This is a genomic window from Chitinivorax sp. PXF-14 (assembly GCF_040812015.1).
Taxonomy (GTDB): Bacteria; Pseudomonadota; Gammaproteobacteria; order Burkholderiales; family SCOH01; genus JBFNXJ01.
Genome location: NZ_JBFNXJ010000002.1, coordinates 110,072 through 222,093, shown reverse-complemented (window position 1 = coordinate 222,093; position 112,022 = coordinate 110,072). Strand labels below are relative to the sequence as shown.

The 112,022-nt window shown below is 64.5% G+C and carries 100 protein-coding genes, 7 tRNA genes and 2 pseudogenes (2 of these 109 running past the window's edge); 58 read left to right on the top strand and 51 right to left on the bottom strand.

Annotated features, from left to right (window positions below; genetic code table 11):
- Positions 1 to 452, top strand: partial view of a hypothetical protein gene (locus ABWL39_RS03805; RefSeq protein ID WP_367787288.1) — the final stretch only. The gene continues 874 nt to the left of window position 1, outside the view; only the last 452 of its 1,326 coding nucleotides appear in the window; its start codon lies beyond the left edge, outside the window; the stop codon is at positions 450 to 452.
- Between the two features lie 25 nt (positions 453 to 477).
- Here ABWL39_RS03805 and ABWL39_RS03800 read toward each other — a convergent pair whose 3' ends face one another.
- The 4 genes from ABWL39_RS03800 to ABWL39_RS03785 form a co-directional block, all read right to left on the bottom strand.
- Entirely contained in the window at positions 478 to 1,167 is a 690-nt protein-coding gene (locus ABWL39_RS03800; protein WP_367787286.1) for a DUF6499 domain-containing protein, read from the bottom strand.
- A complete protein-coding gene (locus tag ABWL39_RS03795; RefSeq protein ID WP_367787284.1) occupies positions 1,154 to 2,302 on the bottom strand; it encodes a tyrosine-type recombinase/integrase in 1,149 nt (382 codons plus the stop codon). The genes ABWL39_RS03800 and ABWL39_RS03795 overlap by 14 nt, the downstream gene beginning before the upstream one ends.
- Positions 2,303 to 2,613: 311 nt before the next feature.
- Positions 2,614 to 3,861, bottom strand: a complete 1,248-nt coding sequence (locus ABWL39_RS03790) for a GGDEF domain-containing protein (protein ID WP_367787282.1) — start codon at positions 3,859 to 3,861, stop codon at positions 2,614 to 2,616.
- Positions 3,862 to 3,874: 13 nt separating this feature from the next.
- Positions 3,875 to 4,486 carry a glutathione S-transferase gene (locus ABWL39_RS03785; protein WP_367787280.1) on the bottom strand — a complete coding sequence of 204 codons (612 nt, stop codon included), beginning with the start codon at positions 4,484 to 4,486 and terminating at the stop codon, positions 3,875 to 3,877.
- 138 nt (positions 4,487 to 4,624) lie between these two features.
- On the opposite strand from ABWL39_RS03785, the gene ABWL39_RS03780 reads away from it, so the two are divergent.
- Positions 4,625 to 5,704, top strand: coding sequence for an AI-2E family transporter (locus tag ABWL39_RS03780; RefSeq protein ID WP_367787278.1), 1,080 nt, complete (start codon positions 4,625 to 4,627; stop codon positions 5,702 to 5,704).
- Between the two features lie 22 nt (positions 5,705 to 5,726).
- On the opposite strand, the gene ABWL39_RS03775 is transcribed toward ABWL39_RS03780, so the two are convergent.
- From ABWL39_RS03775 to ABWL39_RS03765, 3 genes are read right to left on the bottom strand one after another with little or no spacing between them, the layout of a single operon-like run.
- Positions 5,727 to 6,023 (bottom strand): hypothetical protein, encoded by a 297-nt coding sequence (locus ABWL39_RS03775; RefSeq protein WP_367787276.1) that lies wholly within the window; start codon positions 6,021 to 6,023, stop codon positions 5,727 to 5,729.
- A gap of 29 nt (positions 6,024 to 6,052) precedes the next feature.
- Entirely contained in the window at positions 6,053 to 6,427 is a 375-nt protein-coding gene (locus tag ABWL39_RS03770; RefSeq protein ID WP_367787275.1) for a phage holin family protein, read from the bottom strand.
- A 9-nt stretch (positions 6,428 to 6,436) separates the two neighbouring features.
- On the bottom strand, positions 6,437 to 6,748 hold the full coding sequence (locus ABWL39_RS03765; protein WP_367787273.1) for a YqjD family protein: 312 nt from the start codon (positions 6,746 to 6,748) through the stop codon (positions 6,437 to 6,439).
- A 164-nt stretch (positions 6,749 to 6,912) separates the two neighbouring features.
- Between ABWL39_RS03765 and ABWL39_RS03760 the strand changes: the two genes are divergently transcribed.
- From ABWL39_RS03760 to ABWL39_RS03750, 3 genes are all read left to right on the top strand, one after another.
- On the top strand, positions 6,913 to 7,293 hold the full coding sequence (locus ABWL39_RS03760; RefSeq protein WP_367787272.1) for a DUF2946 family protein: 381 nt from the start codon (positions 6,913 to 6,915) through the stop codon (positions 7,291 to 7,293).
- 141 nt (positions 7,294 to 7,434) lie between these two features.
- The gene (locus tag ABWL39_RS03755) at positions 7,435 to 9,480 is read left to right on the top strand and encodes a TonB-dependent receptor family protein (protein WP_367787271.1); all 2,046 of its coding nucleotides are present in this window, start codon (positions 7,435 to 7,437) and stop codon (positions 9,478 to 9,480) included.
- A gap of 148 nt (positions 9,481 to 9,628) precedes the next feature.
- Positions 9,629 to 10,111, top strand: a complete 483-nt coding sequence (locus ABWL39_RS03750) for a copper chaperone PCu(A)C (protein ID WP_367787270.1) — start codon at positions 9,629 to 9,631, stop codon at positions 10,109 to 10,111.
- 48 nt (positions 10,112 to 10,159) lie between these two features.
- Here ABWL39_RS03750 and ABWL39_RS03745 read toward each other — a convergent pair whose 3' ends face one another.
- The 3 genes from ABWL39_RS03745 to ABWL39_RS03735 form a co-directional block, all read right to left on the bottom strand.
- Positions 10,160 to 10,360: a SlyX family protein gene (locus tag ABWL39_RS03745; RefSeq protein WP_367787606.1), complete on the bottom strand. Its 201-nt coding sequence runs from the start codon at positions 10,358 to 10,360 to the stop codon at positions 10,160 to 10,162.
- Positions 10,361 to 10,504: 144 nt separating this feature from the next.
- Complete coding sequence (gene ssb, locus ABWL39_RS03740) at positions 10,505 to 11,026, bottom strand: single-stranded DNA-binding protein (protein ID WP_367787269.1); 522 nt, start codon at positions 11,024 to 11,026, stop codon at positions 10,505 to 10,507.
- Positions 11,027 to 12,403: an MFS transporter gene (locus tag ABWL39_RS03735; protein WP_367787267.1), complete on the bottom strand. Its 1,377-nt coding sequence runs from the start codon at positions 12,401 to 12,403 to the stop codon at positions 11,027 to 11,029.
- Between the two features lie 132 nt (positions 12,404 to 12,535).
- Between ABWL39_RS03735 and uvrA the strand changes: the two genes are divergently transcribed.
- From uvrA to ABWL39_RS03715, 4 genes are all read left to right on the top strand, one after another.
- Entirely contained in the window at positions 12,536 to 15,358 is a 2,823-nt protein-coding gene (gene uvrA / locus ABWL39_RS03730; RefSeq protein WP_367787265.1) for an excinuclease ABC subunit UvrA, read from the top strand.
- A 9-nt stretch (positions 15,359 to 15,367) separates the two neighbouring features.
- Positions 15,368 to 15,886, top strand: coding sequence for a DUF1993 family protein (locus tag ABWL39_RS03725; protein ID WP_367787263.1), 519 nt, complete (start codon positions 15,368 to 15,370; stop codon positions 15,884 to 15,886).
- A gap of 109 nt (positions 15,887 to 15,995) precedes the next feature.
- Positions 15,996 to 16,649, top strand: coding sequence for an amino acid ABC transporter substrate-binding protein (locus ABWL39_RS03720; RefSeq protein ID WP_367787262.1), 654 nt, complete (start codon positions 15,996 to 15,998; stop codon positions 16,647 to 16,649).
- A gap of 205 nt (positions 16,650 to 16,854) precedes the next feature.
- Positions 16,855 to 17,271 (top strand): hypothetical protein, encoded by a 417-nt coding sequence (locus ABWL39_RS03715; protein WP_367787260.1) that lies wholly within the window; start codon positions 16,855 to 16,857, stop codon positions 17,269 to 17,271.
- Between the two features lie 217 nt (positions 17,272 to 17,488).
- Here the strand turns inward: ABWL39_RS03715 and ABWL39_RS03710 are convergent, their stop codons facing one another.
- Together ABWL39_RS03710 and ABWL39_RS03705 are read right to left on the bottom strand one after the other, a co-directional pair.
- A complete protein-coding gene (locus tag ABWL39_RS03710; protein ID WP_367787258.1) occupies positions 17,489 to 17,998 on the bottom strand; it encodes an NUDIX domain-containing protein in 510 nt (169 codons plus the stop codon).
- Positions 17,999 to 18,134: 136 nt separating this feature from the next.
- Positions 18,135 to 18,827, bottom strand: coding sequence for a GntR family transcriptional regulator (locus ABWL39_RS03705; protein ID WP_367787256.1), 693 nt, complete (start codon positions 18,825 to 18,827; stop codon positions 18,135 to 18,137).
- A 210-nt stretch (positions 18,828 to 19,037) separates the two neighbouring features.
- Here ABWL39_RS03705 and ABWL39_RS03700 point away from each other — a divergent pair, with 210 nt between their 5' ends.
- Entirely contained in the window at positions 19,038 to 20,246 is a 1,209-nt protein-coding gene (locus ABWL39_RS03700; protein WP_367787254.1) for an acetyl-CoA C-acetyltransferase, read from the top strand.
- Positions 20,247 to 20,385: 139 nt separating this feature from the next.
- Positions 20,386 to 22,536, top strand: coding sequence for a 3-hydroxyacyl-CoA dehydrogenase NAD-binding domain-containing protein (locus ABWL39_RS03695; protein WP_367787253.1), 2,151 nt, complete (start codon positions 20,386 to 20,388; stop codon positions 22,534 to 22,536).
- A gap of 254 nt (positions 22,537 to 22,790) precedes the next feature.
- Here the strand turns inward: ABWL39_RS03695 and ABWL39_RS03690 are convergent, their stop codons facing one another.
- Positions 22,791 to 23,699 carry a carbohydrate kinase family protein gene (locus ABWL39_RS03690; RefSeq protein WP_367787252.1) on the bottom strand — a complete coding sequence of 303 codons (909 nt, stop codon included), beginning with the start codon at positions 23,697 to 23,699 and terminating at the stop codon, positions 22,791 to 22,793.
- 324 nt (positions 23,700 to 24,023) lie between these two features.
- Here ABWL39_RS03690 and acpA point away from each other — a divergent pair.
- Positions 24,024 to 25,523, top strand: a pseudogene (gene acpA / locus ABWL39_RS03685) (acid phosphatase); the annotation flags it as partial.
- A gap of 196 nt (positions 25,524 to 25,719) precedes the next feature.
- Here the strand turns inward: acpA and ABWL39_RS03680 are convergent.
- A complete protein-coding gene (locus ABWL39_RS03680) occupies positions 25,720 to 26,022 on the bottom strand; it encodes a DUF2917 domain-containing protein (protein ID WP_367787251.1) in 303 nt (100 codons plus the stop codon).
- A 273-nt stretch (positions 26,023 to 26,295) separates the two neighbouring features.
- Here ABWL39_RS03680 and ABWL39_RS03675 point away from each other — a divergent pair, with 273 nt between their 5' ends.
- From ABWL39_RS03675 to ABWL39_RS03655, 5 genes are all read left to right on the top strand, one after another.
- A complete protein-coding gene (locus tag ABWL39_RS03675; RefSeq protein ID WP_367787250.1) occupies positions 26,296 to 27,747 on the top strand; it encodes a PLP-dependent aminotransferase family protein in 1,452 nt (483 codons plus the stop codon).
- 140 nt (positions 27,748 to 27,887) lie between these two features.
- Positions 27,888 to 28,976 carry a DegT/DnrJ/EryC1/StrS family aminotransferase gene (locus ABWL39_RS03670; RefSeq protein WP_367787248.1) on the top strand — a complete coding sequence of 363 codons (1,089 nt, stop codon included), beginning with the start codon at positions 27,888 to 27,890 and terminating at the stop codon, positions 28,974 to 28,976.
- On the top strand, positions 28,966 to 29,553 hold the full coding sequence (locus ABWL39_RS03665; RefSeq protein WP_367787246.1) for an acyltransferase: 588 nt from the start codon (positions 28,966 to 28,968) through the stop codon (positions 29,551 to 29,553). The genes ABWL39_RS03670 and ABWL39_RS03665 overlap by 11 nt, the downstream gene beginning before the upstream one ends.
- Positions 29,554 to 29,590: 37 nt before the next feature.
- Positions 29,591 to 31,657 carry a tetratricopeptide repeat protein gene (locus tag ABWL39_RS03660; RefSeq protein WP_367787244.1) on the top strand — a complete coding sequence of 689 codons (2,067 nt, stop codon included), beginning with the start codon at positions 29,591 to 29,593 and terminating at the stop codon, positions 31,655 to 31,657.
- Between the two features lie 214 nt (positions 31,658 to 31,871).
- Positions 31,872 to 32,417, top strand: coding sequence for a tetratricopeptide repeat protein (locus ABWL39_RS03655; protein ID WP_367787243.1), 546 nt, complete (start codon positions 31,872 to 31,874; stop codon positions 32,415 to 32,417).
- Positions 32,418 to 32,626: 209 nt separating this feature from the next.
- Here ABWL39_RS03655 and guaB read toward each other — a convergent pair whose 3' ends face one another.
- Positions 32,627 to 34,087 (bottom strand): IMP dehydrogenase, encoded by a 1,461-nt coding sequence (gene guaB / locus ABWL39_RS03650; protein ID WP_367787241.1) that lies wholly within the window; start codon positions 34,085 to 34,087, stop codon positions 32,627 to 32,629.
- A gap of 234 nt (positions 34,088 to 34,321) precedes the next feature.
- Between guaB and ABWL39_RS03645 the strand changes: the two genes are divergently transcribed.
- The 4 genes and pseudogenes from ABWL39_RS03645 to ABWL39_RS03630 all read left to right on the top strand — a co-directional run bounded on the left by ABWL39_RS03645 (position 34,322) and on the right by ABWL39_RS03630 (position 37,314).
- Positions 34,322 to 36,019 carry a methyl-accepting chemotaxis protein gene (locus ABWL39_RS03645; protein ID WP_367787239.1) on the top strand — a complete coding sequence of 566 codons (1,698 nt, stop codon included), beginning with the start codon at positions 34,322 to 34,324 and terminating at the stop codon, positions 36,017 to 36,019.
- 97 nt (positions 36,020 to 36,116) lie between these two features.
- Positions 36,117 to 36,602 (top strand): annotated as a pseudogene (tadA, locus tag ABWL39_RS03640) (tRNA adenosine(34) deaminase TadA); the annotation flags it as partial.
- A gap of 96 nt (positions 36,603 to 36,698) precedes the next feature.
- Complete coding sequence (locus tag ABWL39_RS03635; RefSeq protein ID WP_367787603.1) at positions 36,699 to 37,022, top strand: GNAT family N-acetyltransferase; 324 nt, start codon at positions 36,699 to 36,701, stop codon at positions 37,020 to 37,022.
- A 100-nt stretch (positions 37,023 to 37,122) separates the two neighbouring features.
- Positions 37,123 to 37,314 (top strand): putative motility protein, encoded by a 192-nt coding sequence (locus tag ABWL39_RS03630; protein ID WP_367787237.1) that lies wholly within the window; start codon positions 37,123 to 37,125, stop codon positions 37,312 to 37,314.
- Positions 37,315 to 37,320: 6 nt separating this feature from the next.
- On the opposite strand, the gene ABWL39_RS03625 is transcribed toward ABWL39_RS03630, so the two are convergent.
- The 6 genes from ABWL39_RS03625 to ABWL39_RS03600 all read right to left on the bottom strand — a co-directional run bounded on the left by ABWL39_RS03625 (position 37,321) and on the right by ABWL39_RS03600 (position 43,285).
- Complete coding sequence (locus ABWL39_RS03625; protein ID WP_367787236.1) at positions 37,321 to 37,590, bottom strand: DUF4936 family protein; 270 nt, start codon at positions 37,588 to 37,590, stop codon at positions 37,321 to 37,323.
- A complete protein-coding gene (locus tag ABWL39_RS03620) occupies positions 37,591 to 38,616 on the bottom strand; it encodes a folate-binding protein YgfZ (protein WP_367787234.1) in 1,026 nt (341 codons plus the stop codon).
- Positions 38,617 to 38,647: 31 nt separating this feature from the next.
- A complete protein-coding gene (locus ABWL39_RS03615) occupies positions 38,648 to 42,739 on the bottom strand; it encodes an EAL domain-containing protein (RefSeq protein ID WP_367787232.1) in 4,092 nt (1,363 codons plus the stop codon).
- Positions 42,740 to 42,931: 192 nt separating this feature from the next.
- Positions 42,932 to 43,007: transfer RNA gene (locus ABWL39_RS03610), tRNA-Asn, on the bottom strand.
- Positions 43,008 to 43,066: 59 nt separating this feature from the next.
- Positions 43,067 to 43,142: transfer RNA gene (locus ABWL39_RS03605), tRNA-Asn, on the bottom strand.
- 67 nt (positions 43,143 to 43,209) lie between these two features.
- Positions 43,210 to 43,285, bottom strand: a tRNA-Asn gene (locus ABWL39_RS03600).
- Between the two features lie 73 nt (positions 43,286 to 43,358).
- Here ABWL39_RS03600 and ABWL39_RS03595 point away from each other — a divergent pair.
- The 8 genes from ABWL39_RS03595 to ABWL39_RS03560 all read left to right on the top strand — a co-directional run bounded on the left by ABWL39_RS03595 (position 43,359) and on the right by ABWL39_RS03560 (position 49,687).
- A complete protein-coding gene (locus ABWL39_RS03595) occupies positions 43,359 to 44,642 on the top strand; it encodes an AsmA-like C-terminal region-containing protein (RefSeq protein ID WP_367787230.1) in 1,284 nt (427 codons plus the stop codon).
- A 160-nt stretch (positions 44,643 to 44,802) separates the two neighbouring features.
- Positions 44,803 to 46,617 (top strand): excinuclease ABC subunit UvrC, encoded by a 1,815-nt coding sequence (gene uvrC, locus ABWL39_RS03590; protein ID WP_367787228.1) that lies wholly within the window; start codon positions 44,803 to 44,805, stop codon positions 46,615 to 46,617.
- Positions 46,618 to 46,646: 29 nt separating this feature from the next.
- Complete coding sequence (gene pgsA / locus ABWL39_RS03585) at positions 46,647 to 47,216, top strand: CDP-diacylglycerol--glycerol-3-phosphate 3-phosphatidyltransferase (protein WP_367787226.1); 570 nt, start codon at positions 46,647 to 46,649, stop codon at positions 47,214 to 47,216.
- 84 nt (positions 47,217 to 47,300) lie between these two features.
- Positions 47,301 to 47,376, top strand: a tRNA-Gly gene (locus ABWL39_RS03580).
- Between the two features lie 29 nt (positions 47,377 to 47,405).
- Positions 47,406 to 47,481: transfer RNA gene (locus ABWL39_RS03575), tRNA-Gly, on the top strand.
- A 29-nt stretch (positions 47,482 to 47,510) separates the two neighbouring features.
- Positions 47,511 to 47,586, top strand: a tRNA-Gly gene (locus ABWL39_RS03570).
- Positions 47,587 to 47,697: 111 nt separating this feature from the next.
- A tRNA-Cys gene (locus tag ABWL39_RS03565) sits at positions 47,698 to 47,771 on the top strand.
- Between the two features lie 200 nt (positions 47,772 to 47,971).
- Entirely contained in the window at positions 47,972 to 49,687 is a 1,716-nt protein-coding gene (locus tag ABWL39_RS03560) for a diguanylate cyclase (protein WP_367787224.1), read from the top strand.
- A gap of 67 nt (positions 49,688 to 49,754) precedes the next feature.
- Here ABWL39_RS03560 and ABWL39_RS03555 read toward each other — a convergent pair whose 3' ends face one another.
- The 6 genes from ABWL39_RS03555 to ABWL39_RS03530 all read right to left on the bottom strand — a co-directional run bounded on the left by ABWL39_RS03555 (position 49,755) and on the right by ABWL39_RS03530 (position 57,474).
- A complete protein-coding gene (locus ABWL39_RS03555; RefSeq protein ID WP_367787223.1) occupies positions 49,755 to 51,014 on the bottom strand; it encodes a hypothetical protein in 1,260 nt (419 codons plus the stop codon).
- 234 nt (positions 51,015 to 51,248) lie between these two features.
- A complete protein-coding gene (locus tag ABWL39_RS03550) occupies positions 51,249 to 53,204 on the bottom strand; it encodes an acetoacetate--CoA ligase (RefSeq protein WP_367787222.1) in 1,956 nt (651 codons plus the stop codon).
- A 294-nt stretch (positions 53,205 to 53,498) separates the two neighbouring features.
- Positions 53,499 to 53,849: a nuclear transport factor 2 family protein gene (locus ABWL39_RS03545; RefSeq protein ID WP_367787220.1), complete on the bottom strand. Its 351-nt coding sequence runs from the start codon at positions 53,847 to 53,849 to the stop codon at positions 53,499 to 53,501.
- 103 nt (positions 53,850 to 53,952) lie between these two features.
- The gene (locus tag ABWL39_RS03540) at positions 53,953 to 54,807 is read right to left on the bottom strand and encodes a leucine-rich repeat domain-containing protein (RefSeq protein ID WP_367787218.1); all 855 of its coding nucleotides are present in this window, start codon (positions 54,805 to 54,807) and stop codon (positions 53,953 to 53,955) included.
- Between the two features lie 115 nt (positions 54,808 to 54,922).
- On the bottom strand, positions 54,923 to 55,531 hold the full coding sequence (locus ABWL39_RS03535) for a response regulator transcription factor (protein ID WP_367787217.1): 609 nt from the start codon (positions 55,529 to 55,531) through the stop codon (positions 54,923 to 54,925).
- On the bottom strand, positions 55,528 to 57,474 hold the full coding sequence (locus ABWL39_RS03530; protein ID WP_367787215.1) for a nitrogen regulation protein NR(II): 1,947 nt from the start codon (positions 57,472 to 57,474) through the stop codon (positions 55,528 to 55,530). The genes ABWL39_RS03535 and ABWL39_RS03530 overlap by 4 nt, the downstream gene beginning before the upstream one ends.
- A gap of 138 nt (positions 57,475 to 57,612) precedes the next feature.
- Here ABWL39_RS03530 and ABWL39_RS03525 point away from each other — a divergent pair, with 138 nt between their 5' ends.
- The 3 genes from ABWL39_RS03525 (at position 57,613) to ABWL39_RS03515 (ending at position 60,698) form a co-directional block, all read left to right on the top strand.
- Positions 57,613 to 58,611 (top strand): TRAP transporter substrate-binding protein, encoded by a 999-nt coding sequence (locus ABWL39_RS03525; protein ID WP_367787213.1) that lies wholly within the window; start codon positions 57,613 to 57,615, stop codon positions 58,609 to 58,611.
- Between the two features lie 150 nt (positions 58,612 to 58,761).
- Positions 58,762 to 59,319: a TRAP transporter small permease gene (locus ABWL39_RS03520; protein WP_367787211.1), complete on the top strand. Its 558-nt coding sequence runs from the start codon at positions 58,762 to 58,764 to the stop codon at positions 59,317 to 59,319.
- Positions 59,316 to 60,698, top strand: a complete 1,383-nt coding sequence (locus ABWL39_RS03515; RefSeq protein ID WP_367787209.1) for a TRAP transporter large permease — start codon at positions 59,316 to 59,318, stop codon at positions 60,696 to 60,698. The genes ABWL39_RS03520 and ABWL39_RS03515 overlap by 4 nt, the downstream gene beginning before the upstream one ends.
- Positions 60,699 to 60,887: 189 nt before the next feature.
- Here the strand turns inward: ABWL39_RS03515 and ABWL39_RS03510 are convergent, their stop codons facing one another.
- On the bottom strand, positions 60,888 to 61,664 hold the full coding sequence (locus tag ABWL39_RS03510; RefSeq protein ID WP_367787207.1) for a ferredoxin--NADP reductase: 777 nt from the start codon (positions 61,662 to 61,664) through the stop codon (positions 60,888 to 60,890).
- 325 nt (positions 61,665 to 61,989) lie between these two features.
- Here ABWL39_RS03510 and aroC point away from each other — a divergent pair, with 325 nt between their 5' ends.
- Both aroC and mmuM read left to right on the top strand, forming a co-directional pair.
- On the top strand, positions 61,990 to 63,093 hold the full coding sequence (aroC, locus tag ABWL39_RS03505) for a chorismate synthase (protein ID WP_367787205.1): 1,104 nt from the start codon (positions 61,990 to 61,992) through the stop codon (positions 63,091 to 63,093).
- 150 nt (positions 63,094 to 63,243) lie between these two features.
- Positions 63,244 to 64,185 carry a homocysteine S-methyltransferase gene (gene mmuM / locus ABWL39_RS03500; protein WP_367787203.1) on the top strand — a complete coding sequence of 314 codons (942 nt, stop codon included), beginning with the start codon at positions 63,244 to 63,246 and terminating at the stop codon, positions 64,183 to 64,185.
- Positions 64,186 to 64,365: 180 nt separating this feature from the next.
- Here the strand turns inward: mmuM and ABWL39_RS03495 are convergent, their stop codons facing one another.
- The 10 genes from ABWL39_RS03495 to ABWL39_RS03450 all read right to left on the bottom strand — a co-directional run bounded on the left by ABWL39_RS03495 (position 64,366) and on the right by ABWL39_RS03450 (position 73,863).
- Positions 64,366 to 65,694, bottom strand: a complete 1,329-nt coding sequence (locus ABWL39_RS03495) for an NAD(P)/FAD-dependent oxidoreductase (protein ID WP_367787201.1) — start codon at positions 65,692 to 65,694, stop codon at positions 64,366 to 64,368.
- Between the two features lie 180 nt (positions 65,695 to 65,874).
- On the bottom strand, positions 65,875 to 66,633 hold the full coding sequence (locus ABWL39_RS03490) for an MBL fold metallo-hydrolase (RefSeq protein WP_367787199.1): 759 nt from the start codon (positions 66,631 to 66,633) through the stop codon (positions 65,875 to 65,877).
- Position 66,634: 1 nt separating this feature from the next.
- Positions 66,635 to 67,408 carry a TatD family hydrolase gene (locus ABWL39_RS03485; RefSeq protein WP_367787197.1) on the bottom strand — a complete coding sequence of 258 codons (774 nt, stop codon included), beginning with the start codon at positions 67,406 to 67,408 and terminating at the stop codon, positions 66,635 to 66,637.
- A 72-nt stretch (positions 67,409 to 67,480) separates the two neighbouring features.
- On the bottom strand, positions 67,481 to 67,852 hold the full coding sequence (locus tag ABWL39_RS03480; RefSeq protein ID WP_367787195.1) for a PilZ domain-containing protein: 372 nt from the start codon (positions 67,850 to 67,852) through the stop codon (positions 67,481 to 67,483).
- Positions 67,853 to 67,859: 7 nt separating this feature from the next.
- Complete coding sequence (holB, locus tag ABWL39_RS03475; RefSeq protein ID WP_367787193.1) at positions 67,860 to 68,858, bottom strand: DNA polymerase III subunit delta'; 999 nt, start codon at positions 68,856 to 68,858, stop codon at positions 67,860 to 67,862.
- Positions 68,858 to 69,466, bottom strand: a complete 609-nt coding sequence (tmk, locus tag ABWL39_RS03470; protein ID WP_367787192.1) for a dTMP kinase — start codon at positions 69,464 to 69,466, stop codon at positions 68,858 to 68,860. The genes holB and tmk overlap by 1 nt, the downstream gene beginning before the upstream one ends.
- Positions 69,467 to 69,485: 19 nt before the next feature.
- Positions 69,486 to 70,490 (bottom strand): endolytic transglycosylase MltG, encoded by a 1,005-nt coding sequence (gene mltG / locus ABWL39_RS03465; protein ID WP_367787600.1) that lies wholly within the window; start codon positions 70,488 to 70,490, stop codon positions 69,486 to 69,488.
- Positions 70,491 to 70,693: 203 nt separating this feature from the next.
- Entirely contained in the window at positions 70,694 to 71,458 is a 765-nt protein-coding gene (locus tag ABWL39_RS03460) for a hypothetical protein (protein WP_367787190.1), read from the bottom strand.
- A 67-nt stretch (positions 71,459 to 71,525) separates the two neighbouring features.
- Complete coding sequence (locus ABWL39_RS03455; RefSeq protein ID WP_367787189.1) at positions 71,526 to 72,668, bottom strand: NAD(P)/FAD-dependent oxidoreductase; 1,143 nt, start codon at positions 72,666 to 72,668, stop codon at positions 71,526 to 71,528.
- A gap of 256 nt (positions 72,669 to 72,924) precedes the next feature.
- Positions 72,925 to 73,863, bottom strand: a complete 939-nt coding sequence (locus ABWL39_RS03450; RefSeq protein WP_367787187.1) for a LysR substrate-binding domain-containing protein — start codon at positions 73,861 to 73,863, stop codon at positions 72,925 to 72,927.
- Between the two features lie 113 nt (positions 73,864 to 73,976).
- Between ABWL39_RS03450 and ABWL39_RS03445 the strand changes: the two genes are divergently transcribed.
- Positions 73,977 to 74,900, top strand: coding sequence for a patatin-like phospholipase family protein (locus ABWL39_RS03445; RefSeq protein ID WP_367787185.1), 924 nt, complete (start codon positions 73,977 to 73,979; stop codon positions 74,898 to 74,900).
- A gap of 154 nt (positions 74,901 to 75,054) precedes the next feature.
- Here the strand turns inward: ABWL39_RS03445 and ABWL39_RS03440 are convergent, their stop codons facing one another.
- Positions 75,055 to 75,804, bottom strand: a complete 750-nt coding sequence (locus ABWL39_RS03440) for a TetR/AcrR family transcriptional regulator (protein ID WP_367787184.1) — start codon at positions 75,802 to 75,804, stop codon at positions 75,055 to 75,057.
- On the opposite strand from ABWL39_RS03440, the gene ABWL39_RS03435 reads away from it, so the two are divergent.
- Both ABWL39_RS03435 and ABWL39_RS03430 read left to right on the top strand, forming a co-directional pair.
- Positions 75,779 to 76,498 carry a hypothetical protein gene (locus ABWL39_RS03435; protein WP_367787182.1) on the top strand — a complete coding sequence of 240 codons (720 nt, stop codon included), beginning with the start codon at positions 75,779 to 75,781 and terminating at the stop codon, positions 76,496 to 76,498. The genes ABWL39_RS03440 and ABWL39_RS03435 overlap by 26 nt on opposite strands.
- 437 nt (positions 76,499 to 76,935) lie before the next feature.
- The gene (locus tag ABWL39_RS03430) at positions 76,936 to 77,826 is read left to right on the top strand and encodes a PIG-L deacetylase family protein (protein WP_367787180.1); all 891 of its coding nucleotides are present in this window, start codon (positions 76,936 to 76,938) and stop codon (positions 77,824 to 77,826) included.
- Here the strand turns inward: ABWL39_RS03430 and thpR are convergent.
- Both thpR and ABWL39_RS03420 read right to left on the bottom strand, forming a co-directional pair.
- Positions 77,823 to 78,374, bottom strand: coding sequence for an RNA 2',3'-cyclic phosphodiesterase (gene thpR / locus ABWL39_RS03425; RefSeq protein ID WP_367787178.1), 552 nt, complete (start codon positions 78,372 to 78,374; stop codon positions 77,823 to 77,825). The two genes, ABWL39_RS03430 and thpR, sit on opposite strands and share 4 nt — an antisense overlap.
- Positions 78,350 to 79,168: an alpha/beta hydrolase gene (locus tag ABWL39_RS03420; RefSeq protein WP_367787176.1), complete on the bottom strand. Its 819-nt coding sequence runs from the start codon at positions 79,166 to 79,168 to the stop codon at positions 78,350 to 78,352. The genes thpR and ABWL39_RS03420 overlap by 25 nt, the downstream gene beginning before the upstream one ends.
- A 378-nt stretch (positions 79,169 to 79,546) precedes the next feature.
- Between ABWL39_RS03420 and ABWL39_RS03415 the strand changes: the two genes are divergently transcribed.
- From ABWL39_RS03415 to ABWL39_RS03405, 3 genes are read left to right on the top strand one after another with little or no spacing between them, the layout of a single operon-like run.
- The gene (locus ABWL39_RS03415; protein WP_367787174.1) at positions 79,547 to 80,566 is read left to right on the top strand and encodes a phospholipase; all 1,020 of its coding nucleotides are present in this window, start codon (positions 79,547 to 79,549) and stop codon (positions 80,564 to 80,566) included.
- 7 nt (positions 80,567 to 80,573) lie between these two features.
- Positions 80,574 to 81,962 carry a peptidylprolyl isomerase gene (locus ABWL39_RS03410; protein WP_367787173.1) on the top strand — a complete coding sequence of 463 codons (1,389 nt, stop codon included), beginning with the start codon at positions 80,574 to 80,576 and terminating at the stop codon, positions 81,960 to 81,962.
- Positions 81,959 to 82,519 (top strand): hypothetical protein, encoded by a 561-nt coding sequence (locus tag ABWL39_RS03405; RefSeq protein WP_367787171.1) that lies wholly within the window; start codon positions 81,959 to 81,961, stop codon positions 82,517 to 82,519. The genes ABWL39_RS03410 and ABWL39_RS03405 overlap by 4 nt, the downstream gene beginning before the upstream one ends.
- Before the next feature lie 94 nt (positions 82,520 to 82,613).
- Here ABWL39_RS03405 and ABWL39_RS03400 read toward each other — a convergent pair whose 3' ends face one another.
- Both ABWL39_RS03400 and ABWL39_RS03395 read right to left on the bottom strand, forming a co-directional pair.
- Entirely contained in the window at positions 82,614 to 83,570 is a 957-nt protein-coding gene (locus ABWL39_RS03400) for a lipase secretion chaperone (protein ID WP_367787169.1), read from the bottom strand.
- Positions 83,571 to 84,500 carry a triacylglycerol lipase gene (locus ABWL39_RS03395; protein ID WP_367787167.1) on the bottom strand — a complete coding sequence of 310 codons (930 nt, stop codon included), beginning with the start codon at positions 84,498 to 84,500 and terminating at the stop codon, positions 83,571 to 83,573.
- Between the two features lie 393 nt (positions 84,501 to 84,893).
- On the opposite strand from ABWL39_RS03395, the gene ABWL39_RS03390 reads away from it, so the two are divergent.
- A complete protein-coding gene (locus ABWL39_RS03390) occupies positions 84,894 to 87,218 on the top strand; it encodes a Tex family protein (protein ID WP_367787165.1) in 2,325 nt (774 codons plus the stop codon).
- Between the two features lie 171 nt (positions 87,219 to 87,389).
- On the opposite strand, the gene ABWL39_RS03385 is transcribed toward ABWL39_RS03390, so the two are convergent.
- Complete coding sequence (locus ABWL39_RS03385; RefSeq protein WP_367787164.1) at positions 87,390 to 88,070, bottom strand: alpha/beta hydrolase; 681 nt, start codon at positions 88,068 to 88,070, stop codon at positions 87,390 to 87,392.
- Between the two features lie 267 nt (positions 88,071 to 88,337).
- On the opposite strand from ABWL39_RS03385, the gene ABWL39_RS03380 reads away from it, so the two are divergent.
- Positions 88,338 to 89,483, top strand: coding sequence for an acyl-CoA dehydrogenase family protein (locus ABWL39_RS03380; RefSeq protein WP_367787162.1), 1,146 nt, complete (start codon positions 88,338 to 88,340; stop codon positions 89,481 to 89,483).
- A 172-nt stretch (positions 89,484 to 89,655) separates the two neighbouring features.
- Here ABWL39_RS03380 and ABWL39_RS03375 read toward each other — a convergent pair whose 3' ends face one another.
- Entirely contained in the window at positions 89,656 to 90,900 is a 1,245-nt protein-coding gene (locus ABWL39_RS03375) for a beta-ketoacyl synthase (RefSeq protein WP_367787160.1), read from the bottom strand.
- Positions 90,901 to 90,904: 4 nt separating this feature from the next.
- Positions 90,905 to 91,147, bottom strand: coding sequence for an acyl carrier protein (locus ABWL39_RS03370; RefSeq protein WP_367787158.1), 243 nt, complete (start codon positions 91,145 to 91,147; stop codon positions 90,905 to 90,907).
- A 3-nt stretch (positions 91,148 to 91,150) separates the two neighbouring features.
- Here ABWL39_RS03370 and ABWL39_RS03365 point away from each other — a divergent pair, with 3 nt between their 5' ends.
- A complete protein-coding gene (locus ABWL39_RS03365) occupies positions 91,151 to 91,630 on the top strand; it encodes a hypothetical protein (RefSeq protein WP_367787157.1) in 480 nt (159 codons plus the stop codon).
- A 180-nt stretch (positions 91,631 to 91,810) separates the two neighbouring features.
- A complete protein-coding gene (locus ABWL39_RS03360) occupies positions 91,811 to 92,317 on the top strand; it encodes a hypothetical protein (protein WP_367787155.1) in 507 nt (168 codons plus the stop codon).
- Positions 92,318 to 92,775: 458 nt separating this feature from the next.
- On the opposite strand, the gene ABWL39_RS03355 is transcribed toward ABWL39_RS03360, so the two are convergent.
- A complete protein-coding gene (locus ABWL39_RS03355) occupies positions 92,776 to 94,692 on the bottom strand; it encodes a lipase family protein (RefSeq protein ID WP_367787153.1) in 1,917 nt (638 codons plus the stop codon).
- Between the two features lie 115 nt (positions 94,693 to 94,807).
- Here ABWL39_RS03355 and ABWL39_RS03350 point away from each other — a divergent pair, with 115 nt between their 5' ends.
- The 7 genes from ABWL39_RS03350 to ABWL39_RS03320 all read left to right on the top strand — a co-directional run bounded on the left by ABWL39_RS03350 (position 94,808) and on the right by ABWL39_RS03320 (position 98,186).
- Complete coding sequence (locus tag ABWL39_RS03350) at positions 94,808 to 95,005, top strand: hypothetical protein (protein WP_367787152.1); 198 nt, start codon at positions 94,808 to 94,810, stop codon at positions 95,003 to 95,005.
- Entirely contained in the window at positions 95,002 to 95,259 is a 258-nt protein-coding gene (locus ABWL39_RS03345; protein WP_367787150.1) for a (2Fe-2S)-binding protein, read from the top strand. Before ABWL39_RS03350 ends, ABWL39_RS03345 begins: the two co-directional genes overlap by 4 nt.
- 3 nt (positions 95,260 to 95,262) lie before the next feature.
- A complete protein-coding gene (locus ABWL39_RS03340) occupies positions 95,263 to 95,559 on the top strand; it encodes a SelT/SelW/SelH family protein (protein ID WP_367787148.1) in 297 nt (98 codons plus the stop codon).
- 81 nt (positions 95,560 to 95,640) lie between these two features.
- Entirely contained in the window at positions 95,641 to 96,213 is a 573-nt protein-coding gene (locus ABWL39_RS03335; RefSeq protein ID WP_367787146.1) for an MFS transporter, read from the top strand.
- A 37-nt stretch (positions 96,214 to 96,250) separates the two neighbouring features.
- Positions 96,251 to 97,117: an Hsp33 family molecular chaperone HslO gene (hslO, locus tag ABWL39_RS03330; protein ID WP_367787144.1), complete on the top strand. Its 867-nt coding sequence runs from the start codon at positions 96,251 to 96,253 to the stop codon at positions 97,115 to 97,117.
- Between the two features lie 14 nt (positions 97,118 to 97,131).
- A complete protein-coding gene (locus tag ABWL39_RS03325; protein ID WP_367787142.1) occupies positions 97,132 to 97,500 on the top strand; it encodes a hypothetical protein in 369 nt (122 codons plus the stop codon).
- Positions 97,501 to 97,529: 29 nt separating this feature from the next.
- A complete protein-coding gene (locus ABWL39_RS03320) occupies positions 97,530 to 98,186 on the top strand; it encodes a fumarylacetoacetate hydrolase family protein (RefSeq protein ID WP_367787141.1) in 657 nt (218 codons plus the stop codon).
- A gap of 49 nt (positions 98,187 to 98,235) precedes the next feature.
- Here the strand turns inward: ABWL39_RS03320 and ABWL39_RS03315 are convergent, their stop codons facing one another.
- Complete coding sequence (locus ABWL39_RS03315; protein ID WP_367787139.1) at positions 98,236 to 99,183, bottom strand: MBL fold metallo-hydrolase; 948 nt, start codon at positions 99,181 to 99,183, stop codon at positions 98,236 to 98,238.
- A gap of 388 nt (positions 99,184 to 99,571) precedes the next feature.
- On the opposite strand from ABWL39_RS03315, the gene ABWL39_RS03310 reads away from it, so the two are divergent.
- The 6 genes from ABWL39_RS03310 (at position 99,572) to ABWL39_RS03285 (ending at position 108,320) form a co-directional block, all read left to right on the top strand.
- Positions 99,572 to 101,365, top strand: coding sequence for an acyl-CoA dehydrogenase C-terminal domain-containing protein (locus tag ABWL39_RS03310; RefSeq protein WP_367787138.1), 1,794 nt, complete (start codon positions 99,572 to 99,574; stop codon positions 101,363 to 101,365).
- Positions 101,366 to 102,124: 759 nt separating this feature from the next.
- The gene (locus ABWL39_RS03305; protein WP_367787137.1) at positions 102,125 to 103,495 is read left to right on the top strand and encodes a bifunctional enoyl-CoA hydratase/phosphate acetyltransferase; all 1,371 of its coding nucleotides are present in this window, start codon (positions 102,125 to 102,127) and stop codon (positions 103,493 to 103,495) included.
- 1 nt (position 103,496) lies between these two features.
- On the top strand, positions 103,497 to 104,684 hold the full coding sequence (locus tag ABWL39_RS03300; RefSeq protein WP_367787135.1) for an acetate/propionate family kinase: 1,188 nt from the start codon (positions 103,497 to 103,499) through the stop codon (positions 104,682 to 104,684).
- Positions 104,685 to 104,816: 132 nt separating this feature from the next.
- Complete coding sequence (fabI, locus tag ABWL39_RS03295) at positions 104,817 to 105,596, top strand: enoyl-ACP reductase FabI (protein WP_367787133.1); 780 nt, start codon at positions 104,817 to 104,819, stop codon at positions 105,594 to 105,596.
- 95 nt (positions 105,597 to 105,691) lie between these two features.
- Positions 105,692 to 106,093 (top strand): peptide-methionine (R)-S-oxide reductase MsrB, encoded by a 402-nt coding sequence (gene msrB / locus ABWL39_RS03290; protein ID WP_367787132.1) that lies wholly within the window; start codon positions 105,692 to 105,694, stop codon positions 106,091 to 106,093.
- Positions 106,094 to 106,151: 58 nt separating this feature from the next.
- Positions 106,152 to 108,320, top strand: a complete 2,169-nt coding sequence (locus ABWL39_RS03285; protein WP_367787131.1) for a patatin-like phospholipase family protein — start codon at positions 106,152 to 106,154, stop codon at positions 108,318 to 108,320.
- Positions 108,321 to 108,370: 50 nt separating this feature from the next.
- Here the strand turns inward: ABWL39_RS03285 and ABWL39_RS03280 are convergent, their stop codons facing one another.
- From ABWL39_RS03280 to ABWL39_RS03270, 3 genes are all read right to left on the bottom strand, one after another.
- Positions 108,371 to 108,799, bottom strand: a complete 429-nt coding sequence (locus ABWL39_RS03280) for a DUF6691 family protein (RefSeq protein WP_367787129.1) — start codon at positions 108,797 to 108,799, stop codon at positions 108,371 to 108,373.
- Positions 108,796 to 109,212: a YeeE/YedE family protein gene (locus tag ABWL39_RS03275; RefSeq protein WP_367787128.1), complete on the bottom strand. Its 417-nt coding sequence runs from the start codon at positions 109,210 to 109,212 to the stop codon at positions 108,796 to 108,798. Before ABWL39_RS03275 ends, ABWL39_RS03280 begins: the two co-directional genes overlap by 4 nt.
- 209 nt (positions 109,213 to 109,421) lie before the next feature.
- Positions 109,422 to 109,769, bottom strand: coding sequence for a GFA family protein (locus ABWL39_RS03270; RefSeq protein ID WP_367787127.1), 348 nt, complete (start codon positions 109,767 to 109,769; stop codon positions 109,422 to 109,424).
- A 526-nt stretch (positions 109,770 to 110,295) separates the two neighbouring features.
- On the opposite strand from ABWL39_RS03270, the gene ABWL39_RS03265 reads away from it, so the two are divergent.
- A protein-coding gene (locus tag ABWL39_RS03265; RefSeq protein ID WP_367787125.1) for an EAL domain-containing protein crosses the window boundary here: on the top strand, positions 110,296 to 112,022 show its 5' portion. The gene runs 628 nt beyond the window's last position; the window shows 1,727 of its 2,355 coding nt (coding positions 1-1,727); its start codon is at positions 110,296 to 110,298; its stop codon lies off the right edge, out of view.

The window sequence follows — 112,022 nt, the reverse complement described above, 5'->3', positions numbered from 1 at the left end:
TCTTGGCCTGGTACTTTTCGGGGAACGATCCGCACGAACACCCTTATTTTTCGCACCTCGATAAGGTAAACCGCAGCAAACGCTTTTCAGCCTGCAAACAGGACATCTACAAGGCCGGCCAGTTTGACATCACCATTCCGTGGGAGAAGGCCAAAATCCTCGCTGTCGATGGCTTGAGCGAGCATCTCGCCTTCGAGAACCGCTTTCGCATTGCGCACTGGCTCCGACCGCATACATTCACGCCGGAGGGGGTGACAAAAGCCAACGGGAAGTTGTCTGCGCTGTATGCTGGTGAGGAGAGCGATGCCAACGTTGAGGACGGCGCATGGGAAGTATCCCGCCCAGCAGAGGAGATTGATTTGGGCGAGCCGAACCGAAAAGGCCCGCCCAAGCCTGTCTCCACGACGCCGGTTTTTCAGCGAACCAAGCCCGGCTTTCGTGTTCCTCGCTGACGGTACATCGTTCCCTCATTCGGGGCTACGTCTTGCCGGTTTTGCCGCGGTCTTCGATGTAGTCCCGAGACACGAGTTTCAGATAGCCCTTTTCCTCGATCAATGACTTGGCACGCTGCCGTAGATCATTCACCTTTTTCCGTGCGGCATCAGGATCGCCTCGCTCTGAAAACGCATCAGGGTCTAGCACCTTCGCTGCCTCTGTTGGGGTAGCGCCGCCATAGGTCAGCGCGTCATAGACACGCAGCGCCTCGAAGAGGCCCCGGCGATTGACGCGGACATCAGCAGGTTTCAGCCCGAATTCGCGCATGTAGTCCAGCAAGACCTCGCGAGCGGCCCCCAACTGCGCGTCTATCGCTGACTGCCCCGCCGTCGTCACGTTGCTGAGGTCGAACACCAAGGCGACCTCGTGCTGCTTGAGCACCACCCGGTATTCCTTGTCTCCATTCTCGGCAGCTTCGTACTCCCGAAACGCCTCGCTGAGCCAGAGGCAGCCGCTCGGGCTGAAATACCCTTCCTTGTACAGCTTGAACTCTCCCAGCCCCCAACTGCGTGCCATCCGCTGCTTGGCCCCCGCAGAGGCCTCGGCCAGTTCATCGCATTGACGCTGAAACTCCGGGTTTCGGCGCAAGAACTCCCACGCCCAGACGCGGAAGGGCCACGCCTCCGGTGTCTTGGGGTAGGACTCGGGCTTTGTCCAGTCAGGCCGTGCCATCGTCTACCTCCTTCTGCTTCGCGGGTGCAGCACCAAGCCGTGACTGGTGCATCTTTTCCAGCACCTTGGAGATGTGGGCTTTGCTCAGGTGCGCGTATCGCTTCACCATCTGAAGGTCTTTATGGCCCAGCACTTCGGCGATTTCCGGGGCTGTGGCACCCTCCATCGCCAGATAGCTTGCCGTGGTGTGGCGCAGATCGTGGAAGCGGAAATGCTCAATGCCAGCACGTTCCAGCGCCGTTTCCCAAGACTTGCGCATCTGCACCGGACGATCCTTCGTGCGCGTACTCGGGAACAGCAACGCGGCCGAGTTGACCTTGCCGTGGTTGGCCTTCTTGTGTGCGTCGCGCAAGGCCCGAACCGTTTCAAACGCCTTGCCGGCCAGCGGTACACCTCGGGGCTCGCTGTTCTTGGTCTGTTCGAGCAGTACCAGGGCAGTCGTATCGCCCTCAAACAGCACGTTGCGCCACCGCAAGGTCATGATCTCGCTGTAACGCATGCCAGTGCCCACGGCCACCTCCAACACGGTCAGGAGGTACGGGTTCTCAGATCGAGCGGCTTGCGTGCGCAGGCGCTCCAGTTCATCGGCGGACAGATACCGAATACGGTTGTTGCTGACCTTGGGCTTCTTGACCCGCGACATGGGCGACTCTGCCAGCCATTCCCATTCTTTTACCGCCACATTGAACACGTGGGACAGGAGCGCCATGTAGCGGAGTACCGTGGCCGGTGTCCGCTTTTTCTCTTTGCCAGTTGGGGTGACGAACGGTTGGCTAAGCAACTCGTCTCGGCACTTCCCGATGAGGGCTGGCGAAACGTCTTGAAGGTTGTAGCGACCGAGCTTTTCTTTCCACCAAGTGAGCTGCGGCCCTTGGTCACGCACGCGCTTGGGTTTCAAGGGAATCAGAACGTTCGTCCGATATTCCTCGATAAGCTCGCTCATCAGGCGCTTTTGCGCTACCTTTTGCGGCAGGAGTCGGCCGTCGTTGATTTCGGATTCGGCCTTTTTTGCCCAGTTCTCGGCGTCAGTCTTCTTGTCGAAGGTCTGAGTCAAGGGCGGGTGGCCGCTGATACGAATTTGAACGTGGTAAGAAACCTTACCTTTGCTGCTGATGCGTTTTCTGATGCTTGCCATGTCGTGCTCCTCTTACGCCAGCAGCGTGGAGATGGCACATCGGCGCATCGTTTCGAGTGTCCCTGACTGTCGCGGCGGTTTGTTCAGACTGTGCCACCAGTGTGCCAGAAACGAAAAAGCGCGCCAACCGGCGCGCTTAACTTGTTGATTTTGCTTGTGTTTTTCAGTTTGTGAGCGTTGCATTACGAATGCGCTGCTCTACCAACTGAGCTACATCGGCAACACCTGCCAGACACAGCTGACAGAGGCGGCGATTCTAGCAACGAACGGCCGGTTTGTGAACTCCCGGCCGCACCTGTCGCGCCCTTGCTTCAGCCGTCGCTGGCCTTTACCTGATTGCGGCCGGCACCCTTGGCGAGGTAGAGCGCCTGGTCGGCGGCTTCCATCAGTTGCTCGGGGCTGGCCGCCTGGGTGGGGGGCATCGCCGCCATGCCAACGCTCACTGTGACGTGGTGGGCGGCCGACGAGCCGCTATGGGGCAGGCCCATGGCGGCGATGGACAGGCACAGGCGGTCCGCCACCACCATGGCATCGTCGAGGGCGGTCTGGGGCAGGAGTGCGACGAACTCCTCGCCGCCAAAGCGCGCCAGGAAATCGTGCGGGCGGTGCAGGGCGTTCTTCAAGGTGCTGGCGACGCGGACCAGGCAGTCGTCTCCTGCCTGATGGCCGTAGGTGTCGTTATAGGCCTTGAAGTGATCGACATCGACGAACAGCAGCGCCAGTTGCTGCCCGTCGCGCGAGGCCCGGCGCCATTCGATTTCCAGCCGCTCGGAGAAGCTGCGGCGGTTGGCGAGGCCGGTGAGCGGGTCGATGCTGGACAGGCGCGACAGCTCCGCGTTGGCGACTTCGAGCTTGGCATTGGCAAAGGCCAGCTTGAGGTTGCGGATCTGCTCGCGCAGCGCGACCAGGTAGTCGCGCCGCAGGTCGTACTCCATCTGGAAATTGGCGATCAGCGAGATGACGATGGAGACGAACAGCACGGCGCCGTTGTTCAGCTTCACTTCCACCGGCATCTGGCCGATCTGCATCAACGCAAGGCTGTAGACCAGCTGTGTCAGCGCACACACGACCAGGGCGTACCAGAAGCGCAGCCGGACGACGATGTTGCCGAACATGAGGATCAGCACGATGCCCATGTGGTAGTAGGTGGCGTTGCTGTGGTAGCTGAGGCTGAAGATCACCACGATGCTGGCCGTGCTCAGCAGCAGCAGCAGGGACACCAGTGCTTCCCGCAGCGCGGCAAAACGGGGTTGCCCGATCAGCCAGACCACCAGCAGGATGGCCGGGGTGACGACGCCCAGGCGGATCTTCCAGGCGGTAAGATAGACATCGGGCAGCATGTCCCGGTCGGTGAACAGGAACAGGTTGTAGAGCAGCATGGCGACCAGGCCGAGCATCTGGAAGCGCCTGCCGCGTTCGGCACCGGTGTCTTGCTCGAAGCGCTGCTCCAGCGGCGCGGGGAAGCGTAGTTCGCGGCTGTGCTGGTCGAGCAGCCTGTCCACGCTGCCGCTCAGCGACAGCAGTTCGCGAGCGGCGACGTCCTGCTCGGCGGTGTCCATGCCAGGGGGCGAGTCAGGCGTGTGGAGGGGCGCTGGCAAGGAAGGATTCGCGCGTCATCAATCGGTCGTAAAAGGCCGCCAGTGCGGGATGCTGGTTGCGCCAGCCAATCTCGGCGAAGCGGAAGGCGAGGTAGCCCAGTGCGCAGCCGACGGCGATGTCGGCCAGCGTCAGGTGCTGCTCGTGAAACCAGGTGCCACCGCCCAGCTGTCTGGCCAGCGAGGCCAGCGCCAGGTCGATCTTGCCTAGCTGGCGGGCGATCCACTCTGCGTCCTGGCGGTCGGGCGTGCGTTTGCGTTCGAGGAAGACGGCGACGGCGGCGTCGATCAGGCCGTCGGCCAGCGCTTCGATAAGCTTGACCTTGACCGCCTGGGCCCGCTCTGCGGGAATCAGCAAGGGGCTGCGCAGCACGCCGTCGATGTACTCCGCGATGACCGGCGAGTCGACGTAGACGCTGCCATCATCGGCGACCAGCGCCGGCACCTTGCCCAGCGGGTTGTAGTCGGGCACATGGGTGTCGGCATTCCACGGGATGTCCACCACCAGCTCGAAGGGCTGATGGCGTTCGGCGAGCACGATGCGGATCTTGCGGGCGTAGGGGCTGGTGAGCGAGGCAATCAGTTTCATCGTCAATATGCTGGGCCTGGAATGGGCTCAGTATAGCAACGGCCGGCGGCCGCCGCGCAAGGTGCGCGATGCAGCGCTGCCGCAAGCATGGCGCCATGGGTAATAATGGCGCTCATTGCCTATCGAGACGGAGTCCCCGTGATCAACGATCCCCAGCACTATGCCCTGACCCGCGTGGTGTTTTACGCCTTCATCGGCGCGATCTACTTCCTGCTCTACCAGGTGCTGGCGCCGTTCCTGGTGCCACTGGCCTGGGCCGGGGTGCTGGCGGTGACGGTGTTCCCCATCCACCGGCGCCTGCTCGCGCGCATGCCGGCCAGGCGCGCGGCGATACTGACGACCCTGCTGGTGATGCTGCTGCTGATCCTGCCCGCCTTGCTGTTTGCCGGCGAGCTCGGCCGGCAGGCCTTCCAGGGGCTGGCTGTGGTGCAGGCCGCCCTGGGCGGTGGCCAGCCCTTGCCGATACCGGGCTTCATCACGCATGGCTGGGATTGGGCGCAATCGCACCTACCGCTGCCGCCCGTGGCCGAGCTCAAGAGCATGCTCAGCGACGGCCTCAAACGCGTGGCCGGGTTCGTGGCCGGGCAGGCGACCGGGCTCATCGGCAACGCCGCCATGCTGCTGGTCGACCTGATGGTGACGCTGTTCGCGCTATTCTTCTTTCTCAAGGATGCGCCGGTCATCACCGACTACGTGCGGCGGCTGCTGCCGTTCTCGGCGTTGCGCCGCGAGCGGCTGATCCATCAGACGCGCGACCTGGTGTTCGCCAGCGTCACCTCCAGCCTCATCGTCGCGATGGTGCAGGGGGCGATCGGCGGCATCATCTTCCTCATCCTCGGCATTCATGGCGCCTTGTTCTGGGGGCTCTTGATGTGCTTCCTCGCCTTGCTGCCGGCGATCGGCACCGCGCTGGTCTGGCTGCCCACCGCGCTGTGGCTGCTCGGCACCGGCGAGATGGCCTCGGGGATCACGCTGCTGGTGCTCGGTTTCGGGTTGATCGGCTCGGTGGATAATGTGTTGCGGCCCATCCTGCTGTCTGGCCACTCCGAGATGAACGAGTTGCTGACCTTCATCTCGCTGCTCGGCGGCATCGCCGTGTTCGGTTTTCTCGGCGTGGTGCTCGGCCCGGTGCTGATGGCGACGGCGCTGACGCTGCTGCAGGCCTATCTGGAAGACGACGAGCAGGCCGGCGACGAGGGCCGGGCCGGGCCGCTGTGAGGGGCGGGCGCTGCCGCCGGGGTCAGTCTTGGGCTGGCTCGCCGGCTGCGGCGGGGCGAGCCGAACGGAAGTGCTTGCGCAGTACCTGGGCGAGTTTCCAGGCGGTGACGGCGAGCGGCAGCAGCTTGGCCACCTGGGCCAGGCGCCCGCCGGCAAGCAGCGGTGCGGCTAGCGTCAATAGCTGCAGCGGGTTGCGCAGCGCCGTCAGCCAGCGGCCGGCGGCCTGGGTCTGGCCGAGTGGCGCGCGCAGCACGGCGGCCTGGCTCTTGATCTCGAGCCGATAGGCGTCGGCCTGCATCTGCAGCAGCAGTTTGCGCATCTCGCGATGCTGTTGGCGGGTGTGCCGGCTCATTTCAGCAACTGTTCCCTATCCTTGCGCAGCTCGTTGATGGTGGCGGCGAATGGCGGCGGGCTGCCCGCGTAGTGCTGCCGCGCGCGCAGCAGCGCGACCACTGCGATCAGCAGATACAGCGCGGTGACTACCAGGGCGGTAAGCCAGCGGTGAGGCGGTGGGGTCAGCAGCAGAGCGGCCAGCGTCAGCGTGACGAGAAACAGCAGCAGGGCACCGGCGCCGATCACGCCGAGTACGAGCGCCCTGATCAGGCGCTCGCGTTCTTCTTCGAACTCCAGGCTGAACAGCTCCAGATGCGTGCGCATCAGGCCCAGCACGCTGCCGGCAAGGGTGGCCAGCACGCCGGGCGCGGGTTTGGTCGGTTCGCTCATCCTTGCCTGTCAGCGTCGCGATACCAGCAGGCCAAGCAGGAAGCCGACCCCGGCCGCGACGCCGACCGCCTGCCACGGGTGTTCGTGCACATACTCGTCGGTCGCCTTGGCGGCCGCGCGTGCCTTTTCGGCGGCCAGGCGCTCGGCCTCGATCAGCTTGGTCTTGGCGTTGCGCAGGTTGGCCGCGATCTTGATGCGCAAGGCCTCGGCGCCGGCGCTGGTGTCGGCCTCCACCTCCTTGAGCATGGCCTCGGTGTCGGCCAGTACATTGCGCAGATCGCCGATCAGCGCTTCATTGTCGAGGCTGGATTCGCTGGACATGGCTTGCTCTCCTTTCATGTGAAATTGCCCGCAACGGCGTGGCTGGCGGCCTCGTCGCGGCAGAAGGTCTTTGCTTAGTATCGGATAATTTTCGCCATCGTGCCCGGACAAACGGTTCGAGCGTGCTTGCCCGATTGCGCCGCGCTCGACCATAATCGGCGCCCATGAAGACGCCTGCACGACACCGCACCCCGATTGCAGCCTGGCTCGCGCTGCTGTCGCTGCTGTTTTTCGTGCTGGCGCCGACGATCTCGGCAGCCCATGCCGCCGGGCAGCTCGACCTGCAGTCTAGCATCTGCCGTGTCGACAAGGCAGGCAAGCCGGCCCCGCCGGCATCGCATCTGCCGGCCTTGCATGGTGAGCATTGCCCGCTCTGCCACCTGACCGCCGCGCCGCCACTGCCCGCTCAGCCGCCGGCCATGCCCGTGCTGGGCGGTACGGCGCCGCTGCTGCCGCCTGCCGCTGCCCCACTGGCCGGCTTCAGCTTCGCCAGCCACGCGCCGCCTACCGGCCCGCCTGCCGCCTCGCCATCCCTGCGCGTTTAGCATCGGCCCGCGGCGACACGGCTTGTCTTTCCATCCTTGTCCCGGCTGGTCGCGTTAAGCGCGCCCACGCCACCCATCTCATGATCGGCGCCGCCCGCAGCCATGCCTGCGGTGCGGTGGCCTGGACAAGGTTTACACGCGATGCATCGTTCTTCCGTTTTTCGTCTTACCCCTATCCATCACGCCCTGCTGTTTGCCGGCCTATGCAGCGCGACCGCCTTTGCCGCCGAGCCCACGCTCGATACCATCATCGTCACTGGTACAGCGATCCGCCATGCGCTGTCGCAGCCGGGCATCGAGTCGGCGCGCGAGGAAGCCGCAAGCGTGGCCGGCGGCGCCAACGTGGTCGACGCGGAGTCCTTCCGCTCGGGCCGCGTGGCGACGCTGAAGGACACGCTCGAATTCTCGCCCGGCGTGCTGGTGCAGCCGCGCTTCGGCGCAGAGGAGGCGCGGCTGTCGATCCGTGGCTCCGGCCTGCAGCGCACTTTTCATGGCCGTGGCATCAAGCTGATGCAGGATGGCGTGCCGCTCAACCTGGCCGACGGCAGCTTCGATTTCCAGGCGCTGGAGCCGCTGGCCACGCGCTATGTCACCGTCTACCGCGGCGCCAATGCCTTGCAGTATGGCGCGACAACGCTCGGTGGTGCGATCAACTACGTGTCGCCGAGCGGTGTCGATGCCGCCAGCGGCGTGCGCGCCGAGGCCGGTGCCTTTGGCTACCGCCGCGAGCAGCTGCAGGGCGCCATCCAGAGCCGGGGCCTCGATGGCTTTGTTTCGCTGGCCGGCTTCCGCCAGGATGGCTACCGAACCCATGCTGTGCAGGATGCACGGCGCCTGATCGCCAATGCGGGCTGGCGCGTCGCCCCAGCGGTGGAAACGCGTTTCTACATCGCCGACGTGCACAGCAACTCCGAGCTGCCGGGCAACCTGACGCGCGCCCAGCTCGTGGACAATCCGCGCCAGGCGGCTGCCGGCAACCTAGCGCTGAACCAGAAGCGCGACATCGACCTGAGCCGCGTGGCGAACCGGACCGTTATCGTCAGCGATGCCGGGCGCTTCACCGTGTCGGCCTATTTTAGCGGCAAGACGCTGTTCCACCCGATCTTCCAGGTACTGGACCAGCGCAATCGCGACGCCGGCGCCGAATTGCGTTGGGAGACCGAGGGCCACTACGGCGGCCTGTCGCAGCGCCTCGTGCTGGGCATGCTCTACTCGCGCGGCAGCACGCATGAAGACCGCTGGGCCAATATCGCCGGCCAGCGCGGTGCCCGCACCGGCCTCAACGACCAGCTGGCGCGCAATACGGAGCTATACGCCGAACAGCAGCTGGCCCTCGATGAACGCCTGTGGCTGTCGCTCGGCGTGCAGTCGGCCCGTGCCGAACGGCGTTTCGACGACCATTTCCTGAGCGATGGCGACCAGAGCTTCGACGCCAGCTACCGCGGCGCCAGCCCCAAGCTGGGCCTGCGCTATGCGCTGACACCGGCCATCGAGCTGTTTGGCAATCTCAGCCGCAGTGACGAGCCGCCGTCGTTCGGTGAGCTGGCTGGCAGCGTGAATGTGAGCCAGAACGCCGCACAGCGCGCGACGACGCTGGAAATCGGCAGCCGCGGCCGCTGGGGTGAACACGCGGGCTGGGACATATCGCTGTATTCGGCGCGGCTGAAGGACGAGCTGCTGAGCCTCAACACGCCGGCCGGCCAGCCGCTGGGCACGATCAACGCGCCGCGGACGCTGCATCGCGGTGTCGAGCTCGGTGCCGAATGGTCGCGTGGGCCGGTCACGCTGCGCGAAGCCTGGCAGTTCAATGATTTCCGCTTCGAAGCCAACGCCAGCTACGGCGACAACCGGCTGCCCGGCGTGCCGCGCCAGTTCTCCAAGACGGAGCTGGGCCTGGACCTGGGAAGCGGCCTGTACGCCGGCATCAACGCCGACTGGTCGCCCCAGCGCTACGCGGTGGACATGGCCGGCACGCTGTTCGCCGATCCGTATGCGATCTGGGGGCTGAAGCTCGGGCAGCATGTCGGCAAGCGCTGGCAGTGGTTCGTCGATGCCCGCAACCTGTCGGACAAACGTTACGCGGCGGCAACAGGCGTCATCGCCGACGCCAGGGGCACCGACAGTGCCCAGTTCCTGCCGGGCGATGGGCGTGCCGTCTACGCCGGGCTCGAATGGATGTGGCGCTAGTGTCCGTGGCCCCCGCTGCCGTCCACGATGCGCGTGGCGGCAGCACTCCGGTCTGCCGTCTTGGGGGCTTGTTTGGCCGGCCTGCGCGGCCGGATGATCGCATTTACCCAGCGGGGCCGGCATGGCCCTGCAACATGAAAGGAAAGCAATGATGAAATCCCGTCTGCTGTCGTCCCTGCTAATGGCGTCCTGCCTTGCATTGGGCTCGCTTGCCCAGGCCCATCAATACAAGGCCGGCGACCTTGGCATCGATCACCCGTGGGCTCGTGCCACCGTGCCGGGCGCCACGACGGGCGCGGTGTACCTGCAGGTGCGCAACACCGGCAAGAACGCCGACACCCTGTTGTCGGCCAGTGGGCCCGAGCTGGCCGACAAGGTCGAAGTGCATTCGCATGTGATCGACAACGGCGTGGCGAAGATGAGGCCGGTGCCGCAGGTGAGCCTGCCGGCCGGCGAGGCGGTGACGTTCAAGCCGGGCGGCCTGCACATCATGCTGATGGGGCTCAAGGCGCCGTTACAGCAAGGGCAGAAGCTGCCCCTCACGCTCAAGTTCGAACGGGCGGGCGAGGTGAAGGTCGAGGTCAAGGTCGAGCCGCTCGATGTCGATGCCGAGGCCATGCACAAGCACTGAGGCGATTTGCAGTGGGGGCGTCCCGACCGCCCCAGCGACTCGCGCGCCTCAATAATGGGGCGGGATTTCCTGCTGCGGCGTGCCGCTGGTAATGCCGCTATTGGCCTTGATCTGCTGGTACAGCAGGCGCAACTGGCCTTGCAGCAGGTCGAGCTGCTGCTGCTGGCGGATCACGGTCTCGTTGAGGGCTTCCAGCAGTTCTTCCTGGAAACTGATCTTGATTTCGAGTTCGGTGAGGCGGTCTTCCATCATGTCTCCTTGGTTCTTGCCGGCAACGGCGTAGCGTGGGGCCTATCACCGGGTCGCGGGCGGCGCCAGCCGGTGGCGCAAAGCAAAATGGCCGGGCAGCGTGAGTTGCCCGGCCATTTTATCGTGCGCTCAGGGCGACGCCGTTTAGAACGGGATGTCGTCCTCGAAATCGTCGAAGCTGGCTGGCTTCTGCGGCGCTGCCGGCTTGGGGGCCGGTGCCGAGCGCTGCTGCTGGCCGCCACGGCTGCCCTGCGAGGATGACGAGCCGCCGCCCATCTGGTCGTAGCCGCCATCATCGTAGCCACCGCCCTGGCCGCCACCGCCACCCGAGCCGCCACGGCCACCGAGCATCTGCATGCGGTCGGCGACGATTTCGGTGGTGTACTGATCCTGGCCTTCCTTGTTCTGCCACTTGCGCGTCTGCAGGCGGCCCTCGATGTAGACCGAGCTACCCTTCTTCAGGTATTCGCCGACGATCTCCGCCTGGCGGCCGAAGAACACCACGCGGTGCCATTCGGTTTTTTCCTGCTTGTCGCCGTTCTTGTCTTTCCAGCTGTCGGTGGTGGCCAGCGCGACGTTGGCCATTGCGTCGCCGGAGGGCATGTAGCGCACTTCCGGGTCGCGGCCGAGGTTGCCGATGAGCATGACCTTGTTCAACGATGCCATCTAGTTTGTCTCCTGAATCAATTTCAATACGCCCGCTTCGTCCCAGTCCTGCTGCAGGACCTTGAGGTAGGCGACGCGCTCCTGCGCGATCACCACGGCCTCTTTTACGCCGCGGAGCGCGCCAAGTCGTTTCGATAGTTCCTGCGGGTCACCTTGCCAGTCGTCGCCGATGTGGAACATCTGCGTCTTGACCGGCAGCGGCGCTTGCATCGAGCTCGCGATCACGAGCCAGCCCAGCATCAGCGTGCTGCACATGCCGAATACGGCCGGCGTGCCGTAATGCTTGTAGAGCCAGCCGCCGAGCGCGCCGCCGAGAAAGGTGCCGAAGGATTGGGTGGCATTATACACGCCGATGGCGGTGCCCTTCGCCTGCGCCGGCGCGATCTTGGAAATCAGCGAGGGCAGGGTGGCTTCGAGTATGTTGAAGGCGAGGAAATACAAGGCCAGCAGCGCGACGATGTTCCAGAACGAATCGAGCGCCAGCGCCATGCCGGCCTGCGCCGCGAGCATGATGCCGATCGCGGCGACGAATACCTGCTTGAGCCTGGCCTTCTTCTCGCCGTAGATGATCGCCGGGATCATGAAGATGAAGGCGCCGGCCATGATCGGCAGGTAGACCTTCCAGTGCTGGCTGGCGTCGAGGCCGCCGGTATTCTTGAGCACCAGCGGCATGACGGTGAACATCGCCATCTGCGCCGCGTGCAGGGCGAAGATGCCGTAGTTGAGGCGCAGCAGTTGTGGCTCGCGCAGCACCGCCTTGAGCGTGGCGGGGTTGGCCTCGGCGTCGGAGTGGAAGCTCAGGCGCGTCGGCGTCGGCACGATCTTCCACACGCCGATCAGCGCCGCCATCGACAGCACGCCGATCAGCACGAAGATGCCGGGCATGCCGAGGTAGTGGTACATCGCCGGCCCAGCCGCGAGCGAGGCTGCGAAGGTGAGGCCGATCGACATGCCGATCATGGCCATGGCCTGGGTGCGGTGTTCCTCGCGTGTGAGGTCGGCCAGCAAGGCGGTGATTGCGGCCGAGATGGCGCCGGCGCCCTGCACGGCGCGGCCGGCGATCATCACGTAGATGTTGTCGGCCGAGGCGCAGATCAGGCTGCCGATGGCCATCAGCACCAGGCCAAGGTAGATCACCTTCTTGCGCCCGATGCGGTCCGACAGCATGCCGAACGGCAGTTGCAGGATGGCCTGGGTCAGGCCATAGGCGCCCAGCGCGATGCCGACCAGCGCATGGTTGTCGCCGCCCTTGAGCTGGGGGGCGTAGAGCGCAAAGATTGGCAGGATCAGGAACATGCCGAACATGCGCAGGCTGTAGATGCCGGCAAGGCTCGCGCTGGCTCTCAGCTCGAACGCGGATAGCGGGGAAGACTTCATAGGGCGGGCTGCGTACTGAATGGAATGGGCAAACGAAGTCCGGTATATTAGCAGATTGGCCTGCTTCAAACCGGCTCACTGGCCTGGTTAACGCAGGCGGCCCCCATCGAGTTGACCGGCTCCCGCTCCGCAATGAACGACCTCATCCGCATCCGTGGTGCACGCACCCACAATCTGAAGAACATCAATCTCGACCTGCCGCGACTGAAACTGATCGTGGTCACCGGCCTGTCGGGGTCCGGCAAGTCCTCGCTGGCCTTCGACACGCTCTACGCCGAGGGCCAGCGCCGCTATGTCGAGTCGCTGTCGGCCTATGCGCGGCAGTTCCTGCAGCTGATGGAGAAGCCCGATGTCGACCTGATCGAGGGCCTGAGCCCGGCGATCTCGATCGAGCAGAAGGCCACGAGCCACAACCCGCGCTCGACCGTCGGCACCGTCACCGAGATCCACGACTACCTGCGCCTGTTGTTCGCGCGCGTCGGCACGCCTTACTGCCCCGACCACGAGCAGCCGCTGGAGTCGCAGACGGTGAGCCAGATGGTCGACCACGCGCTGGCGCTGCCGGAAGAGACCAAGCTGATGATCCTGTCGCCGCTGGTGATCGGCCGCAAGGGCGAGAATCTCGACCTGTTCGACGAGCTGCGCGCCCAGGGCTTCGTGCGGCTGCGGGTCGACGGCGAGGTGTACGACATCGACCAGGTGCCCAAGCTCGACAAGAACAAGAAACACACGATCGAAGCGGTGGTCGACCGGCTCAAGGTCCGCCCCGACATGAAGCAGCGCCTCGCCGAATCGTTCGAGACCGCGCTGCGCCATGCCGATGGCCGCGCGATTGCGGTCGAGATGGATGGCGGCCGCGAGCACTGGTTCTCGGCCAAGTTCGCCTGCCCGGTATGCAGCTACAGCCTGCCGGAGCTGGAGCCACGGCTGTTCTCGTTCAACAACCCGATGGGCGCCTGCCCCAAGTGCGACGGGCTCGGCAATATGAGCTTCTTCGACCCCAAGCGCGTGGCCGAATTTCCGCACCTGAGCCTAGCCGCGGGCGCCATCAAGGGCTGGGACAAGCGCAACCAGTTCTATTTCCAGATGCTGACGAGCCTCGCCAAGCATTATGAATTCGATATCGACACGCCGTTCGAGGAGCTGCCCGCCGAGGTGCAGAAAGTGGTGCTCTACGGCTCGGGCAAGGAAGAGATCCCGTTCATCTACATGAACGAGCGCGGCAGCAAGTTCGAGCGCGTGCACAGCTTCGAGGGCATCATTCCCAACCTTGAGCGCCGCTATCGCGAGACCGACTCGGTCGCGGTGCGCGAGGAGCTGTCCAAATACCAGAACGCGCAAGCCTGCCCGAGCTGCGGCGGCTCGCGCCTGCGCAAGGAAGCGCGCTATGTGCGCGTCGGCGGCAAGAACCTGCACGAGCTGAACCAGATGGCGCTGCGCAATTCGCGCAAATTCTTTGAAGACACGCAGTTCGAAGGCGCCAAGGCCGCCGTCGCCGAGAAGATCGTCAAGGAGATCGCCGATCGGCTGCAGTTCCTCGTCAATGTCGGCCTCGACTACCTGTCGCTCGACCGCTCGGCCGATACGCTGTCGGGCGGCGAGGCGCAGCGCATCCGGCTGGCAAGCCAGATCGGCTCCGGCCTGACCGGCGTGATGTACGTGCTCGACGAGCCGTCGATCGGCCTGCACCAGCGCGACAACGACCGCCTGCTGGCGACACTGCAGCACCTGAAGAACCTCAGCAACACGGTGATCGTCGTCGAGCACGACGAGGACGCGATCCGCGCCGCCGATTTCGTGGTCGACATGGGGCCGGGCGCCGGCGAACACGGCGGCGAGATCATCGCCATCGGCACGCCCGAGGAGATCATGGCCAACCCCGCGTCGAGCACCGGCCAGTTCCTCTCCGGCAAGCGCAAGATCCACGTGCCGGAAACCCGCCGTGCACCCGATCCGGCGCGCATGCTGCGCGTGCTCAACGCCACTGGCAACAACCTGAAGAAGACCACGCTGGAGATCCCGGCCGGCCTCCTGGTGTGCATCACCGGCGTATCGGGCTCGGGCAAGTCCACGCTGATCAATGACACGCTGTACGCCGCAGTGGCGCGCCATCTCTATGGCTCGAACCTGGAGCCTGCGCCGCACGACGCGATCGAAGGGCTGGAGCTGTTCGACAAGGTGATCAACGTCGACCAGTCGCCGATCGGCCGCACGCCGCGCTCCAACCCGGCCACCTACACCGGCCTGTTCACGCCTATCCGCGAGCTGTTCGCCGGCGTGCCGGCCGCGCGCGAACGCGGCTACGGCCCGGGCCGCTTCAGCTTCAACGTCAAGGGCGGCCGCTGCGAGGCCTGCCAGGGCGACGGCGTGATCAAGGTCGAGATGCACTTCTTGCCCGATGTCTACGTGCCGTGCGACGTCTGCCACGGCAAGCGCTACAACCGCGAGACGCTCGAGGTGCAGTACAAGGGCAAGAGCATCCACGAGGTGCTGGAAATGACGGTGGAGCAGGCGCACGAATTCTTCAGCGCCGTGCCGACCGTCGCACGCAAGCTGCAGACCTTGCTTGACGTGGGCCTGGGCTATATCCGGCTGGGCCAGAGCGCGACCACGCTGTCCGGCGGCGAGGCACAACGCGTCAAGCTCGCGCTGGAGCTATCGAAGCGCGATACCGGGCGCACGCTCTACATCCTCGACGAGCCGACCACCGGCCTGCACTTCCACGACATCGACCTGTTGCTCAAGGTGCTGCAACGCCTGACCGAGCACGGCAACAGCGTCGTCGTCATCGAGCACAACCTCGACGTGATCAAGACTGCGGACTGGATCGTCGACCTTGGCCCCGAAGGCGGCGAGGGCGGCGGCAAGATCATCGCCAGCGGCACGCCGGAGCAGGTCGCGCAGAACCCGCACAGCTATACCGGCCACTACCTCGCCAAGGTGCTGCAGGCCTAGGTGCTGCCGGTGGACCTGTACGCGGCCTCGGTGCCGGTGTTCCAGCGCTATCTGGGACAACTGGCCGGCCTGCTCGACATCGCCGAAACCGATGTCCAGGCGCGGCAGCTCGGCGCCGATGCGCTGCTGCAGGCGCGTCTGGCCCCGAACATGCTGCCGTTCGAGACGCAGGTGCAGATCGTCGCCAACTTCGCCCTGCGTGCCTGCTTCCCGCTGGCGGGCGAGGCCGTGCCGCCGTATGGCGATTTCCCGGCGACGTTCGACGGCCTGCGTGCCCGGTTGTCGCGCGCGGCCCAACTGCTCGGGGCGCTTGAGCCCGCCCGCTTTGCGGCGAGCGCCTCGCGCCAGATCGAGGAGCGCGCCGGCGATGCCGTGCTCACCCTCAACGGTGCTGAGTTTCTGACCCAGTACGCGCTGCCCAATTTCTTTTTCCACCTGACCACGGCCTACCTGATCCTGCGCAGTCACGGCCTGGCGATCGGCAAGGCCCAGTTCGACGGCTTTCACGCCTATTCTGGCGCGCGCTGAGCGGTGGGCAGTGAGCAGCCACCGCGTTGATGGCCTGATGCCGGGTCAAGCCGCCTGCGCGGGCTGCTGCATTGGCTATGATGAAGGATGGTGATGGCCGGAGCTGCCGATGCTTGCGTCTCACACATCCCGCCTGCGGTGCATCGCTGCCGGCATCGTGCTGGCGGCGGCGGGCACGGCGGGCGCCGATACCCTCCGCCTGTGCCACGACGAGGAGGAGGGCGCGACTTGGCGTGATCCCGAGCGCCAGCAGCAGGGCCTGAGCTTTGTCATCGTGCGGCAACTCGAACAGCTGGCCGGCGTCCATTTCCAACTGGTCGGCCGATCGTGGAAGCGTTGCCTGGCCGAGCTGCAGGCCAATCTCTGGGATGGCGCATTCGCGGTCAGTTTCAAGCCGTCGAGGCAGGCAATCGGCGTATTCCCGATGAAGGGTGGCGAGCCCGACCCGGCGTTGCGCGTCCGCACCGACGGCTACAGCCTGTTCCGTCTGCGCGGCAGCCAGCCCGGCTGGGATGGCCGGCAGTTCAGTCATGTGCAGGGCATGATCGGCGCGCAATCGGGTTATTCCATCATCGACCAGCTGCATGCTGCCAAGGTCACCGTTGACGACAGCAGCCGCAATATCGAAGTCATCCTGCACAAGCTGCTGGCGGGCAGGCTGGACGGCGCCGCACTGCTGACCAGCGACGGCATGCAGACGATTGCCAGCCGCCGGGAATATGAGGACGCCATCGAGCGCGTCGATCCTCCGCTGGTCACCTAGCCTTACTACCTGGTGTTTTCCCGCGATTTCTACGCCGCCCACCCCGAGCTGGCCCAGCGGCTGTGGGCCATGCTGCCTGCCGCGCGCGAAGCGGCAAAATAAGCCTTTCGGTAGAATGCCCGCAATCGAGCACCGGCGCGGCCTTCACCGCTACGCCGGGCGCTTCTCCTGAATACCGTATGGCCCGCGATACCGGAAATCCAGCATGCCCAACACCCCCGATCAAGCCTTGCAGCAGGAATGGCATACGCTGCAGAACCACCACGAGCAGCATGAACGCAACGCCCTGTTGATCAAGCTGGCCGCTGTCGCGCTCGCCGCTGCCAGCCCGCTGGCGCTGCCCATCTGGAGTGCCGCGTCCCTCCTGCTGGTGCTGTGGTTGCAGGAGGGCATCTTGCGTACCTCGCAATCGCGCCTGGGCGAGCGCATCCTGCGTATCGAGCAGGTCCTGCGCGCCGCCGCGCCGGCCGCCGCCTGCCAGCTGCATTCTGAATGGCTCGCCGGGCGGCCCGGTACCGCAGGGCTGCTGGCCGAGTATGTGAAGAACGCGCTGCGGCCGACGGTGGCGTTTCCATATGTACCGTTGCTGTTGCTGACTGGCCTGCTGGCCCTGGCTGGCTGAGTGCAAACGCCGCTGGCTTGATCGAGCGCTGCTTCTGGGGTGGCGATGGCAAGCGCTGATCGGGTCTGGAGGCCGGTCCTCATGAATGGCGATAGCTGCCAGCACACCGTCTGGCGGGGTGACTACAGGCCTAGGTAGGGTAGCCACAAAGTCGTGCCGCTGCATGGGGCGGCTGGATTGCCGTCTGCCCCGTTTGCCGCAATGGCGGCCGACCCGCTCAGCCGCGAGCCGTGTCAGCCAAGGCCGCCGGCTGCCCGCGCCGTGCCAGCCAGTCCCACACCGCCTGGCCGGTCACCGAATCCCAGCCTTTGAGCTTGTCGACCGGGATCAGCTTGTAGTCGATCAGCTCCTCGTTGAGCCTGAGCTCGCCGCTGGCTTCGACGTGGAAGGCGAGGATCAGCTGGTTGCGGCGGTAGAGCGGGTAATAGCCGACGAAGCTCGCCGGGCCGGCGTCGAGGTTCAGCTCCTCCTTCACCTCGCGGATCGCGCATTCCTCCGGCTGTTCGTTCGCTTCGAGAAAGCCGGTGATGACCGAGAACAGGCCCTCGGGCCAAGCAGCGTTGCGGGCGAGCACCACGCCGTCGGCAGTTTCGACGATGACCGCGACGACCGGCGTCGGGTTGTTCCAGAACACGAAATCGCAGGCGGGGCAGGCCTGGCGCAGGGCGCCGCCGATTTCACGGTGTTTCAGCTCGGCCGCGCATTGCGGGCAATAGCGATAGGACATGGCAGCTTTCTTGGATGGGGAAGGGCAGATTGCGCCACAAGCCATGCCACGTGCATAGCGACGGATAGCCTCAGATTTCGCCGCTGCAGTGCCTGCCGGCCAAAAGACAAGGCCGCCTGTTGGGGCGGCCTCACGGTCATTTGCGCACTTTTTGCGGTTTTTTCGGCATCAGTGGCGGCTTTTGCCAGTCTTCGGCGTAATACACCAGAAAGCCGACCAGTCGCATCATGAATTCGGTGAAGGCCGCGGCGGCGGCTTCCGAATCGCGCTTGCGGCAGGCCGCGATCACGTCGAGGCGCGTCACTGGGGGTGGGCCATAGCGCTTGGCGAGCTCCATATAGGTCGCCAGGTAGCGCTGGCTGCGTGTCGATACCTGCTTGATCATGGTGAACAACAGCGGCATCTCGAGCTCGGCATACAGCGTGTCGTGGTACTGCATGGCCAGCTGGTAGCGCTTGAGCGGGTCGATTTCCCCCGGAATGCGCTCGGCGACTGCGGCGGCGGCCTCGATCGACGCTTCGCTCATCTTGCGCACGCCCTGGCGCAGCGCCTCGCATTCGAGCGCCGTGTGGATGCGGCCGAGCTCGGACAATTCGCGCACCGTCAGCGGCGCGACAAACGCCCCCTGGAACGAGTGGAACGTCACGAACCCTTCGGTCTCCAGCGTTTTCAGCGCCTCGCGCAGCGGGATCGTCGATACGCCGTAGCGGCGTGCCAGCTCGACCTGGGGCAACACCTCGCTATCGCGCAGGCGGCCGCTCAGAATTTCCTGCCGCAGCAGGTCGGTGACCTGGCCGGCAAGTGTGCGTTGACTAGTGTTGTATCCCATCGCGATGAATGGTAGCAGAAGGCGGGCAAGGCGGCAGCCCAAATGGTGATGAAATCCGCAATCGTTCTAACCAGAAATTTTCCTGCTGGTCTTTTTTGCCAGCCACTTTGGCGCATCGCGTCATTAGCCGTCAGGGCCGCCTAAGATAGAGTGGGCCAGCGTTGCCGGGCTGAGTGCCGGTACAACTTGATTGCAACGAGGAGAACAACGATGACCGAGGCATTCATTTTCGATGCCATCCGAACCCCGCGGGGCAAGGGCAAGAAGGACGGTTCGCTGCACGAGGTGAAGCCGATCACCCTGCTGACCGGGCTGATGCAGGCGCTGACCGCGCGTAACGGCCAATTTGACACGGCGCATGTCGAGGACGTGGTGCTCGGTTGCGTGACGCCGGTGGGTGACCAGGGTGCCGACATCGCCAAGACCGCCGCGCTCGCCGCAGGCTGGGACTGGAACGCAGCCGGCGTGCAGATCAACCGTTTCTGCGCCTCGGGCCTTGAAGCGGTCAACATGGCCGCGCAGAAGGTGCGCTCGGGCTGGGAAGACTTGATCGTCGCCGGCGGTGTCGAGTCGATGTCGCGCGTTGCCATGGGCTCGGACGGCGGCGCCTGGGCGATGGACCCGCAGACCAGTCTCGATACCGATTTCGTGCCGCAGGGCATCGGCGCCGACCTGATCGCGACGCTCGATGGCTACAGCCGCCATGATGTCGATTCCTTTGCCGTCGCTTCGCAGCAGAAGGCCGCCGCCGCGCGTGCCGCCGGCCATTTCAGCAAGTCGATCGTGCCGGTGCGCGACGCCAGCGGCATCACCATCCTCGCCGAAGACGAGTTCATCAAGCCGACCACCACGGCCGACGGCCTGGCCAAGCTCAACCCGTCGTTCGAAATGATGGGGCAGATGGGCTTTGACGTGGTGGCGCTGCAAAAGTATGCGCATGTCGAGCGCATCAACCATGTGCACCATGCCGGCAACTCGTCCGGCATCGTGGATGGCGCGGCGCTGGTGCTGATCGGCAGCGAGCAGAAGGGCAGGCAGCTTGGCCTCACGCCGCGTGCGCGCATCGTCTCGGTCGCACTTACCGGCACCGACCCAACCATCATGCTGACTGGCCCCGCGCCGGCCACGCGCAAGGCGCTGGCGAAAGCAGGCCTGAGCGTGGACGACATCGACCTGTTCGAGGTCAACGAGGCCTTCGCCGCCGTGGTGATGCGCTTCATGAACGAACTGAACGTGCCGGCCGAGAAAGTCAACGTCAATGGTGGCGCGATCGCCATGGGGCATCCGCTGGGCGCGACCGGCGCGATGATCCTCGGCACGCTGCTCGACGAGCTCGAGCGCCGCAACCTGAAGCGCGGCCTGGCGACGCTGTGCGTCGGTGGCGGCATGGGCATCGCCACCATCATCGAACGCGTGTGATTACGTGTCGGCTTTCGTGCGATCGCCTTGTCGGCCGCATCGTCGGCTCCGCGCCGTGCCTGTGCATGGCCTCGTCGCCGGTGCCTTGCTGGCAAGCGCCCCGCCAGAATCCTTCACGTAATCCGGGAGAAAGAGACAAATGACCAACGCAATCCGTTATGACATCGATCAGGACCGCATCGTCACCTTGACGATGGACCTGCCCGGCCAATCGGCCAATACCATGAACGCCACCTACCGCGAGGCGATGGGGGTGACGATCGACCGCCTGGAGCAGGAAAAGGAGCAGATCGCCGGGGTGATCCTGACCTCGGGCAAATCGACCTTCTTCGCCGGCGGCGACCTGAACGAGCTGATCCAGGCCACGCCCGAGCATGCCGACGCCTTCTTTCAGATGGTCGAGGGGCTGAAGCAGCAACTGCGCCGGCTGGAAAAGCTGGGCAAGCCGGTGGTGGCCGCGATCAACGGTGCCGCGCTCGGCGGCGGGCTCGAAATCGCGCTCGCCTGCCATCGCCGCATCGCCATCGACAGCCCGAAGATTCAGCTCGGCCTGCCCGAAGTCACGCTGGGCCTGCTGCCCGGCGGCGGCGGGGTGGCCCGGCTGGTGCGCATGCTGGGCCTGCAGGCCGCCTTCCCCTACCTGATGGAAGGCAAGCGCCTGCGCCCGAAACAGGCACTCGACGCCGGCATCGTCGATGAGCTGGCGGCGGACAGGGACGAGCTGCTCGCCAAGGCCCGCGCCTGGGTGCTGGCCAACCCGGCCGCCAGGCAGCCGTGGGATGCCGACGGCTACAAGCTGCCGGGCGGCACGCCGTCGAGCCCGAAGGTGGCGCAGATGCTGGCTATCGCACCGGCCATGCTGACCGCCAAGACGCACGGCTGCTACCCGGCGCCGGAAGCGATCATGGCGGCGGCGGTCGAGGGCGCGCAGGTCGATTTCGACACCGCGAGCCGCATCGAGTCGCGCTACTTCGTCAAGCTGGCGACCGGCCAGGTGTCGAAGAACATGATCGGCACCTTCTGGTTCCAGCTCAACGAGATCAAGGCCGGCGGCAGCCGCCCGCAAGGCGTGCAGCCATGGAAGGCGAGCAAGGTCGCCGTGCTCGGCGCCGGCATGATGGGCGCGGGGATCGCTTACGCCTGCGCCAGCAGGAATGTGCCGGTGGTGCTGAAGGATGTCGCGATCGAGGCCGCCGAGAAGGGCAAGAGCTACACCCGGAAGCTGCTCGACAAGAAGGTGAGCCGTGGCCAGCTGTCGCAGGACAAGGCGAACGAAACGCTGAGCCTGATCCAGCCGACCACCGATGCGGCCGATTTCGCCGGCTGCGACCTGGTGATCGAGGCGGTGTTCGAGAACCGCGAGCTCAAGGCCAAGGTGACACAGGAAGCCGAGAAATACCTCGCGCCGAACGCCGTCGTCGCGTCGAACACCTCGACGCTGCCGATCACCGGCCTGGCCCGCGCATCGGCCACGTCCGAACACTTCATCGGCCTGCATTTCTTCTCGCCGGTCGACAAGATGGAGCTGGTCGAGATCATCAAGGGCGAGAAGACCTCGCCCGAGACCCTGGCGCGCGCCTTCGACTTCGTGCTGCAGATCGGCAAGACACCGATCGTCGTCAACGACAGCCGTGGCTTCTTCACCAGCCGCGTGTTCGGCACCTTCGTCAACGAAGGCATGGCGATGCTCGGCGAAGGCCTGCCGGCATCGGCGATCGAGATGGCGGCGCTCAAGGCCGGCATGCCGGTCGGCCCGCTGGCGATCACCGACGAGGTCAGCCTGTCGCTGGTCGACCACATCGCCTCGCAGGCCCGAGCTGATTTCGAGGCCGAGGGCAAGCCCTACCCGGGCCACCCGGCCGAGGCCGTGGCCGAGACGATGCTCAAGCAGCAAAAACGTGCCGGCAAGGCAGCAGGGGCGGGCTTCTACGACTACCCGGCAGACGGCGGCAAGAAGCACCTGTGGGCGGGGCTGAACGAGCTGTTCGGCACCCGGGCGGGCGCAGTGGACCTGCAGGAGATGGTCGACCGCATCCTGTTCATCCAGGCCATCGAGACCATCCGTTGTTTCGAGGAAGGCGTGCTGGAGACCGTGCGCGACGCCAATATCGGCTCGATCTTCGGCATCGGCTTCGCACCGTGGACGGGCGGCGCGATTCAATACGTCAACCAGTATGGCCTGGCTGCCTTCGTGCAGCGCGCCGACGCGCTGGCCGCCAAGCATGGCGCCCGCTTCGCACCGCCAGCCTTGCTCCGGGACAAGGCCGCAAAGGGCGAAATCTTCGCCTGAATCACCTCACTGTTGGCTGATGGCGTGTTTGTACCCCGAACACGCCATCGATGATTCGCCGCGCCCAAAAAAGCGCGGCATCTTTTTTTAGTGCCGCCGAGCGTCCCGACCCGCTCGCGGGTCGGGACGCCGGCGAGCACTTATCTGAGGCCCATCCGCAGCATGGGCCGCAGGCGTGCCTACATCAGCGTCTTATCCGGCCCGCTTGCGGGTCGGAACGCCGGCGAGCACTTATCTGCGGCCTACCCCTAGCCTTATGCCGTGGCCTGGCCCAAGGCACTGACAAGTGCCGTAGCATTGATGAAATGCTCATGCGTACCATGCTGGGTGCAGGCAAAGGCGCCGGCTATTGCGCCGGCCTCCATGGCGCTGCGCCAGCCGGCGCCACCGAGGCGTGCCCAGAGGAAGGCCGCGACGAACGAGTCGCCGGCGCCGTTGCTGTCGACGACGGTGCCCGGTGGCGGGGAGATCGGGACGCGCTGCAGGCTCGGCTGTTCGCGCGTGGCGTAATGGCTGCCGCGCTCACCGTCCATGACGATCACCGCGGCCGCTCGGCCATCGCGCAATAGCCTGCCCACCACGTGTTGCCTGTTATCCCGCAGGTTGGCGCCACTGACGAAGACCAGCTCGGAGTGCAGCGCGAAGTCCAGGTGGTAGGGGTTAATGCCGTCCCAGTCGTGCAGGTCGGTCGATACCGGCACGCCCAGCGCCTGCGCGTCGTCGTAGAGGTGGCGGGCCCAATCCATGATCGAGAAGTGGGCATGGCGAGCCCGTTCCAGGTGTGGCCTGTATAGGTCTTCCGGTAGCCGCAGGCCATCGGGGTGGCGGCCGTCGTAGAACGATTGCCGGCGCCCGTGCTTGTCCACCAGGTTGACGCTGCGGCGCGTGCCGGCCGGGTGGAGCTGAAAGCCGAAGGCCAGACCGGTGGTGGCGTAGCGTTCGAGGATCAGGCGTCCTTCGCGGTCGTCGCCGATGATGTCGAGAAACTGCGTCCTGAGCCCGAGCGTGTGGCTGGCCAGGGCCACGCCGTTGCCGGTGTGGGCGACATAGTCGCGGATCGGCGGGACGTGGATCGAATCGGCGGCGGGCACGGGCAGGCTGTCGACGTGCACGATGGTATCGATGCCGGCGCCGCCGATGACGAGCAGGTCCAGGTCGCGCATGAGGGATCTCCTTGGTGTGGTCGGCCCACTCTAGCGCCGGCCCGCGGTCATCACCTGATGATTTGTGCTGACACCCCCATTGGCCGCGGAGAAAGGCCTGGCGCGGGCTTTGCGCGGGGGCCGGGAACTACTAAACTGCCGGGTAATCCATAACACGCCTATTCAAGACTGCCGTTACGTCCCGTTTCCTGCCCGACATCCGGCCCGGCTGCTGCCGTGGCGCTCCTTCGCGGCAGGGCTCGTAGCAGTCTCAACCAGCCTGGCCTGACGCAGTACGCGCATCCGGCGTTGCCGGGCTGTCACGCAAAGAGGATCGAATCAACCATGAATCGCCACATTTCCTGGTGGCTGGGCCTGCCCATGGCCCTGGCTACCTTGCTGCCCGCACCTTTTGCCCTGGCGGCGCCGCTCAACCTGTCCCGCATCAAGAACGTCGTGGTGATCTACGGCGAGAATCGCAGTTTCGATAATCTCTATGGCCTGTTCCCCGGCGCCGACGGCGTGCTGCAGGCCAAGCCCGGCCAGAGCCTGCAGACCGATCGCGACGGCAAGCCGCTGGCCATGCTGCCGCCGATCTGGGGCGGGCTCAACGCGCAGGTGGCGGAGGACAAGACCCTGTCGCTGGCCAATGCGCCGTTCCGCATCGACGACCCGCAGGGCTTCAATCAGCCCCTGACGGTGGAAACACGTGACCTGGTGCACCGCTTCTATCAGCACCAGATGCAGCTCAATGGCGGCAGGAATGACCGCTTTGCCGCGTGGTCCGATGCGGGTGGGCTGGTCATGGGCTATTACGATGGCAGCAAGCAGGCGATGTGGGCCTGGGCCAAGCAGTTCACGCTAGCCGATCATTTTTTCATGAGCGCGTTCGGCGGCTCTTTCCTCAACCACCAGTGGCTGGTCTGCGCCTGCACGCCGATCTACCCTGATGCGGCCAATAGCCCGGCCAAGGGGCGGCTGGCCGTCGTCGAATCCGACGGGATATCGCTGAGCGTGGCGCCAGGCCTGGGCTCGGCGCGGGATGCCAAGCCTCGGTTCGTGCGCGACGGGGCGTTGACGCCGGATGGCTACGCCGTCAACACGATGCAGCCGGCCTATCAGCCGTCGTCGGTGAAGCCGGCGGCAGGGGGCGACGCCGAGTTCGCCGACCCCGCGAGCGACCAGACCCTGCCGCCGCAAAAACAGCTGACGATCGGCGATCGCCTGTCCGACAAGAACATTTCATGGGCCTGGTATGCCGGCGGCTGGAACAAGGCGCTGGCCGATCGCAGCGCGATCTACGGCGATGCCCCGCCCAAGTTCCAGGCGCATCACCAGCCGTTCAACTACTTCGAACGCTATGCGCCGGGCTCCGCGGCACGCGTCCAGCATCTCAAGGATGGCGACGATTTCATCAGGGATATCGAGCAGGGCAAGCTGCCAGCGGTGTCGTTCTACAAGCCGCAGGGGGACTTGAATCAGCATCCCGGCTATGCCGACGTGGCGAACGGCGACCAGCACATCGCCGGCCTGGTGAGCAAGCTGATCCAGAGCCCGCAGTGGAAGACCATGATGATCGTCGTCACCTACGACGAGAATGGCGGCTTCTGGGACCATGTGGCGCCGCCCAAGGGTGACCGCTGGGGGCCGGGCAGCCGTGTGCCGGCGATCATCATCTCGCCGTTTGCGCGGCGCAATCATGTGGATGCGACGCCCTACGATACGACGTCCATCCTGTGGTTCCTGAGCAACCGCTTCGATCTGGCGCCCTTGCCCGGCATGGTGGCTCGGCAGGCCGCACTCAAGGCCAACGGCCAGCCCGAGATGGGGGACCTGACCCAGGCGCTGAGCCCGGAGAATCTGGCGACGCGGGTGCCCGGCGAGCATCATGCGCGTGCCCGTGGCGCGGATACCTCAGGCGGCCGTCACGCGGCGCACAAGGGGCATCACGGCAAGGCGGCCAAGGGCAAGCCGCACAAGGTCACCGGCCATGCCAAGTCGGGCCACAAGGCGCAGGCCGCCAAGCCTGCACACAAGAAGGCTAAGACCAAGCGGTAAGCCGGCCACGGGCGCGGCGTGCGACGCGACCTGCGAGGTCGCGCAGCGCGCCGCCCAGGCGCGACATCAGGCGGGTGCCCGGCCCCTGTACCGCCACCGAGCTGTGCGCCAGCGGCTCGATCACGACGCGATCATCGCTGCGGATCAGATGTGATTGTCCGCAGCGCAACACGATGTCCTGTCCTGCCTCGGTCATCCATACCATGCCACGGGTACAGGTGATCAGGGTCGAGCGGCCGTCGTCCAGCCTTAATACTGAGTGCATCGCCAGTTGGTAGGTTTTCATTGCCGGGCTCCTTTTCTCGTTTCAATTCTTGCTGTTGTGATGCACATCGTAGAGAAAAGGGCGTGGGCTGGTTAGCGCCAAACTGTAATGATTTTTGGGAATACAGACGGCGGTACAGCTAAACTGTAACGGTGTTTGTGCAGTGCAACTGTCACTGGCGATCGAAGGCGTCCTTGCGGACACTGTGGGCTAGCAAAACCTGCCACTGATGTTGCCGCGCATGGCTGATCGAAGCCCGCCGCAGAGCGCGGACAGCTTGCCAAGGAGATACCCATGCAAGTCGAGAAGTCGAGCCTGTTATACGAGTCGCTTGCCAGCGAGATCGCCGCCATGATCGCCAGTGGCGCGATCAAGTCCGGCGACAAATTGCCATCGATCCGTAAGCTGTCGAACCAGCGCGACGTCAGCCTGTCGACCGTGATCCAGGCATTTCGCGTGCTTGAGGATCGCGGCCTGATCGAGGCGCGCCCGCAGGCAGGCTTCTTCGTGCGCCGGGCCAGCATCGGGCGCAGCGAGCCGGCCCTGTCGGCACCATCCTGCGCGCCCTGCGAAGTCGAGATCGACGAATTGCGCTGGCAGATACTACACATGAGCCAGCGCGGCGAGGGCGCGACGCTCGGCTGCGCCGCCATCGATCCCGATCTGTTTCCCACGCAGCAATTGCAGCGGTTGCTATCGTCGGTTGCGCGGCGTTATCCGCGCATGATCGGTACCTATACCTTTCCGCCCGGCAATATCCAGCTGCGGCGCCAGATCGCGCGGCGCTCGCTGGAGTGGGGCGGACAACTGCGGCCAGACGATCTGATCATCACCAATGGCTGCATCGAAGCGCTCAATCTGTGCCTGCGCGCGGTGACCAAGCCCGGCGACGTGGTGGCGATCGAGTCGCCGGCCTATTTTGGCCTGCTGCAACAGCTCGAGAGCTACAAACTGAAGGCGCTGGAGATCCCGACCCATCCCAAGACCGGCATCTCGCTCGAGGCGCTGGAGCTGGCCATGCGCACCAGCGACATCAAGGCGGTGGTGCTGGTGCCGAACTTTTCCAATCCGCTCGGCAGCCTGATGCCGGACGAGAACAAGAAGCGCCTGGTCGATATGCTCGCCACCCGGCGCATTCCGCTGATCGAGGACGACATCTACGGCGATTTCCACTTCGGTGAGCAGCGCCCGCGGCCGGCCAAGGCCTTCGACACAACCGGCAACGTGCTGTATTGCTCGTCGTTCAACAAGGTGCTGGCGCCTGGCTTCCGTGTCGGCTGGGTGGCGCCGGGGCGTTTCCATGGCTCGATCCAGAATCTCAAGATGATCAGCTCGATGGCCACGCCAGAGCTGCTGCAGTTGACGCTCGCCCAGTTCGTCGAGAGTGGTGGCTACGACCACCACCTGCGCAAGCTGCGCCGGGCGGTGTCGGGCCAGGTGCAGAAATATGCCGATGCCGTCTGTCGCTATTTCCCGGCCGATACCCGTCTTGCCATTCCGCAAGGCGGATATGTGCTGTGGCTCGAGCTGGCGCGCGGCTTCGACAGCATCGCGCTGTTGCGCAGGTCGATCGCGGAAAACATCCCGTTCGCCCCGGGGGCGCTGTTCTCGGCGAACCAGAACGAATATCGCCACTGCCTGCGCCTGAACTGCGGCGTGCGCTGGTCGCCCGCCGTCGAAGCGGCAATCCGTCGCTTGGGCGAGCTGGCGGCGGTCTTGCAACCGCACACCGCGCCCATGCATTGAGCGGGTGTGGGCGATATATTCCCGGCATCGGATAAAGCCGTTTTTGGCGAAATAGAGTCGTTGCTCGACTATGCTTTCGACATGCGTTACGATAGGCCCGGTTTGGGATCAGTTGGGCCTGCTGCCTGTCGAGAGCTGTCATGAATATCAACGTAACACGTCCGTTTCTGCCGCCGATCGAGGTTTACCAGCGTTATATCGAGGGGATCTGGAAGCGGAACTGGCTGACCAATCACGGCCCACTGGTCAGTGAACTGGAACTGGAGCTCAAGCATTATCTGGAGCTCGATCACCTGCTGTACGTCACCAACGGCACGATCGCGCTGCAGGTCGCCATCAAGGCGCTGGGGCTGTCCGGCGAGATCATCACCACGCCATTCAGCTATGTCGCGACCACCACGTCGATCCTGTGGGAAGGTTGCACGCCGGTCATGGTCGATATCGACCCGGACACCTTCAACATCAACCCCGAGCTGATCGAGTCCGCGATCACCGAGCGCACCAGCGCCATCCTGGCGACCCATGTCTACGGCAACCCATGCGATGTCGAGGCAATCGAGCAGATCGCCCGCAAACATGGGCTCAAGGTCATCTACGATGCGGCCCACGCCTTCGGCACTAAGGTCAACGGCCAGTCCGTGTTTGGCTACGGCGACATGTCGACGTGCAGCTTCCATGCGACCAAGTTGTTCCACACGGTAGAGGGGGGCGCGATCATCACGCCTCGCCCCGAGTTGCTGAAGGCTGCCTCGCGCCTGCGCAATTTCGGCCACGTGACGGCCGAGAGCTTCGACGGTATCGGCATCAACGGCAAGAACAGCGAGTTCCATGCGGCAATGGGCCTGTGCAATCTCAACTATGTCGACGAGATACTGGCTCGCCGCCAGTTCCTGTCCGAGCGCTATGACAGCTTCTTCGCCAATGTGCCGCTGCAGCGTCCGGCGATTCGCGGCAAGGTGGATTACAACCACGCCTACTACGCGGTGGCTTTCCCCGACGAAAAGACCTTGCTGACGGTGGTGGAAGGCCTGAGCCGTTATTCGATCGCGCCGCGCCGCTATTTCTATCCGAGCCTGAATCGCCTGCCTTATCTCGATTCGCAGGCTTGCCCAGTGTCCGAAGACATCTCGAAGCGGGTGCTGGCCCTGCCGCTCTATCACGACCTGTCGATCGAAGAACTCGACCTGATCGCGCGTATCGTCATCCGGACCATGCGTTATGGCCTCTAGCCCTGTCCAGACCTCGTTCTACTCGCGCGATGAACTGCTGGCGCTGGGCTTCGCGGCGATCGGCGAGTCGGTACAGATTTCGCGCAAGGCATCGTTCTATGGCATTGGGCGTATCGCGCTCGGCAGCCACGTGCGCATCGATGATTTCTGCGTGCTGTCGGCAGGCGAGGGCGGTATCGCGATCGGCAGCTACGTCCATATTGCCGTTTACACCTCGCTGATCGGCGCCGGCCGCATCGAGGTTCAGGATTTCTGCAATCTGTCCTCGCGCGTGTCGGTCTACAGCTCGAACGACGACTACTCGGGCGCGAGCCTGACCAACCCGACCATCCCCGAGGCTTTCAGCCACGTGAGCCATGCGCCGGTGACGCTGGGGCGCCACACCATCATCGGCAGCGGCTCTGTCGTCCTGCCCGGCGTGGTGTGTGGCGAAGGGGCGGCGATCGGCTCGCTATCGCTGGTTAATCGGGATTGCGATGCATTCATGATCTACGCTGGCGTGCCGGCGCGGCCCGTCAAGGCGCGCTCGCGCGAATTGTTGAATGAAGAAAGACGTCTGCTCGCATCGCTTGGTTGAGCGGGCTATTCCTGGGTTTTTGCGGCAAAGTTAAGGTATGAGCAATCTGAACGCCCTGTATATGCAAATTCAGCAGTCGCTGATCAATGGCCGCCTGGCCGAAGCGGCCATGCTGGCAACCAAGGCGCACACCGCCGACCCCGAGGCGGCCGAGACCGGCTACTACATGGCGATCGTCTCGCATCGCATGAACAAGTACCAGACGGCGCATCGCTTTCTCGACGAGGTCATCGCGCGTGCGCCCGAGTATGGCCCGGCATGGCTCGAAAAAGGGCGGGTGTATTACTCGCAGGGCGATTTCGAGGCATCGCTCGACCCATTCTTCACCGCCTGGAAGCTGATGCCGAACAACCCGGCCGTGGCCAAGGATCTGGGCCTGATGCTGGTGTTCTTCGACCGCTTCGGCGAGGCCATCCCCGTGCTCCGTGTCGCGGCTGCCCAGCTCAAGCAGGATGTCGAGGTGTTCAAGTATCTGGGCATCGCGCTGTGTCGCGAGGGCAACGTCAAGAAAGGCCTGGCGACGTTCGAGGCGGTGATTCCCGGCAAGCGCTCCGAGCCTGGCTGGCACACCGTGCTGGGCCAGATCTATCTGTCGGCCGGCCTGCACGACATGGCGCTCAAGTCGGCCAACAACGCGCTCGAAATTCGCAGCGACTTCTACCCGGCCTACGATGTGCGCAATGCCGTGCTGCAGGGGCGGCGCCAGCACGATGCGCTGCTCGACTGCTACGACAAGCTGCTGGCGCGCCAGGTATCGGCGCCCATGCTGGTCAACAAGGCTGTCGTCCTGGTGGCCATGGGGCGCTACGAGGAGGCCCGCCAATGCTACGAGCAGGCTGTCGAGCTGGAGCCCGATAACCATCATCTGATGTCGTCTTTCTGCGGCACCTCGATGTATATGGACAGCCTGTCGGCGCAGCAGGTATTCGAGCTGCACCAGCGCTATGGCCGCCTGGTCGAGGCCTGCACGCCGCTCGCCGATTTCGCCGATCGCCCGCGTGACCCCAAGCGCAAGCTGCGTATCGGCTATGTGTCGGCCGATTTCAACAACCATGCGGTGGCAAAATGGACACTGGGCATGTTCCGCGAGCTTCGCCACGATGATCTCGATGTATACGTGTACTACAACAACGGTATGGTTGACGACACCACGCGCGAATTCATGCGCTGCGCCGATGCCTGGCGCCAGGTCGATCGCATGCCGGACAGCCAGTTGGCGTCGCTGATCGTCGACGACATGATCGACATCCTGGTCGATGTTTCGGTGCACACCCAGGGCCATCGCCTGCCGGTGTTCGCGCGCAAGCCGGCACCGATACAGGTGTCGTGGGTCGGCGTGCCGAATACCTCCGGCCTCACCCGCATCGACTACCGGCTGACCGACGCCTATTTCGATCCCGTCGGCAAGACCGAACACTACAACACCGAAACCTTGTGGCGCATGCCGGATACCCTGTCGTCGCTCGACTGGGATGTGTTCGTCGAGCCAGGCCCACTGCCAGCGCTCGAAAACGGCTATGTGACATTTGGCGCATTCAACCGCCTCGGCAAGATGAGCCGGCAAAGCGTGGCGTTCTGGTCGCAGGTACTGAAGGCCGTGCCGGACAGCAAGCTGCGCCTGATCGTCTTGTCCGCGGATGGCAAGCGCTCGTCACAGGTCGATGGCCTGCTGGCCATGTTCGCGTCGTTTGGCATCGGCGAGGAGCGCCTGCAGCTTGAGGGCGGCAAACCCGTCGCCGAGTTCTACAAAATGCACGACACCATCGACATCCAGCTCGATACCTATCCCTATAGCGGCTCGACGACAACCGCGATTTCGCTGGGGATGGGCGTGCCGGTCGTCGGCTTTGCCGGGGAGGCCAGCGTGAGCCGGGCTTCGTCAATGGTGGTCAGTAATGTCGGCCACCCCGAATGGGTGGTGGAAACCATGCCGGAGGCCGTGGATGTCGCGGTCAGGCTTGCGGCCGATCTCGACCGGCTTGCCGCCCTGAGAGCCGGCTTGCCCGATGCGACCCGTACCTCGCCGCTGTTCGATTCACCGCGCTTTGCACGCAATATGGAGCAGGCATTCCGCGAGATGTGGCTGCGCTACTGCGACGCCTGATCCGCCGATAGCAAGCGGTTTTGACCGTGCCCCGGTTTCAAAATAGAATGATTGCTCGATTATAAGCTGTTGGTTCCAAATGCCGATTTCCTGTGCCGCTGTCAACGGCTGCGGGAGGTCGCCGACGCGGAGCCGTTTTAAAATGTCAGATGCTATGGGGAAGATGTTGAAACATTCGATCGTTATTGCCGCTGCATTTGCGGCAGTCTTGGCAATGCCAGCACAAGCGGACTTTGATTCGGGCCTCGCCGCCTACCACAAGCAGGATTTCGCGACCGCACTGAAGGAATGGCAGCCTCTGGTCGATCAGGGCAATCCACGCGCGTTGAGAAACGTTGGTTTGATGTACTTGCTCGGCCAGGGGGTGAAGGCAAACCCCGACAAGGCGATCGAGTTTCTGCAGAAGGCGGTTGATGGTAACGATCCCGAAGCCATGCGCATCATGGCCCAGGTCTACATCGATGGCCGTGTGCCCAAGCTCGGCCAGAGCCTGCCGATGGGGACCGAGTTGCTGCGCCGTGCCTCGTCGCTTGGCGACACCGAAGCGCAGTATCAGCTGGCCAAGCTGCTGTATCGGGCGGAAAACCTCCAGGCCGCCATCCCATTGCTCGCCACCGCTGCCAATAACGGGCACAAGGCCGCAGCCTTGACGCTGGCACAGATTCTGGAAATGGGCGTCGGCGTGAAGAAGGATCAGGCCGAAGCCGACAAGTACTATGCGATGGCCGGTGGCAAGCCCAAGGATATCAAGCAGAAATAAGCGGCCGCTGCGTGTTCCGGCAGGGTTTTCCTGCCGCCCTGCCAGCCCCTTCGGCGACCCGGAGGGGCTTTTTGTCGCCAGATGTACATCCTGGCCTGGCCTCGCGGGCTGATTATGCCCGGCAGGTCGGCTCGATGGCTTCCATAAAACAGAACCCCCTGCGTCATGGACGCAGGGGGTTCTGTCATTTCCGACACGCAACCGATGGTTCAGTCGACGTGATAGTTGGGTGCTTCCTTGGTGATCTGCACGTCGTGAACGTGGGATTCGCGCATCCCCGCCGAGGTGATTTCGACAAATTCGGCACGCTCGCGCATTTCGTCGATGGTGGCGCAGCCCACATAGCCCATCGATGAACGCAGGCCGCCCATCAGCTGGTGAATCACCGCCGTGATCGGGCCCTTGTACGGTACGCGGCCTTCGATGCCTTCCGGCACGAACTTGTCGGTATTTTTCTCGTTGTCCTGGAAATAGCGATCCGACGAGCCTTGCTGCATCGCGCCGAGCGAGCCCATGCCACGGTAACTCTTGTAGGAGCGGCCTTGATACAGCTCGGTTTCACCGGGCGACTCTTCCGTGCCGGCGAACAGGCCGCCGAGCATGACAGCATTGGCCCCGGCCGCGATAGCCTTGGCGATGTCACCGGAGAAGCGGATGCCGCCGTCGGCAATCATCGGTACGCCTGTACCCTTGAGCGCTTCCGATACATTGTGGATGGCGCTGATCTGCGGCACCCCGACACCGGCAACGATACGGGTGGTGCAGATCGAGCCTGGGCCGATACCGACCTTGACCGCATCAGCGCCAGCATCGACGAGCGCGCGGGCCGCACTTGCCGTGGCGATGTTGCCGCCGATGACCTGTACCTGCGGGAAATGCTTCTTCACCCAGTTGACGCGGTCGAGTACACCTTGCGAATGGCCGTGTGCGGTATCGACGACAATCACATCGACACCGGCTTCGACCAGCAGCTCGACCCGCTCATCCGTGCCTGCACCGACGCCGACAGCCGCGCCAACGCGCAGGCGGCCCAGCGAATCCTTGCATGCATACGGGTGCTCGACCGTCTTGATGATGTCCTTGACGGTGATGAGGCCCTTGAGTTCGAACGCGTCGTTGATCACCAGCACACGTTCCAGGCGATGCTTGTGCATCAGCTGGCGGGCCTCTTCAGGGCTTGCGCCTTCCTTGACCGTGACCAGGCGTTCACGCGGGGTCATGATGTTGGCGATCAGCTGATCGAGGTGCGATTCAAAGCGCAAATCACGGTTGGTGACAATGCCCACTACCTTGCCATTCTCCACCACCGGCAAGCCCGAGATCTTGTGCTGGCGCGTGAGTGCCAGCACCTGCGCCACCGTCATCGTCGGCGGGATCGTGATCGGGTCTTTCACCACACCGGACTCGAAGCGCTTGACCTTGGCGACTTCCAGTGCCTGGGCCTTGGGCTGCATGTTCTTGTGAACGATGCCGATACCACCTTCCTGCGCGATGGCGATGGCCAAGCGCGACTCGGTGACCGTGTCCATGGCGGCGGACACGAGCGGCATGTTCAGTGTGATATCTCGGGTGAGTTTGGTCGCGAGGCTGACGTCGCGGGGGAGTACATCGGAGTGGGCGGGGATCAGAAGAACGTCATCAAAGGTGAACGCTTTTTGAATCACGCGCATGATATTTCCTTGCGGCAAAACAGCATTATACAGACTCGAAGGCCGGCTAGCAAAGATCGGCGCTACCCTGAGTGGTGTCTATAATGGCCCTAAGGGGAAATATATCATTGGCCGTATGGGGCTGGAATGCCGTCAGCAAAGCCGTGATTGTGCTTGTCGTTGCTTGGCACCGAGAGCCTGCGGGCAATGCCGGTGCGGGACGATGCGCTTACCGTATCAGGAGATCATATTGAGATGAAACTGCCTATCTCGCTTCCACATTCGGCCATGAGCTTGAAGCTGCCGCCCAGCAAGGTGCTGGCTGCGATCGGCAAGATGACCATCTACAAGAAGATCCTGATCGCGCCGGTGGTGGCGGTGCTTTTCCTGTTGCTCATCTTTGGCACGGGGTACTGGTCATTGCAGCGCCAGGGCGAGGCGCTCGACGACGTGTACTTGAAGCGCTTCCAGCACTACCAGGCGACATCGGCCGCGAGTCTCGGGTTATCTGGCGTGCATTCGGGGGTATATCGCCTGTTTACCTGGCTCAAGAATTACAACGAGGCCAAGATCAAGGAAACCGGCGCGAAGCTGGATACCGCCATCGGCGTCACGATTGCCGACATGCAGGCGTTCGCCAAGTCGCCCGATCTGACGCCGGATGAAGCCAGGCAGGCCAAGGATATCCTCGTGTCGTTGGCGGACTACCGCAAGAATGTCAGCGGTTCGGTGGATGTCAGCACCATCGACGTGAATACCGCGATGGCGATGATGCAGGCGTCCGACAATATCTTTCAGGCGCTGAGCAAGAAATTCGATGACCTGGTCAAGCTGCAGACAGCGCTGGCCAGGCAGTCCTATGAGCGGGCGGTGAGTGCGCATCGTTCCGGCGTCGGGCTGTCGGTGTTGATCAGCCTCGCGGCCGTCGTGGCGCTGCTGGCGATTGCGACGGTGATGAGCCGGGTCATCACCAACCCGCTACGCACGGCAATCGGTGCGGCTCAGCGTATTGCGCAGGGCGATCTGACGCAGGATCACCAGGTGCGCGGCACGGATGAAACCGCGCAGTTGCTGGGGGCGCTGAAACAGATGCAGGGCGAGCTCAAGTCCATGATCGTGGGCATTTCCGCCAGCGCCGGCCAGCTTGGTACGGCGGTGCACACGATGTCCGAGTCCACCGGCCAGATTAATGACAGCTCCCGCAGCCAGAACGACTCTGCCGCGCAGGCCGTGCACTCGGTAGAAGCCGTTGTGCAAGGCATCGAGCAGGTAAGGCAGACCGCACGCGATGCGACAGCCGTGTCGGAGCGTGCCGCCGAGCTGTCGAGCCAGGGGCAGCAGCTGGCGGTCAAAGCGGTGGAGGAGGTCAACCGGATTGCCGAGACCGTCAGCAAATCGTCGGAAAACATCGCGCGCCTTTACGAGCAGTCGCAGCGCATCAGTGGCATCGCCAACGTGATTCGTGAGATTGCCGATCAGACCAATCTGCTGGCGCTCAATGCCGCGATCGAGGCTGCGCGGGCAGGGGAGGCCGGCAGAGGGTTCGCGGTTGTCGCGGACGAGGTTCGCAAGCTTGCTGAACGCACGCGTGTGGCCACGGTGGAGATCAAGGACATGGTCGACACGGTGCAGAATGAGACGATGGAAGCCGTGCAGTCCATGGAAATTGGCGGTGCGCAGGTCGCCAATAGTGTGAAGCTGATCGACGCCGTGGTTGAGCCGCTGGAACAGCTCAGGGAGGATGCCCGAGGGGCCTACGACAACCTGGTTCGGCTGGCAGGCGTCATCGACGAACAGCACGCCGCCAGCGGGCTCATCACCACGAACATCGAGCGGATCGCCGACATGTCGCAGTCGAACTCGGTGTCGGCAGCTGATGCGGCAAGCTCGGCATCGCATCTTGAGGAGCTGGCCAGCCGGCTGCAGAGGGAAATCAGCCGGTTTCAGATTTGATGGTGACTTGCCACGATCGTCAATAGGTGGGTGGGGGCGGATCAAGTAAAATCTGTCCTCTTCAATCATTCTATCTGAGCGGTCGCCGCCGCCTTATATGCAAAACAAACACGAACGGTTCATGCAAGAGGCCTTGGCCCTGGCTGCCAAAGCCGCTGATGAGGGCGAGGTGCCTGTCGGGGCCGTGGTGGTCAAGGATGGGGTCGTTGTCGGCCGCGGCTGGAATCGACCCATTGCGGCGCACGACCCGACCGCCCATGCGGAAATCCAGGCGCTGCGCGATGCCGCCTCCGCCCTAGGTAACTACCGCCTGGTCGACTGCGATCTGTATGTGACGCTCGAACCCTGCCCCATGTGCGCCGGTGCGATCATGCATGGGCGTATCCGGCGCGTGCTCTATGGCGCCCGCGACCCCAAGACCGGCGTGTGCGGCAGCGTCATCGACCTGTTCGCCGAAACACGGCTGAATCACCATGCCGACGTGGTCGGAGGGCTGCTGGAGTCCGAGTGCGGTACGTTGTTGAAGGACTTCTTTACCCGGCGGCGCCAGCAACATCGGCCGGACAAGACGGCCAAGGCGTCGTTCGAGATTCGGCTGGTGCCGTGGTCGGAGGCCGGTGAGCGTCTGTCTGCCATCAGACGGCAAGTCTTCATCGACGAGCAGGGGATTCCGGCAGCCATGGCGTGTGATGAACAGGACGAACGGGCGACCCATGTCCTGGCGACCGACATGAGTGATGAGCCGATTGGCAGCGGCCGCTTGCTGCCTGACGGCCAGATCGGGCGGATGGCCGTGCTGAAATCATGGCGTGGCAAGGGGGTAGGGCAGGCACTGCTGCAGACGCTGCTTTCAGCCAATGGCAACGCCGCGGAACGGGCCGATGTCTGGCTCATGGCGCAGGCCTCGGCAATCGAATTCTACCGGCGGCAAGGGTTTGTTGCCGATGGTGAGCCATTTGTCGAAGCGGGGATTGTGCATCAGAAGATGAAATTACCGCAGTGAGGCACGCAGTTTTTGCTTGTATTTACAATATAAGTGACTGATTATTCATATTGCCCGTGCCGATGTTGAACCGGTTACGTGCTTTTCAGTCAGTGAGGTGATGATGGATAGCTCCGCAGTTGGCGCAAATGTGCAGGCACAGGCCCTGCAGTCCACGGGTATCTACGCCATGAAGAAGGCCGATCAGGTGACTGCCGATACGGTGGCGACGCTGCTTGGCTCGGTGCAACGGACCGCACCGACTTACAACAATCCCCCGAACCTGGGCAGCAGCATCGACGTGCGAGCCTGAGCCGGCTCAGTTGAACCACTCCTGATGGCGCGGCTGGCCAGGAGGAAGCAGCCCGGCGATGCCGAGTTGCCGCTCCTGCGATGCCAGCTCGCCCGCAAATGCCATGCGGTCGTCGATGCCTTGGTAGATTTCCATCCATAGCAAGGGCTCGTCGCATTTCTCCAGCTTGCGGCCGATCACGCCGGTCTGCCGTGCCATGTTCTCCAGCAACCCCGCAATTTTCGACCCCGCAGCTACGGGGTCGTCGACACGATAGTAGACGTAGAGTTCGGCCATTCAGTGCACGGCGTAAGGCAGTGTCTTGCGTATGAGCACCGGGCCTTCGAGCGAGCCCAGGTGAAGGTCGTGCTCCAGGCTTGCGATCTGCACGACGGCCAATACGTCGAAACCGCCACCTGGCGCGGGGGCTACGTTGGCGATCATGCCGCTGGCCTGGCCGTTCATCTCGGCGCTGTAGAGTTCCTGCCCCGGTGAGACCTCGTCGACTGCCACATGCATCAAGTACATGCGGCGCTTGAGTTTGCCCAGGTACTGCGTGCGTGCAACGATTTCCTGCCCTGGGTAGCAGCCCTTGCTGAAGCTGACTGCGCCGATCAGCTCCATGTTCGCCATTTGTGGGACGAATTGTTCCTGCGTTGCAGGCAGGATCCACGGCGTGCCGTCCTGCACCTCCAGCCAGCTCCAGACGGCCTGTCCAACCGGTTTTGCGTCCTCGGCCAGCTTTTCCCAGATCGTCGCTGCCTGCTCCACCGGCACGGCAAGCTCAAAGCGTTGTGCCGACAGGCGGATCACCGTCACGCCATTGTGGTGGGCCGTATCCATCGGTGCTGCGGGCGCCGGGCCGATGTGCCGCTCGATGAGTGTGGCCGCATGGGTGCCTGCCAAGCCCAGCAGGATGGTGTCCGCGCTCGCATCGGCCGGCTTGGTCTTGCTGCGCAGCACATACATCGATAGCTTTTTCTGGATGGCTGCCTGCAAAGGCTTGGGTAGCTGCAGCAGGTAGGCTTCGTTATCGCACCAGATGAGGAAGTTGGCCAGCATACGGCCTTTAGGGGTGGAGAAACTGCTCCATTGGGCCTGATTGACGCCGAGCTTCTTTACATCGCTCGATAGCAGGTTGTTGAGGAACAGGCTGGTTTCCTCTCCGGTGAAGCGGATCAGGCCGTGATGGGACAAATCAGCCAGCACCGTGTCTTGCCGTGCAGCGTGCAATTCAGCGTGCTGATTGCCGAAGTGCAGAACGGCATCGTCCGAGAAAGTGGCCTGGCGAGTAGCCAGAAACGCGCGCCAAGAGTCGTGCATGCTGTGTCCAGATGTGGTTGTGACGAGACGATTATAAGGTATTCGTACCCAGCAACGCCGCAAACTGCGCCGGGGGCACCGGCGGGCTGAACAGATAGCCTTGGATCTCGGTGCAGCCGCGTGCCAGCAGGAAGTCACGCTGGTCCGGTGTTTCCACCCCCTCTGCGATGACATTCAGATGCAGGCTCTGCGCCAGGCTCACGATTGCCGCCGTGATCGCGGCATTGTCGGCATCCTGCGGCAATTCGCGAATGAAGGACTGGTCGATCTTGAGCTTGTCGATCGGAAAGCGTTTCAGGTAGGACAAGCTGGAATAGCCCGTGCCGAAGTCGTCGATGGAAATGCCAATACCGTGCGTCTTGAGGCTGCTCATATTGTCGATGGCGACATCGGTGTTCTGCATCAGCATGCTCTCCGTCAGCTCCAGCATCAGCCGCGCCGGGGGCAGGCCGGTTACCGCCAGGGTCGCCAGCACCGTCGGCAGGAAGTCCTTCTGCCGGAATTGCAGTGCGGAGACATTGACCGACAGGGGGATGGGCGCGAGGCCCAGTTGTTCCCATTGCTTGCCCTGTTGGCAGACGGTTTCCAGCACCCAGTTACTGATCGGAACGATGAGCCCGGACTCTTCTGCCACCGGGATGAAACGCGCCGGCGAGATCAGGCCCAGCTCCGGGTGGCGCCAACGGATCAATGCCTCGGCCCCGACAATGCGGCGCTGCGATACATCGTACTGCGGCTGATAATAGAGCTCGAACTGCCGTTGCTCGAGTGCCCGGCGCAGGTTGTTTTCCAGCATCAAATGCTCGAATACGCGGGCATTCATGTTCTGCGTGAAAAACTGATAGTTGTTCCGGCCGCTATCCTTGGCATGGTACATCGCCGCATCGGCATTCTTGATCAGGGTCTCGAAATCGGTGCCGTCGTCCGGATAGACAGCAATGCCGATGCTGGGCGTCAGCCGCAACTCGTGCTGTTCGAGGTGATAGGGCTGGATGATGGCATCGATCACGCGTTGCGCCATATGGGCTGCATCTTCGCCCTGCCTCAAGTCATTGAGCAGGACGGCGAACTCGTCGCCGCCGAGGCGCGATACGGTGTCGTTGTCGATCACGGTGGCGCGGAGCCGCTCGGCAACGCCCTGCAGCAAGGCATCCCCCACCTTGTGCCCAAGCGAGTCGTTGATATTCTTGAAGCGGTCGAGATCGAGAAACAGCACGGCCAGCTTGCTGCCTGCCCGATGCGCCCCGGCGATTGCGGTATCGACGCGATCCTTGAGCAGTTGCCGGTTGGGTAGCTGGGTCAGTACATCGAAATTGGCGAGGAACTGGATGTGTTCGGCCTGTGCCTTGCGTTCGCTGATGTCGGAGAATGTGCCGATGAAGTGCGTGATATCGCCGTTCTCTTTGCGCAGGACGGTGATGGTGAGCCATTCCGGGAATATTTCGCCGTTCTTGCGGCGGTTGAAGACCTCTCCCTGCCAATAGCCCGTCGCTTTCAGGACGGCCCACAGGTCGCGGTAGTAGTCGCTGCCATGCCGCCCCGATGAAAGCAGGCTGGGGTTCTGGCCCAGCACCTCATCCTGGCTGTAGCCGGTGATCTTGGTGAAGGCGTCGTTGACCGAGATGATGCGGTTGAAACGGTCGGTGATGAGAATGCCTTCGCCTGTCCCCTGGAATACCTTGGCATGCAGGAGCAGGTCCTCCTCCGTGCGCTTGGTATCGGTGATGTCGCGCAAGGTGCCGATCATGCGTGCTGGCTGACCCTGGTCGTTCCAGTCGATGACCTTGCCGCGGGCCATGACCCAGCGCGTGTGGCCGTCAAAGCAGTGGATGCGATATTCGCACTGATAGTGGCCCTCGTCGCGGCGGAAGCAGCGTTCGATGGCATCGAATACCCTCGGTTTGTCCTCGCTGTGTATGCGCTGGTGCCAGTCGCCCAGGGCCGGGCTGAGCCGGTGCTCGTCCGTGGCGCCGAGAATTTCTTCATATTGCCGGGAGTAAAACGCTTCGTTGGCCTCGATGTTCCAGTCCCATACGCCATCGCGGCTGCCTTCGAGCGCAAAGTGCCAGCGTTCTTCGCTTTCCCGCAGTGCATGCTCGATCAGCTGGTTCTCGATGGCGATGCCGGCGAGCTTGGCCATACGTTCGAGCATGTCCTGTTCGTGCGCCAAAGGCTCGCGCGCTTCGGCAAAGTACAGCCCGAGCACGCCGACGACGCGGAGATTCTTGGCAATCACCGGGTAGGCCCAAGCGGCCGTCAGGCCGTGCGTGATAGCTATGTCGCGGTGCTGGCGCCAGACGATATCGTCGCCCACGTTGGCAACGTTGATCGGGCGTTTGAGTGCCGCCGCCGCACAACAGGAGCCGCCATATGGTGCCGCTGGCCAGTTGCTGCTTTGCCGGACAAATTCAGCCGGCAGCTCGCCGCTGACCAGGTAATGCAATTGCTTGCTTTCCTGGTCAAACTCCATGGCGCAGGCGATGGCGCCGGGCATCTGCCGTTCGAGCGCTTCGCACAAGGTCGCCAATGTCGCGACCAGCGATTTCCCGGCGGCAATCTGCTCCAGCACGAGGCGCTCGCTCGATAGCAGGCGCTGTATGCGTTTCTGCTGCGTGATGTCCTGTACCGTCCCCCGCAGTGCCGTGAGGTTGCCGAGCGAGTCGAAGCGCGGGGAGCAGGTCATCAGCAGGTCAACAAGGCGTCCTCCAAGCTGAATGCGATATTCGACCGTTGTCTTGGCATGGCTCTCGCGTGCCTGCTCCATGGCGTTGCGAACGCGCATGCCCTCGTCACCAAGCTGCATGAAGAAGGTCTGCAAGGACGGGGTAGCCTGGCGTGCCGATGTGCTGTGCAGTTGCCGCATGACCTCCGACCACCACATGACATCGTCGCTGGTGTGCCATTCCCAGTTGCCTATCTGTGCTACCTGCTGGGCATCGGTTAGGCGCGACTCGCTTTGTTTCAAGGCCTCGATGGCGGCGATCCGGTCGCTGATGTCCGATAGCGAGCCAGCCATCCGTATCGGCTGTTCGTCCGCATCCCAGATGCCTTCGCCGCGCAGGCGGAACCACCCATAGTCGCCACTGCGCGTGGCCAGCCGACATTCGACGTCGAATGGCACATGCAGGGTGAGGTGATTGTTCATGTAAGCCACGATCTGATCGTGCTCATCCGGGTGAAAATGCTCGGCTAGCACGGCGAATTCGTCACCGAGCTCCCCCGGCTCGTAGCCGAGCAAGGTTTCGAAGCGGGCCGAGAAATACAGGGTGTTGCTGCGGATATCCCAATCCCACAGGCCATCGCTCGAGCCGCGCACCGCGATGGCGTAGCGTTCTTCGCTCAGGCGCAGCGCCGCTTCGGTCTCGACACGCTCGGTGCTGTCGTTGAGCAGATGGATCTCGCCGACGGCGTCGCAGAACGAGGTGATGTCGATATGGCGATAGTTGCCGTCGGCGGTGAATATGGTTTCCTGGCGCGGTTGCTGAAAGCGCAGGGCGCGGTCGAGCTGATACTGTCGGTGCGCCGCGGCAGCCTGATCGCCATAGAGCGCGGAAAACCAGTCGGCAAGCCCGGTGATCTCGCTCCTTGCATGCCCAATGATCCGTTCCGCCGCCGCATTCATCCAGATCTGCTCGCCTTGTACCTGAACCACGCCGCCAGGCAGGCACTCGATCATGCGGCGAAAGGAGGCTGCGCTTTGCTGCAGCATCCGCTGCTGTTCGCGCTGTTCCGATATATCCGTCTGGAACAGGTAAAGGACGGCGCCATTGGGGGCATCGGCCAGCAGGGCCGGGTCGATGGATAGCTGGGTCAGCGTGCCGTCGCGCCGGCTCAGTGGCAGTTCCGCCGCCGTTCTGCTGCCGGCCAGCCACTCGGCGAGCGCCTTGAGCAGGGGGGGGCGTGTCTCCGGTGTGCTGATCAGGTCTTCCAGCGGCTGGCCTAGCGCCCTGTCGGCGGGGTAGCCGTACAGTGCTTCGCTGGCTTGGCTCCAGTACACGACCCGGTGCTGCGCATCGCACGCCAGAGCCGCAACATGGGGCAGCGCATCGAGGATGGCATGCAGGTAGTGGGTTTGCTCGTCCTGCTGGCGCGCGGTTTTCTTAAGACGGGTGAACGAGCTCAACAAGCCTGTCGGGGGCTTCGAAAATGGCATGAGGCGATAGCTTGGTTTGAATGCATTGGCTTGCGGTTCTGATGCCGCAGCTCTATTTATATAGAGACATGCCGTTCAAATCCAGTAGGGCGGGGGAGGAAGAGATGAATTTGCTGGCCCAAAAACAAAAACCGCCATGTTTTCATGGCGGTTTGGAAATACTGGCTCCCCGACCTGGACTCGAACCAGGGACCTGCGGATTAACAGTCCGTCGCTCTACCGACTGAGCTATCAGGGATCTATTGTTCTTGGTGCTTACAGCATTGATGCGCTTGCTATGCAAGCTGCATCGAAATCTGGCTCCCCGACCTGGACTCGAACCAGGGACCTGCGGATTAACAGTCCGTCGCTCTACCGACTGAGCTATCAGGGATCTATTACAAAATCGTTAAAATATTAGCATTTGCATATTTGCTTCTTATGCAAATCGCATTAGAATCTGGCTCCCCGACCTGGACTCGAACCAGGGACCTGCGGATTAACAGTCCGTCGCTCTACCGACTGAGCTATCAGGGATCAAAAGAGGCGCGTATATTAGGTGTTCTTTGATTGTGGGTCAACAGGAAAAACAACAACGGTAACCGGATACATGAAAATTCTAAAAATCACCTTGGGTACGATAGCGTTTGTCGTGATTGCCGCGCTGCTGTTTCCCCTGGTTTACCCGATTAACCTATATATCCCGCAGGTCGAAGCCTCGCTCCGCAATCAGCTGCATCAGCCTGTATCGATCGGTGACATGAGCGTGGCCTACGCCCCCATGCCGCGCCTGGTGCTCAACAACGTCAAGATTGGGCAGAACCAGGAAGCCAATATCAGCAAGGTGCTGGTGCAGCCCGCCTATCTGTCCTTGCTGGCCGACCGTAAGGTTGTTAGCCGTCTGTCGCTGGACACCGCCGAATTGAAGCAGGAGTTTGTCCTGATTGCCCCCGTCATCATGAATGCAGGCAAGGACAACAAGGGCTGGCGCGTCGAAGCGATGAGCTTCAGCAATAGCACCATCCACTTGAACAAGGCATCGCTCGGGCCGCTCAACGCCGACGTGTCGTTCGACAAGCAAGGGGGCTTCAAGGACATCCTCCTGAGCCAGGAGGGCACCAATGCCAAGCTGCGCATTGCGCCGGATGGCGATCAGTATGCATATAGTTTCGATGCCGACAACTGGGCCATCCCGATGGCACCGAGTGTCAATTTCAGCTCGCTGGTCGTGAATGCCAAGGGGAACGCCGACAATGTCGTGTTCGACGATATCCGGGGCGTGCTGTATGGCGGCACGTTGACGGCATCCGCCAAGCTGGAATGGCGCGACGGCTGGCAACTGTCGGGGCGCTACGAGGTCAACAATATGCAGCTCGAGCCGCTCACTTCCGGTCTGAATCCCAAGACATTCGTGTCGGGGCGCGCCAGCGTGGAGGGCGTGTTCGGCTCCTCCGGCAAATACCTGGAGGACCTGCTTGCGCACCCACGCGCCGAGGGCAAGTTCAAGGCTGAAGACGGTACGCTCAACAATATCGATTTCATCACCGCGATTCGTTATAACTACGGCACAAATGGCGGTGGGCTGCGCGGCGGCAAGACCCGTTTCGATTCGATGAGCGGTATCATCGAGATCAGCGAGAAGACCTATCGTTTCAAGAATATCGCGCTGCAGTCCGGCCTGCTGGGTGCCTCTGGCGCGGTAACCGTCGATGCCAGGCAGCGTGTCAACGGTAACCTGGCGCTACGCATGAAGAGCGCGGTCAACCCGATGGCTGTGCCGATGATCGTCAATGGTCCGCTGGAGAGCCCGCTGTTGACGCCGGCTGCCAATCTACGTAGCACCAGGGACGAGACCAACAGCGGGTTTTCGGCCTCCGAGCCTGCCCAGCAGTAGTTTCCGACGAGGCGGGCGCCACCCCGGCGGTGTCGCTCGCGTCTCCCGCCCGAGTCCTGGCGCCGCCGAGCCGCCCATTGGTAGTATGGCCATCTGGCGTGTGGCACGCTCCGGTGCCGTTGTGGCCAATTCCCTTAATTAGATCCGATTGTTCGTCCCGATGTCCCAGAGTCCCTTCGATCCCAAGCCTGTGCTGGCATCCTTGCCCAATCTGCCGGGCGTGTACCGCATGTTGTCCGCCGACGGTGCCGTCCTGTATGTCGGTAAAGCCAAGGACCTGAAAAAGCGGGTTTCTTCATACTTCCAGAAGAGCGATCTGTCGCCACGCATCCGCCTGATGGTGGCGCAGATTGCCGCGATCGAAACCACCGTGGTGCGTTCGGAGAGTGAGGCATTCATTCTCGAGAACAACCTGATCAAGGCGTTGTCCCCGCGCTACAACATCCTTTTTCGCGACGACAAGTCCTACCCCTACATCATGCTGACCGGGCACGCATTCCCGCGGCTCGGTTTTTACCGTGGGGCACTCGATCGCAAGCACCAGTATTTTGGCCCATTCCCGAGCGGGCATGCCGTACGCGAGAACATCCACCTGCTGCAGAAGGTTTTCAAACTGCGCACCTGCGAGGATTCGGTATACAACAATCGATCCCGCCCCTGCCTGCTGCACCAGATCAAGCGCTGTACCGCGCCGTGTGTCGGTCTGATCGACGAGGCGCACTATCGCGAGGACGTGCGCAATGCGTTGTTGTTTCTGCAAGGCAAGGACAGCGAGTTACTGACCGATCTCAACAGCAAGATGGAACAGGCTGCTGGTGAATGGCGATTTGAAGAAGCCGCGGTGCTGCGCGACCAGATTCACAGCCTGACGCGTATCCGCAGCAAGCAGTTTGTCAGCAGCAATACCACCCAGCTTGATGCCGACGTGGTCGCCTGCGTGGCCGCCAACGGCCTGCTGTGCGTCAATCTGGTCATGGTGCGGGGCGGGCGCCACCTCGGCGACAAGAGCTTCTTTCCCAGCAATGCCGACGACTATGACGCGGCGTCGGCGCTCGAGGCTTTTTTGCTGCAGCACTATCTCGATCGTACGATCCCACAGGCCATCATCGTGGCCGGCGTGCCGGAACCCGAGCCGCTGCAGGCGCTGCTCAGCGAGCAGGCCGGGCGCAAGGTGTATCTGAACGACAACCCGGTGGGGGAGCGGCGGGTGTGGCTGGAAATGGCGACCAAGAACGCCGAGATAGCCATCGGCCAGCGCCTGACCAGCCAAAGCACACAGGAAGGGCGGCTGAGCGCACTGCAGGATGCGTTGGGCCTGCCCGAGAGCGTGGCGCGCATCGAGTGTTTCGACATCAGCCATACCATGGGTGAGGCCACGGTTGCCTCCTGCGTGGTCTACGACCGATTGTCGATGCAGCCATCCGAATATCGGCGCTACAACATCACCGGCATTACGCCCGGCGATGATTTTGCCGCCATGCGCGACGCCCTGACCCGACGCTATCAAAAGATCGCAGCCGGCGAGGGGGTGATGCCGGATCTGGTCTTGATTGACGGCGGCAAGGGGCAGGTCGGGGTCGCGCTCGATGTCATGGCCGAGGTTGGGCTCAATGAGCTCATGCTGGTTGGTGTGGCGAAGGGCGAGGAACGCAAGCCGGGGCTGGAGCAGCTGATTATTCCGCAGCAACAAAAGACGCTACAATTGCCCACGGACCACCCCGGCCTGCATCTGATCCAGCAGATTCGCGACGAAGCGCATCGTTTTGCCATTACCGGGCATCGCAACCGCCGAGGCAAGGCACGCACCACGTCGTCACTGGAGGACATCGCCGGCGTTGGCCCCAAGCGGCGCCAGCGACTGCTGACGCATTTTGGCGGGCTGAAAGGGGTCCAGACGGCGAGCGTCGACGAGCTGTGCCAGGTTGAGGGCATCAACCGGACGTTGGCCGAAACGATATACAGGCAATTTCACTAAATAAATAAGAACAGCAAACAGAACATCCGATGCCTTTCAATCTACCCATCTTCCTGACCTGGTGCCGTATCGTTCTGATCCCGATGTTTGTCGGCATCTTTTACCTGCCCGAGCATTGGCTGCCGATGCACGACAAGAACCTGTTTGCCGCTGCCTGCTTCGCACTGGCGGCCATTACCGATTGGTTTGATGGTTATCTGGCCAGAGCGCTGGGGCAGACGACTTCGTTTGGCGCATTTCTCGATCCGGTGGCAGACAAGTTGATGGTGGCTGCCGCCTTGATCCTGCTGGTCAAGCTGGGTCGGACGGAGTCGTGGATCGCGGTGGTCATCATCGGGCGCGAGATCACGATTTCCGCGTTGCGGGAGTGGATGGCGCAGCTGGGCAAGAGCAAAAGTGTTGCCGTTTCTTTTGTCGGCAAGCTGAAAACAGCGGCTCAAATGCTTGCCATCGTACTGTTGCTGTATGCTGCACCACTGGTGTCTGGGGTCGATACGCTTTATTTCGGTGAGTGGCTGATGTTCGTGGCGGCCATTTTGACTTTGTGGTCAATGGGTTATTACCTGCGTGTGGCCTGGCCTCAAATAAAACAGGGATAAAGTTGATTGCAGATTGTTGACACGGCCGTTTTGGTCGCTATAATTGCCGCTCTCTGAACGACGGCGGTGACGCCGAAGTGCAAAGCGGGAATAGCTCAGTTGGTAGAGCGCAACCTTGCCAAGGTTGAGGTCGCGAGTTCGAGCCTCGTTTCCCGCTCCAGTTGCAATGTTGTTGGCAGTTCAGAAAATGCGGGAATAGCTCAGTTGGTAGAGCGCAACCTTGCCAAGGTTGAGGTCGCGAGTTCGAGCCTCGTTTCCCGCTCCAGTTTCAATGCTGTTGGCAGTTCAGAAAACGCGGGAATAGCTCAGTTGGTAGAGCGCAACCTTGCCAAGGTTGAGGTCGCGAGTTCGAGCCTCGTTTCCCGCTCCATATTCGCGGGGAAAGCAATCGCTTTCCCCCTTTCACTTCCAGCATCGTGTTTTTTCATGCTGGAGTGGCGACAAGTAGAATACAGCTTGTCGCACAGCCGTCCAAGACGATGGCGGGGTAGCAAAGTGGTTATGCAGCGGCCTGCAAAGCCGTCTACGCCGGTTCGATTCCGGCCTCCGCCTCCAGTAACATCAGGAAATCAGCCGCTGAGAGCGGCTTTTTTCTCGCCTCTTTTGTTTCCCCTCATTTGTTTCGTTGGCAATTCCGTCTGGCTCTACCATGAGCTGGGTAGCCTGGCGTGGTTTCCTGTAGCCACTTGGCACATGGCTCCTGTAGCATGATTGACCCCTTATCGTATTTGTCAGTCCCCTTCCATACGATGCGCTTGTCCCGACTCTTTGCCATCAATACGGCGATCCTGTCGACCCTGGTCGGCGTGATGCTGTCGTGGATCATCTTCGATGAATGGCAGATTTATCGTTCTGCACGTGATGGCCTGGGTGAAATCCAGACGGCCTACATGGCAATGGTGGTAGCCGAAAAGGTATCGTTCGAGCGTGGGCCGGCAAATGGTGTGCTGGGCGATGCGCAGCATGATCCCGCCAAGCTGCAACGACTGAAAAAGGCACGGGCCGCGAGTGATACCGTGATTGCAGAGCTGATGGCGCGGATTGCGGACGACACCGATCTGCACGATCAAGAGGCTGCCATCGAGATGCACAAGGCCATCGCCCAGCTGGAGGCTGCCCGGCGTGAGGTGGATGGTGTCGCGGCCTTACCCCGATCCAGGCGGAGCGCAGAACAGGTGATGGGGGCAGTGCATCAGATGTTCGATGTGATCCCGATCATCATGTCTGCGGTGACGAAGCTGTCTCGTGATGCGGAAGAAATCTACCCGCAGTTCTCCGATGCGCTGATCGGCGCGCGTCTGGCGGCGGAGTTGAGGGTGCAGGCTGGCCGGCTGGGGTCGCAGTTTACGGCGGCCCTGACCGAGCAAAAGCCGCTGGCCGACAGCGAGAAGCAGGCGATTGACGTATTGCGCGGCCGTATCGAACAGCTCCACATGTTGATCCAGCTACGCCTGCAAAGCCAATTCGCCGACCAGCTGGCGCTGGGGGCCATGCAGTCGATGGAGCAGCGGTATTTCGGCGATGGCCTGCGTTTCGTCAACGGCGTCATCGCCGACAGCGAGGCCGGCCGGCGCTATGGCATGGATGCTGCAGGCTTCGCCGCCCGTTACGTGCCCGACATGGCCTCCATCATCCAACTGCGCGATGTCATGGTAGAGAACGCCATGACCGGTGCGCGCGAGAGCCATCGCGTGGCGAGACAGAACCTGCTGCTGGCGTTGTTCATCGGCATGCTCACGGTGCTGACCGTACTGGTGATCCTGCTGGTGATCCGGCACCGTGTCGTCAGCCCCTTGCTGAGGACGGCAAAGGCGCTGGCAGAGATTGCCCATGGCAAGTTCGACATCGTGGTCCCGGCCCGCAAGCAGCTGGATGAAATCGGCGACATTCTCGATGTCGTTGCCCTCTTGAAGGCCAACAGCATTGCCAAGCAGCGCCTTGAAGTGGAGCGTCAGCAGCTGGTCGACGAGTTGCGACAGGCCTCCCGCACCGATTTCCTGACGGGAATACTCAACCGGCGCGCCTTCTCCGAGGTGGCGAATGCCCAGATCGCCAATGCCCGGCGTCACGGTACCGCGTTGACGCTGATCATGTTCGATATCGATCATTTCAAATCGATCAACGATCGTTTCGGGCACGATGCGGGGGACGCCGTGCTGGTGGAAATCGCCGACCTGGCCAGGCGGGTATTTCGCGAGGGAGATATCGTCGCGCGTTACGGCGGTGAGGAGTTTATCGCGCTGGCCTGCAATTGCGATCTGCAGGGCGGGATGGTGTTGGCGGATCGGCTGAGGCTGTCGATCGAGAACTGGCGCTTTACAGCGGCCGACGGCACGCTCAGGGCGACATCGAGTTTTGGCCTGGCGCTGTTCGACGCCAGCCAGGATGATCTTGGCTCGCTGCTGCGGCGTGCCGACCAGGCGCTCTATCTTGCCAAGCAGCATGGCAGGAATCGCGTAGAGACAAGCTAGGCCCATCCTGCCTTGGGGCTCGGCCCACCGGGCCAAGGGCTGACCACTGCGGCCACGTCGCCGCCAATCATTTCTGCCTGGGCAACTCGGGCAGTGGGGCGCCAAAGAAGTAGGGGTACACCCGGAAGTCGTTCACCAGCCCGCCCTGCTTCGGCGGTTGCTCCAGGCGCGCCATGGCTTGCCTGGACAGTGGCTTGATCTTGGCCGCGTCGCGCGAGCGGCTGAAAACGCCGTGCCGCCACTGGTACACCTCGTCGAGCTTCTCGTGATAGGTGTAGGCGTGGTTGTGATCGTTGTAGAAATCATCAAACCGGTTGCGGCCCAGATAGATGGCGTTCGAGCCCTCATACCCGGTCTTCTGGTAGGACTTCGCATCGGTGTTGAGAAAATAGGCCCAGTCGCCGGGCACGAAATGCCGGGCCGGCACGCCGTACTGGATGGTCAGCAGCTTGCCTGGCCGGTTTTGTTCCTTGTTGTCGAAATCCGCTTCGAAATCCCACATCCGGCCGGGCTCGATGTCGGTCAATGGGTCCTGGTTCGACCAGAGGCGGGCCTCGATCCGTTTGACCTGTTCCGGGTCACGCTTGATCCGCTGGTAATAATCGAGCACCCCCTGAATCATCACCAGCTTGGCGCCGGTGTAGCAGCCGATCGAATACAGGCGCTGGTTGATGAAGGCATCGTTGACGGCCACATGCAGGGGGACATCGTGCCGTGGCGTGCCGCGCCGCCAATAGCGGGTGTTCCAGCGCGCCTGCCCGCCATTGGGCCATACCCAGTTCAGGTTCTCGGCCCATGCCACGATGTTCTGTCGAATGGCGACATGGTCCTTCAAGGTATCGAGCGAGCAGGCCGGCGCATCGAATGCCGTCAGCCGGCCCGTTTGCATCAGGGCAAGCAGAATCTCCTGTTTCGATACCGTGTGGATGGGCCGCATGGTACCGTGGGCGCCGGGCAGCAGGAGCCGCTCGTCTTTCACGCGGAGCGCCGGGTGGCGCGCCAGGGCCAGCGTGTCGTGCGTCTGTCGATCTGTGCGCATGACGTAGCTCAGCGTGCCGTGCTCGGTGTCGATGGTCTTGGCGATGTGGCGCATCGAGATGCCGTTCGATAGCAAATAGGCGTCGACAGCCTGCCCAAACTTGACGACCTCGCCCGCCGGGCAGGAGAAACGGAGCCCGCTGGCTGGCGTGCCTGTTTGCCGCGAGCCGGGCTGGCAGTCGCCACAAGCCACAGTGACTGCCTCCTGGCCGCCTGCCGGTGCCGCCTGTAGCGGCTGCATCTGGATCACCATGAGCAAACAACAGCCGCTGAACAGCGAGCGTTTCATACATTCCTTTCTGTTGGTTCTGGCCGCATCCGCCGCCTTGCACTACCCAATATAGCCGTGGAAAGCCCGCTGGTTTGGCGTTGTTTTCCTGGTCGAAAATACCGCCCACCACGCGGGCCCACGATCGCCAGCTGGCTGGCCGCCATGGTTGCCTGAGTCTTGCCGGTGCGGCGGCAAACTGGCGAAAAAAAGCCCCCAGGATCGGGGGCTGGTGTTCCTGGCCCGCCCTGCGAATCAGCTCGTCAGGTCTTCCAGATTCTCGAACAGCGCCAGTGCCTCCGGGTTGGCCAGTGCTTCCTTGTTCTTTACCGGGTGACCATGGATAACGTTGCGCACCGCCAGCTCGACGATCTTGCCGCTGATGGTGCGGGGGATGTCCGTGACGGCGATGATCTTGGCCGGGACGTGGCGCGGGCTGGCGCCTTCCTTGATGCGTTGCCTGATGCGCTGGGCCAGCGCTTCGTCGAGCCGGGACTTGGGTTGCAGGCGAAGGAACAGGATCACCCGCACATCGCCTTGCCAATCCTGGCCGACCGCCAGTGACTCCAGTACTTCCGGGAAGGCTTCCACTTGGCGGTAGATCTCGGCCGTGCCGATCCTGACGCCACCTGGGTTCAACACCGTGTCGGAACGGCCATAAATCACGATGCCGTCGTGCTCCGTCAGCTCGGCATAGTCGCCATGGCACCAGATATTGTCGAAGCGCTCGAAATAGGCCGCCCGGTATTTGGCCCCATCCGGGTCGTTCCAGAACTGGATCGGCATGGACGGAAATGGCTTGGTGCAGACCAGTTCCCCTTTTTCCTGCTGTACCGGCTTGCCGTCGTCGTCGTAGATTTGTACCGCCATGCCGAGCCCGCGGCATTGCAGCTCGCCGCGATATACCGGCAGCACGGGGCTGCCGAGCGCGAAGCAGGAGACGATGTCGGTGCCGCCCGAGATCGAGCTCAGGCGGACATCTGGCTTGATGTCCCGATAGACATAGTCGTAGCTCTCCGGCAGCAGCGGCGAGCCGGTGGAGCAGATGGTATCCAGCGCCCATAGCTCGTGCGACTTGCGCGGCTTGGCACCGGCCTTTTCGAGGGCGGACAGGTATTTTGCACTGGTGCCGAAGGTGGTGAATTCCTCCACCTCGGCATAGTCCCACAGCACCTCGGCCGACGGATAGAACGGCGAGCCATCGTAAAGTGCGACCTTGGCGCCGACGGCGAGCGCCGATACCAGCCAGTTCCACATCATCCAGCCGCAGGTGGTGAAGTAGAAAATCGTATCGTCGCGGCTGAGGTCGCCATGCAGGACATGCTCCTTGAGATGCTGGAGCAGGGTGCCGCCCGCAGAATGGACGATGCACTTGGGCACACCCGTGGTGCCTGACGAATACATGATGTAGAGCGGATGATCGAACGGCAACTGGACGAAATCGACCTGGGTGGCATCATTGTCGGCAAAATCGATCCAGTTGACGGCATGCTTCAGGCCCCTCAACTCCGGCGTGGGCGAGATGAACGGCACCACCACGAGCTGCTGGACGCTGGGCAGCTGTTCGAGGATGCTGCCGATGCGCTCCAGGCTGTCTACCGACTTGCCGTTGTAGTAGTAGCCGTCCGCGGTGAACAGCACCTTGGGCTGAATCTGGCCGAAGCGGTCCAGCACGCCCTGGATGCCGAAATCGGGCGAGCAGGACGACCAGACAGCCCCGAGGCTGGTCGCGGCCAGCATGGCGATGACGGTTTGCGGCAGGTTGGGCATGAAGCCCGCCACCCGGTCGCCAACCGTGACGCCTGCCGATTTCAGCGCCTGTGCGACCTTGGCGACTTCTTCATAGAGTTCCGCATAGCTGTATTCCGCTTCGGCCTGGTCTTCCGCGCGGAACACCAGCGCGGTACGGCTGTCGCGGTAGCGCAGCAGATTCTCGGCAAAATTGAGGCGGCTGCCGACAAACCACTTCGCGCCCGGCATCTTGTGGCCGTCGACCAGCACTTGATCCCACTCCTGGCTCGCCTGCACCTCGCAGAAGCGCCACAGCGCCGACCAGAAATCGGCTGGGTGTGCCACCGACCAGTCATACAGCGCGGGGTAGTTGGCCAGCTTCTGGCCGTAACCATCGTTGACGAAGGCGGTGAAGCGCGTAACGTTTGCAGCTTTGATCTGTGCTGCCTTGGGGGACCACAGTGGATTGCCGTTGCTCATACATATCCTCGCTGGGTAACGATAGGCTCTCTGGCTACCGTCTTGAAGTTGGCGTATCGGGCTGTCGTCAATATCGGCACCGGCCCGCGCGATGGCTCGTTGAGGGCAGGCACTCGGGAATCCGCCTGCCTGATGTTCAAGACGGCTTTTCGACCATTATGCGCCACCGGCCCGGTGCTTGCTGTCGGCGATTCAAATTTACGTTAACGTAAAATGCAAAATTCTAACATGAGCGCCGCCGTTGTTTGGGGCTGGCTGCAAGCCAGGCTGGGAGCGCGTTGCGGCAGGGCAGGGCTAGCTGATCTCGGCCAGATAGCTGATCAGGCGCCTGATCTTTGTCTCGCGCATCTCGAATACATCGCAGAACGCCAGAATCAGCACGCCGCCGTCGCGCCGGGCACAGCGCACCGAGCCTTCGGCGACGACTACGTCGTTCTGCTCGGTCAGGCGGGTGACCTCGATCTCCGGGCTGCCGACGCAGGCCTCGTTTTCGATCTCCCTGTCGAACGCGGCCTTGCCGACCACATGGAACTGGCCGGGGATCAGCCATTCGACATCGTCGGCCAGGCAGGACAGGATCAGCGCGTGGTCGGTGCGGCGGAAGCCTGCCATGTATTGCTCGACAGTGGCTTGATTGGGGCTCATGTGGAACTCCTGTCGGTATGGGGGCTGCACTGGCCGCGCCAGCTGGCGCCGGGCTTGCCGGAAACCCAGTCCCGGCGCGCCCTGCAGGGCGGCGACCAGCTTGCTATTCAGCCAAGGCCATGGCCCTGATGTCGTTGAATGCCGCCTTGTGCTTTGCCACCTTGGCAGCGTCGCAGAAGCGGCAGATTGTCCGGGCGCCTCGTCCAGTCAGCATCACCATCGAATCCTGCGCGCACTTCGTGCAGCGGCCATAGCCCGAGCCGGCAAGATCGAGAAAGGGCCGGAACCATTGGCATTCGGTATTGGGCAGCTTGGCCGATAGCCAGGCGTACTCCGCCATCGGCAGCCACCCGCCAAGCCCCAGGTAGGCCAGCGTTTTGAGTGCCGCCAGCGGGCGCAGCGACTCGACATGCGTGGTGGCGATCGCCAGCGACTTCAGCCAAGTCATGCCCGCCAAGGGCTCAAGGGAATCGACCCGCTGGCGCCCCCACATGCTCCCCGTAATCGCCAGCGATTCGAGCCTGGGCAGCCGGGCAATTGGCGAAAAGTCCGAGATCAGCTTGAAATTTTCCAGCTCAAGCACTTTCAGCGATGCGAGGTCAGCCGGCGGCTCGATCGACTCGACCTTGGTCGAGCTGCCGATGTGGAGGTAGGTCAGCGCGCCCAGCCCGGCGATGGCGTCGAGGCGCTTGATATTGCTCCATTTGATCTGCAAACAGGTCAAGCCCTCGATCCGGCATGCTGCTTCAAACAAGGGTTGCGTGACGTGCGACCAGATGCTCAGCCAGCGGAGCTGCTGCAACTCGGGGAGCGTGGCGCTCCATAGCCGGATCAGCTGTTTCTTTTCGCTATCCGATACCGCGCCCAAGTCCCAGCTCAGCCGCAGGCGTTCGCCGCCGTCGTAATCCGTGGGATGGACGATGGGCCGTGGCCAGTTTGATACATGAAAGGGCTGCAATGTTGTCGATCCGGGCTCTGGTGTCGGATCATCCCATTCAACACCGCCACGATGGCGATGTGCAAGCCCTGATGCGGGGCCGGCAGCGACGGCCAATGCAGGGCTTCGCCTCGAATCACTCTCGTCCCGCCAGCAACTGCGCCAGCTCTACCGCCGAGCGCACACCCATCTTCGCAAATACGTTTGCCCGGTGGACTTCCACCGTGCGCATCGTGATGTTCAGCTCGTCTGCGATCACCTTGTTGAGCTTGCCGGCCAGCACGCGCTCCATGACTTCGCGTTCGCGCGGGGAGAGCTTGGCCAGGCGGGCGTGGACGGCCTCGTGGCTGCCGCGTGACTGGCGGCGGGCGCTGGCGACGGCGAGAGCGTCGTTGATCTTGTCGAGCAGCACCTGGTCGCGGCAGGGTTTTTCGAGGAAGTCGAAAGCGCCCTGCTTGACGGCGCCGACGGCCATCGCGATGTCACCGTGGCCGGAGAGGAAGACGGCGAGCAGCTCACTGGCGCGCTGGCGCAGCGCGTCGAAGACATCGAGCCCGCTCATGCCTTCCATGCGCACATCGAGCACCACGCAGCCTTCCCAGCCGGGCTCGAGCGCGGCGAGGAAGGCCTCGCCCGATTCGAACACGCGCACGGTGTAGCCGTGCGACAGCAGCAATAGGCCGATGGCGTCGCGCACGGCGGTGTCGTCGTCGACGATGTAGACGGATTTGAGGTCGGTGCTCATGGCGTGGTCTCGCTCGTGGTGACGGGCAGGGTGAAGTGGAAGATCGTGCCGCCGCCGTCGCGCGGCTCGAACCAGAGCCGGCCGTGGTGGTTCTCGACCACCGAACGGCAGATGCTGAGCCCGAGGCCCATGCCCAGGCTCTTGGTGGTGTAGAAGGCTTCGAACAGGTGCTCGACGACATCGTCGCCGATGCCCTGGCCGGTGTCGGCGACGCTGACCTGCACCATGTCGCCGTCGCGCCGGCTGCGGATCTCGATGCTGCGGCGCGCGGCGGGCTGGTTGGCGCAGGCATCCATGCCGTTGCGGATCAGGTTGATCAGCACCTGCTCGAGCAGAATGGGGTCGGCCTGGATCGCCGGCAGGCTGCGGTCCAGCTCGCTGGTGATGCGCATGCCGCGGGCGCGGGCATCGGCCTCGATCAGACCGACGGCATCGTCGATCAGCGCATTGAGGTCGCAGGGCTCGTGGTGCGGCGTGCGGCGGCGGACGAATTCGCGGATGCGGCGCACGATCTGCGCGGCGCGGTGGGCCTGGTCGGCGATCTTGTCCAGCGTGCCGACCAGCAGCTCGCGCTGTTCGCCGTTGTTGGCCAGCTGCTTGGCGGCGCTGGCGTAGCTCGACATCGCCATCAGCGGCTGGTTGAGCTCGTGGGCGAGGGTCGAGGCCATCTCGCCCATCGAGGTCAGGCGCGCCGTCTGCTGCAGCTTTTCTTCCTGCTGGCGGGTGAAGTGCTCGCTGCGCTTGCGTTCGGTGATGTCGAGCACCGAGCTCATCCAGCCGCGTTGCCTGCCGTGGGCATCGATCAGCGGCGTGGTGTAGATCATGGTGTCGACGTAGTGGCCGTCGCGGTGGCGGATGCGCGATTCGAAGCCGGTCAGCGGCGCCAGGCCGGACAGCACGGCGGCATTCTGGTGCTTGTGGCGTTCGAGCGCGTCCGGGTCCCAGTAGGGGTAGGGCGGGAGCATGCCGATCAGCTCCTCCTGGCGGTAGCCGACCATCTTGCAGAAGGCCGGATTGACGTAGACGATGCGCCCCTCCATGTCGCGCGCGCGCATGCCGACCGACAGCGAGTCTTCCATCGCCTTGCGGAAGGCGTGCTCCTCGCGGAGCGCCGCCTCGGCCGCCAGCCGGCCCTGGATGTGGCGCCGCAAGCGCCACCAGCTGAACAGCACCGCCAGCGCCAGCGCTACGACGGATACGATCAGCAGCTTCTGCATCACGCTGCTGCCGGTATCGTAGGCGGTGACCCTGAGCAGCAAGCCATGCCCGGGCGGGTCGAACGCCAGCTGGTAGGAGAGGCCCTCGGTGCCGGCCTCGACGCGGGATTTACTGGCCAGCACCACGCCGTCGGCGTCGCTGAGCGTCAACCGGTATTTGGTGGCGAACCACCAGGGCACCTGCTGGGCCACCAGCCGCGGCAGCGAGATCAGGGCCACGGCGATTTCATCGCCGACCGGCACGGTGGCGACGACGCAGGCCTCGTGGCCTATCCAGAATAGGGTGGAATAGGTGGGGCGCCCCGTGGCATGGGCCAGCTCGATCGTCGCCGCCAGCGCTGCCGTATCGGCACCCAGGCTTGCGCCCGAGGCAAAGCGCAGGTGGCCGTCGGCACCGTAGACCTGGGCGCCGATGACGCTCGGGTTGCCGCTCATCAGCAGATTGAGGCGGCCGCGGAAATCGCTCTCGGTGAGCGCGCGCTCCTGGTCGGCCGAGGCAATGCCGCGCAGCCGTTCTTCGGTCTGGTCGAACTGGAATTGCAGATTCTGCTCGGCCCACAGCACGTCGTTGATCAACACGATGCGCTGCGCTTCGCGCTCCTCGCGGGCGGAATACCAGAGCAGGCCCGACACGGCGGCGATGAACAACACCAGCGCGATGCGCGGCCAGAACCAGAGCCAATGCCCTTGGCGTGGCGAGAAGAAGGAGTAGCGCGGCGGGCTCATGGTCTACATCGTAGTAAAACAGGGGCCGCCCCCGCCAGCCTGTGGAAAACCACAATGCGTGTTACCACAATTGAGCTGCGACTCTAGGCCCACCAGAATCCCGATCATAACAGCCGTTCCAACGAGGAGACCCCCACCATGAACCGTCGTTCCCTGCTGCTCGGCGCCGTTGCGCTCGCGTTCTCCGGCCTGGCTTTTGCCGCTGACCCCATCATCATCAAATTCAGCCATGTGGTGGCCCAGGACACACCCAAGGGCAAGGCGGCCGAATATTTCAAGAAGCTCGCGGAAGAGCGCACCAAGGGACGCGTGAAGGTCGAGGTCTACCCCAACAGCCAGCTGTACAAGGATAAGGAAGAGATGGAAGCGCTGCAGCTCGGCGCGGTGCAGATGCTGGCGCCCTCGCTTGCCAAGTTCGGGCCGCTCGGGGCGAAGGAGTTCGAGGTGTTCGATCTGCCTTACATCTTCGACAACTATGCCGAGCTGCACAAGGTGACGCAGGGCCCGATCGGCGCCAGCCTGCTGGCCAGGCTCGACAGCAAGGGCATCAAGGGCCTGTCGTTCTGGGATAACGGCTTCAAGAATTTCAGCGCCAACAAGCCGCTCAAGAGCCCGGCAGATTTTCGCGGCCTGAAGATGAGGATCCAGTCCTCCAAGGTGCTCGATGCGGAAATGCGCTCGCTCGGCGCCAACCCGCAGGTGATGGCGTTCTCCGAGGTGTACCAGGCCCTGCAGACCGGCGTGGTTGACGGCACCGAGAACCCGAACTCGAACTTCTATACGCAGAAGATGCACGAGGTGCAGAAATACCTGACCGTGTCCGAGCATGGCTACCTTGGCTATGCCGTGATCGTGAACAAGAAGTTCTGGGAAAACCTGCCGGCCGATGTACGCACCCAGCTCGAAGGCGCGATGAAGGATGCGACCAAGTACGCCAACGATATCGCCAAGAGCGAGAACGATGCCGACCTCGAAAACGTCCGCAAGTCCGGCAAGACGCAGATACTGACGCTCTCGGCGGACGAGAAGAAGGCGCTGCGCAAGGCGATGATCCCGGTTCACCGCCAGATGGAAGAGCGCATCGGCCGCGACCTGATCCAGGCCATCTACAAGGAAACCGGCTTCAATCCGAACTGACGGGCCAGCCCGCCAGGCCATCTCGCATGCTGGCCCCGCAGGCTGGCTGCGCGGGCTGGCCGCGTTCCGGCGACGGGGCGGGGCTTGCCTGCGCTACCGTTGCGCTCTTTTCCCCGGGGGCCGTCCTGGCCCCCGCATGAGGCAAACGCCATGAAATTTCTCGATCACCTCGAAGAGTGGCTGATCGGCACCCTGATGGGTGCAGCCACGTTGCTGATCTTCGTGGCGGTGGTGCACCGCTACCTGTCAAGCATGAATACGCCGCTGCAGGACTGGCTGCTCACCACCAATCTGTCCTGGGCGCAGGAGCTGTGCATCTACATGTTCGTGTGGATGGCCAAGTTCGGCGCAGCCTACGGGGTGCGTACCGGCATCCACGTCGGCGTCGATGTGCTGATCAACCGGCTCGACGAACGAAACCGCAAGCTGTTCGTGTTGATCGGCCTGCTGGCCGGCGCGCTGTTCACCGGCACCGTCGGCACCCTGGGCGCGACCTTTGTCTGGGAGATCGGCCACACCGACCAGACCTCGCCGGACATGGAAATCCCCATGTGGTGGGTCTATCTCGCGATCCCGTGCGGCTCCTACCTGATGTGCTTCCGCTTCCTGCAGGTGGCCTGGACCTTCCTCCGCACCGGCGAGCTGCCCAAGCATGACCATGCGCATGTCGAGGGCCTCGACGAAGAACTGAAAGGACAAGCGGCATGAGCACCGACGCCATTCCCGTTCCGGCCAAGCCCTTGTCGATCAAGGTGCCGCTGGCGATTCTCGCGGCGCTGGCCGTGCTCGCCGTGGCCGGCGGCAAGGTCGCACTGATCTTCTGCCTGCTGCTGGCGCTGATGCTCACCGGCATGCCGATCTCGATCGCGCTGGGCCTGACCGTGTTGACCTTCCTGTTCACCATGACCCAGGTGCCGATCGAATCGGTGGCGCTCAAGCTGTTCACCGGCATCGAGAAATTCGAGATCATGGCGATCCCGTTCTTCATCCTCGCCGGCAATTTCCTGACCCACGGCGGTGTGGCGCGGCGCATGATCAATTTCGCCACCAGCATGGTCGGCCACTGGCACGGTGGCCTGGCGCTCGCCGGGGTGATGGCCTGCGCCCTGTTCGCCGCGGTATCGGGCTCCAGCCCGGCCACCGTGGTGGCGATTGGCTCGATCATCCTGCCCGCGATGGTGAAACAGGGCTTCCCCAAGGGCTTCGGCGCGGGGGTGATCACCACCTCTGGGGCCCTGGGTATTCTGATCCCGCCATCGATCGTGATGGTCATGTACTCGGTGGCGACCAACACCTCGGTCGGCGCCTTGTTCATGGCCGGCGTGATTCCCGGCCTGCTGCTGGCAAGCTTTCTCGGCTTCACCACCTGGTGGCGTGCCCGCCGCTTCAACTACCCGCGCATGGCCCGGGCGAGCTGGGGTGAGCGCTGGCTGGCCTTCCGCAAGTCGGTATGGGGACTGTTGCTGATCGTCATCGTGATGGGCGGCATCTACACCGGCATCTTCACGCCGACCGAGGCTGCCGCGATGGCTGCGGTCTACGCCTTCATCATCGCCGTGTTCGTGTACCGCGACATGCCGCTCAAGCGCATCCCCAAGGTGCTGCTCGATTCGGCCTCGATGTCGGCGATGCTGCTCTACATCATCACCAATGCCGTGCTGTTCTCCTTCCTGATGACGCACGAGAACATCCCGCAGGCGATGGCCGACTGGCTGTTGAGCATGGGGCTCGGACCGATTTCCTTCCTGCTGGCGGTCAACGTCCTGCTGCTGCTCGCTGGTAACGTGATGGAGCCGTCGAGCATCGTGCTGATCATGGCGCCGATCCTGTTCCCGGTGGCGCAGAAGCTGGGCATCAATCCGGTGCACTTCGGCATCCTGATCACGGTGAACATGGAAGTCGGCATGTGCCACCCGCCGGTCGGGCTGAACCTGTACGTCGCCTCCGGCATCACCAAGATGGGCATCACCGAGCTGACCGTGGCGGTCTGGCCGTGGTTGCTCACCATGCTGGCCTTCCTCGGCCTGGTGACCTATGTACCGCAGCTGTCGCTGTGGCTGCCGCAGGCACTGGGCATGATCCAGTAGGGCAGGGCACCTCGGGACCTGCCACGCGAGCACGATCCTGTGGTGCTGGGTTGCGATGCCCTGAAGCAGGGCAAAGATTTGAGGCCGGGTTTGTCCCGGCCTTTTTTCGCGATGCGGGCAATAAAGGTGCGGTCAACAAAAAAGCCGAGGCTGACCTCGGCTTTTCGTCACTGAGCGGATACGCTCGTCTTATTTCTCGACGAAGGCGCGTTCGATCACGTAGTCGCCCGGCTCGCCGATGCGCGGCGATACCTTGAAGCCACGTGCATCGAGCAGGTCGCAGGTGTCCTTCAGCATGGCCGGGCTGCCGCACAGCATGGCGCGGTCGGTTTCCGGGTTCAGCGGCGGCAGGCCGATGTCGGTGAACAGCTTGCCCGATTCGACGAGATCGGTCAGGCGGCCCTGGTTGCGGAACGGCTCGCGTGTCACGGTCGGGTAGTAGATCAGCTTGTCGCGGATCATCTCGCCGAAGAACTCGTCGTTTGCCAGTTCCTTGGTGATGTAGTCCTGGTAGGCGAGCTCGCTGACGGTGCGCACGCCGTGGAACAGGATGATCTTGTCGAAGCGCTCGTAGGCTTCCGGATCCTTGATCAGGCTCATGAACGGTGCCAGGCCGGTGCCGGTACCGAACAGGTAGAGGTGCTTGCCGGGCAGCAGGTCGTCGAGCACGAGCGTGCCGGTGGGCTTGCGGCTCACCATGATCTCGTCGCCTTCCTTCAGGTGTTGCAGGCGCGAGGTGAGCGGGCCGTTCTGCACCTTGATGCTGAAGAACTCGAGTTCTTCTTCATGATTTGCGCTGGCGATGCTGTAGGCGCGCATCAGCGGGCGGCCTTCGACCTGCAGACCAATCATCACGAACTGGCCGTTGCGGAAGCGCAAGCCGGGGTCGCGCGTGGTCTTGAAGCTGAACAGGGTATCGTTCCAGTGGTGTACGCTGAGTACGCGTTCTTGAGCAAAGTTCGACATAAATCCAACCGAATGATCATGCGGGAAAAAGTGGTGGAATTATACCTGCTGTCAATTCATTGTGTTTGCGCTGCAACAAACATTTGCTAGACGAATTGCTTCTATCCTCATGCAAAAAAGCTATTTCAACAGTCATTTGATATAGCGATGGACGCTATACCTCGCAGCGCATGGCTCAATCCGACCATATCTTGTCACCACCGGCCCGCCTGGCCGCCATGTGATCGCGGCCCGGAGCGCCTGTCATGCTGTGGTAAAATCGCGGTCTTTTCGGGATTTTCGGACCGTCACGGGCAGCCGTGACGGCCTCAGCAGGAGAATCGGTATGTCGGGCAATACCCTGGGCTTGTTGTTCACCGTCACCAGTTTCGGCGAAAGCCACGGGCCGGGCATCGGCTGCATTGTCGACGGTTGCCCGCCGGGGCTGGCGATCAGCGAGGCCGACATCCAGCTCGAACTCGACCGCCGCAAGCCCGGTACCTCGCGCCATGTCACCCAGCGCAAGGAAGAGGACAAGGTCGAGATCCTCTCCGGCGTGTTCGAAGGCAAGACCACCGGCACGCCGATCGCGCTCCTGATCCGCAACACTGACCAGCGCAGCCAGGACTACGGCAAGATCGCCGAGACCTTCCGCCCCGGCCATGCCGACTACACCTACTGGCACAAGTACGGCATCCGCGATTACCGCGGTGGTGGCCGTTCCAGTGCGCGTGAAACCGCCGTGCGCGTGGCCGCCGGCGCCATCGCCAAGAAGTGGCTCAAGGAGAAGTACGGCGTCGTCATCCGTGGCTACATGAGCCAGGTCGGCACCGTGCAGGTGCCGTTCAAGAGCTGGGACGATGTGCCGACCAACCCGTTCTTCGCACCGAACAACGATGTCGTGCCGCAGCTCGAAAGCTATATGGACGAGATCCGCGCCGCGCGCGATTCGATCGGCGCGCGCATCGAGGTCGTCGCCGAGAACGTGCCGGTGGGCTGGGGTGAGCCGGTGTACGACCGTCTCGACGCCGATATCGCCTACGCGATGATGAACATCAATGCCGTCAAGGGCGTGGAGATCGGCGTGGGCTTTGCCAGCATCGCCCAGCGCGGCTCGGAGCACTGCGACGAGCTGACGCCCGAGGGCTTCGCCAGCAACCATGCAGGCGGTGTGCTGGGCGGCATCTCCACCGGCCAGGACATCACGGTCAGCCTCGCCGTCAAGCCGACTTCCAGCATCCCGCAGGAGCGCCGCTCGATCGACAAGGCCGGCAACTCGGTGATGATGCAGACCACGGGCCGCCACGATCCTTGCGTCGGCATCCGCGCTACACCGATTGCCGAGGCGATGCTGGCGCTGGTGCTGATCGACCATGCCTTGCGCCACCGCGCCCAATGCGGCGATGTGAACGTCGCTACGCCGCGCATCCCGGGCAAGCTGGCGCGCTGAGCCGAGCCTGCTGCCGGCGACGGTACAGGCAAATCACGGCAGGGCGGCCGGATGGCCGCCTTTTTGTTGCCCGTCTGCGGCTGTCCCGCGCCCGCGTACGCTGAGCCGGGCTGGGTTACACTAGTCAGATCGCTGTGTCGGGCTGCTGCCATGTCCAATCCCATTTCCGCAATTCTTGCCCGCCAGCCCGTGCTGATTCTCGACGGCGCGCTGGCGACCGAGCTCGAAAAACGCGGCGCCGATCTGGCTGACCCGCTGTGGTCGGCCAGGGTGCTGATCGAGCAGCCCGCGCTGATCCAGCAGGGGCACCACGACTATTTCCTGGCCGGCGCTGACGTGGCGACCACGGCAAGCTACCAGGCAACATTTGAGGGCTTCGCCAGGCGTGGCTTTGACGCGGTACAGTCGGCCGTGCTGATGCGCCGCTCGGTCGAGCTGGCGGTGGCCGCGCGCGATGCGTTCTGGGCGGCGCATGCCGGCGAACGGGGCCGGGCGCAGCCGCTGGTGGCGGCGTCGGTCGGGCCGTATGGCGCGATGCTGGCCAACGGTGCCGAATACCGTGGGCAATATGGGCTGAGCGAAGACGAGCTGATGGCTTTCCACCGTGAACGCATCCGCGTGCTACTGGCGGCCGGGGCGGATTGCCTGGCCTGCGAAACCATTCCCAGCCGGGTCGAGGCAAGGGCGATTGCCAGGCTGCTGGCGAGCGAATTCCCCGGGGCCTGCGCATGGCTGAGCTTTTCCTGCTGCGACGATGCCCATATCTGCGAGGGCGACGAATTTGCCGAGAGCGTGGCCGAGCTCGATGCCTTCCCACAGATCGCCGCCATTGGCCTCAACTGCACCTCGCCGCGCCATGCCGCAGCGCTGCTGCAGGCGGCCCGCCCGGCGACGTCCAAGCCCTTGCTCGCCTATCCCAACTCCGGTGAGCAATACGACCCGGCCAGCAAGCAATGGTCGGGCACGGCCGAGCCCGAGACGTTTGCCGCGGCCGCACGGACATGGCAGGCGGCGGGCGCGACCTTGATCGGCGGATGCTGCCGCACGACACCCGCCGATATCTGCGCCATCAGCGATTGGGCGCGGGCCTGAGCCAGGCTTTCGCTCCGTGGCAGGTGGGCTGGCCTGATGGCGCTGCAGGGGGCCGGAGCGCCTGGGGTAGCCGTCCTTACGACAGGCGGCAGCCTGGCCGGTGACGCGCGAGCGTTGCCCTGGCCCGGATGAACAGAAGGCCACCCCTTGGGGTGGCCTTCATGCTGCTGGCGGCGGGTGTCAGTGCAGCTTGATGCGCGGGTCGCGCACGCGGGCGATGGTCTCGACCCAGGTCGACAGCCAGGTGCGGAACCAGCCGTTGATCGCCACCTGGTGCTTCTTGTGCAGCGACCAGTACATCAGCTTGGCGAACAGGCCCTCGACGAACAGGCTGCCGCGGGTGAGCCCGCCCATCAGGGCGCCGACCGTGCTGTATTCGCCGAGCGAGACGAGCGAACCGTAATCCTGGTAGGTGAACTCGGGCAGGGCCTTGCCGGCCAGCAGGTTGGTGATGGTTTTCGCCATCATAGTGGCCTGCTGGTGTGCCGATTGCGCGCGCGGTGGCACGAAAGGCTTGCCTTCCCCCTGCGGGCAGGCGGCGCAGTCGCCCATGGCGAAGATCGTCGGGTCGCGCGTGGTCTGCAGGGTGCGGTGCACCACCAGCTGGTTCATGCGGTTGGTTTCCAGGCCGTCGATCTCCTTGAGGAAATCCGGTGCCTTGATGCCCGCGGCCCACACCACCAGCCCGCTCGGGATGAACTTGCCGCTGGCCATCTGCACGCCTTGCCGGGAGACCTCGACCACCTTCTCGTTGGTATGGATCTCCACGCCGATCTTGCGCAATTCCAGCGCCACGGCCGACGAGATGCGCTCGGGCAATGCCGGCAGCAGGCGCGGCGAGGCATCGACGATGACGATCTTGAGGTCTTTCTCCGGGTGGATATTGGTCAGACCATAGCTCGTCAGGATCTTCGTCGTCATGTGCAGCTCGGCCGATAGCTCGACCCCCGTGGCACCGCCGCCGATGATGGTGACAGTGAAACGGCCTTCGCCCATGGCCTTCTGCGTGGCCTGGGCGCGGATGCAGGCGTTGATCAGCTTCTGGTGGAAGCGCTCGGCGGCGGCCGAGGAGTCCAGCATGATCGAGTTGTCCTGCGCGCCGGGCGTGCCGAAGTCGTTGGTCTGGCTGCCGATGGCCATCACCAGCGTGTCGTAGGGCAGGGTCTGGCCCGGCAGCAGCTCCTCGCCGTTCTCGTCGAGCGTGGGCGCGATCGAGATTTCCTTCCTGGCCCGATCGAGGCCGTCCATGCGGCCGAGGCGGAAGGTGAAGCTGTGCCAGCGCGCGAGTGCGAGATATTCGAGCTCGTCGGCGTGGCTGTCCATGGTACCGGCGGCTACCTGGTGTAATAGCGGCTTCCACAGGTGGGTGCGGGCGGCATCGACCAGGGTGATCTGCGCCTTCTTTTTCTGGCCCAGCTTGTCGCCGAGGCGGACAGCCAGTTCCAGCCCGCCGGCGCCGCCGCCGACGATGACGATGCGGTGTAGAGATGAATCAGCGTTGGTGCTCACAATGTGCTCTCCCAATGTTGCATTGCAGCAATCGTTGGTCATTATATGCGTTGGACTGATGTCGACCAATCGAAAAGGCGACATTAGCTTAGGCTGTTGTGTCGTGGACGAACACGCGGGCTTCCCGGTCGCGCCTGGGCGCGAGCCGGGCCTAGCCCGTCGTGGGCGGTGTGCCGTTCGTCAGAGGGTGACCCGCAGACCGTCGTAGCCCACGCGGATGCTGTCCGGCAGGGCGGCCGACATGGCTGAATATTCCAGCTCATGGGTCATGTGGATCAGGTAGGTAAGGCTTGCGCCAATGCGTTTTGCGTGATCGACCGCCTGATCGAAGCCGAAGTGCGTAGGGTGGGGCACGCGGCGCAGACAGTCGAGGAATAGCACGTCGAGGCCGCGCAGCTGCGGCCAGGTCTCGGAGGGTATCTCGGAGACATCGGTGATGTAGGCGAAATTGCCGATACGGTAACCGTAGATCGGCCATTTGCCATGCAGGACGGTGAGAGGGGTGATCTCGATCCCGTGGAATTCAAATGGGCCTTCGACCGGGCGTGCGTCGAGCACGGGCTTGTCCCAGTAGTTCGAAGGCGGAAAGAAACAGTAGGAGAAGCGATTCTGGATATCGGCCAGCGTGAACGGATTGCCGTAGATCGGAATCGCCGCCCGCTGATGGAAGCAGAAGGCGCGCAGATCGTCGATGCCGTTCAGGTGGTCGGCATGCGGGTGGGTGTAGAGCACCGCGTCGACGCGGCCGATGCCTTCGCGCAGCGCCTGCTGACGCAGGTCGGGGCCGGTGTCGATCAGCAGCGTGCGGCCGTTGACGGTGACCAGCGCCGAGGCGCGCGAACGTCTGTTGCGTGGGTTGTCCGAGGTGCAGGTCCCGCACTGGCAGCCGATGACGGGGGTGCCGGCGCTGGAGCCGCTGCCGAGGATCAGCACTTCCATGTCAGTGTTGCGCCCGCTGGAACAGGCGGTAGAAATTATCCGTCGTCGCCTGGGCGATGCTTTCCACGCTCACGCCGCGCAGGTCGGCGATATGTTCGGCCACATGGCGCACCAGCGCGGGATGATTCATCTTGCCGCGGAACGGCACGGGGGCCAGATAGGGCGCGTCGGTCTCGATCAGCATGCGTTCGAGCGGCACGCGGCGGGCGACGTCCTTCAGCTCGACGGCATTCTTGAAGGTGACGATGCCCGAGAACGAGATGTAGAAATTCTGCTCGATGGCAGCCTCGGCCACGGCCCAGCTCTCGGTGAAGCAATGCATGACGCCGCCGACGTCGGCCGCCTGTTCTTCGCGCATGATGCGCAGCGTATCGTCGGCCGCCGAGCGCGTGTGGATGATCAGCGGCAGCTTGCTCTGGCGCGCCGCGCGGATATGGGTGCGGAAGCGCTCGCGCTGCCATTCGAGATCGCCTTCGAGACGATAGTAGTCGAGCCCGGTTTCGCCGATCGCCACGCAGCGCGGGTGGCGCGCCAGCTCGACCAGCTGCTCGACACTCGGCTCGGCGGTGTCTTCATAATCGGGGTGCACGCCGACCGAGGCATAGACATTGCCGTAGCGCTCGGCCATGGCCAGCACGCTGGGCAGCTCGGGCAGGTTGACCGATACGCATAGCGCGTGCGTCACCTGGTTCTGCGCCATCTGCTGCTGCAGCTGGTCAGCCTGGGCTGCGAGCTCCGGGAAATTGATGTGGCAATGTGAGTCGATAAACTGCATCAGTCGGGCTTTACAGCAAAAGGGCCGTTGTCGGTGGCGACCGGCAACGGCCCGTGTTCTCGATAGGTCGGTTTACAGCGTGTGGGTCGGGCGGTTCGACTGCAGCGCGCTGCCGAGCAATCCCTCGATCTTGTTGCGGGCGGTGATGCCGTTCTCGTTCTGCGTGAACTGCACGCCGATGCCCTGCGTGCGGTTGTTCTGCGCGCCCGCCGGGGTGATCCATACCACCTTGCCGGCCACGGCGAGGCGAGCCGGGTCTTCCATCAGCGTCAGCAGCATGAATACCTCGTCGCCGATCTTGTAGGCGCGCGAGGTCGGGATGAAGATGCCGCCGCCTTGCACAAAGCTCATATAGGCTGCGTGCAGTGCTGCTTTTTCCTTGATGCTGAGCGACAGCACGCCGGAACGCGCTGCTGCCGCCGAGGGTTTCAGGTCTTCTGCCATGGTTGTGTCAAACGCCTGTCATCGCTTCAATGTAGCCGAAAAACAGCTGTTCGAGCGCGAGTTTCGGATTGAGTGGGTGATGCGCGAAACGCCGCGCTTCGACCAGCGTCTTGTCAAATTCGGCCAGGCGGAGCGGATCGATGGTTTTGGCCAGGCGATCCAGGTCCGCTTGCCTGTCCGGATGATAACGGATTATGCCGGACAATTCATAACTGAGCAGGTCATATAACCATTTCTGCAGCCAGTCGACGAGCTTGGTCATGTCGGTTTTCTGCCAGCTTTCCGCGAGCTGCAGCGGATCGAGCCTGGCCGGCTGCGCGAGCGCGCTGATGAACTGCCGCCGCTCGGCCTGCATCGCCTCGTCGGCGAGCGTCAGGGCCGCGAGCGGGGCGTAGCCGGCCTGCGCCAGCGTCAGCGCGGCGTTGTTCACGCCTTGTGCGGTGAGCCAGGCTTCGGCCTCGGTGCGCTCGGGCAGGCTCAGGCCGAATACGCGGCAGCGGCTGCGGATCGTCGGCAGCAGGCGCTGCGGCTGGTGGCTGACGAGGATGAACAGCGCGCCCGGTGGCGGCTCTTCGAGTGTCTTCAGCAGCGCGTTGGCGGCCGCCGCGTTCATGGCCTCGGCCGGGTGCAGCAGCGTGACGCGATGGCCGCCGCGGTGCGAGCTGACGTTGACGAAATCGGTGAGCTCGCGCACCTGCTTGATGCTGATCTGCGTCGGCGCCTTCTTGCTCTTGCCGTCTTCGCCGTCGCTCTCGTCGTCGACCAGGAGCGTCACCTCGCGGAAATCGGGGTGATTGCCCTGCCGGAGCCAGGTGCAGGCCTCGCAATGGCCGCAGGGGCGGTGATCGGGTTGTGGCTGCTCGCAGAGCAGCGAATGGGCCAGCTCGCGCGCGAAATCGACCTTGCCGATGCCGGCCTGGCCGGCCAGCAGCAGCGCGTGCGGCCAGCGTGAGTGCGTGCCGTTGAGGACCTGCCAGTCTTGTTGTTGCCAGGTGTAGAGCGGCATCAGGCGAGGCCTTCCATGATCGTGGCGAGGTCGTGTTGGATCGCGGCGATGTCGCGGCTCGCGTCGATCACGCGGAAGCGCGCCGGGTAGGCCGCAGCACGGGCCAGATAGGCCGAGCGCACACGCGCATGGAAGTCGGCCTGCTCCTGCTCGAAACGGTCGAGCTCGCGCGAGGCGGCCATGCGTGCCTGACTGACGGCGAGCGGCACGTCGAACAGCAGCGTCAGGTCGGGCTGGATGCCGCCGATCCAGTGTTCGAGCTGCTCCAGCTTGTCCTGAGGCAGGCCGCGGCCGCCGCCCTGATAGGCGAAACTCGCGTCGGTGAAGCGGTCCGACACCACCCAACGCCCGGCCGCCAGCGCCGGCTGGATCACCCGTTCGAGGTGCTCGCGCCGCGCGGCGAACATCAGCAGCGCCTCGGTTTCGAGGTGCATCGGTTCTTTCAGCAGCAAGGCGCGCAGCTGCTCGCCGAGCGGGGTGCCGCCCGGCTCACGCGTGACGACAGGGTCGATCCGGCGTGCCTGCAACCAGGCGGTCAGCCACGCCAGATGGGTGCTCTTGCCGGCGCCGTCGATGCCTTCGAGGGTGATGAAACGGGCATTGCTCATGAGATGGGGTCCGCCAGGGCTATTTGCCCCGAATATACTTGTTCACGGCGCGGTTGTGCTCGTCGAGCGTCGCCGAGAAATGGGAGCTGCCGTCGCCACGCGCCACGAAATACAGCGCATCGGTGCGGGCCGGGTTCAGTGCGGCCTGCAGCGCGTGCAGACCGGGCAGCGCGATCGGCGTCGGCGTGAGGCCGGCGCGCGTGTAGGTGTTGTAGGGCGTATCGGTCGTCAGGTCGGCCTTGCGCAGATTGCCGTCGTAATGCTCACCCAAGCCATAGATCACGGCCGGGTCGGTCTGCAGGCGCATGCCCTTTTTCAGGCGATTGACGAATACGCCGGCAATCATCGGCCGGTCGCTCTCGTGGCCGGTTTCCTTTTCCACCAGCGAGGCCATGATCAGCGCCTCGTAGGGGCTTTGATAGGGCAGGTCGGCGGCGCGTTCGGCCCAGGCTTCGTCGAGGTGGCGTTTGAGCACCGCGTGGGCCTGCTTGAGGATGATCAGGTCCGAGCTGCCCAGCGCCGCGAAATAGGTGTCGGGGAAGAACAGGCCTTCGGCATGGGTGGCCTGGATGCCGAGTTTCTGCAGGATCTGCTGTTCGCTCATGCCCTGCGTGTCGTGCTGCAGGTTTTCGTTGCGATCGAGCGCATCGCGCATCTGCTTGAAGGTCCAGCCCTCGATCACGGTGACCACGCTCAGGTGAAAGTCGCCCTTCACCAGCTTGTCGAGCAGCAGCATGGGTGTCAGCGGCTCGGTGAGCTGGTAGCTGCCGGCCTTGATGTCGCTGCCGTGGCCGGTGGCGCGCGCGAGCAGCCAGAAGCTCCAGGGCTCGGGCAGCACGCCCTGGTTGACCAGCTGGCGGCTGACCGCCTTCAGCGTGCTGCCCTGGCGCAGGCTGAAAATCTTCGGGTAGGCGTCGATGGACAGCGGGGTGTTGAGGAAATAGGCCAGCCAGCCGCCGGCCAGAATGGCCGCGGCAAGGACGATGAAGACGAGGGTACGGATCAGGCTGTTGATCAGGCGCATGCTAGGAAAGACGGCATCGGGTGGGGGCGGCGACAGGCCCGACAGGCGGCCGGCGGCGCGAAATCGCAATGTGTCGGAACCGTGGCCGCCCGGCGGCGCATCTTGCGCAACGCCACCACGGGCCGGCGGAAACCGAGCCGTATTCTAGCGAGTTGCCGGAGCGCATGAAACAGATATTGCCGCTGCGGCATGGCCGGGCAGGGTCAGAACCACTTGGCGTAGCGCAATTCGAATTCGCGCTCGAACACCAGGTAGTCGTCCTGGGTCTGCCTGGCGAACGAGAACTGCAGCGCGCTGCGATCGGCGAAGTAGCGGCCCGCGCTGACTGCCATCGAGGTGAACCAGGTATCGTTGGCGCGCCGGTTGTAGCGGGCTTCCGGGTTGAGCTCGATGAAATAGCCGGCGGGTAGCCGGTAGTGCAGCGTGGGCTGGTAGATGCCCATGCGGATCTTGCCGCGGCTGGTGTCGCCGCCGACATCGTATTGCTCGCGCACGATGATGCCGACGAAGGAGCCGCGCTCGCCGATCGGCAGGTCCTGCTCCACGGCGGCGGCCGGGGCCACCACGTAGCGGCCGTAGCCGAGGCTGTCGCGATTGGCCGTCGGCAGGCCGACCTGCACGCCGAAGCCTATGCGTGTGCCTGGCGCGACGCTGGTCAGTAGTGCCAGGTGGGCCAGTGTGTCGCCCGCGCCGGTGTGCCATTGCGACAGGCGGTTGTCGGCAGCGGGCAGGTTGGTGCTGACGCCATTGAGCTCCAGCCGGCTCCAGAGATGCCAGTCGCCGCCGACCGTACGGATGTTCTCGAAACGCAAGACGGCGAAATCCATCGCATACTGGCGCACGATGTCGCGATGCTTGTAACGCATGTCGACGAAGGTCTGGTCGGCCAGCCGTGGGTCGAAACTATCGGCCAAGGCTGGCGGGGCCGAGCAAAGCAGGGCCAGGAAGCAGGATGTAATGATTTTCATTAAAGGTGATTGCGCTGGGGCCAACGCATCCATTATCGGACATGAATACGCGTTTGCCCGCCTGACATTACAGCCAGGACGGCATCTGCGCGGTGAGCGCCTGTTTTTCGCCATTGGCGGCGCCAAGCAGGGCATAGCCGAGCGGCGCGTCTCCCTCGTCGACAAACAGCGCGCGCATGCCGCCGTCGATCGCCGTCTCGCGCCACTCGCCGCGTGCGCCGGCGGGCGGTGGGCAGATGGTGGTCGGGCAGGCCGGTGTCTTGACCACCACCGGCATCGCCGGATAGCACACCTCGGTCGGGTTGCCGGCCAGGGTCTGTGCCAGTGTGCGCGCGGCCTGCATCAACGGCATCACAAAGGGTAGCGTCAGGCCATCCACCTGGGCGCAGTCGCCCAGGGCGTAGATACCGTCTGCGCTGGTGCGCAGCGTGCGGTCGACGATGATGCCGCGCCCGGTGTGCAGGCCTGCCGCCTGCGCCAGGCCGGTGCGCGGGCGCAGGCCGATGGCCGACAGCACCAGATCGGCCTCGAGTAGCTCGCCATTGTCGAGCTGCACACTGTAGCTCTGCCCATGCTTGCTGACGCTGCGGGCAGCCGCGCCGAGATGGAAGCGGATGCCCGCGTCGCTGAGCCGGCCGGCGAGATAGTGCCCGGTCGCTTCGGGCAGCAGGCGCGACAGCGGCCAGCCCGCCGGGTCGACCAACGTGACGTCGATGCCTGCGCTGAGCCAGTCGTTGGCGAACTCGCAGCCGATCAGGCCCGCACCGAGAATGACGACCTTGCGCCGATCCGCCAGCAGCGCGCGGCAGTGGCGGTAGCTGGCGAGGTCGTTGACGGTCAGCACCTCGGCCGCACCGTCGCCATCGAGCCCTGGGTCGGTTTGGTCCGCACCCAGCGCCAGCACCAGCTTGCTGTAGGCGAGATGATGGCCGGCCCAGCGGACTTCGCGGCACTCGCTGTCGATCGCCTCGACTTCGACGCGGGTGAGGACTTGTGCGCCGAGCTCGGCCGCCATCTGCTCGGCTGTTTTCATGGCCAGCTGATCGGCCGTCTTGTTGGCGGCAAAGCCGTTGGAGAGCATCGGCTTGGAATAGAACTCGCCGTGGTCGCGGGTGATCACGGCGAGCGGGGCTTCCTTGTCGAGCTTGCGCAACTCGCGCGCGGTGGTATAGGCAGCGAGCCCGCTGCCGATGATGACGATGGGGGACATGGCGATTCCTGCGCGCTTGAGCGGCGCATGGCAACGATTGAAAAAGGGCAGCCGCGGCTGCCCCGCGATTATACGGTTTTCGCGCCACCGTTTGGCCCGGGCGTGGCCCGCGTGCCGCTTGGGGTGGCCGCCAGCCCTTGGTGGTGGCGCGTATTCGGTTTGAATGGGGGCGGAAGCCGCCACCCCGGCACGCTGCTCGCCGGAAGCTGGCTCGTGCAGGCTATGCCACCCGGCCTCGATGCGCCGGGCAGGGCGATCAGGCCGTTTCGGCCTCCAGCAGCTCGGTGCCGGGCAGGCGACAGACGGCGATGGCTTCCCTGACCGCCGCGATCGCCGTTGGACGCGGGAAGCTCTTGCGCCAGGCCAGCACGATGCGGCGCGTCGGGCTCACGCCGCTGAACGGGCGCACGCTGAGCAGCCGCTCGTCGGCGAACTTGCCCTCGACCGAGGTGGCGGGCACCACGCTGACACCGCTGCCGCTGGCGACCATGTAGCGGATCGTGGCGAGCGAGCTGCCTTCGAGTGTCGAATGCTGCCCTTCGGCGGCGAAGGCTGAGCGGTTGAGCGCCGGGCAGACCTGCAGCACCTGGTCGCGGAAGCAGTTGCCGGTGCACAGCAGCAGCACGTTTTCGTCGGATAGCCGGGACGGATCGACCGAATCGTAAGCCTCCCACGGATGGCCAACCGGCATGGCGACACGGAAGGCCTCGTCGTACACCGGCTCGACCACGATGCCGGGCTCGGCAAACGGCAGCGACATGATCGCGACATCGACCTCGCCCTGCTTGAGCAGCTCGGCCAGGCGCGCGGTGTAGTTTTCCTCGATGATCAGCTGCATCTTGGGGGCCAGCTGGCGCAGCGCCGGAATCAGGTCGGGCAGCAGGTAGGGGCCGATGGTGAAGATCACCCCGATGCGCAACGGGCTCGCCAGCTGATCCTTGCCGTGGGCGGCAATCTGCTTGATCACGGCGGTTTCTTCGAGCACGCGCTGAGCCTGCTCGACGATGTGGGTGCCGATGGGGGTGATCGTGATGTCGCCGCTGTTGCGTTCGAACAGGATCACGCCGAGCTCGTCTTCGAGCTTTTTAATCGCCACCGAGAGGGTGGGCTGGCTCACGAAACAGGCCTCGGCCGCGCGCCCGAAATGGCGCTCCCTGGCGACGGCAACGATATAGCGGAGTTCGGTCAGAGTCATGTCTCGGCCTGGCTAATGCTTATACTTTGAACGATAGTCTATGCCTAACGGAACTGACAAGCTCTGATCGCATCAGAGCTTTGTTAGAATCCGTTCCTTTTTGATCGTCCGCCATGCGTTTACTGATCGCCGCACTGAGCCTCGCTGCCATCCTGGCCGGCTGTTCCACCGCGCCAAGCACCCCTGTCGGGGCCGCCAGCGTGCCCATCCAGGCCACCACGCCAGCCGAGCAGCCGGTGCCGCCTCGCGTGATCCCCAAGCCGAAGATCGCACTGGCGCTCGGCGGCGGCGCGGCCAAGGGCTTCGCCCATATCGGCGTGATCCGCACGCTAGAGGCCAACGGCATCGTGCCCGATATCGTCGTCGGCACCAGCGCCGGCAGCGTCGTCGGCGCCCTGTACGCAGGCGGCCTCAGCGGCAGCGAGATGATGAGCATGATCGGCAAGGTCAACTCCGACAGCATTGCCGACTACACCTTCTTCAACCGCGGTTTCATCAAGGGCGAGGAGCTGCAGAGCTTCGTCAACAAGCTGCTCAAGGGCCGCAGTATCGAGCAGTTGCAGAAGCCGTTTGCCGCCGTGGCCACCGATCTGCGCTCGGGGCAGATGATCGTGTTCCGGCGCGGCAACACCGGCATGGCGGTGCGCGCATCGAGCAGCGTGCCGGGCGTGTTCCAGCCGGTCAGCATCAATGGCCGCGACTATGTCGATGGCGGCCTGACCTCGCCGGTGCCGGTGCGCGCGGCAAAGCAGATGGGGGCCGACATCGTGATCGCCGTCGACATCTCGTCGAAGCCGCAGAACACCACGGTCAACGGCACCGTCGACATCCTGCTGCAGACGGCCAACATCATGGGGCAGACGATCAGCACCGCCGAGCTGGGCGAGGCGGACATCGTGATCCGACCCGCGGTCGGGCGCATCGGCAGCGCCGATTTCGATTCGAAGTACCAGGCCGTCAGCGCCGGCGAGCGCGCCGCACAAACGGCCTTGCCCTATATTCGCCAGAAGCTCGCCAACTGGAAGGGCGGGGCCTGACGCTACCGGCCATGCCTGCGGCCGCTGCCGCCAGCCGGGCCGCCGCATCAACTCGACCTTGCCGGCGGGCCAGCCGATGCGCACCCCGGCGCACAGCGGCAAACCCTGGTGCCCATCGCTCGTACAGGGCGCATACGACTCAGGGTGCAAACGATCAAGGCTTTCTGGCGGGTTGCCGGCCAAATGCCAGGCAGGCCTGGCGAGCCAGGCGGTCAATATCTGCCTCGACGGTGGCTTCACCCGTGATCAGGGTGCGGTAAAACAACGGTGCCGCGGCGAACTCCAGCAGATGTCGGGCGTTTGTCTCTGACGGCAGCTCGCCGCGCTGGATGGCGCGCTCGACGATGATCCCGGCGGCTTCAAAACGCGCGTTCCAGAACGCACTGCGCACCTGCTGCGTGGCTGCCGCGCGCTCGTCGAGGCCGATCAACGCTTTCAGCGCCCCCCTGGCAAACGGCGTGGCCAGCACTGCCGTCAGCTTGCCGAGCAGGGCCGTGAGGTCGCCTTCGAGGCTGCCCGTATCCGGGGTGGGGAGGGCTTCGCCGATCCAGGCCAGGGCCACATCGAGCATCAGCTCCATCTTGCTGGGCCAGCGGCGATAGATGGAGGTCTTGTTGACCTGAGCCCGTTCGGCGATCTCGGGAATCTCCATCCGCTCGTATCCGCACTCGTTCAATAGCGCCAGCGTGGCCGCATGCACCGCAGCCACCACCCGTGCCGAACGCCCGCCCTGATGCCGGCCTTTCTTTGGCGCCTCGGCCTCCGCCATCTCGTTACCGTTCATCGAAACCTCCGTTGGGAATGCTTTTACGCCACAAATAAAAGCAACTATAGTTGCTTTTATCGAAGAATCAAAACTGGCGGAAAGGTAGCTTCTGATGAAGCTCGCAATCAAGACCATCATCAATGGCGCGGAAATTCCGTATACACGGGTGCTCGAATGGGAAAGACGGCGAGCGCTCGTCGTCCTCAGGAAACTGGGTGTCAAGCCCGCCGGCCGGGACCTGGCGGGCATGCGCCAGCAACTGGCCGAACGCAAACAGGCGCTGGGGGCGGCGGGCATGATGAGGATACTGCGGCGGGAGCTGGCCCTGTCCGGCCCCCTTGCCACGTTGACAGCGGCGCTGTCGTGCGGGCGAAGACGGTTCAGCGTCACGGAGCTGGTGATGTCTGGCGGCACGGCGGAGCAGTTCGTCGACTGGTTGAACGAGCGGGCCCGCATCAATGACGAGCGATCGATGCTTGCCGGGACGCCCGACCATTACCTCATCAGGATCGGCGCCAACGGCGTGCAGGACGTGGTGGAAACCAATGGCGGCTCACCGCTGGCTGCACGTTTCTTCATCGATTATCAGGACCTGTCCAGCCTGCGGTCTCCCGTCGATCCCGCTTATCCCCTGCAGGTCGCGGGCGTGGCCCGATCCGGCGGCGGGCGGGCCATCGGCGGGGTGCGCCACCAGTTTCGCAATGAAGGCACGGGGTTTCGCGCCAGGCTGCTGGTCGAGTTTCCGTTGCTGATGCTGCCCCAGGTGGTCACCGGCCATCAGTGGCACCTGGCCAGCGAGTTCAGCAACTGGATCGAGGCGGCGTTTGCCTGATGCGGTCTCGGTTTTCCGGGGCCGAGCGGTGTTGCCATTGAGGTGAGTCGCTGGTGCTGGCAGATCGTACCCGGATCAGGGGATGTGAAAACTGCCGTATCCGTGGACGGCAAGCTGCGGTCGATGGGCGCGATGCGCTTGTAACGAGGCCTCTCGGGCTGGCTCCAATCGAGTGACGATGCCTTCTGGCGTCGGGGGCGCTCAGCGCCGTACACGCCTGGGGGAGCGGTGCCGGGCCGTTGGCGCAGTCATCCTGGCCCATCGGCACGGCTGCCCAAAACCCCGCCTGGGTGCGACAATGTGGCGCGGCCACTGGCGGCGGCCCGCAGTGCGATCGGCCGTGGTGGGCGAAGGGGGATGACACCCACCCACCGTGCTGCGATATGCCATGCAAGCACCATCCCGAACCCTTACCAAGAAAGCCCGGCGTCGAGCCCATGTCTGCCCAAGCGAATCCCTATCTGAAACTGGTCACGCAATTCGCCGGCCTGCTCGGGCAGGCGCAGCCCTTGTTCCCGCAGAGGGTGGCCCCGGCGCCCGCCGTGCCGGCAAGCCCGGATGCGCCGCTATGCCTGATCTGTTCGCCTCACCCGGACGACGAATGCATCGTCGGTGCGCTGCCCCTGCGCCTCAAGCGCGAGGCGGGTTATCGCGTGCTCAATCTGGCGATCACGCTCGGTAGCAAGCTCGAGCGCCGTGCCGGACGGCGGCAAGAGCTGCGCCATGCCTGCGATTATCTCGGCTTCGAGCTGGCGGTGTGCGGCGATGACGGGTTCGGCGGCGTCAGCCTGGCGAGCCGCGACGCCGATGCCAGTGCGTGGCAGGACAAGGTGGCGGCGCTCGCCGCGGTGTTCACCCGCCATGCGCCGGCCCTGCTGGTGTTCCCGCATGCGGCGGACGGCTCGGCCACGCATATCGGCGTGCATTGGCTGGTGCGCGATGCACTGCAGGCCTCGGGCCATGCCTGCTTGACGGCGCAGACCGAGTTCTGGCACCCGCTCGCTGACCCGAACCTGATGCTCGAAACCTCGCTGGCCGACACGGCCGACCTGATCGCGGCGCTGGCCTGTCATGTCGGCGAGGTCCAGCGCAATCCCTACCACCTCAGGCTACCGGCGTGGATGGCCGACAACGTGCGGCGCGGTGCCGAGATGATCGCGGGCAGCGGCAGTACGGCGCCCGACTACGCGTTCGCGACGCTCTACCGCATCGCCCGCTGGGACGGCGCGGCATTCGGGCCGGCCTTGCCGCCGGCCCTGCTTGGCGCCGCCGATGCGCTGAGCGGCTGGCTTGCCACGGCCAGCTCCGGTAAGCCCAGCCCTGCCTAGGGCTGCCCGGGCCAGGCGGCGAGCACGCGGTACGCGGGGCCGCCCCGGCCCAGGGTCGATTGCAGCAGCGCGAAGCCGGCCACCGGCCAGCTCATCTCCACTGCCAATGGCGCTGCCGGCACGCGCAGGGCCTTACGCAGCACGGTGACATGCGGCTTGAAGCGGCGATGCTCGAGCGGGAAGCCCGCCTGGCCGAGCGCCGCGTTGAGCTGATCGACCAATGTCTGCAGCGGCGCCGGGATGTCCGCCGGCGCCAGCCAGCCGATGCCGCTGCGCGACCAGACGCCGGCGCGCGTGAGCGTCAGCGAGAAGGGGGTGAATTCGATGGCGGCGGCCAGCCGGGTCAGCTCCGTCACGCGCTCGGGGGCCGTTTCGCCGAGGAAGGCCAGCGTCAGGTGCAGCAGCGGCGTCGCCACACGCCGGCCGCCGCATTGCCGTTGCATCTGGCTGGCGACGGCGGCCATCGTGTCTTGCTGCGCCGGCGTGGGCCACAGCGCGAAGAACAGGCGTAGCGGTGCCGGGCTCACGCCGGCAATTGCTGCAGCCACGCCAGGATGCGCTCGGCCGGCTTCTGCCAGTCGGGCTCCAGCATCATCACGTGCGCCATGCCGGGGAAGATCTCGGCGCGCGTGCCGAAGCGGCTGGCGGTGGCGTGGATCATGTAGGGTGGGAACAGCCCATCCTTCTCGGCACCGAGCACGAGCATCGGCACCGGGGCCGCCGGGTAGGACGGCCGGAACGGCAGGAAGGACAGATCCAGCACCGCGCGGTGCGATTCGGGCTGGAAGCGCATCAGGTACTTGACCACCTCCTTCTCCGACAGCGCATCGGAAAACAGCGTGCGGCGGATGCCGGCGATCGTTGCCATGCGGCCGTCGCTCGCGTGGATCAGGTTCAACTCGAGAAACGCCTGGGGCTCGCGGAAACCCAGCTGCAGCGCCGAGCCGATCAGCCCCTCGGGGGGCACCGAGGCGAGCAGGACGATGCCCGGCACCGGGTGCTTCTGCAGATACAGCTGGGCGAGCAGCCCGCCCATCGAATGCCCGATCAGCACCGGCGGTGCCGGCAGATCGCGGATCACCTGCTCGATATCGGCCAGGTAGTCGTCGAGGCTCGTCAACGCCAGGTATTCATGGCCCTCGCTGCCGCCGTGGCCACGCAGGCTCAGCGCATGGCACTCGTAGCCGTGGCTGGCGAAATAGGGCAGGTAGTGCTCCTCCCAACACCAGGCGGCGGCATAGGCGCCGTGGATGAACAGCAGCGGTGTGGGCCTGGCCTGGCCCTCGGCCGGGCGGTGCAGCACTTCGAGTTCGAGGCGCGGCTTGTGTTTGAAAGCGAACATGAAGCGGTCTCGTTGAAACATCCCACTCCATTAGAACACGTATTGTCCGGCCATGCCTCGCGTGGGCCGTGGCGCCGACCGGTGCGGGGAGCTGTGCTGCACGGCCCGTGGGGCTTGATGCGTGCAAATTGGGGCATGGTGGGGTGGTTGGGGCGGCGTGGTTTGCACATATACGCCTGAAACAAAAATAGAGCAAAGACTCAAAAATATTCGTATAGTTGTACTATTGCCGTAAAAAACAACAAATAAGATTCGGTTCAAACCGAAGCGCCAGGCCCCTCCCCATCGGCATTGCCGACATGGCTGGCTTTGCATGCAGGCCATGCGGGGGCGGGCCAGGCGGATAACGCTTGATGTCACACACCAAGGAGAGAGGTAATGAAAGCAAGACTGGCTGTTGGCCTGGCCCTGATGTTTGGCTTTCACACCGCTGCCCATGCCTGGGCGCAGGAGACGCACCGCCGTATCGTGCTCGATGCCGTCGAGTACATGAAGAATCACCCCGACACGACGAACTACAACAAGCTGCTGGCTGGCGTGACGCGCGCAGGCTATACCATCGACCAGTTCGCGCAGGCGCTCGGCCAGGGTGCCTATGACGTCGATGATTTTTCCGACACCTATATCTGCGGCGCCGTCACCGGCGACTGCGAGCAGGCGCCGGTATGGGGGCTCGGCTCGGGTATCGTCAAGTACACCTCGTACTGGCACTTCCAGAACCACACGGCGGGCGCCGACGTGCACGGCAACCCGTTCGGCGGCTACAACTATGCCAAGCTCACCCAGGCCGGCGATATCGACAAGCTGGCAGCCTCGTGGCTGTATGGCGACTACCTCGACGACGGCGCCGGCGGCATGAAGGGCTGGTTCGGCGACGGCAGCAAATACAACAGCTATGGCGCTACCGAGGCCCATTACCGCCTGGGCGGCTATTCCAGCGCGTCGATGTATGCCGATTTCGAGAAGATGCCGTTCCAGCCGATCGATAACCTCGGCCAGTACTGGTTCCAGCAGTTCCTGTCGCGGCCGACCGCGCAGAGCCTGGGTTTCGTGCTGCACGCCACCGACCTGCTGCAGCCGCATCACACCTGGACCACCTCGGCCCACAACCACAGCGGCTGGGAGACCTGGGTCAACGACTACTATTACAGCGAGAACCTCAACGACCCGGCGCTGGTCAAGGCCGCCCTGGCCGACTTCATGCCGCTCGCCGCCAACGCAGTGGATATCCGCGGCCTGCTGACGCAAGGCGGCACCTACTCCTACGCCAATGGCGGCATCGTGCTGTCCTCGACCGACACCACCGACCGCCGCAGCGTGGGCAAGAAGACCGTTCCGCACGCCATCGCCATGGTGGTGCATGTGCTGAACCGCGCAGCCGAGCGGCTGGTACAGTAGGGCCAACATGCAGCGACTCGCCAGACTCGGCCTGGTCGCGGCACTCTGTGGGGCGGCCCTGGCCGCCCCCGCAGCGCATGCCAGCACCAGCTATCAACTCAGGCAGGCGGGCCTCGCCGCCCGCACCAACGGCACACCGCTGGCCGCCGGCAGCCTGGCGCTGATGTGGCGCCACTCGCGCCTGCGCGATGCCGACATCAGCCAGGCGGACGTGCTCGCCGCGATGATCTCCAACCGCCTGATGGCCGACTACGCGCGCAGCCACTACGCGCCCGGGCAACTGTTTGACGGAGCCCGCGTCGCGTTCAGCAGCGATACCGAGAACGAGATGCAGACTGTCGCGCTGCTGCGCAGCGTGCACGGCAAGGCGCTCGACCAGGCGGTCAGGGCCTTGCCCGGCGGCAATCTGAACGGCGTCGTCGGCGAGCGTGCGGCGCTCGATGCCGCCTATCTCGATGGCGTGCTCGGCCCGCTGGACAAGCGGCTGCTGCTGGATTTTGCCTTCACCGCCGGCCAGCGCGCCGCCGCGCAGCAGGCTGTGCTGCTGCAATACCAGCTGCCGGGCGGCAGTCGCGGCGCGGTGACGCTGCTCGATGTCTATGCACGGCAGAACGTGCAGGGACGTGTGGAAATCCAGCAGCGCAACGTCGATTTCATCGGCCAGCAGGCCAGGGCCGTGCTGGCCAACCGTTTCGTGCTCGACTGGGCGGAACGCACGCTCGGCGCCCGTGTGCTCGAGGATGTGCGCGCCGCGCTCGACGACCAGGCCCAGGTCAAGGCGCTGCAGGCGCAATACGGCATCGGCGCGGACATGCACGCGCCGCAGCCGCTGCTCAAGGCGCTGGCGGACAAGGTGACGCAGGCCGAAATCCGCACCTATTACGACAGTCACAAGGACGAATTCCGCCGCATCGAAAAGGTGAAGGCGCGCCATGTGCGCGTCGCCAGCGAGGCCGCCGCCCAGCGTGTCTATCAGGAAGCCGCCGGCGGCGCCGATTTCGCCGAGCTGGCGCGGGCCCGGTCGATCGCCGGCGACCGCGCGCAGGGCGGCGATCTCGGCTGGATCGAGCACACCGAGCGCGCCGGCTGGCTGGCCCAGCTGGCCATGCTGCAGCCGCCCGGCGTGGTCGGCCAGCCGGTGCGCAGCCCGGTCGGGCCGAACGAGGCCGCATATTGGGAAATCATGCTGGTCGAGCGCCGCATTGAGGGCTACCAGCCGCCCGGTGACGACAGCGTGCGTTACGCCGCGAGCCAGGCCATTGCCCAACGCAAGGCGGTGGCCGCCTATGGCGCGCTGCGCGAGCAGTTGGCACGCGAGGCCCGCGTCGAGATCAGCCCCGACTATGCGCCGGCCGCGGCACCGGGCCCGGGCCGCACGCGCAGGAGCAGCAAGTGAGGCGCTGGCCCTGGCTGCTGTTGCCGCTGCTGGCTGCCGGGGCCGGGTGGTGGTGGCTGGCGCGCAGCGACGCGCCCGCAGCAGCGGCCGTCGGGCAGGCCCTGCCGGCACCGGGCAGCCCTGCGGCGGCGTCCCTCGCTGGCGCCTGGCCGCCGCCGGGACAGCCAGCGCCGGCCGAGCTGCCGCGCGTGCCCCTACTGCCATTGGCGCGGCAGGAGCCGGCCGCCGCCAGCATGGCTGCCGCCCGCGAGGCCGGCGATGAGCGCGCGCCACCGATCACACATACGCCGGACAGCCTGGAAGCCGCCACCCCGGCCGAGCTGGCCGACCCCGAGGCCTACCGCCAGTATGAACAGCGTCAGCACGCGCGCCTGTTGTCGAACTACGTGAAAGAGGCCGACAAGCTGCTGCCCAAGCTTGAACAGGACATCGAGCGAGGCCGGGCGGCGGGCGTCAGCCCTGCCGACATCGCCAAGGCGGAGGAGAAGGCGAGACGCATCAACGAGATGAAGCGGCAGATTCAGGCCGAGCACCCGGAGCTCGCCCCCAAGCCCTGATCGGGCTATCTCACCAGCCCGCCGTGCCGGGCCGGTGGGGGCTGCTGCAAGCCGCGTCTGGCGGGCCTCGCAGCGCCCCTGGCCAGGCTGCCTGTCAGCCGGCCGGTTGCGGCTCGTAGGCCGGCAGGCGCAGTTGTTCCTGGCTATCGAAGCGTGCGTCGCGCAACCGCGCCAGCGCCGCATCGCGGTCGGCCGGGGCGAGTTGGGTGTTGGCCAGCACACGGCTGCGTTCTGCCAGATAATCGTGGATGCGCGCCTTCCACGCGGCATCTTCGCGATCGAGCGCGGCCAGCCGCTCTGCCGCCTCGCCCCCTACCGCCGCCGTGCGCAGGGCCAGCACATCGGCATCGCTGGCGCCGTGTGCACGCGCCGCATCGACCTGTGCCGCCAGCGTCTGGTGCTGCACCGGCGCTTCGCGCTCGGCCCGCTGCTGCGGGCTCAGGCGGGCGTCGAGCTCGGCCAGCCGGGCCTGCTTCTGCGCCAGGCTCAGCGAGGCATTGCGCTGGATGGCGAGGCGATCGAGCGCCAGGTCGGCCTGCGTGTCGTCGTCGCCGAACAGCGCCTGGATTTCGGTCGGGGTGAAGAAGCGGCTGCGTGTCTGGCGGATGCTGGCGAGCCGCACGCGCATCGCGTCGAGCGTCTGCCCGCCCAGTGCGCGGTCCTGCCGGACATCCGCCAGCGCGCGCTTGAAGGCAAGGTATTGGGCGAGGATATGCTTGGCGCGCGCGGCGTCGGCCGGCTTGAGCTCGCGCGTGAGGTCGCGCTCGATGGCGGCCTGGATGTCGGCCAGGCTGCGCTCGCCGATCGCCGACAGGTAATAGTCGAAGCGGCGCAGCAGCTCGGGTGACAATTTCAATTCGCCGTTTCCGCCTGCCAGCTCGCCATCTGGCCGTGTATCGACAAACGAGCGGGCGAATGCCGCCGGCTCGCTCGCTGCCGCCTGCGGTGCCGTGGTGATGGTGGTTGCCGTGGTTTGATGAAAGCCTGCATAGGCGCCAAAAACGGCAACCGCGCCGAGCGCGGCTGCCGATAACAGGAGCGTCTTGCCCATTTACAGGCCGGCGTTCTTCAGGCGGTTGGCCTGTTGCCGGTACAGCGTGACCGGGCTGGTCTCGAAGATGTCGACGAGGCCGAAGAACTGATTGATCTCGTCCAGGTGGTTCATGCTGTAGTTGTCGCGGATGACGCGGCCCAGGTGGCTCGAGCACGACGCCACGAGGCCATCGTTGGTGGCGCCCTTGAACGCAAGCGAGGTCAGCACGAGGGCCGGGTCGAGCACGTCGAAGAAATTCGTGTACTGGCTGCCGCCGCTCCACGAGTAGTAGTTCACGCCATTGGCCGAATAGGCGCCTTCGCCGCAGGCCGTGGTCGGCACACCTTGCGGATACTTGGCGTTGAAGGCCAGCGAGCCCGCCGTGGTGAGCGAATTGAGCGCCGCGACCGAGTTCTGCGGCGCACCGCCATCGCTCGACAGCAAGCCCATCAGCGAGGCAAAGGCGTTGACGATGCTGGCGACCACGCTTTCCGACAGCGAGCCCGCCGGCAGTGTGCCGCGGATCGCATCGGCCACGGCCGAGCCCTTGTTGACGCCGCCTACGCTGGTGGCCGAGGCGACCAGATCGGGGCGCACCGACGCGACGTAGCGGATGGTCGGCCCGCCGTGGCTGTGGCCGATCAGGTTGACTTTCTTGGCGCCGGTGATGGCAAGAATCTGCTTCACCTCGGCCAGCAACTGCTCGCCGCGCACCTCCGAGCTGTTGGCGGCCGACACCTGTGCGACGTAGACGCGGGCCCCGTCGCTGGTGAGCGCCGAAGGGATGCCATACCAGTAATCGATGCCGAGTAGGTTATCCCAACCGAACAGGCCATGGACCAGCACGATCGGGTATCGGGTTTGCGTATAACCGGTGGCGGCGGCGGGCTGAGCAAGCGTCAGCGCGCCGGCCAGCCCGATGGCTGCCAGCGACAACATGCGTTTCATGGTGATTCTCCTCTATCTTGTTGAACGGCCGTCATGAGCGCGACCGTGATCTCACACTAGGAGACGATTGGCAGCTTGTAAAGAGTAAAAGCTCTAGATTGTTTACAGGCTAGGCCGCTGATCTGTATAAATATTTTGTATTTCGCATGTATTGATTTTAGGTGTCCGGCAATTCAACAAGCAGTTGCTTGATTTAAACGCCGTGCCGCTGGCCGCGCATGTGAAAAATCGCATGCCGGCAGGGCCGAAGAATTTTTGCCGCGATGGCTGCCGCGGCTCGCCATCGGCCCGCCCGCTGGCCGTGCTGCCGCGCCGACTCGCGTCGCTTGATTTTTGCCGACAGCTTGCGCAAAGTGTCGCGCTTTCCCGTTCCGCTCTTACCGAATTCAGCCCATGCTCAAGAGTATTCCCCAACGCCTCGCCGACGAGCTCGCCGCGCGCGAGGCGCAAGTCGCTGCCGCCATTGCCCTGCTCGACGAGGGCGCCACAGTCCCCTTCATCGCCCGCTACCGCAAGGAAGTGACCGGCGGCCTCGACGACACCCAGCTGCGCACGCTGGAAGAGCGCCTGCGCTACATGCGCGAGCTCGAAGACCGCCGCGTGGCGGTGCTGAAGTCGATCGACGAGCAGGGCAAGCTCACGCCCGAGCTGCAGGCCGAGATCATGCTGGCCGACAACAAGACGCGCCTCGAAGACCTCTACCTGCCGTACAAGCAAAAGCGCCGCACCAAGGCGCAGATCGCCCGCGAGGCTGGCCTCGCGCCGCTCGCAGAAGGCTTGCTGGCCGACCCGACGCTCGATCCGGAAGCCACGGCTGCAGCGTATATCGACGCCGACAAGGGCGTCGCCGACACCAAGGCCGCGCTCGACGGCGCGCGCCAGATCCTGATGGAACAGTTCGCCGAAGACGCCGAGCTGCTCGGCCGCCTGCGCGACCACCTGTGGCAGCACGGCGTGGTCTGGTCCGCCGTGGTCGAGGGCAAGAACGAAGAGGGCGCCAAGTTCGCCGACTATTTCGAGTACAACGAGCAGATCCGGGCGATCCCTTCCCATCGGGCTTTGGCGCTGTTCCGTGGCCGCAACGAGGGTATCCTCGCCGTCACGCTGCGGCTCGCTGACGAAGACCCGAACGCACCGCGCTCGACCACGCCGAACGCCTGCGAAACGATGGTTGCCAGCCGTTTCAATGTGAAGGACGTGGGCCGTGCCGCCGACCGCTGGCTGGCCGACACCGTGCGCATGGCCTGGCGCGTGAAGATCTTCCTGCACCTTGAGCTGGAGCTGATGAACCAGGTGCGCGAAGCCGCCGAGACCGAGGCCATCAAGGTGTTCGCGATGAACCTGAAAGACCTGTTGCTGGCCGCGCCGGCCGGCCCGAAGGCGACGATCGGCCTCGACCCGGGGCTGCGCACCGGCGTCAAGGTCGCCGTGGTCGACAAGACCGGCAAGCTGGTCGACACCGCCACGATCTACCCGCACGTGCCGCGCAACGACTGGGACCAGTCAATCGCCGTGATCGCCGCGCTGGCAGCGAAGCACAAGGCCGAGCTGATCAGCATCGGCAACGGCACCGCCAGCCGCGAGACGGACAAGCTGGTGCTGGATCTGTTCAAGCGCCACCCGGAGCTGAAGCTGCAAAAGCTGGTGGTGTCGGAAGCCGGCGCCTCGGTCTATTCGGCCTCTGAACTCGCCGCGCGCGAATTCCCCGAGCTCGACGTCAGCCTGCGCGGCGCCGTCTCGATCGCCCGCCGCCTGCAAGACCCGCTGGCCGAGCTGGTGAAGATCGAGCCCAAGGCCATCGGCGTCGGCCAGTACCAGCACGACGTCAACCAGACCGACATGGCGCGCACGCTCGGTGCCGTGGTCGAAGACTGTGTGAACGCCGTCGGCGTCGACGTCAATATGGCCTCGGTGCCGCTGCTGACGCGGGTTTCCGGCCTCACCACCAGCCTGGCTTCCAGCATCGTTGCCTACCGCGACGCCAACGGCGCGTTCAAGACTCGCGACGACCTGAAGAAAGTCCCGCGCCTGGGCGACAAGACCTTCGAACAGGCTGCCGGCTTCCTGCGCATCATGCACGGCGACAACCCGCTCGACCGCTCCAGCGTTCACCCGGAAGCCTACCCGGTGGTCGAGCGCATCATCGCCAAGTGCGGCCGCCAGATCGACAGCGTGATCGGCGACAGCGGCTTCCTGAAGAAGCTCAACCCGGCCGAATTCACCGACGAGAAATTCGGCCTGCCGACGGTCAGGGACATCCTCGCCGAACTCGACAAACCCGGCCGCGACCCGCGCCCAGAGTTCAAGACCGCCGAGTTCAAGGAAGGTGTCGAGGACATCAATGACCTCAAGCTGGACATGATTCTCGAAGGCGTGGTCACCAACGTCACAAATTTTGGCGCCTTCGTCGACATCGGCGTGCATCAGGACGGCCTCGTGCACATCTCCGCGCTGTCCGACAAGTTCGTCAAGGACCCGCGCGAAGTGGTCAAGGCCGGCGACGTGGTCAAGGTGAAGGTGCTGGAGGTCGACGCCAAGCGCAAACGCATCGCGCTGACCATGCGCCTCGCCGACAAGGCGCGCGAACACGGCAGCGGCGACATCGGCCGTGCGTCGGCGTCAAACCGGGAGCGTCAGGCAGTCAGCCGCGTCAATCGCGATGCGGCGCCGCAAGGCAACTCGGCCATGGCCGCGGCCTTCGCCAAGCTCAAGCGCTGACGCGGCATCCGGCGCGGCTGCGGGCCGCGCCGGTGCTTGAGTTCCAGCCTGCCTTGCTGTTTGTTCTCTCGCGAATCGGCGTAATGGGCTTGCCCTGGTCTGACCTGGCTTGACCTGACCGTCGGCCGACCCTGTGGCCATCAATATCCGCCGGATGCGCTACTCGCGGGCTCACGGCTGCTCCCGCTGTCTGAGCCAGTCGAGCACCGCGCGCACGACCTCGTCCTCATGCCCCTTGTAGTCATGCCTGGCACCCGCGATGGGCACCTGGACGTAGCGTTCGGAAACGAGCCATCGGCGGTTTGCCGCGAATTGGGCGTCCTTGTCGTTTTCGGCGTAGACGTCGATGACCGGCAGCTTGATGCGTGGCAGGTTCATATTGCTGTTCAGCGGTGGCGGCCCGCCGCCCATCAGCCCGACGCCGATATAGCCGACGACATCGGGTGCGGGGTTGTTGGCCAGAAAGGCCGTCGTCATGCGGCCGCCCATGCTGTAGCCCATCAGGTAGATGCGCTCGACGCCCTTTTCCTGCTTGAGAAAGTCGATGCCGGCCTGGATGCGGGCATAGGCATCGGGGAAGGTGTCGATGTACTTGAGCGAGAGTTCGAGCGAGATGCGGCCCGGCAGCGTGGGCATCTGCAGGGACAGGGTATGGAAGCCAAGCGCCTTGTTGATGGCCTTGCGCAGCGGACTGACGACCTGGGAGTCCGCGCTCATGCCCTGGCCGTGGGCCAGGATGACGGCAACTTTCGAGCCCTTGCCGTCGAGATACTTGCCATCCGGCATCTGCACGGCGGCACAGGGGCTGGCGAGCGCCAATAGGACAAGGATGACGGACAGCACGTGGCACATGCGGGGCCTTCAACGGTGGGGTTGGCGTGGTGGGGCGGCTTGGCCGGTCATCTAGGTTCAAGCGGGTTTGCTGCACAGCGCCTTGCCTGTGCAGTCCCCAGCATAGTTGCTGCGGCGCTGGATTGCCGAGCCTCGCCCCAGTCCATTCCGGTCACTCGCAACGAGCGTCCTCGTCATTGTCAGGGGTGGGGGCGGCCTTCATGCTGTCGCGGCCTGTCGATGCCTGCCTGGGCGGCATCGCTAACTGCATCAAGACCATGGAGGAGCATGATGAATTACACGTCACCCTGGATGGATTCGGAGCTGGAAAGCTTCCGCGATACCGTCCGCCGTTTTGTTCAAAACGAGATCACACCGTTCGAAGAGCAGTGGGCCAAGCAGCAGCATGTCGACCGTGGCCTGTGGCGCAAGGCGGGCGAGCTCGGGCTGTTGCTGGCGGATATTCCCGACGAATACGGCGGCTCGGGTGGCAGCTTCGCGCATCAGTGCGTGGTGTTCGAGGAGCTGAGCTTTGCCGGCAACAGCTCGTTTGGCATTCATGTGCATGCGATCGTCGCCCACTACCTGCTCAACCAGGGCACCGAGGCGCAGAAGCGCAAATACCTGCCGCGGCTCGCCAGCGGCGACATGGTGGCGGCCATCGCGATGACCGAGCCCGGCGCCGGCTCCGACCTGCAGGGCGTGCGCACGCGCGCCGAGCGGCAGGGTGAGCACTATGTGATCAACGGCTCGAAGACCTTCATCTCGAACGGCTACCTGGCCGACCTGATTCTCGTCGTGGCGAAGACCGATCCGGCCGCCGGGGCGAAGGGCACCTCGCTGATGCTGGTCGAGACCAAGAACTGCCCCGGCTTCCGCGTCGGCCGTATTCTCGACAAGATCGGCCAGAAGGGGCAGGACACCTGCGAGCTGTATTTCGACGACGTGCGCGTGCCGGCCGACAATGTGCTCGGCGGGGTCGACGGGCAGGGCTTCTATCAGTTGATGACCGAGCTGCCTTACGAGCGCCTGATCGTCGGCGTCAGTGCCGTGGCATCGATCGAACATGCGGTGCAGCTGACGGTCGATTACACCCGCGAGCGCAAGGCTTTCGGCAAGGCCCTGATCGAGCTGCAGAACACCCGTTTCAAGCTGGCCGAGTGCAAGACGCAGGCCGTGGTGGCGCGTACCTATGTCGACCGCTGCATCGTCGACATGCTGGAAGGCCGTATGGATGCGGTTGGCGCCTCGATGGCCAAGTACTGGCTGACTGATCTGCAATGCCAGGTGATCGACGAATGCCTGCAGCTGTTCGGCGGCTACGGCTACATGAACGAGTACCCGATCGCGCGCATGTACGCCGATGCCCGGGTGCAGCGCATCTACGGCGGTGCGAACGAGATCATGAAGGAAATCATCGCGCGCGCGTTGTAAGGCGCGTGTCGCTCGCCTGTTTTCCGACGGCAATCGGCGGGGATTGCGGCAAACAGACAGGCGGGCGCATTGCTTGCCGGCAGGGCCGTGCTTGCGCGGTGTTGACGGCGATTGCCATCGGGCGGCCCGCTGGGCCGCCCGTCTGTTTTTTCGATGCCGGCGATGCGCCGTGTCAGTTGACCCGGCTGGCGATCAACACCGCATTGCTGCCGCCGAATGCAAACGAGTTCGACATCACATGCGCCAGCATCGGCAGCGGCCGGGGCCCCTCGGCGACATAGTCGAGATCGCATTCCGGGTCCGGCGCGTGCAGGTGGCAGGTCGGCGGTGCGGTGCGGTACTTGAGTGCGAGCACGGCGGCGGCCATCTCGATGGCGCCGGTCGCGCCCATCAGGTGGCCGTGCAGCGCCTTGGTGGAGCTCACCGGCAGCCGGATGGCGCTGTCGCCGAACACGCGCTTGATGGCCTTGGTCTCGGTGACATCGCCGACCCGGGTCGCGGTGCCGTGGGCGTTGATGTAGCCGATGTCCTCAGGCTGCAGGCCGGCATCGTCGAGCGCGCCGCGCATCGCGGCATACTGGCCGTCGGCATCGGGCTTGACCATATTGCTCGCATCGCTGGCCGAGCCGAAACCCGACAGCTCACCGTAGATGCGCGCGCCGCGGGCCCGGGCGGATTCCAGCGTTTCGAGCAGGAACATCGCCGAGCCTTCGCCCAGCACCAGGCCGCTGCGGTCGGCGGAGAACGGCCGGCAGGCGGTGGCCGGCCCGTCTTCGGTCGGCGTGGCGAGAGTGTGCATCGCTTCCCAGGTCTTGAACACGCCATAGGTCAGCAGCGCATCGGTGCCGCCGGCCAGCATCATGTCGGCATAGCCGTGGCGGATGCTGCGCATCGCCTCGCCGATCGCGATGGCGGCCGAGGCGCAGGCGACCGAATAGGTGTAGGACGGCCCCCTGAGGCCGAGCCGCAGCGAGATCTGCGCCGCCGGGGCATTGTGGATGCTGGCGACCAGGGTGAGCGGTGGCAGGCGGCTCTGGCCCTCTTTCAGTAGCGTGGTATAGGCACTCTCCAGTGCATTGGCGCCGCCCATGCCGGTACCGATCGACACGCCGAAGCGCTGCCGCTCGGTGCCCTCGGTATCGAGCCCGGCATCGGCCATGGCCTTGATCGCGCAGGCTACGGCGAACTGTGATGCGCGATCGACGCCGGCCAGCTGCATGCGGGTGAAGTAGGGGGCCGGGTCGAAGTCGACGGTGGCCGCCAGCGGGGTCTCCAGCGCGTCGGCAAAGCCGGATTCGAGCCGGCGCACGCCGGATCGCCCGGTGATCAGGTTCTCGAAGAACCCGGCCGGGGTGTCGCCGACCGGGGTGACCAGGCCGATGCCGGTGATGACGACCCGACGCAGTGGGCGGGCCATGGCCTTAGACCCGGGCCTGCTTGCGCAGCAGGCCGTCGACGACATCGACGACATCCTGCAGGGTATCGATCCTGACATTGCTGTCGGGGAAGTTGATGCCCAGCACTTCTTCGATGCGGAACACGAATTCCGCGATGCTCAGCGAATCGAGCCCGAGCGATTCCATCGACTGATTGGGGTGGACCGTGGCGGGGTCGGTGCCGAATTCTTCGTGCAGCAGGTTGGTCAGCGTCGCAATGGTGCTCATGATGTGTCTCCCTTATGGATTTACCTGTTGGTCATTTTTGGAAGCCGTTTGCTGGCCACTCCAGCACTTGCATGGGGCTACCTGCATCGTGTGAACCCCGCCCCGTCTGCCTTGCCGGGCATCGTGCCGAGGCACGGCAAGGCAGGACAAAGGGATGAAATTTCAGGCGATCGGCTCCCGCGCTTGAGCGTGGCAAGCGGCGGCATTCACGCATGGAGTTTTAGCTCTATTTATTGCTTTATGCAATATAGATTTGTAAAAAAATCTAATAAAATCAAAAGGCTGTCGTATTGTCTGGCAATCGTATGGATGGACTGGCGTACTGTCCGTCGCGAGCCGGCAACGTTGCTTTTGTATGCCGAGACGTGGCTGACCAGCGGCCGACAATGCCTGCCCGCGCGCTGCCGGCATGGCGGAAACAGGATTGATCGGAATGCGGGAGATCAACCGGCCCGTCCAGGCCATTTCATGCTGATCGACTGAGCCCGGCGCCGCCGCCCGGCTGGCGTGGCGAGCGCTGCCGTGGGGGTACCACGCGGGCCAGACAGCGGCACCCGGCGAATGGCCGGCGGGGCACGCCGATGTCGCCACTGCGGGGCCAATTGCCCTATCATGTCGAGCCTTGCGGCAGCCGATGCCCGCTGACTACCGATCGACCCCCACATGCGCGCCATATCCCGCACCTTAGGCCTGCTAGCGCTGGCCATTACCGCCGTTCCGTCCAGCGCGAGCGCCGCGATTTCCGCGCCGGCCGAGCAGTTCGTGCTGACTGGGCCGGCCTATGCGCTGCGCCGTTGCGACCTGGCGATCGGGTCGTGCGGGAAGGATGCGTTCGCGGTGCAACTGCTGGACGACGGCGAAGCCGATGACGAGGGGCGCGTGCACAAGCGCTTGTCCTTGCCGGGCATGGAGTTGCAGGTGGTCGCGCCGGGAAACCGCCCCAGCGCGTATTTCATCCAGACCCTGACCATTTCCGCGCCGGCCTGGCCCCTGCCGTACAAGCTGAAGATCGGCTCGACCCGCAAACTGGTCGAGGGCAAGCTCGGCAGGCCGAGCTCGTCGACCGGCCGCTGCAGCACCTACGCCAGCGGCAGCCGTGCGGCACGGGCGGAATTCTGCTACGCATCCGACAAGCTGAGCCGCCTGACCTGGAACCGCACCCCCGAATAGTCCGTCAGCCCGGTGCGAGCAAAGCCGGGGCACGGCCTGCTGCCCGACTCGGGCTGTCTGCTGTCAGCATGCGGGGAGGTGTGCCGGTTCGCCGTGCCGATTCCGTGGAGCATAAAGCAGACCGTTGCCGCACCGACCGCCGGTTTGGGGCTGACCATGGCCGGCCTGGCTTCTGCCTATGTGAGTTCTCGACGTTTGTCGGTGCTTTGCCTGCGTACCTTTGCCGCAGAGAGACCGCTGTCGGCGACAATGTACACGCCGGTGCCGGGCGTGCGCGCCTTTTGCGCTCGGGGCTTGTTGCCGCTCGGTGGGGCGTTGCGCGGTACGCCGCTCATCCTGCCCTGGCTTGCGGCGATCCGTCCCCGTCCCAGGGCTGCCCGGCGTTGGCCGGCCCTTGCCTGGAAAGGGCGCTGAGCCAATAGCCACGGGCAGGCTGCAAGCCACGCCCCTGGCCGGGCTCAGCCCAGGTTGGCTTGCAGCAGGCGCTGGTATTCGCTGATCGAATGGTCGCCCAAGGCTTGCTTGAGGCCATCTTGCCAATGGTTGCCGTCGAAAGGCACGACATCGAGCAGGATCTGCCACAGGCCGGGCTCCAGATGGGCGATGCCGTCGGTGTCGAGATACAGGCACTGGCCGGCGTGGCGGTATTGCATGGTGCGGGTCGGCACGCGCGGCACCAGGTCGCGGTGGTTGACGATGCGATAGGTGATGCCATGCAGGCCGACATCGTAGTCCTGCGAGAACACCAGGTCGCCGACGCGCGGCTGGCCATAGGTGTACACCGCCGTCAGGCACAGCCCGCGCTGCTTGAGCACCATGGCGCACAGGGCGGCCAGCGCGCCGCCCAGGCTGTGGCCGGTGATGATGAGGCGCTTGTCGCGCAGGCTGTTGATCAACTGCTCGTCGAGCACCAGCCGCAGCGCGTCGGCGAAGCCCTTGTGCACGGTCTGTTGTACCGGCATGTGGTCGAAGCCTGCCTGCGCCCAGTGCACATGGGGGAAGTCGATGTCGGCGCGCACGTCCATCCACTCCTTGAGCTCGGTGCCGCGAAACGCCAGCACGGCGGTGCTGGCGTCGTCGCTGGGGGTCAGCAGCACGGCCTGGGTGCCGCGCCGGCTGAAATACTGGTCGATGACATAGCGCCGGCTGCCAAGCGCTAATGTCTGGCCGACATCCGCCGCCAGGGCGCGATAGGCATAGGACGACACATGGGCGTAGCAATAGGCGTCTGTCAGCAGCGGCTGGGCTACCGTGCAGGCCGGCGTGGCGGCCACCGCCGCTGCCGGGCTGCCGGCTTGTGCTGCAGTCTGGTCAGTCGTGGCAGCTGCATCGGGTTCGTCCTTGGAGCGTAGCGAGGTGCGCACCTTGAGCAGTTTCTGCAGGGTGTTGAACCAGAAATCGGCGCCGAACAGCAGCGCGAAGGCGGTGATCAGGTAGCCCAGCAGCATCTGCAGCATGGCGCCCCAGCGGCGCTGCTCGACCTGCGCGGCGGTATCGGTCGCCTGGGTTTTGGTCCAGCCGAGCACGGGCAGCGAGCCGATGTCCTTCTTCAGCTGTTCGAGAGAGTTGCCTGCCGGTGCTGGCGGTTGCTGGGGTTGGCTGCTGTCGGTGGTGCTGGCCGCTGGTGCGCTGCTTTCTGTAGCCGTGTTGGGGGCGGCGGCTTTGGCGTCGGGTGCTTGCGCCGTTGCCGCCGGGGGGGCCTGCTGGGCGTCAGCCGGGTTGCCGTCGCTGGGCTTGTTGGCTGGCGTGGCCGGCGGGTTGGCAATCTTCGCTTCGGCCTGCTTGACGATCGCATCGCGCAGCATCGGGTCGGTGTAGAGGTCGCCGAACAGACGGATCGAGTCGGCATTGGCTGCCACCGCGATCAGCACGGCCAGCAGCAACATGCGGTGCTTGGTCTCGCGCGCGAATTCGCCGGTCATGCGCTCCATGGTCTGGTTGAACCACTTGCCGATCTCGACCGCGAGCGCCGTGTCGTCGCCGCTGTGCCTGAGCATCAGCTGCGCCAGGTTGGCCTGCCCCGGTGGTATCTTGCCGTCGGCGTTGGGTGGCGGCGGCATGCGCTCCGGCCCGGCATGGCGGAACCAGGCGATCAGCCGCGCCGACAGCATATTGGTGGGGATGTAGGAGGGGAAATCGCTCTTGTGCCACCACGATCGCACCGGGCGCGTCCACAGGCTCTGTAGGTCGTCGCCGTTGATGATCTCGTCCTTCGCCCTGTCGCCGAACAGGCGCACCAGATGGCGCTCCAGATAGTAGCCGCGGCGATTGCGCAGATTGTTCCAGGCCTCCATCACGGCCGAGCACACCGAGCTCAGCAGCAAGTAGACGAGGCTCAGCCCGATCAGGACATCGAGCACGCGCAGATCGACCATGATGCTACTCCCGCTAGGTGTTGCCCCGTTATAGCAAATTCTGCGCCGGCCGCAGGCGGAACGAGGCCCCGCGCGGCACTCGCGACGACGGCTGAAGAGGTTCTAAAATACGGTCATGAGCACGCTGAAGAATCCACCCGACGAGCACGATCCGGACAAGCTCAAGGGTCCCGGCGGGTTGACGATGCGCGAGATCCACGCCGCCACCCGGCAAAGCCTGGCGCGCGACCGGGCGGCCGTGGCGCCGCCGCCCCCACAGCCCTGGTGGCGCCGTGTGTGGCAGCGCCTGCTGGGCCGGCGCGCATCGCCATGAAGCTCTGCATCGACCGTTGCGCCTGCCGCCGCGTCAGTTTCCAGTCCCTGCTGGCGCTGGTGGGCGACTGCGCTGGCGATGTCGATTGCGTCATGCTGCTGACGGGCGCCGGCCTGCAGTGCGGCCGCTGCCGGCCGTGGCTCGCGCGGGCGCTGCGCGAGCACCTGCCGACGCTGGAGGTCGAGCTTGACGGGCGGGCCGACGCAGCGGAACTGCTGCAACATTTTCAGCCAGATGAACCAGAGAGAGGCTAACGCTTGAAACCCATGAAACCCACCGTATCGATCGAATACTGCACGCAATGCCGCTGGCTGCTGCGGGCCGCCTGGATGGCGCAGGAGCTGCTGACGACCTTCGAGGATGAACTGGGCGCGGTATCGCTGCACCCGGGCACCGGCGGCATCTTCCACATCGCCATCGATGGGCGCGAGATCTGGGACCGCAAGGCGCGCGACGGCTTTCCCGATATCAAGCAGCTCAAGCAGCTGGTGCGCGACGCGGTGGCGCCCGAGCGCAGCCTGGGCCACAGCGACCGCCCGGCTGATCATGGCTGAGCCGGGCGTCCACAGCGGGGCGCCGCTGCGGCGCGGTAGGGGCGAATCGGGTAAAATGCCGAGTTTTGCGGTGAGCAGATCATGACCACCCTCGTTGTCGTACAAAAGCAGGGCATGGTCGCCATTGCCGGCGACAGCCAGTCCACCTTCGGCGACACCCGCCTACCGGCCCAGTTCGACGCGGCCTACAACAAGATTTTCCAGCTCGGCGACAACTATCTCGGCATTTCCGGCAGCGCCGCGCACGACCTGGTGCTGCAGAGCGCGCTGCGCAAGCAGAAGAAGCTCGACCTGTCGAGCCGTGCCGCGATCTTCGAGACGTTCCGCAAGCTGCATCCGGTATTGAAGGAAGAGTTCTTCCTCAAGCCCGACGAGGAAGAGGACGACCCTTACGAATCGAGCCAGCTGACGGCGCTGATCGCCAATCCGAAGGGCATCTTCGGCGTCTATTCGATGCGCGAGGTATACCAGTTCGAGCGTTTCTGGGCCATCGGCACCGGCCGCGAATACGCGACCGGTGCCATGCACGCGGTGTACGACTCGGCCCTGTCCGCCGAGGAGATCGCGCGCGTCGGGGTCGAGGCGGGCTGCCAGTTCGATATCAACTCCTCGCTGCCGATGACCTTGTATTCGGTTGCCACCACCCCCACTTGATGCGTTTCGCCCGCTTGCCGGGCATGTCGAGGTTGCAATGAAAGATTCCCTGTCCCGTTTCCTGTTTGACGGCGCGCCCGTGCGTGGCGAGCTGGTCACGCTCGACCAGACCTGGCGCGAGGTGCTGGCGCGCCACGACTACCCGCCGGTACTGCGCTCGCTGCTCGGCGAGCTGATGGCCTCGGCTGCGCTGCTGTCGGCCACGCTGAAATTCAATGGTGCGCTGATCATGCAGCTGCACGGCACCGGCGCCTTGCGCCTGATGGTGGTCGAATGCAATGCCGACCTGACCATGCGCGCGACGGCGAAGTGGGAGGGCGAGGTCAGGCCGATGCCGCTGTCCGAGCTGCTGGGCAATGGCAAGTTTGTCATCACGCTCGACCAGCAGAACGGCCAGGCGCCGTATCAGGGCATCGTCGCGCTGGAGGGCGAATCGATTGCCCAGATGCTGGAGAACTATATGCAGCGCTCCGAGCAGCTCGACACGCGCTTCTGGCTGGCCGCCGACGACAAGCGAGCGACGGGCCTGCTGCTGCAGAAGCTGCCCGCCGGCCAGGGCGACCCCGATGCCTGGGACCGCGCCAAGTATCTCGCGGGCACCATCACCCAGGGCGAGCTGCTCGACCTGCCGCCGCGCGAGGTGATCCATCGTCTGTTTCACGAAGAAACCCTGCGCCTGTTCGACGATCACCCGATCGCCTTCCGCTGCTCGTGCTCGCGCGAGCGGGTCGGCAATATGTTGCGCATGGTGGGCGAGGCCGAGGTGCGCAGCCTCATCGAGGAGCAGGGCAGCATCGAGATCCACTGCGAGTTCTGCAATACGCGCTACGACTTCGACCCGGTCGATGTCGAGCAGGTATTCGCCGCACCGATCAGCCAGCCGGCGAGCGACACGCGCCATTGAGGGGTGGGCAGATCATGAAGCGTGTCTGCCCCGCTTGTAGCAAGAGCCTGGGCTGGTATGGCCGGCATCTGACACGGACGCGGGGCGAGGGCATTGCCTGGTTCAAGGCCACGGCTTGCCGCTATCGCTGCACCCATTGCCGTACCGAACTGCAGGCCAGATTTGGCAAGACTGGCCGTATTGTCATCTGCCTGGCGCTGGGGCTGATGCTGGCCCAGTTGACGGTGATGCTGGCGCTGATGAGCCTGGGGCCGGATACCTGGATTCGATTCAAGGCGGCGGTCGGTGGGTATCTCCCGTCGTTCATGGCTCCGCTATGGATTATCCTGAGTGCTTTGATCCCGCCCCTGTTCATCGAGTACACGCTGCCCGACAAACCCTGACCTCATCCCGAACGGAACAAACCTTCATCATGCCTCACGTCATCCTGCAAGCCGATCGCCGCGAAGTGCCGGTTTCCAACATCTTCTGCATCGGTCGCAATTACGCCGCGCACGCGGCCGAGCTCGGCAACCAGGTCGAGCCGGCACCACTGGTCTTCATCAAGCCGACCTCGGCGCTGCATGCGATGGACCAGCCGTTGACGCTGCCCGCGTTCTCGAACGATGTGCACTATGAGACCGAGCTGGTGCTGCTGATCGGCAAGGGTGGCAAGAATATTCCCGAGCAGGCGGCGCTCGAGCATGTCGCCGGCTATGGCCTGGGCCTCGACCTGACTGCGCGCGACATCCAGGCGGTGGCCAAACAGAAGGGCCTGCCGTGGACCCTGTGCAAGGGCTTCGACGGCGCGGCCTGCATCTCGGAATTCGTCGCGCCCGATACCATGGCCGACATCGACCACGTGCGCTTCGGCATGAGCCTGAACGGTGAGCCGCGGCAGGCTGGCGACACGGCGCTGATGCTGTTCAGCGTGCCTTACCTGATCCACTACCTGTCGACGATGTTCACGCTGCAGCCGGGAGACCTGATCTACACCGGTACGCCCGAGGGCGTGGGCAAACTCAACAGCGGCGACCGCCTGTCGCTGACGCTGATGGATCGCCCGCTGGCGACGCTGAGCATCGCCTGATCCAGCCGCATTGACATGAAAAAGCCCGGTTGAACCGGGCTTTTTTGCGTCAGGCGGGCAGGCTGTCGAGCCAGAATTCCAGCCCCTGCGCATTGAGCTCGATGTCCATGGTCAGCCAGTCGCGCGCCTGCGCCTCGCTGCCCGCGAAACCCTGCGCCTGCAGCCGGTGCCACAGCCAGCCGAACAACTGCTCGCAGATCAGCCGGTGGCGCGCCGCACCGGCATCCTGCAGACGCAGGGCGATCTCCACGAAGGCATCGAGCCCGGCGTGCAGGTCGGCCTCCAGCCGCGGCACCTCGGCTACCCGGCCGTAATGGGTCAGGTAGACGGCCTCCGGCGCCAGCGCGGCAATGCGTTCGATCGAGGCATGGGCCGCCTCGGGGTCGAACTGGGGCGGCGTCGTGGTCGGCAGCACGAAGGGCCGGCCGCCGCAATCGAGCGCGCGGTAGGACAGCCCGAAGGTGTCGCCGCTAAAGACGCCGTTGCTGCCGCTGTCGTGAATGCAGACGTGGTGCTTGGCATGGCCCGGGGTATCCATGAAGCTCAGCGTGCGGCTGCCGAGCGTGACCTGGTCGCCATCGTGCACCTCCCTCACGCGTGCCGCCGGCACCGGCGTCAGCTGGCCGTAGGTGCGCGCCATTTCGGCCTCGCCGTATACCTGGGTCGCGCTCTTGTACAGCACGCGCGGGTCGATCATGTGGCGTGCGCCGCGCGGATGCAGCAGCAGCGTGGCATTGGGCAATTGCTGGATCAAGAGGCCCGCGCCGCCGGCGTGGTCGAGGTGGACGTGGGTGAGGATCAGGTAGCGCACCTGCTCGGGCGCCACGGCCCGGCTGGCGAGGGCCGCCATCAGCCGGGGCACCGAATAGTTGGTGCCGCAGTCCACCAGCGCCGCTTCATCGCCGTCGACGATCAGGTGGGACGCTGCCAGGCCGCTACGCTGGAACTCCACGTCGATGGCGCTGACGCCGTGCGGATAATCGGTAATCGCAGTCATGCGCGCATTCTAACCAAGAGAGCTTATGCCAGGCGGAAATGTATGGGGTTCGGCCGCATATTATGCTGCAACGCATCAAAATTGTCCGGGATTATGATTTGTTGCTCCGCACCAATTTTGCAATGCAAGGCATATTTTTTTGTTTGATTAACTTAATGATTATTAATGATAAAGTACGTTTTGTTTGATGTCGATCAAACGACCGTTTGAAAATTTCTTGCAGAAAATTCCAGAGGAGCGTAGTGTACTCACCCAACACCCCGGCCGAATGTTAGACCAGCCCCAAGGGCTCGTTTTTTCACTCTGGCAGCGGTGGCCAAGGGTTATTACCGACTGTCTGCAAATATGCCTCAAGGCATTGCACGGAAATCTAATCGGAGAGTTTGAGATGGCTACATACAAGGCGCCGCTGCGCGACATGCAATTTGTAATGCACGAGTTGTTGGAAGTCGAAAAAACCTTGTCGACCCTGCCGGGTTACGAGGAAGCGACCGCCGACGTCTTGAATCAGTATCTCGAAGCGGCAGCTGCGTTTGCTGAAAACGAAATCGCCCCGCTGAACCGTGCTGCCGACGAAGAAGGCTGTCATTTCGAAAACGGCGTCGTCACCACGCCGGCCGGCTTCAAGGACGCGTACAAGCAGTTCTGCGAACTCGGCTTCACCGGTGTCGATTGTGACCCGACCTACGGCGGCCAAGGCATGCCGCACACGCTGGGTTTCCTCGCCAGCGAAATGTTCAGCGCTGCCAACATGGCATGGGCGATGTACCCTGGCCTGAGCCACGGCGCCTATAACGCGATCCACGCTCACGGCGAGCAGTGGATGAAGGATCTCTACCTGCCCAAGCTGGTTGACGGCACCTGGACCGGCACCATGTGCCTGACCGAGCCGCACTGCGGTACCGATCTGGGTCTCCTGAAGACCCGCGCCGAGCCGAACGGCGACGGCAGCTACAACATTACCGGCACCAAGATCTTCATCTCGGCCGGCGAACACGACATGTCCGACAACATCCTGCACCTGGTGCTGGCTCGTCTGCCGGATTCGCCCAAGGACGTCAAGGGCATCTCGCTGTTCCTGGTGCCGAAGTTCGTACCCGATGCCAACGGCAACCCGGGCGAGCGCAACACTGTTGGCGCCGGCTCGATCGAACACAAGATGGGCATCAAGGCCAACTCGACCTGCGTGATCAACCTCGACGGCGCCAAGGGCTGGCTGATCGGTGAAGTGAACAAGGGCATGGCCTGCATGTTCACCATGATGAACGCAGCGCGCCTCGGCGTGGGTGTTCAAGGCCTCGGCATCGGTGAAGTCGCGTTCCAGAACGCCGTCACCTACGCCAAGGAACGCGTACAGATGCGCTCGCTGACCGGCACCAAGCGCCCGGAACTGCCGGCCGACCCGATCATCGTGCACCCCGATGTCCGCCGCATGCTGCTGACCGGCAAGGCATACACCGAAGCTGGCCGCGTGCTGTCGACCTGGCTCGCACTGAACCTCGACATCGAAGCCAAGTCGACCGACGCCCAGACCGTTCAGGACGCCGCTGATCTGGTTGCGCTGCTGACGCCGGTTGCCAAGGCCTTCATGACCGACAACGGCTTCACCATCGCCAACGAAAGCATGCAGGTTTATGGTGGCCACGGCTTCATTCGCGAGTGGGGCATGGAGCAGTTCGTCCGTGACGCACGTATCGCCCAGATCTACGAAGGCACCAACACGATTCAGGCACTCGACCTGATCGGCCGCAAGGTGCTGCTGGATCAAGGCCAGAAGCTGCGCAAGTTCACCAAGATCATCCACAAGTTCGTCGAGGCCAACAGCGCCGACGCGCAACTGAAGGAATTCACCGAGCCACTGGCCAAGCTGATGAAGGATGTCGGCGACGTGACCATGCACGTCGGCATGCAGGCGATGATGAACAAGGACGAAGCCGGCGCCAACGCCGTCGACTTCCTGCGCCTGATCGGCCACCTGACCTTCGGCTTCTTCTGGGCGCAAATGGCCAAGGTTGCCTACGCCAAGATGGAAACCGGTGACAAGCAGTTCTATCAGGCCAAGGTTCACACCGCGCGCTTCTACTACGCTCGCCTGATGCCCGAAACCGCAACGCTGCTGGTTCGCCTGCGCGCCGGCACGAAGAGCCTGATGGATCTGGAAGAGGATTCCTTCATTCTCTAAGTAACACCCTGGCAAGGGCCTCGCGGCTCTTGCCAAGATTTCGGGGCGTCTCCCCGAAAATATTCGGAGATACCCTGTCGAATTGCCGGCAGCCGTCACCGGATACTTCTTCGACCCTTCGATTCATTCCCGGCCCCCCAAAGGCCGGGTTTTTTTTAGAACGGCTGAGCCACTAAGCCCTCAAGCGGGCTTAGTGGCCAGCCAGTTCTTATCTGCCGGTGCGCCGCAGGCGCGTCGGCAGGCAGAACACCTCAGCCTTTCTGCCGATGTGCCGCAGGTGTGCTGACAGGTTGGGGGGACGTGCTTTGGTACTGGTACAAAAACCAGCATCAGTAGAATCAACGAGTTATATCCCGTATTTAGCGCAACAATTGGCACCCGATGAAGCCATTTGCGTTTCTTTGCACCCTTTTGGGCACTGATTGCGCCAGCATTCACCAGTAAATCAACAGCTTACTGGGCGGTGACAAAAGAAACGCAAGAAAGTGTCAAATCGCTCGCTAACCCACATTCGTCGCTGTCTGTGAGTCGCAGATGCGCCAGCAGGCTGAATCCCTCAGCCTTGCGCCCCCCGTCCGCCCCCGCCTTGGACCGTCTCCGTCCGCCGCCTGCCCTGTTTTCGCTGCAAGGCACAAGCCGCCATTCTCCTTTTCCAGCCTGACTTTGCGCTTGAACAAGGCGTCGTGCGCGGTGCAGTGCAAAAATCGCAATCAATTTATGCTCTAATCTGTCAGAACCAGCGAATACCGGAGTTAAGCGATGACCCTGATTGAAAACCATACACTGACCGAACTGCACGTGGGCATGCAGACCGCGTCGACACGTTGCCTGACGCGTAGCGACGTCGAGCTGTTCTCGCTGATGGGCGGGGAGATCGAGACCGCGCAGGTGGCGCCGGGCGGCGAAGGCCGTTTGATGGCCCAGGCCAGCGGCTGTGCGGCGCTGATTTCGTGGCTGCTGTGCAACCGTCTGCCGGGGGCGGGCAGTGCCATCGTGCGCCATGACCTGTGCTCGACCGGCAGCGTGGCTGTCGGCGACGAGATCACCACCGAGGCGCGTATCCTCGAGATCGACGGCGAAACGGGCATCGTGCTGTTCGACTGCGGTTGCCGCAACCAGGATGGCCACGAGCTGCTGGCTGGCCACGTGTGGCTGCGCGCACCGCAGGGCAAGGTATACAGCGAGCCGGAAGCGTTGCCCGAGATCACCCTGCGCCGCCATGATGCGTTCGCACGACTGATGGATGCCTGCGCCACGCGCGACCCGGTGCGTTGCGCCGTGGTCCACCCGTGCGACCACGATTCGCTGCTGGGCGCGCTCGAGGCGATGCGCCAGCGGCTGATCGTGCCGGTGCTGGTCGGGCCGCAGGCGAAGATTGCCGCGACCGCCGCCGCCGCCGGGGTCGATCTCGACGGTATCGAGATCGTTGACGTCGAGCACAGCCATGCGGCGGCGCAGAAATCCGTTGATCTCGCACGCGAGGGCAAGGTCGAATCGCTGATGAAGGGCTCGCTGCATACCGACGAGTTGATGGCGGCGGTCGTGCCGTCGGCCACCGGCCTGCGCACCAATCGCCGCATCAGCCATGTGTTCGTGCTCGATGTGCCGGCCTATTCGCGCCCGCTGCTGGTGACCGATGCGGCGATCAATATCGCGCCGACGCTCGAAGACAAGATCGACATCGTGCAGAACGCGATCCACCTGGCCCATGTGCTCGGCGTGCCCGAGCCCAAGGTGGCGATCCTGTCGGCCACCGAGGTGGTCAACATCAAGATCCCGTCGACGATGGATGCGGCGCTCCTGTGCAAGATGGCCGATCGCGGCCAGATCACCGGCGGCGTGCTGGACGGCCCGCTGGCCTTCGACAACGCGATCAGCCCCGATGCCGCGCGCACCAAGCACATCGTCTCGCCGGTGGCGGGGCAGGCCGATATCCTCGTGGCGCCCGATCTCGAGGCCGGCAACATGCTGGCGAAGAACATGTCCTACTTCGCCGGGGCGGACAGCGCTGGCATCGTGCTCGGCGCGCGCGTGCCGATCGTGCTGACGAGCCGCGCAGACAATGTGCGCTCGCGCCTGGCCTCGGCCGCCGTGATGGCGCTCGTTGCGCACGCGCGCCGGAGCAAGTGAGATGGCGAGCCTGCTGGTTCTCAATGCGGGCTCGTCGAGCCTGAAGTTCTCGCTGTTCACCGTGGTTGACGGTCACGAGCCGCAGCTCGGCTGGCGCGGCCAGATCGAGGGTCTCGGGGCGCAGCCGCGCTTCTCGGCGGCCGATGCCGGCGGCGGGGGCGAGACTACGCTCGATCTGCCGGCGAACACCCGCCAGCCCGATGCGCTGGCGTTGCTGCTCGACTGGATCAAGCCGCGCCTCGACGGTGAGCTGGTGGCGGTGGGCCACCGCATGGTGCATGGCGGCACGCAGTTCGCCCAGCCGATCCGGATCGATGACGGGGTGCTCGATGCGCTGCGGGCGCTGATCCCGCTCGCGCCCCTGCACCAGCCGCACAACCTGGCGCCGATCGAGGCGCTGCGCGGCTTGCAGCCCGATCTGCCGCAGGTGGCCTGCTTCGATACGGCGTTTCACCGCACCATCCCCAAGGTGGCGCAGTTCTTCGCACTACCGCTCGATTACGCCGAGCGCGGCGTGCGCCGCTATGGTTTCCATGGCCTGTCCTACCAGTACATCGCCGGCCGTCTGGCCGAGATCGACCCGCGCGGCAAGGGCGGACGTACCGTGGTGGCGCATCTCGGCAGCGGCGCGAGCATGTGCGCGATGGCGCGTGGCCGCAGCGTCGCCAGCACCATGGGCTTCACCGCGGTGGAGGGGCTGATCATGTCCACGCGCTGCGGCTCGATCGACCCCGGCGTGATTCTCTACCTCGAAAGCCAGGGCATGAGCCTGAAGGAGGTGGAAACGCTGATCTACAAGCAGTCTGGCCTGCTTGGTATTTCGGGCCTGTCGGGCGACATGCGTCAGCTGCTGGCCAGCGACGACCCGCGCGCGCGGCTCGCGGTCGACATGTTCTGCTACCGCGTGGCGCGCCAGCTGGGCTCGCTCGCGGCCGCCCTGCAGGGGCTCGACGGCGTGGTGTTCACTGCCGGCATCGGCGAGCGCTCGGTGGAAATCCGCCGCCGCGTGTGCGAGCTGGCGGCCTGGCTCGGCATCAACATCGATCCGCGGGCCAACGCGGCACAGGCTGAGCTGATCTCGACGCCGGCGAGCCGCGTTGCCGTGCGCGTGATCCCGACCAACGAGGAGCTGGTGATTGCACGCGGCGTGCGCGATGTCATGCGCCGTGCCGGCAGCCCGCTGCTGTAGCGGCTCCAGAGGCCGCGCCAGGGCTCGTTTCCAGCGCAGATCGCTGGGGCCCGGTCGCATCGGGTCGAGCCGGAGGTTCACGCCCCTGTAAGAGCGCGCATGGAGAATCGACTGATTGACGAAAGGGAAGCCATGATTGAAATCGAAAGCGATCTGCTGATGGGCAAGAAGGCCCTCGTGGTGGGCATTGCCAACCAGCACTCGATTGCCTGGGGGGTGGCGCGCTCGTTGCGCAGGCTCGGCGCCGAAATCGCCGTCACCTATCTGAACGACAAGGCGCGCGCCTATGTCGAGCCGCTCGCCGAGGAGCTCGAGGCGCAGGTGCTGCTGCCGCTCGACGTGCAGCAGCCGGGGCAGATGGAGAGCGTGTTCGAGGCGCTGGATCAGCGCTGGGGCCGGCTCGACATCGGCGTGCATTCGATCGCCTTCGCGCCGATGGATGACCTGCACGGCCGCCTCACCGACAGCTCGGCCGATGGTTTCAAGCTGGCGATGGACGTGTCGTGCCACTCCTTCATCCGCATGGCGCGGCTGGCCGAGCCGCTGATGCGCGATGGCGGCACCCTGCTGGCGATGAGCTACCTTGGCGCAACCAAGGTGGTGCCCAATTACCAGCTGATGGGCCCGGTCAAGGCCGCGCTCGAGTCGGCCGCACGCTACCTGGCCTATGAGCTTGGGCCGGCTGGCGTCCGCGTGCATGCGCTGTCGCCAGGGCCGATGCGCACGCGCGCCGCCGGTGGCCTCAAGGAATTCGACGAGCTGCTGTACGACGCGGTGCAGCGCTCGCCCGAGCAGGATCTCGCCGATATCGACGACGTCGGCGCGGCCGCGGCCTACCTCTGCACCGATTACGCGCGGCGCATGACGGGTAGCGTGTTTTTCGTGGATGCCGGCTACAACATCATGGCCTGAGCCGCCTGGCGGTTCAGCCTGGCTGCAAGCTGCGCTATAGTTCGTCGATAACGAGGCTGGCACGGGCGTCCCCGCCCGCCGGCCCACCATGCATCATGGAGACCGACATGACCGACAAGCGCGAAGCCGACTGGCGTGAAACGCTCAGCGACGAGCAGTACCGCATCCTGCGCCAATGCGGCACCGAGCCGCCGTTCTCGGGCAAGTATTACCACCATCACGAGAGCGGCACCTACCGCTGCGCCGGCTGTGGCGCCGAGCTGTTCTCGTCGGGCGCCAAGTACGAGTCGGGCTCGGGCTGGCCGAGCTTTTACGAGTCGCTGAACAAGGCCGCCATCCGCGAGATCGACGACCGCAGCCACGGCATGCACCGTGTCGAGATCCGCTGCGCCAGCTGCGACGGGCATCTTGGCCATGTGTTCCCGGATGGCCCGGCGCCGACGGGCCTGCGCTATTGCGTCAATTCGCTGTCGCTCGATTTCGAAGCCAAGGCCTGAGCGGCCGCTTGAACACCGGGCGCGGCGCACCAGACGCCGCCCCACACCAGGGAGTTTCATGACACGCCACCTGCTGCTAGGCATGCTGCTGTTCGTCTTGCTCGGTGCGCCTGCCGCCTGGGCACGCCCCAAGGTCGGCCTGGTGCTGGGGGGCGGCGGTGCGCGCGGCCTGGCCCATGTGGGCGTGATCAAGGTACTCGAGCGCGAGCATGTTCCGGTCGACTGCATCGCCGGGACCAGTGCCGGTGCGCTGATCGGCGGCATGTACGCGGCCGGCATGCCGATCGACGAAATCGAGCGGCGCCTGCTCGGCGCCGACTGGCGGGACCTGTTCGATTCAAGGATGGCGCGCCAGAGCGAAGATTTCCGCATCAAGCAGGACGACCGCAACTACGCCTTGCTGCAGCTCGGCGTGAAGGATGGCGAAATCGGGCTGCCGCGCGGCGCGGTGCGCGCGCAGAAGATCGAGCTGTTCATCCGTGAGCTGACGATGAGCACCGGGCCGGAGAGCTTCGACAGCCTGCCGATCCCGTTCCGTGCGATGGCGACCGATCTTGAGACCGGCAATCTCTACGCCTTCGACCGTGGCGACCTGGCCACGGCGATGCGCGCCAGCATGTCGGTGCCGGGGGCGTTCGAGCCGGTGCAGGCCGGCGGCAAGCTGCTCGTCGATGGCGGCCTCGCGCGCAACCTGCCGATCGCCGAGGTCCGCCAGATGTGCCACCCGGACGTGGTCATCGTCGTCAACGTCGGCAGCCCGCCACTGAAGCGCAAGGACCTCGAATCGATCTTCGGCGTGATGCAGCAGATGATCGACATCGGCATCAACCGCAACGTCGAGGAGCAGCTCAGGCTCCTGGCCCCCGACGACATCCTGATCAAGCCCGAGCTCGGCGACATCGGCTCGACCGAGTTCGAGCGCGTGGCCGACATCATCCCCAAGGGCGAGGCGGCCGCGGCCAGCTGGCACGAACGCCTGGCGCCGCTTGCCATCGATGCGGCGAGCTTCGAGGCCGAGCTCGCCAAGCGCCAGACCAAGCGCGAGCCGGCGAGCCGCGTCGACGAGATCCGTATCGCCGCAACCGGCAAGGTCAACCCGGATACCATTTCCGCGCGCATCAAGCAGCCGCTCAACGCCACGCTGGACCAGGATCGCCTGCACCGCGAGCTGCTGGCGATCTACGGCTCGGGCGACTTCGACGTGGTCGACTACCAGTTGATCCACGAAGGCAACCGCAACGTGCTGCACATTCGGCCGATCGAGAAGTACGAAGGCGTCGATACGCTGCGTTTCGGCCTGAGCCTGGCCGCCACCAGCCACGATACCGCCAATTTCACGCTCGACTCCGTCTACAAGAAGCGCTGGGTCAATTCGCTCGGCGCCGAGTGGCGCGCCGGGACATCGATCGGCAACCGTATCGGCCTGTTTTCCGAGTTCTACCAGCCGCTGTCGGCCGACGGCCCGTTCTTTGTCTCGCCGCTGATCCGCTTCCAGCGCCGTTTCAGCAAGCTCTACCAGGATGGCGACGCGGTAGCCGAGTTCCAGGAACGCCATCTGCTGGGGGCGGTCGACCTGGGCCTGAGCCTGGGCGAGTACGGCGAGCTGCGCGTCGGCGCCTTCCGCGACTACGTGACGGGCAGCGTCACCGTGGGCCTGCCGCTGGGCGGCGAACGCGAGAACCTGGGTGGCCTGCGCGCGAGCCTGATCGTCGACAAGGTCAACAACGCCAGCTTTCCCACCGCCGGTGGCACGGTGCGGCTCAGCTACGCGCAGGGCATGCAGGCGATGGGCGGCGACCAGAGCTACCGCCGCGTGGCGGGCGGCTGGGAAGGCGCCTTCAACCTGGGCAACCACGTGATCCAGGCCGCCATGCGCGGCGGCGACAGCCTGGGCACGACGCTGCCGTTCACCGAGCAGTTCACGCTGGGCGGTTTCCTCAACATGACGGGCTATGCGCCGGACGAATTCCGCGGCGACCGCTTCAGCTATGGCCGGCTCACCTATCTGTGGCGCAAGCAGATGCGCTTTGCCAAGGCATTCTATGTCGCGGTGTCGGCCGAGATGGGGCAGGTCGGGCGCAGCAACGACTCGTTCACCAGCGGCGGCACCAAGGGCTCGCTCGGCATGCACGTCGGTTTCGATACCCTGATCGGGCCGCTCTACCTCGGCTACGGCCACGGCGAGGGCGGGCGCAACGCGGTCTACCTGTATATCGGGCCTTATTGAGGGCGCTCAGCCCACATACCCAAGCGGCAGCTTCAGGCTGCTGCCTGTCGCTAGGCGTCGCTCTCGCTGTGGATCTGGCCGGACAGGAGCATGCCGGCGACCATGGCTGCGACGAACAACAGTACGCCGGCGTGGCCGCCGGCGGCGACGATCAGGGCGGGGCCCGGGCACAGGCCGGATAGCCCCCAGCCGATACCGAACAGCGCGCTGCCGGCCAGCAGGCGGCGGTCGATGGGGCGGCGGCTGGTGATGTCCACGGCCTCGCCCGACCAGGCGCGGCGCGATCGCTTCGACCACCAGAAGGCTGGCGTGGCAACCGCGACCGCGCTGGCCATGACCACGATGAGAGATGGGTCCCAGTTGCCGGCGATATCGAGGAAAGCGAGCACCTTGGCGGGATTGCTCATGCCCGACAGGATCAGCCCGCAGCCGAACAGCAGGCCAGCCAGCAGCGGCGTCAGACGTGCGAGGCGGATCATGCCGTGGCTCCGTGGCGAACCAGGTAGACGGTTGCCATGGCGACGGCCATGAAGGTCAGCGTGGCTGCGAGCGAGCGCAGCGACAGGTTGGCGATGCCGCACACGCCGTGGCCGCTGGTGCAGCCGGTGCCGAGCCGCGTGCCCAGCCCGACCAGCAGGCCGGCCAGCGCGAGCAGCCATGACGGGGCGGTGCCAGCGGGCCGGGTGTCGCCGACTACCAGCCACAGCGCCGGCAGCAGAAGGCCGACGAGAAACCACGGGCGCCAGTCACCGGGGCCGCGCCGGCCTTGCAGCAGGTTGGCCGTGATGCCGCTGATGCCGGCGATATGGCCGCTGCCGAGCAGCAGTAAGGCGGCGCCACAGCCGATGGCGGCCCCGCCGGCGACGAGCGGCAGGAGAGAGGTCGATTGCATGATCGGATTCCGGAAGGGGGCTCTGCACGGCGAGCGGGCCGCATGTGCCAAACGCTTTAAGGCGCACTGCGGACGTCTGCGCTTGCGCGCAAAGCGCGAGATTGTGCGTGGCCGGACGGGTTACCGCAAGCCCGGCTCCCGTCGGCCAGCTGCAATCAGGTGGGGTGCCATGACGGAGTCAGGCGCCCGGCCCGCCATCCGTCGCGCACTCAGCGCGAGCGTCCGTCGTACTCGGTGATGGGCAGCGTGGCGAGGTCGACGTTTTCCAGGCAGCGGATGTTGATCGCGGCCATCGGCTTGCCGTCCGGCCCGGTGCCTTCGCCGTAGGGGTGGATGCCGCAGGTGGGGCAGAAGCGGTGCTTGATCCGGTGCTGGTTGAAGGTATAGGTGCTGGCGTTGTCCTCGGACGTCAGCAGGTGCAACTGGTCACGCGGCACGAACCATAGCAGCGATCCCTTGCGCCGGCAGATCGAGCAGTTGCATGACAGGGCTCCGTCGATCTTGCCTTCCACCTCGAAGGCAATGCGTCCGCAGTGGCAGCTTCCTCGATATTTCATCTGGCTCTCCTGGTGATGGAACATGTGAATCGTGGCGCGGCTCCGCCGTGGTAGGCCTGCAGCCAAGCGGCGAGATCGAGCTGCTTTCTCCACCGCATGGCCGCCATGGCACGCTGGGCGTCGTTGGCATCGCTGCTGCCGAGCATGCCGGGCCGGGGGGCGATTGTGTGGGAGCTGAGCATGGCGGTCTCCTGGGGCGGCGGCGGTGGCTGGCCGTGCGCTGGCTTGGGGCGGCAGGCCGTGGCGATCGATGGGGCTTGCCCAAACTTAGGCGAGCCGGCGCCGATTTTCAATACTGTTCTTGCGACCGGCGGTGTGGTCTGGCGGGCCCGTGAGCCGTGGCACGCGGGCTCGATGCGACAGCCGATGGGCGTCGATCCGATTCACCTGTTATCTGCATTGCCAGCGTATAGACTGAAAGTCGAGAAGGCGCGCAACCGCGTCTTGGCCGCCGCTACCAGGCCCCGCCGGTGCAGGCGGATTCTGGCGGGCCGGGCCCATCCGGATAGGTGCCGTATTGGCGAACATGAACGCTATTCCCTCATCGTCGATCGACGCGATGCGCGTGGCCCGCCCGGTGCGCGCCATGCACGCGCTTGGCCTGGCCTACCGCGCCATCCTCCAGGCCAATGGCGAAGACGAGCTGCTGCAGGCGGTGTGCCTTGCCCTGGTCGAAAGCGGGGCCTACACGCAGGCGGGGATCTGGTATACCGACGAAGGTGAGCCGCCGTCGCTGCACCCGATGGCGCAGGCCGGTAGCCAGCCCGATCAGGTGGTATCCGCGTCACGGGATGGCCAGCTCGCCATCGAGGCGATCCGCTGCGGCCGCCCGCTCGTCGCGCTGCCGGGCGGGGCCGGTGCCGTGGCCGAATGCGTGTTCCCCCTGCTGGTGTGGGGCGAGACGCTGCTTGGCTGCCTCGTGCTGTATTCGCCCGAGGCGGGCGTGTTCGACCAGACCGAGACCGAATTGCTCGGCGACGTGGCGGATAGTCTCGCCACCCGCATCCAAGCGCTGCGCGCCCATGCCGTGCTGGCTCACAAGAGCGATCACCTGCTGCTGGTGCAACGCGCCTTGCGCACGCTCAGCGCCGGTAACCGGGTGCTGCTGCGGGCGCAGGACGAGGCGCAGCTGCTGTCCGAAATGTGCCGCAGCATCGTCGAGGTCGGCGGCTATTGCCTGGCGTGGGTCGGCTACGCGATCGACGACGAGGAGCAGTCGATCAGGCCGATGGCGATCTACGGCGAGCACCGCGACATGCTCGACGGCCTGAGGCTGACCTGGGGCGACAACGCCTATGGCCAGACCCCGTCGGGGCAGGCGATCCGCAGCGGGCAGGCATCGGTGCGCCGCCATATCGCTACTGATCCGGGCCTGTATTTTTACCGGGAAGAGGCGGTCAGGCGCGGCTTTGCCGCGATCAGCGGCTTCCCCCTGGTGGTCGACGGCAAGCCCATCGGCTGCCTCACCATCTTCGCCGGCGAAGAGGCGGCGTTCGAAGATCGCGAGCTGTCGGTGCTCGGCGAAATGGCGGAGGACCTGGCGTTTGGCATTGCCACCGCGCGTGCCCGCGAAAAACATGCGGAGGCCGAGCGCACCATCGAGCGCATGGCGTATTACGACAGCCTGACCGAGCTGCCCAACCGCGCCTCGCTCAAGGCGCGGCTGAGCGAGGCGATCGAGGCCGCCCGGCAGCAGCATTGCTCGCTGGCCCTGCTGATGCTCAATATCGACCGCTTTCGCGAGATCAACGAGGTGCTTGGCTACCACGAAGGCGACAACATCCTCATCGAGACCGCGCAGCGTCTGCAGACCCTGCTGGGGCCAGGCTGCATGCTGGCCCGGCTGGCGGTGGACGAATTCGCCGTGCTGATGCCCATGGCCGACGCCGAGCAGGCCATGGACATGGCCCGGCAGATGGCGGCGACCTTCAGCGAGCCGTTCGAGCCTGCCGGCGTGCGTGTGGAAATCCGCGTCAGCATCGGCATTGCGCTCTACCCCGGTCACGGCGAGGAACCCAGCCAGCTGATCCTGCACGCCGATGCCGCGATGTACCAGGCCAAGCGCCAGCGCAGCGACATCGCGCTGTACAGCGGCAGCCCGGAGAGCGACAACCGCCGCCGTCTGCTGCTGATCGCCGAGCTGCGGCGGGCCATCGAGGACAACCAGCTGCTGCTTTACTGCCAGCCCAAGGCGGACATGCGCAGCGGGCGCATCTGCGGCGCCGAGGCGCTGGTGCGCTGGCAGCATCCCGA

What these genes read in the sequence shown, in the direction of transcription:
- ABWL39_RS03550 (WP_367787222.1), bottom strand. Translation starts at nt 53,204, where the DNA reads ATGAGCAACGGCAATCCACTGTGGTCCCCCAAGGCAGCACAGATCAAA.
- ABWL39_RS03800 (WP_367787286.1), bottom strand. Translation starts at nt 1,167, where the DNA reads ATGGCACGGCCTGACTGGACAAAGCCCGAGTCCTACCCCAAGACACCG.
- ABWL39_RS03795 (WP_367787284.1), bottom strand. Translation starts at nt 2,302, where the DNA reads ATGGCAAGCATCAGAAAACGCATCAGCAGCAAAGGTAAGGTTTCTTAC.
- ABWL39_RS03625 (WP_367787236.1), bottom strand. Translation starts at nt 37,590, where the DNA reads ATGGCCGAACTCTACGTCTACTATCGTGTCGACGACCCCGTAGCTGCG.
- ABWL39_RS03360 (WP_367787155.1), top strand. Translation starts at nt 91,811, where the DNA reads ATGCGCGCCATATCCCGCACCTTAGGCCTGCTAGCGCTGGCCATTACC.
- ABWL39_RS03335 (WP_367787146.1), top strand. Translation starts at nt 95,641, where the DNA reads ATGACCACCCTCGTTGTCGTACAAAAGCAGGGCATGGTCGCCATTGCC.
- msrB (WP_367787132.1), top strand. Translation starts at nt 105,692, where the DNA reads ATGGAGACCGACATGACCGACAAGCGCGAAGCCGACTGGCGTGAAACG.
- fabI (WP_367787133.1), top strand. Translation starts at nt 104,817, where the DNA reads ATGATTGAAATCGAAAGCGATCTGCTGATGGGCAAGAAGGCCCTCGTG.
- ABWL39_RS03755 (WP_367787271.1), top strand. Translation starts at nt 7,435, where the DNA reads ATGCATCGTTCTTCCGTTTTTCGTCTTACCCCTATCCATCACGCCCTG.
- ABWL39_RS03435 (WP_367787182.1), top strand. Translation starts at nt 75,779, where the DNA reads ATGAAGCTCGCAATCAAGACCATCATCAATGGCGCGGAAATTCCGTAT.
- ABWL39_RS03735 (WP_367787267.1), bottom strand. Translation starts at nt 12,403, where the DNA reads ATGAAGTCTTCCCCGCTATCCGCGTTCGAGCTGAGAGCCAGCGCGAGC.
- ABWL39_RS03745 (WP_367787606.1), bottom strand. Translation starts at nt 10,360, where the DNA reads ATGGAAGACCGCCTCACCGAACTCGAAATCAAGATCAGTTTCCAGGAA.
- ABWL39_RS03390 (WP_367787165.1), top strand. Translation starts at nt 84,894, where the DNA reads ATGCTCAAGAGTATTCCCCAACGCCTCGCCGACGAGCTCGCCGCGCGC.
- ABWL39_RS03660 (WP_367787244.1), top strand. Translation starts at nt 29,591, where the DNA reads ATGAGCAATCTGAACGCCCTGTATATGCAAATTCAGCAGTCGCTGATC.
- ABWL39_RS03440 (WP_367787184.1), bottom strand. Translation starts at nt 75,804, where the DNA reads ATGATGGTCTTGATTGCGAGCTTCATCAGAAGCTACCTTTCCGCCAGT.
- ABWL39_RS03545 (WP_367787220.1), bottom strand. Translation starts at nt 53,849, where the DNA reads ATGAGCCCCAATCAAGCCACTGTCGAGCAATACATGGCAGGCTTCCGC.
- uvrC (WP_367787228.1), top strand. Translation starts at nt 44,803, where the DNA reads ATGTCCCAGAGTCCCTTCGATCCCAAGCCTGTGCTGGCATCCTTGCCC.
- ABWL39_RS03380 (WP_367787162.1), top strand. Translation starts at nt 88,338, where the DNA reads ATGATGAATTACACGTCACCCTGGATGGATTCGGAGCTGGAAAGCTTC.
- ABWL39_RS03325 (WP_367787142.1), top strand. Translation starts at nt 97,132, where the DNA reads ATGAAGCGTGTCTGCCCCGCTTGTAGCAAGAGCCTGGGCTGGTATGGC.
- ABWL39_RS03695 (WP_367787253.1), top strand. Translation starts at nt 20,386, where the DNA reads ATGACCAACGCAATCCGTTATGACATCGATCAGGACCGCATCGTCACC.
- ABWL39_RS03655 (WP_367787243.1), top strand. Translation starts at nt 31,872, where the DNA reads ATGCCAGCACAAGCGGACTTTGATTCGGGCCTCGCCGCCTACCACAAG.
- uvrA (WP_367787265.1), top strand. Translation starts at nt 12,536, where the DNA reads ATGAACGACCTCATCCGCATCCGTGGTGCACGCACCCACAATCTGAAG.
- ABWL39_RS03285 (WP_367787131.1), top strand. Translation starts at nt 106,152, where the DNA reads ATGACACGCCACCTGCTGCTAGGCATGCTGCTGTTCGTCTTGCTCGGT.
- ABWL39_RS03520 (WP_367787211.1), top strand. Translation starts at nt 58,762, where the DNA reads ATGAAATTTCTCGATCACCTCGAAGAGTGGCTGATCGGCACCCTGATG.
- ABWL39_RS03460 (WP_367787190.1), bottom strand. Translation starts at nt 71,458, where the DNA reads ATGAAAATCATTACATCCTGCTTCCTGGCCCTGCTTTGCTCGGCCCCG.
- ABWL39_RS03750 (WP_367787270.1), top strand. Translation starts at nt 9,629, where the DNA reads ATGATGAAATCCCGTCTGCTGTCGTCCCTGCTAATGGCGTCCTGCCTT.
- ABWL39_RS03765 (WP_367787273.1), bottom strand. Translation starts at nt 6,748, where the DNA reads ATGTCCAGCGAATCCAGCCTCGACAATGAAGCGCTGATCGGCGATCTG.
- ABWL39_RS03485 (WP_367787197.1), bottom strand. Translation starts at nt 67,408, where the DNA reads ATGCAGTTTATCGACTCACATTGCCACATCAATTTCCCGGAGCTCGCA.
- ABWL39_RS03770 (WP_367787275.1), bottom strand. Translation starts at nt 6,427, where the DNA reads ATGAGCGAACCGACCAAACCCGCGCCCGGCGTGCTGGCCACCCTTGCC.
- ABWL39_RS03300 (WP_367787135.1), top strand. Translation starts at nt 103,497, where the DNA reads ATGGCGAGCCTGCTGGTTCTCAATGCGGGCTCGTCGAGCCTGAAGTTC.
- ABWL39_RS03350 (WP_367787152.1), top strand. Translation starts at nt 94,808, where the DNA reads ATGAGCACGCTGAAGAATCCACCCGACGAGCACGATCCGGACAAGCTC.
- ABWL39_RS03670 (WP_367787248.1), top strand. Translation starts at nt 27,888, where the DNA reads ATGAATATCAACGTAACACGTCCGTTTCTGCCGCCGATCGAGGTTTAC.
- ABWL39_RS03375 (WP_367787160.1), bottom strand. Translation starts at nt 90,900, where the DNA reads ATGGCCCGCCCACTGCGTCGGGTCGTCATCACCGGCATCGGCCTGGTC.
- ABWL39_RS03370 (WP_367787158.1), bottom strand. Translation starts at nt 91,147, where the DNA reads ATGAGCACCATTGCGACGCTGACCAACCTGCTGCACGAAGAATTCGGC.
- ABWL39_RS03395 (WP_367787167.1), bottom strand. Translation starts at nt 84,500, where the DNA reads ATGAAACGCATGTTGTCGCTGGCAGCCATCGGGCTGGCCGGCGCGCTG.
- guaB (WP_367787241.1), bottom strand. Translation starts at nt 34,087, where the DNA reads ATGCGCGTGATTCAAAAAGCGTTCACCTTTGATGACGTTCTTCTGATC.
- aroC (WP_367787205.1), top strand. Translation starts at nt 61,990, where the DNA reads ATGTCGGGCAATACCCTGGGCTTGTTGTTCACCGTCACCAGTTTCGGC.
- ABWL39_RS03415 (WP_367787174.1), top strand. Translation starts at nt 79,547, where the DNA reads ATGAAAGCAAGACTGGCTGTTGGCCTGGCCCTGATGTTTGGCTTTCAC.
- ABWL39_RS03420 (WP_367787176.1), bottom strand. Translation starts at nt 79,168, where the DNA reads ATGTTCGCTTTCAAACACAAGCCGCGCCTCGAACTCGAAGTGCTGCAC.
- ABWL39_RS03775 (WP_367787276.1), bottom strand. Translation starts at nt 6,023, where the DNA reads ATGCGCAAACTGCTGCTGCAGATGCAGGCCGACGCCTATCGGCTCGAG.
- ABWL39_RS03525 (WP_367787213.1), top strand. Translation starts at nt 57,613, where the DNA reads ATGAACCGTCGTTCCCTGCTGCTCGGCGCCGTTGCGCTCGCGTTCTCC.
- ABWL39_RS03715 (WP_367787260.1), top strand. Translation starts at nt 16,855, where the DNA reads ATGCCCAACACCCCCGATCAAGCCTTGCAGCAGGAATGGCATACGCTG.
- ABWL39_RS03535 (WP_367787217.1), bottom strand. Translation starts at nt 55,531, where the DNA reads ATGAGCACCGACCTCAAATCCGTCTACATCGTCGACGACGACACCGCC.
- ABWL39_RS03305 (WP_367787137.1), top strand. Translation starts at nt 102,125, where the DNA reads ATGACCCTGATTGAAAACCATACACTGACCGAACTGCACGTGGGCATG.
- ABWL39_RS03645 (WP_367787239.1), top strand. Translation starts at nt 34,322, where the DNA reads ATGAAACTGCCTATCTCGCTTCCACATTCGGCCATGAGCTTGAAGCTG.
- ABWL39_RS03635 (WP_367787603.1), top strand. Translation starts at nt 36,699, where the DNA reads ATGGCGTGTGATGAACAGGACGAACGGGCGACCCATGTCCTGGCGACC.
- ABWL39_RS03320 (WP_367787141.1), top strand. Translation starts at nt 97,530, where the DNA reads ATGCCTCACGTCATCCTGCAAGCCGATCGCCGCGAAGTGCCGGTTTCC.
- ABWL39_RS03690 (WP_367787252.1), bottom strand. Translation starts at nt 23,699, where the DNA reads ATGCGCGACCTGGACCTGCTCGTCATCGGCGGCGCCGGCATCGATACC.
- mltG (WP_367787600.1), bottom strand. Translation starts at nt 70,490, where the DNA reads ATGCGCCTGATCAACAGCCTGATCCGTACCCTCGTCTTCATCGTCCTT.
- ABWL39_RS03515 (WP_367787209.1), top strand. Translation starts at nt 59,316, where the DNA reads ATGAGCACCGACGCCATTCCCGTTCCGGCCAAGCCCTTGTCGATCAAG.
- ABWL39_RS03790 (WP_367787282.1), bottom strand. Translation starts at nt 3,861, where the DNA reads ATGGACACCGCCGAGCAGGACGTCGCCGCTCGCGAACTGCTGTCGCTG.
- ABWL39_RS03455 (WP_367787189.1), bottom strand. Translation starts at nt 72,668, where the DNA reads ATGTCCCCCATCGTCATCATCGGCAGCGGGCTCGCTGCCTATACCACC.
- ABWL39_RS03620 (WP_367787234.1), bottom strand. Translation starts at nt 38,616, where the DNA reads ATGCACGACTCTTGGCGCGCGTTTCTGGCTACTCGCCAGGCCACTTTC.
- ABWL39_RS03675 (WP_367787250.1), top strand. Translation starts at nt 26,296, where the DNA reads ATGCAAGTCGAGAAGTCGAGCCTGTTATACGAGTCGCTTGCCAGCGAG.
- ABWL39_RS03270 (WP_367787127.1), bottom strand. Translation starts at nt 109,769, where the DNA reads ATGAAATATCGAGGAAGCTGCCACTGCGGACGCATTGCCTTCGAGGTG.
- ABWL39_RS03445 (WP_367787185.1), top strand. Translation starts at nt 73,977, where the DNA reads ATGCGTTTACTGATCGCCGCACTGAGCCTCGCTGCCATCCTGGCCGGC.
- ABWL39_RS03595 (WP_367787230.1), top strand. Translation starts at nt 43,359, where the DNA reads ATGAAAATTCTAAAAATCACCTTGGGTACGATAGCGTTTGTCGTGATT.
- tmk (WP_367787192.1), bottom strand. Translation starts at nt 69,466, where the DNA reads ATGAGCAATGCCCGTTTCATCACCCTCGAAGGCATCGACGGCGCCGGC.
- ABWL39_RS03705 (WP_367787256.1), bottom strand. Translation starts at nt 18,827, where the DNA reads ATGGGATACAACACTAGTCAACGCACACTTGCCGGCCAGGTCACCGAC.
- ABWL39_RS03310 (WP_367787138.1), top strand. Translation starts at nt 99,572, where the DNA reads ATGGCTACATACAAGGCGCCGCTGCGCGACATGCAATTTGTAATGCAC.
- ABWL39_RS03450 (WP_367787187.1), bottom strand. Translation starts at nt 73,863, where the DNA reads ATGACTCTGACCGAACTCCGCTATATCGTTGCCGTCGCCAGGGAGCGC.
- pgsA (WP_367787226.1), top strand. Translation starts at nt 46,647, where the DNA reads ATGCCTTTCAATCTACCCATCTTCCTGACCTGGTGCCGTATCGTTCTG.
- ABWL39_RS03785 (WP_367787280.1), bottom strand. Translation starts at nt 4,486, where the DNA reads ATGAAACTGATTGCCTCGCTCACCAGCCCCTACGCCCGCAAGATCCGC.
- ABWL39_RS03680 (WP_367787251.1), bottom strand. Translation starts at nt 26,022, where the DNA reads ATGAAAACCTACCAACTGGCGATGCACTCAGTATTAAGGCTGGACGAC.
- ABWL39_RS03720 (WP_367787262.1), top strand. Translation starts at nt 15,996, where the DNA reads ATGCTTGCGTCTCACACATCCCGCCTGCGGTGCATCGCTGCCGGCATC.
- ABWL39_RS03315 (WP_367787139.1), bottom strand. Translation starts at nt 99,183, where the DNA reads ATGACTGCGATTACCGATTATCCGCACGGCGTCAGCGCCATCGACGTG.
- ABWL39_RS03630 (WP_367787237.1), top strand. Translation starts at nt 37,123, where the DNA reads ATGATGGATAGCTCCGCAGTTGGCGCAAATGTGCAGGCACAGGCCCTG.
- ABWL39_RS03555 (WP_367787223.1), bottom strand. Translation starts at nt 51,014, where the DNA reads ATGAAACGCTCGCTGTTCAGCGGCTGTTGTTTGCTCATGGTGATCCAG.
- hslO (WP_367787144.1), top strand. Translation starts at nt 96,251, where the DNA reads ATGAAAGATTCCCTGTCCCGTTTCCTGTTTGACGGCGCGCCCGTGCGT.
- ABWL39_RS03280 (WP_367787129.1), bottom strand. Translation starts at nt 108,799, where the DNA reads ATGATCCGCCTCGCACGTCTGACGCCGCTGCTGGCTGGCCTGCTGTTC.
- ABWL39_RS03385 (WP_367787164.1), bottom strand. Translation starts at nt 88,070, where the DNA reads ATGTGCCACGTGCTGTCCGTCATCCTTGTCCTATTGGCGCTCGCCAGC.
- ABWL39_RS03355 (WP_367787153.1), bottom strand. Translation starts at nt 94,692, where the DNA reads ATGGTCGATCTGCGCGTGCTCGATGTCCTGATCGGGCTGAGCCTCGTC.
- ABWL39_RS03530 (WP_367787215.1), bottom strand. Translation starts at nt 57,474, where the DNA reads ATGAGCCCGCCGCGCTACTCCTTCTTCTCGCCACGCCAAGGGCATTGG.
- ABWL39_RS03430 (WP_367787180.1), top strand. Translation starts at nt 76,936, where the DNA reads ATGTCTGCCCAAGCGAATCCCTATCTGAAACTGGTCACGCAATTCGCC.
- ABWL39_RS03410 (WP_367787173.1), top strand. Translation starts at nt 80,574, where the DNA reads ATGCAGCGACTCGCCAGACTCGGCCTGGTCGCGGCACTCTGTGGGGCG.
- holB (WP_367787193.1), bottom strand. Translation starts at nt 68,858, where the DNA reads ATGCCGCTCTACACCTGGCAACAACAAGACTGGCAGGTCCTCAACGGC.
- ABWL39_RS03400 (WP_367787169.1), bottom strand. Translation starts at nt 83,570, where the DNA reads ATGGGCAAGACGCTCCTGTTATCGGCAGCCGCGCTCGGCGCGGTTGCC.
- ABWL39_RS03490 (WP_367787199.1), bottom strand. Translation starts at nt 66,633, where the DNA reads ATGGAAGTGCTGATCCTCGGCAGCGGCTCCAGCGCCGGCACCCCCGTC.
- ABWL39_RS03275 (WP_367787128.1), bottom strand. Translation starts at nt 109,212, where the DNA reads ATGCAATCGACCTCTCTCCTGCCGCTCGTCGCCGGCGGGGCCGCCATC.
- ssb (WP_367787269.1), bottom strand. Translation starts at nt 11,026, where the DNA reads ATGGCATCGTTGAACAAGGTCATGCTCATCGGCAACCTCGGCCGCGAC.
- ABWL39_RS03700 (WP_367787254.1), top strand. Translation starts at nt 19,038, where the DNA reads ATGACCGAGGCATTCATTTTCGATGCCATCCGAACCCCGCGGGGCAAG.
- mmuM (WP_367787203.1), top strand. Translation starts at nt 63,244, where the DNA reads ATGTCCAATCCCATTTCCGCAATTCTTGCCCGCCAGCCCGTGCTGATT.
- ABWL39_RS03345 (WP_367787150.1), top strand. Translation starts at nt 95,002, where the DNA reads ATGAAGCTCTGCATCGACCGTTGCGCCTGCCGCCGCGTCAGTTTCCAG.
- ABWL39_RS03510 (WP_367787207.1), bottom strand. Translation starts at nt 61,664, where the DNA reads ATGTCGAACTTTGCTCAAGAACGCGTACTCAGCGTACACCACTGGAAC.
- ABWL39_RS03480 (WP_367787195.1), bottom strand. Translation starts at nt 67,852, where the DNA reads ATGGCAGAAGACCTGAAACCCTCGGCGGCAGCAGCGCGTTCCGGCGTG.
- ABWL39_RS03710 (WP_367787258.1), bottom strand. Translation starts at nt 17,998, where the DNA reads ATGTCCTATCGCTATTGCCCGCAATGCGCGGCCGAGCTGAAACACCGT.
- ABWL39_RS03665 (WP_367787246.1), top strand. Translation starts at nt 28,966, where the DNA reads ATGGCCTCTAGCCCTGTCCAGACCTCGTTCTACTCGCGCGATGAACTG.
- ABWL39_RS03760 (WP_367787272.1), top strand. Translation starts at nt 6,913, where the DNA reads ATGAAGACGCCTGCACGACACCGCACCCCGATTGCAGCCTGGCTCGCG.